The 115,343-nt window shown below is 62.1% G+C and carries 91 protein-coding genes, 7 tRNA genes and 1 CRISPR repeat array (2 of these 99 only partly in view); of the genes, 78 read left to right on the top strand and 20 right to left on the bottom strand.

Features of this window, described 5'->3' with window-relative positions; translation table 11 throughout:
- On the bottom strand, positions 1-307 hold the 5' portion of the coding sequence (locus CKO35_RS03900) for a CopG family transcriptional regulator (RefSeq protein ID WP_200172855.1). 113 nt of this gene lie to the left of the window's left edge; 307 of the gene's 420 nt are visible here — the first part of the coding sequence; it begins with the start codon at positions 305-307; its stop codon lies beyond the left edge, outside the window.
- Positions 308-516: 209 nt separating this feature from the next.
- Here CKO35_RS03900 and CKO35_RS03895 point away from each other — a divergent pair, with 209 nt between their 5' ends.
- From CKO35_RS03895 to CKO35_RS03875, 5 genes are all read left to right on the top strand, one after another.
- The gene (locus tag CKO35_RS03895; protein ID WP_200172853.1) at positions 517-936 is read left to right on the top strand and encodes a PRC-barrel domain-containing protein; all 420 of its coding nucleotides are present in this window, start codon (positions 517-519) and stop codon (positions 934-936) included.
- A 226-nt stretch (positions 937-1,162) separates the two neighbouring features.
- On the top strand, positions 1,163-1,486 hold the full coding sequence (locus tag CKO35_RS18425; protein WP_412851733.1) for a CsbD family protein: 324 nt from the start codon (positions 1,163-1,165) through the stop codon (positions 1,484-1,486).
- Between the two features lie 169 nt (positions 1,487-1,655).
- Positions 1,656-1,970 carry a BON domain-containing protein gene (locus CKO35_RS03885; RefSeq protein WP_200172851.1) on the top strand — a complete coding sequence of 105 codons (315 nt, stop codon included), beginning with the start codon at positions 1,656-1,658 and terminating at the stop codon, positions 1,968-1,970.
- A 59-nt stretch (positions 1,971-2,029) separates the two neighbouring features.
- Positions 2,030-10,537 (top strand): GH36-type glycosyl hydrolase domain-containing protein, encoded by an 8,508-nt coding sequence (locus tag CKO35_RS03880; protein WP_200172872.1) that lies wholly within the window; start codon positions 2,030-2,032, stop codon positions 10,535-10,537.
- A gap of 36 nt (positions 10,538-10,573) precedes the next feature.
- Positions 10,574-11,383, top strand: a complete 810-nt coding sequence (locus CKO35_RS03875; protein WP_200172849.1) for a transglutaminase domain-containing protein — start codon at positions 10,574-10,576, stop codon at positions 11,381-11,383.
- Here CKO35_RS03875 and CKO35_RS03870 read toward each other — a convergent pair.
- The 4 genes from CKO35_RS03870 to CKO35_RS03855 form a co-directional block, all read right to left on the bottom strand.
- On the bottom strand, positions 11,352-12,389 hold the full coding sequence (locus tag CKO35_RS03870) for a M14 family metallopeptidase (RefSeq protein WP_200172848.1): 1,038 nt from the start codon (positions 12,387-12,389) through the stop codon (positions 11,352-11,354). The two genes, CKO35_RS03875 and CKO35_RS03870, sit on opposite strands and share 32 nt — an antisense overlap.
- Positions 12,383-13,855 (bottom strand): glutamate-cysteine ligase family protein, encoded by a 1,473-nt coding sequence (locus tag CKO35_RS03865; RefSeq protein ID WP_200172846.1) that lies wholly within the window; start codon positions 13,853-13,855, stop codon positions 12,383-12,385. Before CKO35_RS03865 ends, CKO35_RS03870 begins: the two co-directional genes overlap by 7 nt.
- 69 nt (positions 13,856-13,924) lie before the next feature.
- The gene (gene fabA, locus CKO35_RS03860) at positions 13,925-14,437 is read right to left on the bottom strand and encodes a 3-hydroxyacyl-[acyl-carrier-protein] dehydratase FabA (RefSeq protein ID WP_200172844.1); all 513 of its coding nucleotides are present in this window, start codon (positions 14,435-14,437) and stop codon (positions 13,925-13,927) included.
- 74 nt (positions 14,438-14,511) lie between these two features.
- Positions 14,512-14,835 carry a hypothetical protein gene (locus CKO35_RS03855; protein WP_200172842.1) on the bottom strand — a complete coding sequence of 108 codons (324 nt, stop codon included), beginning with the start codon at positions 14,833-14,835 and terminating at the stop codon, positions 14,512-14,514.
- Positions 14,836-15,081: 246 nt separating this feature from the next.
- Here CKO35_RS03855 and CKO35_RS03850 point away from each other — a divergent pair, with 246 nt between their 5' ends.
- Positions 15,082-16,500 carry a hypothetical protein gene (locus tag CKO35_RS03850; RefSeq protein WP_200172840.1) on the top strand — a complete coding sequence of 473 codons (1,419 nt, stop codon included), beginning with the start codon at positions 15,082-15,084 and terminating at the stop codon, positions 16,498-16,500.
- A gap of 30 nt (positions 16,501-16,530) precedes the next feature.
- On the opposite strand, the gene CKO35_RS03845 is transcribed toward CKO35_RS03850, so the two are convergent.
- The gene (locus CKO35_RS03845) at positions 16,531-16,962 is read right to left on the bottom strand and encodes a rhodanese-like domain-containing protein (RefSeq protein ID WP_200172838.1); all 432 of its coding nucleotides are present in this window, start codon (positions 16,960-16,962) and stop codon (positions 16,531-16,533) included.
- 244 nt (positions 16,963-17,206) lie between these two features.
- Here CKO35_RS03845 and CKO35_RS03840 point away from each other — a divergent pair, with 244 nt between their 5' ends.
- From CKO35_RS03840 to mazG, 10 genes are all read left to right on the top strand, one after another.
- On the top strand, positions 17,207-17,899 hold the full coding sequence (locus tag CKO35_RS03840) for a TIGR04211 family SH3 domain-containing protein (RefSeq protein WP_200172836.1): 693 nt from the start codon (positions 17,207-17,209) through the stop codon (positions 17,897-17,899).
- Between the two features lie 284 nt (positions 17,900-18,183).
- Positions 18,184-20,493, top strand: coding sequence for a putative monovalent cation/H+ antiporter subunit A (locus CKO35_RS03835; protein ID WP_200172834.1), 2,310 nt, complete (start codon positions 18,184-18,186; stop codon positions 20,491-20,493).
- Positions 20,490-20,927, top strand: a complete 438-nt coding sequence (locus CKO35_RS03830; protein ID WP_200172832.1) for a Na+/H+ antiporter subunit B — start codon at positions 20,490-20,492, stop codon at positions 20,925-20,927. The genes CKO35_RS03835 and CKO35_RS03830 overlap by 4 nt, the downstream gene beginning before the upstream one ends.
- 176 nt (positions 20,928-21,103) lie before the next feature.
- Entirely contained in the window at positions 21,104-21,451 is a 348-nt protein-coding gene (locus CKO35_RS03825) for a Na+/H+ antiporter subunit C (RefSeq protein WP_200172830.1), read from the top strand.
- Positions 21,448-22,944 carry a Na+/H+ antiporter subunit D gene (locus tag CKO35_RS03820; RefSeq protein WP_200172828.1) on the top strand — a complete coding sequence of 499 codons (1,497 nt, stop codon included), beginning with the start codon at positions 21,448-21,450 and terminating at the stop codon, positions 22,942-22,944. The genes CKO35_RS03825 and CKO35_RS03820 overlap by 4 nt, the downstream gene beginning before the upstream one ends.
- Entirely contained in the window at positions 22,944-23,420 is a 477-nt protein-coding gene (locus tag CKO35_RS03815; RefSeq protein WP_200172826.1) for a Na+/H+ antiporter subunit E, read from the top strand. The genes CKO35_RS03820 and CKO35_RS03815 overlap by 1 nt, the downstream gene beginning before the upstream one ends.
- Positions 23,421-23,468: 48 nt before the next feature.
- Positions 23,469-23,744, top strand: coding sequence for a cation:proton antiporter (locus CKO35_RS03810; protein ID WP_200172825.1), 276 nt, complete (start codon positions 23,469-23,471; stop codon positions 23,742-23,744).
- Between the two features lie 4 nt (positions 23,745-23,748).
- Complete coding sequence (gene mnhG / locus CKO35_RS03805; RefSeq protein ID WP_420870737.1) at positions 23,749-24,144, top strand: monovalent cation/H(+) antiporter subunit G; 396 nt, start codon at positions 23,749-23,751, stop codon at positions 24,142-24,144.
- 76 nt (positions 24,145-24,220) lie between these two features.
- Positions 24,221-24,787, top strand: a complete 567-nt coding sequence (locus tag CKO35_RS03800) for a YfaZ family outer membrane protein (protein ID WP_200172821.1) — start codon at positions 24,221-24,223, stop codon at positions 24,785-24,787.
- 2 nt (positions 24,788-24,789) lie between these two features.
- A complete protein-coding gene (gene mazG / locus CKO35_RS03795; protein WP_242466999.1) occupies positions 24,790-25,617 on the top strand; it encodes a nucleoside triphosphate pyrophosphohydrolase in 828 nt (275 codons plus the stop codon).
- A 13-nt stretch (positions 25,618-25,630) separates the two neighbouring features.
- Here the strand turns inward: mazG and nadC are convergent, their stop codons facing one another.
- Entirely contained in the window at positions 25,631-26,470 is an 840-nt protein-coding gene (nadC, locus tag CKO35_RS03790; protein WP_200172819.1) for a carboxylating nicotinate-nucleotide diphosphorylase, read from the bottom strand.
- 396 nt (positions 26,471-26,866) lie between these two features.
- Between nadC and CKO35_RS03785 the strand changes: the two genes are divergently transcribed.
- The 3 genes from CKO35_RS03785 to CKO35_RS03775 are packed head-to-tail and all read left to right on the top strand — an operon-like array spanning position 26,867 to position 29,141.
- On the top strand, positions 26,867-28,384 hold the full coding sequence (locus CKO35_RS03785; protein WP_200172817.1) for a DUF1538 domain-containing protein: 1,518 nt from the start codon (positions 26,867-26,869) through the stop codon (positions 28,382-28,384).
- Positions 28,381-28,728, top strand: a complete 348-nt coding sequence (locus CKO35_RS03780; protein ID WP_200172815.1) for a P-II family nitrogen regulator — start codon at positions 28,381-28,383, stop codon at positions 28,726-28,728. The genes CKO35_RS03785 and CKO35_RS03780 overlap by 4 nt, the downstream gene beginning before the upstream one ends.
- Before the next feature lie 14 nt (positions 28,729-28,742).
- Entirely contained in the window at positions 28,743-29,141 is a 399-nt protein-coding gene (locus CKO35_RS03775; protein ID WP_200172813.1) for a CBS domain-containing protein, read from the top strand.
- A gap of 79 nt (positions 29,142-29,220) precedes the next feature.
- Here the strand turns inward: CKO35_RS03775 and CKO35_RS03770 are convergent, their stop codons facing one another.
- On the bottom strand, positions 29,221-30,837 hold the full coding sequence (locus CKO35_RS03770) for a methyl-accepting chemotaxis protein (protein ID WP_200172806.1): 1,617 nt from the start codon (positions 30,835-30,837) through the stop codon (positions 29,221-29,223).
- 359 nt (positions 30,838-31,196) lie between these two features.
- On the opposite strand from CKO35_RS03770, the gene CKO35_RS03765 reads away from it, so the two are divergent.
- Positions 31,197-32,834 carry a fatty acid--CoA ligase gene (locus CKO35_RS03765; RefSeq protein ID WP_200172804.1) on the top strand — a complete coding sequence of 546 codons (1,638 nt, stop codon included), beginning with the start codon at positions 31,197-31,199 and terminating at the stop codon, positions 32,832-32,834.
- Between the two features lies 1 nt (position 32,835).
- On the opposite strand, the gene CKO35_RS03760 is transcribed toward CKO35_RS03765, so the two are convergent.
- The 6 genes from CKO35_RS03760 to CKO35_RS03735 all read right to left on the bottom strand — a co-directional run bounded on the left by CKO35_RS03760 (position 32,836) and on the right by CKO35_RS03735 (position 38,670).
- Complete coding sequence (locus CKO35_RS03760) at positions 32,836-34,140, bottom strand: DUF3422 family protein (protein ID WP_200172802.1); 1,305 nt, start codon at positions 34,138-34,140, stop codon at positions 32,836-32,838.
- A gap of 17 nt (positions 34,141-34,157) precedes the next feature.
- Positions 34,158-34,595 (bottom strand): ACT domain-containing protein, encoded by a 438-nt coding sequence (locus tag CKO35_RS03755; protein ID WP_200172800.1) that lies wholly within the window; start codon positions 34,593-34,595, stop codon positions 34,158-34,160.
- Between the two features lie 27 nt (positions 34,596-34,622).
- The gene (locus tag CKO35_RS03750) at positions 34,623-35,957 is read right to left on the bottom strand and encodes a phenylacetate--CoA ligase family protein (protein WP_200172798.1); all 1,335 of its coding nucleotides are present in this window, start codon (positions 35,955-35,957) and stop codon (positions 34,623-34,625) included.
- Positions 35,958-36,464, bottom strand: coding sequence for an indolepyruvate oxidoreductase subunit beta (locus CKO35_RS03745; protein ID WP_200172796.1), 507 nt, complete (start codon positions 36,462-36,464; stop codon positions 35,958-35,960).
- Positions 36,465-36,494: 30 nt separating this feature from the next.
- Positions 36,495-38,126 (bottom strand): thiamine pyrophosphate-dependent enzyme, encoded by a 1,632-nt coding sequence (locus tag CKO35_RS03740; RefSeq protein ID WP_200172794.1) that lies wholly within the window; start codon positions 38,124-38,126, stop codon positions 36,495-36,497.
- 214 nt (positions 38,127-38,340) lie between these two features.
- Entirely contained in the window at positions 38,341-38,670 is a 330-nt protein-coding gene (locus CKO35_RS03735; protein WP_200172792.1) for a high-potential iron-sulfur protein, read from the bottom strand.
- A gap of 218 nt (positions 38,671-38,888) precedes the next feature.
- Between CKO35_RS03735 and CKO35_RS03730 the strand changes: the two genes are divergently transcribed.
- The 4 genes from CKO35_RS03730 to CKO35_RS03715 are packed head-to-tail and all read left to right on the top strand — an operon-like array spanning position 38,889 to position 42,026.
- The gene (locus CKO35_RS03730) at positions 38,889-39,581 is read left to right on the top strand and encodes a putative metalloprotease CJM1_0395 family protein (RefSeq protein WP_200172790.1); all 693 of its coding nucleotides are present in this window, start codon (positions 38,889-38,891) and stop codon (positions 39,579-39,581) included.
- A 5-nt stretch (positions 39,582-39,586) separates the two neighbouring features.
- A complete protein-coding gene (locus CKO35_RS03725) occupies positions 39,587-39,976 on the top strand; it encodes a nuclear transport factor 2 family protein (RefSeq protein WP_200172788.1) in 390 nt (129 codons plus the stop codon).
- Positions 39,976-40,545 (top strand): lipocalin family protein, encoded by a 570-nt coding sequence (locus tag CKO35_RS03720; RefSeq protein WP_200172786.1) that lies wholly within the window; start codon positions 39,976-39,978, stop codon positions 40,543-40,545. The genes CKO35_RS03725 and CKO35_RS03720 overlap by 1 nt, the downstream gene beginning before the upstream one ends.
- A complete protein-coding gene (locus CKO35_RS03715) occupies positions 40,542-42,026 on the top strand; it encodes a helicase HerA-like domain-containing protein (RefSeq protein ID WP_200172784.1) in 1,485 nt (494 codons plus the stop codon). Before CKO35_RS03720 ends, CKO35_RS03715 begins: the two co-directional genes overlap by 4 nt.
- Here the strand turns inward: CKO35_RS03715 and CKO35_RS03710 are convergent.
- Positions 42,023-42,967: a class I SAM-dependent methyltransferase gene (locus CKO35_RS03710; RefSeq protein ID WP_200172782.1), complete on the bottom strand. Its 945-nt coding sequence runs from the start codon at positions 42,965-42,967 to the stop codon at positions 42,023-42,025. The two genes, CKO35_RS03715 and CKO35_RS03710, sit on opposite strands and share 4 nt — an antisense overlap.
- Before the next feature lie 65 nt (positions 42,968-43,032).
- Between CKO35_RS03710 and CKO35_RS03705 the strand changes: the two genes are divergently transcribed.
- The 19 genes from CKO35_RS03705 (at position 43,033) to CKO35_RS03615 (ending at position 82,820) form a co-directional block, all read left to right on the top strand.
- On the top strand, positions 43,033-45,375 hold the full coding sequence (locus tag CKO35_RS03705; RefSeq protein ID WP_200172780.1) for a putative bifunctional diguanylate cyclase/phosphodiesterase: 2,343 nt from the start codon (positions 43,033-43,035) through the stop codon (positions 45,373-45,375).
- Positions 45,376-45,393: 18 nt separating this feature from the next.
- Positions 45,394-47,394, top strand: coding sequence for a biofilm regulation protein phosphatase SiaA (siaA, locus tag CKO35_RS03700; protein WP_200172778.1), 2,001 nt, complete (start codon positions 45,394-45,396; stop codon positions 47,392-47,394).
- Positions 47,395-47,439: 45 nt separating this feature from the next.
- Positions 47,440-47,988, top strand: coding sequence for a biofilm regulation protein kinase SiaB (siaB, locus tag CKO35_RS03695; protein WP_200172776.1), 549 nt, complete (start codon positions 47,440-47,442; stop codon positions 47,986-47,988).
- Positions 47,989-48,017: 29 nt separating this feature from the next.
- Positions 48,018-48,413, top strand: coding sequence for a biofilm regulation phosphoprotein SiaC (gene siaC / locus CKO35_RS03690; protein WP_200172774.1), 396 nt, complete (start codon positions 48,018-48,020; stop codon positions 48,411-48,413).
- Entirely contained in the window at positions 48,406-49,209 is an 804-nt protein-coding gene (gene siaD, locus CKO35_RS03685) for a biofilm regulation diguanylate cyclase SiaD (protein WP_207143456.1), read from the top strand. The genes siaC and siaD overlap by 8 nt, the downstream gene beginning before the upstream one ends.
- A 72-nt stretch (positions 49,210-49,281) precedes the next feature.
- A complete protein-coding gene (locus CKO35_RS03680; protein ID WP_200172772.1) occupies positions 49,282-52,665 on the top strand; it encodes a bifunctional diguanylate cyclase/phosphodiesterase in 3,384 nt (1,127 codons plus the stop codon).
- Between the two features lie 159 nt (positions 52,666-52,824).
- On the top strand, positions 52,825-55,401 hold the full coding sequence (gene cas3 / locus CKO35_RS03675) for a CRISPR-associated helicase/endonuclease Cas3 (protein ID WP_200172770.1): 2,577 nt from the start codon (positions 52,825-52,827) through the stop codon (positions 55,399-55,401).
- 212 nt (positions 55,402-55,613) lie between these two features.
- A complete protein-coding gene (casA, locus tag CKO35_RS03670; RefSeq protein WP_200172768.1) occupies positions 55,614-57,110 on the top strand; it encodes a type I-E CRISPR-associated protein Cse1/CasA in 1,497 nt (498 codons plus the stop codon).
- Entirely contained in the window at positions 57,107-57,607 is a 501-nt protein-coding gene (casB, locus tag CKO35_RS03665; RefSeq protein ID WP_200172766.1) for a type I-E CRISPR-associated protein Cse2/CasB, read from the top strand. The genes casA and casB overlap by 4 nt, the downstream gene beginning before the upstream one ends.
- A 4-nt stretch (positions 57,608-57,611) precedes the next feature.
- On the top strand, positions 57,612-58,721 hold the full coding sequence (gene cas7e / locus CKO35_RS03660) for a type I-E CRISPR-associated protein Cas7/Cse4/CasC (protein ID WP_242466998.1): 1,110 nt from the start codon (positions 57,612-57,614) through the stop codon (positions 58,719-58,721).
- Positions 58,722-58,723: 2 nt separating this feature from the next.
- Entirely contained in the window at positions 58,724-59,383 is a 660-nt protein-coding gene (gene cas5e, locus CKO35_RS03655) for a type I-E CRISPR-associated protein Cas5/CasD (protein ID WP_200172762.1), read from the top strand.
- Positions 59,364-59,963 (top strand): type I-E CRISPR-associated protein Cas6/Cse3/CasE, encoded by a 600-nt coding sequence (gene cas6e / locus CKO35_RS03650; RefSeq protein WP_200172760.1) that lies wholly within the window; start codon positions 59,364-59,366, stop codon positions 59,961-59,963. Before cas5e ends, cas6e begins: the two co-directional genes overlap by 20 nt.
- Before the next feature lie 3 nt (positions 59,964-59,966).
- Entirely contained in the window at positions 59,967-60,878 is a 912-nt protein-coding gene (gene cas1e, locus CKO35_RS03645) for a type I-E CRISPR-associated endonuclease Cas1e (protein WP_338031744.1), read from the top strand.
- On the top strand, positions 60,859-61,161 hold the full coding sequence (gene cas2e, locus CKO35_RS03640; protein ID WP_200172756.1) for a type I-E CRISPR-associated endoribonuclease Cas2e: 303 nt from the start codon (positions 60,859-60,861) through the stop codon (positions 61,159-61,161). The genes cas1e and cas2e overlap by 20 nt, the downstream gene beginning before the upstream one ends.
- A 162-nt stretch (positions 61,162-61,323) precedes the next feature.
- Positions 61,324-71,790: direct repeats of the CRISPR family, unit length 29 nt; unit sequence GCGTTCCCCGCAGGTGCGGGGATGAACCG.
- A 97-nt stretch (positions 71,791-71,887) separates the two neighbouring features.
- Positions 71,888-72,148, top strand: a complete 261-nt coding sequence (locus tag CKO35_RS03635) for a hypothetical protein (protein ID WP_200172754.1) — start codon at positions 71,888-71,890, stop codon at positions 72,146-72,148.
- Between the two features lie 265 nt (positions 72,149-72,413).
- Positions 72,414-73,967, top strand: coding sequence for a sensor domain-containing diguanylate cyclase (locus tag CKO35_RS03630; protein ID WP_200172751.1), 1,554 nt, complete (start codon positions 72,414-72,416; stop codon positions 73,965-73,967).
- Between the two features lie 145 nt (positions 73,968-74,112).
- Positions 74,113-77,448: an ABC transporter substrate-binding protein gene (locus CKO35_RS03625; protein ID WP_200172749.1), complete on the top strand. Its 3,336-nt coding sequence runs from the start codon at positions 74,113-74,115 to the stop codon at positions 77,446-77,448.
- A gap of 313 nt (positions 77,449-77,761) precedes the next feature.
- Entirely contained in the window at positions 77,762-79,417 is a 1,656-nt protein-coding gene (locus CKO35_RS03620) for a methyl-accepting chemotaxis protein (protein WP_200172747.1), read from the top strand.
- Between the two features lie 208 nt (positions 79,418-79,625).
- Complete coding sequence (locus CKO35_RS03615) at positions 79,626-82,820, top strand: bifunctional diguanylate cyclase/phosphodiesterase (protein WP_200172745.1); 3,195 nt, start codon at positions 79,626-79,628, stop codon at positions 82,818-82,820.
- On the opposite strand, the gene soxB is transcribed toward CKO35_RS03615, so the two are convergent.
- The 5 genes from soxB to CKO35_RS03590 all read right to left on the bottom strand — a co-directional run bounded on the left by soxB (position 82,817) and on the right by CKO35_RS03590 (position 87,641).
- Positions 82,817-84,610, bottom strand: a complete 1,794-nt coding sequence (gene soxB / locus CKO35_RS03610; RefSeq protein ID WP_200172743.1) for a thiosulfohydrolase SoxB — start codon at positions 84,608-84,610, stop codon at positions 82,817-82,819. The genes CKO35_RS03615 and soxB overlap by 4 nt on opposite strands.
- 241 nt (positions 84,611-84,851) lie before the next feature.
- A complete protein-coding gene (soxZ, locus tag CKO35_RS03605; protein ID WP_200172741.1) occupies positions 84,852-85,160 on the bottom strand; it encodes a thiosulfate oxidation carrier complex protein SoxZ in 309 nt (102 codons plus the stop codon).
- Positions 85,161-85,215: 55 nt separating this feature from the next.
- Positions 85,216-85,683 (bottom strand): thiosulfate oxidation carrier protein SoxY, encoded by a 468-nt coding sequence (gene soxY, locus CKO35_RS03600; RefSeq protein ID WP_200172740.1) that lies wholly within the window; start codon positions 85,681-85,683, stop codon positions 85,216-85,218.
- Positions 85,684-85,848: 165 nt separating this feature from the next.
- The gene (locus CKO35_RS03595; protein WP_242466995.1) at positions 85,849-87,315 is read right to left on the bottom strand and encodes a M48 family metalloprotease; all 1,467 of its coding nucleotides are present in this window, start codon (positions 87,313-87,315) and stop codon (positions 85,849-85,851) included.
- A 14-nt stretch (positions 87,316-87,329) separates the two neighbouring features.
- Positions 87,330-87,641, bottom strand: coding sequence for a hypothetical protein (locus CKO35_RS03590; RefSeq protein WP_200172738.1), 312 nt, complete (start codon positions 87,639-87,641; stop codon positions 87,330-87,332).
- Positions 87,642-88,026: 385 nt separating this feature from the next.
- On the opposite strand from CKO35_RS03590, the gene CKO35_RS03585 reads away from it, so the two are divergent.
- From CKO35_RS03585 to CKO35_RS03415, 35 genes are all read left to right on the top strand, one after another.
- A complete protein-coding gene (locus CKO35_RS03585) occupies positions 88,027-88,257 on the top strand; it encodes a sulfurtransferase TusA family protein (protein ID WP_008932742.1) in 231 nt (76 codons plus the stop codon).
- A 91-nt stretch (positions 88,258-88,348) separates the two neighbouring features.
- Positions 88,349-88,816 (top strand): sulfur carrier protein DsrE2, encoded by a 468-nt coding sequence (gene dsrE2 / locus CKO35_RS03580; protein ID WP_200172736.1) that lies wholly within the window; start codon positions 88,349-88,351, stop codon positions 88,814-88,816.
- A gap of 235 nt (positions 88,817-89,051) precedes the next feature.
- Complete coding sequence (locus CKO35_RS03575; protein ID WP_040405805.1) at positions 89,052-89,717, top strand: 4Fe-4S dicluster domain-containing protein; 666 nt, start codon at positions 89,052-89,054, stop codon at positions 89,715-89,717.
- A gap of 52 nt (positions 89,718-89,769) precedes the next feature.
- Positions 89,770-91,188, top strand: coding sequence for a heterodisulfide reductase-related iron-sulfur binding cluster (locus CKO35_RS03570; protein ID WP_200172734.1), 1,419 nt, complete (start codon positions 89,770-89,772; stop codon positions 91,186-91,188).
- Positions 91,188-92,237, top strand: a complete 1,050-nt coding sequence (locus CKO35_RS03565; RefSeq protein ID WP_200172732.1) for a CoB--CoM heterodisulfide reductase iron-sulfur subunit A family protein — start codon at positions 91,188-91,190, stop codon at positions 92,235-92,237. The genes CKO35_RS03570 and CKO35_RS03565 overlap by 1 nt, the downstream gene beginning before the upstream one ends.
- A 7-nt stretch (positions 92,238-92,244) precedes the next feature.
- On the top strand, positions 92,245-93,060 hold the full coding sequence (locus CKO35_RS03560) for a hypothetical protein (RefSeq protein WP_207143454.1): 816 nt from the start codon (positions 92,245-92,247) through the stop codon (positions 93,058-93,060).
- A 31-nt stretch (positions 93,061-93,091) separates the two neighbouring features.
- Positions 93,092-93,808, top strand: coding sequence for a 4Fe-4S dicluster domain-containing protein (locus CKO35_RS03555; protein WP_200172728.1), 717 nt, complete (start codon positions 93,092-93,094; stop codon positions 93,806-93,808).
- A complete protein-coding gene (locus tag CKO35_RS03550) occupies positions 93,801-94,712 on the top strand; it encodes a CoB--CoM heterodisulfide reductase iron-sulfur subunit B family protein (RefSeq protein ID WP_200172725.1) in 912 nt (303 codons plus the stop codon). The genes CKO35_RS03555 and CKO35_RS03550 overlap by 8 nt, the downstream gene beginning before the upstream one ends.
- Before the next feature lie 5 nt (positions 94,713-94,717).
- On the top strand, positions 94,718-95,158 hold the full coding sequence (locus CKO35_RS03545) for a biotin/lipoyl attachment domain-containing protein (protein ID WP_200172723.1): 441 nt from the start codon (positions 94,718-94,720) through the stop codon (positions 95,156-95,158).
- Positions 95,159-95,162: 4 nt separating this feature from the next.
- Complete coding sequence (locus CKO35_RS03540) at positions 95,163-95,573, top strand: DsrE family protein (RefSeq protein ID WP_200172721.1); 411 nt, start codon at positions 95,163-95,165, stop codon at positions 95,571-95,573.
- Positions 95,574-95,676: 103 nt separating this feature from the next.
- The gene (gene gcvH / locus CKO35_RS03535; RefSeq protein ID WP_200172719.1) at positions 95,677-96,117 is read left to right on the top strand and encodes a glycine cleavage system protein GcvH; all 441 of its coding nucleotides are present in this window, start codon (positions 95,677-95,679) and stop codon (positions 96,115-96,117) included.
- A 78-nt stretch (positions 96,118-96,195) separates the two neighbouring features.
- Positions 96,196-97,347 (top strand): radical SAM protein, encoded by a 1,152-nt coding sequence (locus CKO35_RS03530; RefSeq protein WP_200172717.1) that lies wholly within the window; start codon positions 96,196-96,198, stop codon positions 97,345-97,347.
- Positions 97,348-97,408: 61 nt separating this feature from the next.
- On the top strand, positions 97,409-98,515 hold the full coding sequence (locus tag CKO35_RS03525; protein WP_200172715.1) for a lipoate--protein ligase family protein: 1,107 nt from the start codon (positions 97,409-97,411) through the stop codon (positions 98,513-98,515).
- Entirely contained in the window at positions 98,502-99,614 is a 1,113-nt protein-coding gene (locus CKO35_RS03520) for a geranylgeranyl reductase family protein (RefSeq protein WP_200172713.1), read from the top strand. The genes CKO35_RS03525 and CKO35_RS03520 overlap by 14 nt, the downstream gene beginning before the upstream one ends.
- The gene (locus CKO35_RS03515; RefSeq protein WP_200172711.1) at positions 99,611-100,762 is read left to right on the top strand and encodes a radical SAM protein; all 1,152 of its coding nucleotides are present in this window, start codon (positions 99,611-99,613) and stop codon (positions 100,760-100,762) included. The genes CKO35_RS03520 and CKO35_RS03515 overlap by 4 nt, the downstream gene beginning before the upstream one ends.
- Positions 100,763-100,819: 57 nt before the next feature.
- Positions 100,820-101,188 (top strand): hypothetical protein, encoded by a 369-nt coding sequence (locus tag CKO35_RS03510; protein WP_200172704.1) that lies wholly within the window; start codon positions 100,820-100,822, stop codon positions 101,186-101,188.
- Between the two features lie 10 nt (positions 101,189-101,198).
- Positions 101,199-101,588: a hypothetical protein gene (locus tag CKO35_RS03505; protein ID WP_200172865.1), complete on the top strand. Its 390-nt coding sequence runs from the start codon at positions 101,199-101,201 to the stop codon at positions 101,586-101,588.
- 357 nt (positions 101,589-101,945) lie between these two features.
- Positions 101,946-103,661: an acetolactate synthase 3 large subunit gene (locus tag CKO35_RS03500; protein WP_200172702.1), complete on the top strand. Its 1,716-nt coding sequence runs from the start codon at positions 101,946-101,948 to the stop codon at positions 103,659-103,661.
- Between the two features lie 7 nt (positions 103,662-103,668).
- Positions 103,669-104,163: an acetolactate synthase small subunit gene (gene ilvN, locus CKO35_RS03495; RefSeq protein ID WP_200172700.1), complete on the top strand. Its 495-nt coding sequence runs from the start codon at positions 103,669-103,671 to the stop codon at positions 104,161-104,163.
- A gap of 57 nt (positions 104,164-104,220) precedes the next feature.
- Entirely contained in the window at positions 104,221-105,237 is a 1,017-nt protein-coding gene (ilvC, locus tag CKO35_RS03490; RefSeq protein ID WP_200172692.1) for a ketol-acid reductoisomerase, read from the top strand.
- Between the two features lie 111 nt (positions 105,238-105,348).
- Positions 105,349-105,984: a phosphatidylserine decarboxylase gene (locus tag CKO35_RS03485; protein WP_200172690.1), complete on the top strand. Its 636-nt coding sequence runs from the start codon at positions 105,349-105,351 to the stop codon at positions 105,982-105,984.
- On the top strand, positions 105,984-106,748 hold the full coding sequence (gene pssA, locus CKO35_RS03480; RefSeq protein WP_200172688.1) for a CDP-diacylglycerol--serine O-phosphatidyltransferase: 765 nt from the start codon (positions 105,984-105,986) through the stop codon (positions 106,746-106,748). Before CKO35_RS03485 ends, pssA begins: the two co-directional genes overlap by 1 nt.
- A 132-nt stretch (positions 106,749-106,880) precedes the next feature.
- Positions 106,881-106,957 (top strand) — tRNA-Pro (locus tag CKO35_RS03475).
- 27 nt (positions 106,958-106,984) lie between these two features.
- Positions 106,985-107,061 (top strand) — tRNA-Arg (locus tag CKO35_RS03470).
- A gap of 37 nt (positions 107,062-107,098) precedes the next feature.
- Positions 107,099-107,174, top strand: a tRNA-His gene (locus CKO35_RS03465).
- 74 nt (positions 107,175-107,248) lie between these two features.
- Positions 107,249-107,324 (top strand) — tRNA-Lys (locus CKO35_RS03460).
- Between the two features lie 121 nt (positions 107,325-107,445).
- Positions 107,446-107,530: transfer RNA gene (locus CKO35_RS03455), tRNA-Leu, on the top strand.
- Positions 107,531-107,693: 163 nt separating this feature from the next.
- Entirely contained in the window at positions 107,694-109,004 is a 1,311-nt protein-coding gene (gene tig / locus CKO35_RS03450; protein ID WP_200172686.1) for a trigger factor, read from the top strand.
- On the top strand, positions 109,005-109,655 hold the full coding sequence (gene clpP / locus CKO35_RS03445) for an ATP-dependent Clp endopeptidase proteolytic subunit ClpP (protein ID WP_200172684.1): 651 nt from the start codon (positions 109,005-109,007) through the stop codon (positions 109,653-109,655). It abuts the gene before it with no gap.
- A 105-nt stretch (positions 109,656-109,760) separates the two neighbouring features.
- A complete protein-coding gene (gene clpX / locus CKO35_RS03440; RefSeq protein ID WP_200172682.1) occupies positions 109,761-111,035 on the top strand; it encodes an ATP-dependent Clp protease ATP-binding subunit ClpX in 1,275 nt (424 codons plus the stop codon).
- 260 nt (positions 111,036-111,295) lie between these two features.
- Complete coding sequence (gene lon, locus CKO35_RS03435; RefSeq protein ID WP_200172680.1) at positions 111,296-113,737, top strand: endopeptidase La; 2,442 nt, start codon at positions 111,296-111,298, stop codon at positions 113,735-113,737.
- A gap of 350 nt (positions 113,738-114,087) precedes the next feature.
- Positions 114,088-114,360, top strand: a complete 273-nt coding sequence (locus CKO35_RS03430) for an HU family DNA-binding protein (protein ID WP_200172678.1) — start codon at positions 114,088-114,090, stop codon at positions 114,358-114,360.
- A gap of 12 nt (positions 114,361-114,372) precedes the next feature.
- A tRNA-Val gene (locus tag CKO35_RS03425) sits at positions 114,373-114,448 on the top strand.
- A 20-nt stretch (positions 114,449-114,468) separates the two neighbouring features.
- Positions 114,469-114,545 (top strand) — tRNA-Asp (locus tag CKO35_RS03420).
- A 117-nt stretch (positions 114,546-114,662) separates the two neighbouring features.
- Positions 114,663-115,343, top strand: partial view of a SurA N-terminal domain-containing protein gene (locus tag CKO35_RS03415; protein WP_200172676.1) — the 5' end (the start) only. Its footprint extends 1,206 nt past the window's final position; only the first 681 of its 1,887 coding nucleotides appear in the window; its start codon is at positions 114,663-114,665; its stop codon lies off the right edge, out of view.

Here is a 115,343-nt window from a genome sequence, read left to right as displayed (position 1 = left end):
CAATGATCGCAAGCCCGAGCACCTGGATGTGCAGCACCTGATGGGCTGCGACTGCCGCCTCGAGTTCGGCCCGGTGATAGCGGCGCAACCCGAGTTCGAGCCGGTGCCTGACGATGGATTGCCGTACCGCCTCGTCGTGACGGTCGAGCTGATTGCAGATCGCGGTACGGATGAAATCGGTTCGGTTGGAGTAGAACCCTTCCTGTACCAGCAGGTCGACCTGGCCCAGATCCACATATCCCAGGTTGATTGTGATCTTTTCGCTGTCGGCCCCCTTGCGGCGGGTATCCAGTGTCTTCCCAGGCATTTTGCCATCCCTATGCCATCCATGTGGATGGCGTGATCGGCCATGGGGCCGGTGAGAGCGTTGACGACGCCATCGAAAGAAAGGATGTGGGCGCCCATGAAGGTGACCGCGATCCATGTGCGGTATCCAACAGACATCGACCATCTAAGGGCCTAGGGTGAGAGTCCTGATCGGTAATCTCGCCGGTCGTAATTCACAGGAGAGACCTGATGAATAAACTGCATGCACTCATAGCCTCAGCATTGGTGGTCCCTGCGCTTACACTCGGCATCGGTTCCGCATTGGCTGAAGAGCGGCCCATGGCCCATGGAACCTATCTTTCGAGTCCGCCCGCGAATTCGTTCCGTGCGGATGAGTTGATCGGCAGCGACCTGAAGTCGCGAGTGGATGATGCGAAAATTGGTACTGTCGGTGATCTGCTGATCAATGAGGACGGTCAGATCTTGGCCGTGGTTGTCGAGGTGGGTGGCATATTGGGTATGGGCACAAAAGAAGTCGCGATTTCCTGGGATTCGGTCGAACACAGTAAGAGCAAGCGGGGCGACGGGTACGAATTCAGCGTCAATTCAACCGAGGATACGTTGAAGGATGCCCCGGAATTCAGGAAGGAGGCCAGTAGTCGGTACTGATCGAAACAGCGGTAATTTGAGTTGCCCCGCATTTCTCTGGGGTGGCTCTCAGGCGGTAGGGGCGATGACTGTCCCTGCCGTTTTTTTTGAGGCTCGCCATGGATTCAGGTCTGTTCGCCAGCGAACAGAGTTTGGGTGGTTATGTGTTTACTCTGGACCATGGCGACTGAATGATCCTGATGGATGATCCGGCGCCTCACACGGTCACCGTTAAGGAGTCCAGAGCATGAACATCAGAACGCATGGTGGCGCACGCAGCGTCACATACGTTCAGGTCGCCGAGCCTCTGCTGAGTAGTAGCCACACTGGTGACCGGAAAGGAAAAAGTGAATCCAATGTATGTCTGCGGGAGAGTGTCATGAACAAAGATCAGGTTAAGGGACGTGCGAAAGAGGTAACAGGCAAGGTCAAGGAGGTCACCGGTCGGATAGTCGGTAATGAGAAGCTGGAAGGCAAAGGGAAAATTCAGCAGGCCGCCGGTAAGGTTCAGGCCGACTACGGAGATCTGAAGGAGGATCTGAAGGAGGATATGGATGGGGACTCACGCTAGTTCATCTTGGTCGGCGGATGTTTGAGATCGGTAGGTCGGAAGCGGTATCTCCGGCCTGCCGACTGATTAGGGTTCGCCCTGTTTTAGGTCCGCCCTGTGTGCGGTAGCGCATAGGATGAATAAATTGCAGGTGCAGACCTGCTTTCATACATCTTCTGGAGTTGTCATCATGAATCCATGGTTAAGGTATTGCGCCGCATTTTTCATGGCCTTCGCGCTGGTGGCGGTGGTGAGCTGCGCGGCCCCCTCCAAGCAGCAGTCGGCAGGGGAGTACATCGACGATGCCGTGATCACCACCAAGGTCAAGGCGGCGATACTCAATAACCCCGATCTGCGGGTGAACGAAATCAGTGTCGAGACCTATGACGGCGTGGTCCAGCTCAGCGGCTTTGTGAGTTCAAGGGCCGAGATCAACCGGGCGATGGAGGTGGCCCGAGGCGTCGGCGGCGTGAAGGATGTGAAGAACGACATGCGCGTCAAGTGAGCGGTTTCCCATGGTCGAAGGGGCGGCGGTATCCATCCATCGATGCCGGTGATGGCGAGCTGCTGCGCGCGGAGCTGTTCAGTCTTGAGCAGCTCAAGCGCCACGGGGCCTTGCTGGCACAGCGACATCACCTCTCTTCCCGTCCCGGCCCCGACCGGTTGTTGCCCAGGCTGGCGGACAATGCTCGGCGCCTGCTGACGGCCTACGATGTGGTCACGGCGGCCGCTTCGCCGGGTCAGCGGGTCACACCGGCAGAGGCCTGGCTGCTGGATAATTTCTATCTGATCGAGCAGCAGATCAGCCAGGTACGCCGACACCTGCCGCGCGGATACAGCCGGCAGTTGCCGCGACTGGCCGATGGCCCATCGGCTGGTTTTCCCCGCGTCCATGATCTGGCACTGGCGCTGATTTCCCATATGGATGGCCGTGTGGACGGCGACAATGCCACCCAGTTCATCGCCGCCTATCAGTCCGTTGCACCCCTCAAGATCGGCGAATTGTGGGCCTTTCCGATCATGCTGCAGCTAGCCTTGCTGGAAAACCTGCGCCGGGTCGGGGTCAGTATTGCACGGCGTCGCCAGGAGCGTGACGCGGCCCTCGCCTGGGCGGATCGCATGCTGGTGACGGCCGAGCAGGAACCCAAACAGCTGATTCAGTTGCTGGCCGAGTTCGCCCGGGCGGACGTGCCGCTGACGGCCCCGTTCGTGGAAGCATTTTACGCCGTCCTCCAGACCCAGGGTCCGGCCCTGGCCTTTATCCGGACCTGGGTGGAGCACAAGCTGCTGGAACAGGGCGTGACGGCCGAGCAGTTGTCGGAAGTGGCCGGACGCACGGCCGCGGCCAACCAGATCTCCATGGCTAACAGCATCGGCAGCCTGCGTTTTATCGGCAGCATGGACTGGAAGGATTATGTCGAGTCTCTGAGCGTGGTCGAGCGGATCCTGCGGGATGACCCCGTGGGCATGCATGCCGGCCAGGACTTTGCCACGCGAGATCGCTACCGGCACGTGGTGGAGGGCGTGGCCCGGGAGGCTGTTTGCCCGGAGCCGGATGTGGCCCGGGCGGCGATCGAGCTTGCCCGTGCCGCTGCGGCCCAGCGCGGAGAAGAGGATCGCAGTGCCCATGTAGGGTACTACCTGATCGACCGGGGACGACCGGCGCTGGAGCGGGCGGTGGGCTGCCGGATGCCCTGGACATCCCGGCTCGGACGCCGTTGTCGACCGGCCTGCCTACCCTTGTATCTGGGGACGGTGACTTTGCTCACGCTGCTTGCGGCAGGGGGCGTGCTGCTGCTTCTGGACGGATTCAATCCGGATACCGCCTGGACCTGGTATCTGGCACTGCCGTTACTGATTGCCGTCTCGGCGCCGGCCGTCTCACTGGTCAATCTGTTGGTCACGTTGCTCTTGTCGCCCAAGGCCCTGCCACGGATGGATTTTTCCAGCGGGATTCCGGAGGATCGGCGCACCATGGTGGTCGTGCCTACGCTGCTGACCGGCCCCGAGGATATCGATCACCTGCTGGAGGCGCTGGAGATCCGCTATCTGGGTAATCGGGACCCCAATCTGTTCTTTGCCTTGTTGACGGATTTTCCGGATGCCCCCCAGGAAGCGCTGCCTCGGGACACGGCCCTGCTTGAGCAGGCACGCACGGCGGTGGAACGACTCAATCTCAAGTATCGGGAAGATCGACCCGGCATCTTTTATCTGTTTCATCGGCCTCGGGTGTGGAATCCGTTCGAACGGGTGTGGATGGGCTACGAGCGCAAGCGAGGCAAGCTGGAGCAGTTCAACGCCCGCCTCAGAGGGGAGGGGACCACCGCCTTCTCGGAGATCGTCGGGGATACCCGTCTGCTGACCACCATCCGTTTCGTCATTACCCTGGACACCGATACCCAGCTGCCGCGGGATGCGGCGCGTCAATTGGCGGGTAACCTGGCGCATCCACTCAACCGTCCGGTTTTTGATCCGGACCGGGGGCGCATCGTCGAAGGTCACGGCATCCTGCAACCCCGTACTTCCATCAGCCTGAGCAGTGCCCACCAGTCGCGCTTTTCCGGATTATTCGCGGGTGAGCCGGGCATGGACCCCTACACACGGGAGGTCTCCGATGTGTACCAGGATCTGTTTGGCGAGGGATCCTTCGTCGGCAAGGGTATCTATGACGTGGATGCCTTTCGCCGGGCCATTGATGGTCGCTTGCCGGAAAACCTGATCCTGAGTCACGATCTGCTGGAAGGGGGTTACGCCCGGTCGGCGCTGGTGACGGATGTGGATCTGCTGGAATCGCATCCGGCCACGTATACTGCGGAGGCCAGTCGTCGCCACCGCTGGATACGGGGTGATTGGCAACTGGTGGGCTGGCTGCTGCCGCGCGTGCCGGCCTCCCGGGGGCGTACGCCGTTGCAGGTGCCGAATCCCTTGTCGGCCCTTTCCCGCTGGAAGTTGTTCGACAACCTGCGCCGCAGCCTGGTGCCCCCGGCCTTGCTGATCCTGTTGCTGGGGGGCTGGCTGCTGGGTGCCGGTCCGATCTGGTTCTGGAGCCTGCTGATGCTGGCGCTGGTGGTCGTGCCCGCCCTGTTGCCCTCCATGATCGATCTGTGGCGTCGGCCACGGGACCGGGATCGCCGGGTACACCTGACGCTGACCGGCAGGGCCGCGGTACGGCCATTGCTCCAGGCCCTGCTGAGCCTGGTGTTCCTGCCCTACGACGCCCGGATCTGCCTGGGGGCCATTGCCTGCTCCTGGGGGCGGATGCTGTTTACCCGGAGGGGGTTGCTGCTCTGGCACCTGCCCAGCTATGCCCGCCGCAATGCCTGTCGGACACCCACCGACTTTTTGCGGGAGATGTGGATTGCGCCGGTCCTGGCGCTGTCGACGGGAGTCGCACTGGCCTGGACATCCGGAGATGCCTGGGCTACGCAGGGGATGTTTGCCGCCCCATTTCTGCTGCCGTGGCTGGTATCGCCCGGCATCGCCTGGTGGATCAGCCGCCCGCCGGGTGACCGCATACCGCGCCTGAGTGCGGCACAGGAGGTCTTTTTGCGTCGTGCGGCCCGCAGGACCTGGCGTTACTTTGCCGACTTCGTGGGTCCGGAGGATCACTGGTTGCCGCCGGATAATTTTCAGGAAATCCCCGCACCGATGGTGGCTTCTCGCACCTCGCCCACCAATATCGGTATGGCCCTTCTGTCGGATCTGGCCGCCCATGACTTCGGTTATGTGACCACCGGCGAATGCCTGGTACGTATCGACCGCACCGTGTCGACCATGGAGCGTCTGGAGCGCTACCGGGGACACTTCTACAACTGGTACGACACCCGTACCCTTGAGCCCCTGCAGCCGAGATACGTCTCTTCGGTGGACAGCGGTAATCTGGCGGGTGCCCTGCTGACCCTCCAGGCCGGGCTGGCCGAGCTGAAACATCAGCCGGTGCCGTCATCCCGGGCGTTGCAGGGGCTGCTGGACACCCTGGGGGTGCTGGCTGAACAGCGACCCTTATCACCACCGCCACCCCTGACCGCACTGGAACGCCGGGTCCAGGGCATGCGGGACGCCGACCTGTCCATCCCCGACCTCATCAAGGCCCTGGAGGACATTCAGCAGGCCGGGGGCGCGGCGGCCGCATGGTCGGCGGCGGGTATGCCCTCGGACGACGCGGCATCCGCCTATTGGGTACAGGCCTTTGACCGGCAGGTGGCTGCCCTGAGGGATGAACTGGTTCACGCGTCACCGGCAGGCGGGTCCGTGGCGACGGATTGTCCATCCCGGGCGCAACACGACATCATCGATGATCTGATCCGGCGTTGCCGCGATCTGGCGAGCATGGATTTTGAATTTCTCCACGATGCGCCTTCCGGGTTGCTGGCCATCGGCTACGATGTGGGCGAACGGCGTCGCGATCAGGCCTGCTATGACCTGCTGGCGTCGGAAGCGCGCCTGGCCAGCTTCCTGCTGATTGCCCAGGGACAGTTGCCCCAGAAACACTGGTTTGCCCTGGGGCGTCTGCTGACCAGCCATGGGGGCGATGTCAGCCTGATTTCCTGGAGCGGCTCGATGTTCGAGTACCTGATGCCGCAGCTGATCATGCCCAGCTTCGGCAACACCCTGTTGGCGCAGACCTGCAAGGCGGCCGTGTCGCGCCAGATCGAGTATGGCCGGCAGCGGGCGGTACCCTGGGGGATTTCTGAATCCTGCTACAACGTCACCGACATGAGTCAGGTCTATCAGTACCGGGCCTTCGGCGTGCCCGGGTTGGGGTTCAAGCGGGGGTTGGGGGAGGATCTGGTGATTGCCCCCTATGCCACGGCGCTGGCATTGACGGTACTGCCCGAGGCGGCCTGCCGCAACCTGGAACGGATGGCCGCGACGGGTTTTATCGGTGGCTACGGTTTTTATGAGGCAGTGGATTACACTCCGTCCCGCGTGCCGCGGGGCAAACCCTGGTTCGTCGTGCGCAGCTTCATGGCCCATCACCAGGGCATGAGCCTGCTGGCCTTTGCCCATGTGTTGCTGGGGCAGCCCATGCAGCGTCGATTCATGGCCGACCCGGAGGTGCGGGCGACGGAGTTGCTGCTGCAGGAGCGTGTTCCACGGCAGGGGGCCACCTTGCATCCCCATGCCGCCGAGGTGACTGCCTCCGCTCAGCCGCCGGATGCGGAGTTCGGCAGCATCATGCGGGTATTCAGGGAAACCACCACGCAGATACCCGAGGTGCATCTGCTGTCCAATGGTCGCTACCACGTGATGGCCACCCACGCAGGCGGCGGTTACAGTCGCCGGCACGGGCTGGCCGTGACCCGCTGGCGCGAGGATGCCACCACCGATGCCTGGGGCACGTTCATCTACCTGCGCGACCGTGACAGCGGGAAGTACTGGTCCAGTGCCCATCAGCCGACGCTGCGCCGTGCGGATCACTATGAAGCCATCTTCGTGCAGGCCCGCGCGGAATACCGGCGACGGGATCAGGCCATCGATGCCCACACCGAGATCTGTGTCTCCCCCGAGGATGACGTGGAGATCCGGCGCGTGATCCTCACCAACCAATCCTCCCGACCGCGCCATATCGAACTGACCAGTTATGCGGAGGTGGTGCTGGCGCCGTTGGCAGCCGACCTGGCCCATCGCGCCTTCAGTAATCTGTTCGTGCAGACCGAGATTCTGCCCGACCATCAGGCCATTCTCTGTACGCGGCGACGGCGCACGCCGGACGAGCAGGTGCCCTGGATGTTTCACCTGATGGCCGCGCCGGGGGCCGTGGTCGATGCGCCATCCTTCGAAACCGACCGCGCCCGCTTCATCGGTCGCGGACGCACGCCGGTGAACCCGGTGGCGCTGGATGGGCACCCGCCGCCATGGCGTCTGTCCAACACGGCGGGCGCAGTGCTGGATCCCATCGTGGCCATCCGGCGCACCGTGACCCTGGCGCCCGATGAGTCGGGGAGCGTCCAGATTATTACCGGCGTGGCCGATACCCGGGAAGCGGCACTGGCGCTGCTGGAGAAATATTGTGATCGGCATTTCGTCGAGCGCGCCTTCGAGATGGCCTGGTTCCAGAGCCAGGAGGTGTTGCGTGTGCTCAACGCCACCGAGGTGGATGCTCAAGTCTACGGCCGTCTGGCCAACTCGGTGGTCTTCGGTAACGCACTGCGTCGTGCCGCGCCGGGGGTCATCGCCCGTAATCAGCTGGGGCAGTCGGGTCTGTGGCGCTTCGCCATCTCCGGGGATCTGCCCATCGTCCTCCTGCATATTGGTGATATCCATCGCATCGATCGGGTCAAGCAGGTGCTGCAGGCCCATGCCTACTGGCGCATGAAGGGGCTGATCGCCGATCTGGTGATTCTGAATGAGGACTTTTCGGGTTACCGGGCGGTCCTGCACGACCGCATTATGGGACTGATCCATTCAGGCCCCGAGGCGCAGATGCTGGACAAGCCGGGTGGGGTCTTTCTGCGACGTGCCGAGGAACTGTCGGAGGATGAGCGGGTGCTGTTGCAGACAGTGGCGCGCATCGTCTTCAGCGATACGGCGGACACCCTGATCAAGCCGGTGGAGCGCCGGATCTCAGGGGGCCGCCGGTCGGATCGGCTGGAGCCGGTGCGCCCGGTGATGACCGAGCCGCCGTCGACCCCGGTGCCGCGGAAACTCATTTTCAACAATGGTCTGGGTGGTTTCACGCCGGACGGACGGGAATACGTGATCACCCTGGCGCCGGGACAACAGACACCGGCTCCCTGGGTGAACGTGATTGCCGGTCCGCACATCGGTACGGTGGTGAGTGAGGCGGGCAGTGCCTATACCTGGGTGGACAACGCCCACGAGTTCCGGCTGACCCACTGGCACAATGATCCGCTGTCCGACGCCAGCGGCGAGGCCTTTTACATCCGGGACGAGGAAACGGGGGCCTTCTGGTCGCCGACACCGCTGCCGGCCCGGGGGCGCAACGGCTATGTCTGTCGGCATGGCTTCGGCTACAGCGTGTTCGAGTACCAGGAGTCGGGTATCGTCTCGGAATTGACCACCTATGTCGCCCTGGATGCGCCGGTCAAGTGTGTGGTGATCAAGTTGCATAATCATTCCCGGCGCACACGCGGACTGTCTCTGACCGGCTATTGGGAGCTGGTGCTCGGCGAGTGGCGGCATGCCAATCTGATGCATATCGTCACTGAGACGGAGCCCCACACCGGGGCCTTGCTGGCTCGCAATGCCTACGGGCGCGAGTGTGCTCATCGGCTGGTGTTCGCCCATGTGAGCGAACGGGATCGCTCGATCAGTGGTGGGCGGACCGAGTTCATCGGCCGCAACGGTTCCATGGCCAAGCCGGCGGCCATGCGCCGCAAGCGCCTGTCGGGCAGGACCGGCGCGGGCCTGGATCCCTGCGCGGCGGTGCAGGGCCGGGTGGAACTGGAGGCGGGACAGTCCGCCGAAGTCGTGTTCCTGTTCGGCGCGGCGACGAGCGTGGACGAGGTCGGCGAGTTCATCCACCGGTTCGGTGGCCGGGCGGGGGCGCACCAGGCCCTGGAAGGGGTGTGGGAGTACTGGAATCACACCCTGGGCGCGGTCCAGGTGGATACGCCCGATCCGGCGTTGAATGTGCTGGCCAACGGCTGGCTGGTCTATCAGACCCTGTCCAGCCGCCTGTGGGCGCGCAGCGGCTACTATCAGTCCGGCGGCGCCTACGGCTTCCGTGACCAGTTGCAGGATGTCATGGCCCTGATCCATACCACCCCCGAGCTGGCCCGGGTGCAGTTGATCCGCTGCGCCGGGCGCCAGTTCCTCAAGGGTGACGTGCAGCACTGGTGGCATCCCCCCGGCGGCCAGGGTGTACGCACCCATTTTTCCGATGACTATCTCTGGTTGCCCTATGTGACCTGCCATTACGTGGCCGCCACCGGCGATACCGGTGTCCTGGACGAGCCGGTCCATTTCCTGGAGGGCCGCGAGCTCAATTCCGATGAAGAGGCTTGCTACAATCAACCGCAACGCTCCCCGGAAGTCGCCGGTCTCTATGAGCACTGTGTCCGCGCCCTCCGGCACGGCCTGCGTTTCGGTACCCATCAGTTGCCGCTGATGGGCTGCGGGGACTGGAACGACGGTATGAACCGGGTGGGCCATGAGGGCCGGGGCGAAAGTGTCTGGCTGGCCTGGTTCCTGTTCGACGTCCTGCAGCAGTTTGCCGATCTTGCCCGGGGTCGGAATGACGGCGAGTTTGCCGAGTTCTGCCATGACCAGGCCGAGCAGCTGCGGGGTCATATCGAAGCGAGCGCCTGGGACGGCGCCTGGTATCGGCGGGCCTGGTTCGACGACGGTACACCTTTGGGGTCCGCCGTCAATGACGAATGCCGCATTGACGCCATCAGCCAGAGCTGGGCGATCCTCTCCGGCGCCGGGGATCCCCGGCGCGCCCGCGAGGCGATGGATGCGGTGGACCGACACCTGGTGAGTCGGGATGACGGCCTGATCCGTCTGCTCGACCCGCCCTTTGACCGGTCGGCCCTGGAGCCCGGGTACATCAAGGGCTATGTGCCGGGGGTGCGTGAGAACGGCGGTCAGTATACCCATGCCGCGATCTGGACCACGATGGCCTTCGCCCGGATGGGCGACAGGCGGCGGGCCTGGGAATGCTACGCCCTGCTCAATCCCGTCAATCACGGCGACACGCCCGCGGCGGTGGCGCGTTACAAGGTTGAGCCGTATGTCATGAGCGCGGACGTCTATGGCGCGCCGCCCCACACGGGCCGCGGCGGCTGGACCTGGTATACCGGGGCGGCAGGCTGGATGTACCGGCTGACCCTGGAAACCCTGCTGGGTCTGCAACTGCGGGGAGATCATCTGCGCATCGCGCCGTGCATCCCCGATGACTGGAATGCGTATACCATCCACTACCGGTATCGTGAAACCCTATACCATATCAAGGTGAGCGGTACGACCGGGGCGTCCCGGCGGGTCATCCGCGTGTCCCTTGACGGGACCGAGATCCCGGATGCCGCCGCGTTCGAGGCCGGATGGGGCAGGATTCCCCTCGTCGATGACCGTCGGACACACCAAGTCGAGGTGGACCTGGGCTGAGGCGCATGGGTCAATCAAATCTAGTGAGGACGGCCCATGTGGTTGCGAGTCGGTTGTACCCTGGAAATGCGTTTTCAGGTGGAAAGTCCCATGCTGCTCCTGCTCAGACCGCGCAGTGATGCCCATCAATGGGTGGCGCAGGATCGTTATGCCGTTTTTCCCGGCATGCCGATCATCGAATACACCGATATGTACGGTAACCTGTGGCAGCGCCTGACGGCGCCGCCCGGTTACTTCAAGGTGGAGGTGCGTTCCGATGTGCAGGTGCCGGCCACCCTGGAGCAGGCACCCGGGGCGCCCTTCGTCCTGATTCAGGACCTGCCAGATCAGGCCCTGATGTATCTGACACCCAGTCGTTACTGCGACTCGGACCGGTTGGGCCGGCTGGCTGGTGAGATTGTGGCAGGCTGCATTCCCGGCTATGACCAGGTGGAGGCGATCACCCGCTGGACCCATGAGCACCTGGGCTACCTCACCGATTCCGATCCGGCGCCGATTTCCGCGCTGGAGGCCATCGAACGGCGTAATGGTGTCTGTCGGGATTTCAGCCACGTCGGCATCGCCCTGTGTCGGAGTCTGAGCATCCCGGCCCGTTATGTGGTGGGTTACCTGAATCAACTGGAACCCATGGATCTGCATGCCTGGTTCGAGGCCTTCGTGGGAGGGCAGTGGTATTCCTTTGATCCTACCCGGGCAAGGCCGGATGCAGGCCGGGTTCGCCTGGGCTATGGGCGGGATGCGGCAGATGTTCCCGTGTTCAATCAGTTCGGTCCGCTGGTGCTGCCGTCCCGGATGGAGGTGTCCGTGGAGCAGATCACGGTGCCGATCGGTGAAACCCCGTCCTGATTTCGGCATCCATCCGCTCCATCAGGTAGCACAGGCAGTCCTGACGGATTACCCGTTCATCCAGAGTGAGCATGGAGGGCATCATGGGGCGTGTGAGCACCAGGCGGCCGTGCTCCACTGCGAAGTAATGGGGCGAGACCTCCACCCCCTGTTCGTCATGGGCCGTGATCGGTAGCGTGTGGCCCCCGTTGACCATTCCCAGCACGGTGCCGGCGGGCAGTTCCCGAAAGTTCATGTGGTCCAGGTCCGGGGCAAACAGCAGGTCGGTCTCCCTGGCCCCGAAACTGATCCGGACTTCGGGCGGGATCTTTACCTGGGCCACGGTATGGAACAGGTCCAGGTCATGGGCGGGGACCGGGGTATCCGGCAGTTCCGCCAGGTTCAGGCAGGCGCGGACATAATCCGCCGCATGGGCCACCCCGTGCCGGTCGGTGGGTTTGCCGCATTCCAGGGTCACCGCCGGACACAACTCGGCAAAGGCCATGGACTGCACGCCCCGGGGGCGTATGAAGTACACCACCGTGCGGCTGAACAGGGTGGCCAGGCGCAGGTAGCGGTGGTCCAGCCGGTTGATGCAGGCGTAGTGGGGGTTCAGGCCGGTGTTGTTGTGGATATCCACGCTGGCAAAGACGCCCCGTGACGCCATGGTGTCCACCACCTCGGCGGCCAGCCGGGATTCCGGGCTGGCCGGTGCCTCCGTGCCCGGCCAGATGCGATTGAAGTCCGCCTGACCCTCCAGGCGTCTGACGCCTTCCCGGGCCGCTGCCACATTCCCCACGAACAGGCTCAATCCCCTGGGCAGTTCCCCCATAGGCAGTTCCGCGAGTACCTGCTGGATGGCATGCAGGCCGACCGGCTCGTTGCCGTGCAGCAGGATGGAGACGAACAGGGGGGGCATCCGGCGGCCCGGCAGATGAAACAGGGTTGGTTCGGGGACGATGCGATGCAGTTCCCCGGCCGGGGTGTCCAGAAAGCCCGCGGGCAGTCCTTCCTGCTGTCTCAGCATGATTCAGAGTCCTCCGGGGCTGCGGGTTGCAGATCCCATTGATGAACGGGTTCGTCGGTGGCCTGATGTTGGCGCAGGGCTCGGGTCAAGGCGGGCATGTCCCGTCCGTGCCGGGCAACGAAGTCCCGTTGCCATCGGGCGCCGTTGCGGCCCGTCCGGATCCGCTCGGCTAGTATCTCCAGATAATGATGGCTGTCGGCCTGGGCCAGTCCCAGGCGCTGCAGACCGTGACGGGCCCGGGGCAGCAGCTCGTCCAGGATCAGGTTCTGTATCCCGACGCGCTCTCCTTGGCGCCACTGCAGGACGGCGGCCAGTCCCAGGCGGGCAGACTGATAGAAGTTGTCCTTGGCGGCGGCAAAGGGAATCAGGGATTGGGGGCCGCCGGGTTCGGTGAGCAGGTCCTCCACCAGACCATAGAAGAAGGCGGTGTTGGCCATGCTGTCGGACAGGGTAGGGCCGGCGGGGAGAACCCGGTGTTCGATCCGGATATGGGGGCGGCCTTCATTGTCAAAGCCGATCAAAGGCCGGTTCCAGCGCCAGATGGTGCCGTTGTGCAGGCGCAGATGGGGGAACCGCTCCGGCGGCGTGTCGCTGCTCATGGGCAGCAGGACCGGGAAATGCGCCAGGTTTTCCTCGAAGCATTCCAGGATGGACTCCCGGGCATAGCCGGAACCGAAGCTGACCCGGCGCAGGGGGCCTCGGGCCACGTCCTCGTAGCCACCCACCTCCACCGCCTGCTCGAAAACGGGAATCCGGGTCTCGTCCCACAGATCCTTGCCGAACAGGAAGGGGGCATTGGCACCGGCGGCCACCATGGGGGCCGAGGCGATGATGGCGGCGTTGTATACCTGGTGAGCCGTATCCGCGGGTGTCTGCAGATGTATCTGGAATGAGGTGGTGGCCGCCTCCAGCATGACGTCCCGGTGCAGGTGCAGAAGATGCTCCCGACCGGCGATGTCCAGCCGCACCGGGCGCCCCTGTCGGGAGCGGAAGACCTCGCGGTTGAGGGCGCGGTAGCGTTTCATGGACGACATGTTGCCCAGGCGCAGGTGTTCCGGACGCAGGGTGGGCAGGATGCCGGTCATCAGCGCGCGGGTGCCGACGGCGTCGGCGGCCAGGAGGGTTCGCTGCCAAGTGGCCGATATCTCCCGATGAATCAGACTGAGGGCGCGACCCTTGAGCGGGTGGGGGCGGGTGTTGACCTCGATGTTGAAGGCGGCCAGCTCCGGTGTGGCCATGGGGTCGTTGAATTGTTGCAGGAAGGCTTCATTGAGGGGGGCCGGACCTTCGTGTCGATCCAGCAGCCAGGCCTCAATCTCGAATCCCGCCATCGGATCGCCGTGGGTGAAACGCCCCTGGTTGAGCCATTCCCGGGCCAGCCGGGTTTCGGCTTCCAGGTGGGCCTGGAAGCGGGTGAAATCGCCGGCCTTGAAGTGCGTGTGATCGATCTCCTGGCCCACGGTCATCCCCCGGATGTGCGTGAGCCCTGATCGTCGTCGATCAGGGCTCACAGGTCAAACGGGAGGAAAGTGGCGTCAGAAACCGTCGGTGGAGGTGAACAGGCCGACCCGCAGGTCCTTGGCGGTGTAGATCAGGCGATCATCCACCAGCACCTGACCGTCGGCGATACCCAGCACCAGCTTGCGGGTGATGACGCGCTTGATGTCCACCTGGTAGGTAACCTTTTTGGCGCTGGGCAGGACCTGACCGGTGAACTTCACTTCACCCACGCCCAGGGCACGACCACGACCGGGATTGCCGATCCAGGCCAGATAGAAGCCCACCAGCTGCCACATGGCATCCAGGCCCAGGCATCCGGGCATGACCGGGTCACCCGGGAAATGACAATCGAAGAACCAGAGATCGGGATTGATGTCCAGTTCGGCACGCATCTCACCCTTGCCAAAGGCGCCGCCTTCGTCGCTGATATGGTTGACTCGATCCATCATCAGCATGTTGGGGACCGGCAGCTGGGCGTTGCCGGGGCCGAACATCTCTCCGTGGCCGCATTGCAGAAGTTCTTCGCGCTCGTAACTGTTCTTTCGCATGGGTCGGGTGTCTGGCGATAAGGGGCCGCCTATTGGACCGGATTACATCCCCGGGCACAAGGGGTAATCCCGGTTCAGGCGTCCCAGCGCAGCTGGGCCAGTTCCGAGCGCGTGAAGAAACGCCCCTGTCGCATGAAGCCGGCTACAATCCCGTCCTTGAGTGCCGTGATGCGTCCTTGTTCATCCCGTTCGATCACCCAGTGATCAGGTAACCCATCCAGCAGATGGATCACGGCCAGTGATCCATCCTGGTTTATGGACAGGTGCGTTTCATGGGTTTGAATATCCATGAAAGCAGGAAGGAATCCCAGCACGGCGGCCCCGGCCGTCATTTCCGGCATTTCCCGGTAGGGGCTGAACTGGGCGCCCATTTTCAGTTCCAATTGGCTTCGGTCCATGGGTCAGTCTCTGATTAAATGCATGATCCGATTCTGCACTCCGGCATGATTTGTGCGGTGGCACGGCCCTCTGGCGCTGTTCAAGCCCTGATCAGACCCATTCAATTCAAGCAAAATGCACCTGCCTGTCCTGAGGTGGCACAGCAGGGTAGCCTGGAACAAGATGGCCTCTTTCAGGATTATCGGCCGCTCACCGGGGAACTTGAGTCGCCGATGGTATACATGGGATGAACTAGGGGATTGAGAATGAACAGCGAAGGTTTGTGGGGCATCTGGGCGGCAAGCCTGGGTGTTTCAATACTTATCTGGATGGTTATCGGCGTTCTGGTCCTGTACTTGAGCCGCCCCTGGCTGCGTCGGGCACTGAGACAAGCCTGCCGCCTGCTGGAATGGCAATTTCGTTCTGCCGCCCATGGCCTGAGATTCGGGGCCCGTAACCTGGGGCGCCGTCACCAGGAATACCTTCGCGGAGTAGCGCTGAGGCGGCTTCAACTCAGGGTGGAACGGGATTGCCGGGGAATTCACAATCGCCTGAACAAGGATCTTGGCGGGTATGCCATGCTCCAGCGCCGTATCGCTGAGCAGATCGAGAGGCTGGAAGAGGATTACCGGATGGCCCGTGATCAGGCGCCCACCGAGCCCGGCTGGATGAGAACCGTGCAGGCCATGACCGATGCACCACCGGGGGCGGACCCCCGCGTTGGCACCATGCTTCAGGAGATCCACGACACCCTGGCGCGGGCCAGTCGCGAGACCCTGGACGAGTATCGCCATGGCAACCGTGAGCGCCTGAAGATACTGCGGGGCCTGTTGCCGGAGTGGAGAGCGCTGGAAGACCGGTTGTCGGATCTGGAAAAGGGGATCGTGTCTGTCAAGGATCAGGCGCGTCATCTGGATGTGGCCTTGTATCAATATCAGCGTCTCAAGGACAGGGCCGTTCCTCCCCGCGTCATGACGTTGGCATCCATGGGACAACTGGTGCTGGCGGTCGCCCTGCTGGGCGTTGTCTTCCTGACGGGCGTGATGGGATTCCAGCTGCTGTTCAGCCCGATGGCAGCCATTCTGGGGGGGGCTCCGGAGGCGGGGGGAGGTATCGGCCTCTCCGGAATGGGCACGGCGCTGTTGCTGATCGTCTCCGTGCTGTCCGGCGGCATGATCCTGGAGTCCAGGGGTATCACCTCTCTTCTGCCGGTGGTGGCCAGTTGGGATGCGGCAGCCCGAAGGCGCCTGATGTGGGGTGGGCTACTGTTGCTTGGGGCCCTGATTGTGCTGTCCGGATTATTGGCGGTTTCCCGTGACCTGTACATCGCCCATGAGGATGCCCTCAACCGTCTTCTGGAAGGCGAACCGGAGTTGATGCTGCCGCCCCTGGAATGGGTGTCAATGTTGACCCGAGGGTTTCTGGGAGGGCTTATGCCATTGTTGCTGGCGCTGACATGCCTGCCCTTGCAGATGTTCATGCAGGCCATGGGGGTGCTGGGTGGCTCACTGGCTGTTCTGGTGCTGCAGGTTCTGGCTTTCCTCAGTTTTCATCTGGCCCGCATGATGCGGCTGCTGTCCAGGTTTTTACCCCTGCTCTATGACCTGATCCTTTTCCTGCCGCTGAGGCTGGAGCACCGTGTCAGAAGATGGCAGCGGACGGGGGGGCGTCAGGTGAAAACCTGATACCCCGTCAGTGGTGCTGGATCTCCGGGTTCAGCATTGCTCCCATGGCAGGCCGTGGAAACGCCAGCCGCCCAGACTGGAACGATGGTGATGATCGTCCAGTTCCCCTTCAAAGCCTTCGCCGATATGGTAGACGTTGGTGATACCTTCCTTGATCAGTAGCCGTCCCGCATCCAGGGAACGCTTGCCGCTACGGCAGATGAGGATGATCGGGGCGCCGCTTTCACGGGATGCTTCAGTGCTTGCGCTACCGAGCAGCAGCTTGCGTACCTCGGGCACGAACCGCGGGTTCAGTGTCCAGTCCGGTTCATCCATCCAGGGAATGTGAACGGCACCGACCGGATGCCCGACGAACAGGAATTCCATGCTTGAGCGAATGTCGATCAGCAATGCCCTGGGGTTGTCCTTGAGCAGTTCATGAGCTTCTTTCGGGGTCAGATGAAGAGGGTCTTTGTCTTGCATGGAGGCTTCCGGTTGGGTGTGTCGGGAGGACCTGTTTCTGGTTGTGGTGATCAGGCTAATGGACCACCGTAAGGACTGATAGAGTAGGGCAGCGGAGGGTGCCCGTCACCCTGCGCTGCTGGTGATGGGAACGCGATTCTGTGATCCTCGGCACAAGTGGGGATTCCGGTATCACCGGACCTGCCGGAGGTCCGATTAGAATAACTGCGCCTGATTCATGACTGACAAGCAAAGGATATCCTTCGTGAAACACCCCCTGGTATCACTGCCCCCCTTGATCCTGTCACTTCTGCTGCTGATGGCTGTCTGGCCAGGTGTGGTCCAGGCCCAGGGCACGGCCTATATCTCCGACGATCTCAGCGCCCACATCCGCACCGGCAAGACGCTGCAGCACCGGATCCTGCAGTTTCTCAGCAGCGGCACGGCGGTGACCGTGCTGCAGGTGGATGACGATGGCTATACCCTGATTCGGACCCCCAACGGGACCGAAGGGTGGATCGAGAGCCGTTTTCTCATGAACCGCCCCCATGCCAGGGAACGTTTGGCCCAGGCCGAGCGTCGTATAGAGCAACTGGAGGGGAATCGTGGGGAACAGGGGGACCGGATTCGTGGTCTGACGGCTGAGCGGGACAGTGAGACCCAGCGGGCCGATGCCCTGAGTGCGCGACTGGCCGAACTGGAACGGGAACTGGAAACCCTGCGAGAGGTGGCGGCCGAACCGTTGGAAACCGCCCGTCGCAACGAGGCCCTGGGGCAGGCGCTGGCCCAGGAGCAGGCCCGGATGGCGGCGCTCCAGGACCAGAACCGTGCCTTGCAGGAAAATGTGCGCCGGGACTGGTTCCTGGTGGGGGCCGGTGTGTCCATCGGCAGTTTGCTGCTGGGTATCATCCTGACCCGCATTCGGTGGCGGCGCCGGCAGAGCGGCTGGATCGACTGAATCCAATCCGGGCCTGTCTCCCTCCCCCGGCTTGACGCAATGCGGCAGACCGGGGTTTGCAAATAAAAAGCAAGTTTGGTTAGCATGAAACGTGCCTGAGAGTGGGCGCGCGGAGTTGCGCGCCGCAAGGCTGCTGCCTGCCTGCCCGATTGTGGGGGGCGTGTTTTATCCATCCACGTTCAACCTGGAGGAGAGAGGCATCCGCGGTCGGTCCTTGACGCGGGGCAGGGATGTCGGGGCTTGAGATGGCGCCGGATCCTGCTGAATCGCCCATTACACAACCCATGCTGCTCGCCGTCCTGTCCGGATTTCTGATTGCCGCTGTTGCGCCCTGGGCGCATCGGGGCCTGGGTCGCCACAGTGGCTGGGCGCTGGCCGCCTTGCCCGCGGTACTGTTCATCTACTTCGCCTCCTTCCTGCCCGCGCTACGCGAGGCCGACGGCGGGCGGATCATCATGGAATACGACTGGATTCCCAGTCTGGGCATCCAGCTCACCTTCCTTGTGGACGGTCTCAGCCTGCTCTTTGCCCTGCTGATCTCGGGGATCGGTTTCTTCGTCGTGGCCTATGCGGGCCGCTATCTGGAAGGTCATCGGGATCTGGGACGCTTTTATGTCCTGATCCTCGCCTTCATGGCCTCCATGCTGGGGCTGGTGCTGTCCAGCAACCTGATCTCCCTGTTCGTGTTCTGGGAACTCACCAGCATCACGTCCTATCTGCTCATCGGCTACAACCATGAGGACGCCAAGGCCCGCAAGTCCGCCCTGCAGGGGCTGTTCGTCACCGTGGCCGGCGGGCTGGCCCTGCTCACCGGCCTGGTCATGATGGCCCTGGTGGGAGGCAGCTACGAGCTGCACGAACTCCTCACCTCCGGCGACATCTTCCGCGATCACGACTGGTATCTGGCCATCCTGCTGCTGGTCCTGCTGGGGTGTTTCACCAAGTCGGCCCAGTATCCCTTCCATTTCTGGTTGCCCAATGCCATGGCGGCACCCACACCCGTCTCCGCCTACCTGCACTCCGCCACCATGGTCAAGGCCGGGGTCTATCTGATGGCCCGCCTGAATCCCTCCCTGGGTGGGACCGAGGCCTGGATGTTGCTGCTGGGTCTGTTCGGGGCCGTGACCATGTTCGCCGGGATCTTCCTGTCGTTGCGTTCCACCGGCGTCAAGCAGGTGCTGGCCTACTCCACCGTCATGGCCCTGGGTACCCTCACCATGCTCATCGGCGTGGGCACCGAGAACGCCATGCTGGCCGCGATGGCCTTCCTGCTGGCCCATTCCCTCTACAAGGGTGCGCTGTTCCTGGTGGCCGGCATCCTGGATCATGAGGCGGGCTGCAAGGACTTCCTGCAGACCGGCGGGCTGCGCCGCGCGCTGCCGGTGACCACCGTCTTTGCCGGTCTGGCCGCCCTGTCCCTGGCCGGGGTGTTGCCGATGTTCGGATTCGTGGCCAAGGAACTGCTGTTCGAGGCGGTGCTGGAGGCACCGGCCCTGGCTGGGTTGCTCAGTGTTTTTGCCGTGGTCTCCGCCGTCATGGTGGTGGCGGTGGCGGCCATCGTCGGCATTCGTCCCTGGTACGGTCCCCGGGCCGACACCCCCAAGATTCCAGCCCATGAGGCGCCGCCGGCCCTGCTGGCGGGCCCCGTGGTCCTGGCCTCCCTGGGGCTGCTGTTCGGACTGGGCGCGGGGCTGGTGGATCAGGGCCTGATTGCCTGGGCGGCGGCGGCGGTATACGGGGCGCCGGTATCGCCCTACCTGTCCCTCTGGCACGGCTTCAACCTGCCCCTGCTGCTGAGCGGGGTGAGTCTGGCGCTGGGTCTGTTGCTCTATCTCAACTGGGAACGGTTCCGCCGCTTCACCGGCTTCATGGAGGTGGTCAATCGCTACGGTCCCGAAGCGGCCTATGAAAAGACCATGGCCGGGATGGTGTGGCTGTCCGAATGGCAGACCCGGGTGCTGCAGAACGGTTATCTGCGCTACTACCTGCTCACCATCCTGATCTCCACCGTGGGCCTGGTCATGGTGACCCTGTTCACCCGTACCCATGTGCACATTGATCTGGACCTGTCCGGCATCCTGGTGCACGAGGCCTTCATCGTCGCGGTGCTGCTGATGGCGGCCCTGGTGTCGGTGACCACCCGCTCCCGCCTGGGGGCGGTGGCCTCCCTGGGCGCGGTGGGTTTCTGCGTGGCCCTGATCTATGTGCTGTTCAGCGCCGCGGACGTGGGCATCACCCAGGTGCTGGTGGAGACGCTGACGGTCATCATGCTGGTGCTGGTCCTGTTCCGCCTGCCGGGTTTCCTGGGTCTGACACCCATGGTGCTGAGGATTCGGGATGCGGTCATCGCCCTGGCCGTGGGGGCCATGATGGCTGTGCTCAAGCTGGCCGCCAGTACCACCCGTTATGCGGACAGCATTTCCGAGTACTTCATCCAGGAAAGTCAGCCTTCCGGTTATGGCCGCAACATTGTCAACGTCATCCTGGTGGACTTCCGTGCCCTGGATACCCTGGGTGAGATCGTGGTGTTGGCCCTGGCCGCGGTGGGGGTCTACGCCATGATCAAGTTCCGTGCCGAGGACAGAAGACGATGAGCCCACAGTTCACCCTGCAGTCACTGATCCTGCGCACGGCAGCCCATTTCCTGCTGCCGCTGCTGCTGATCTTCTCCGTGTTCCTGCTGCTGCGTGGCCATAACGAGCCCGGCGGCGGTTTCATTGCCGGACTGGTGGCGGCCTCCGCCGTCGCCCTGTACATGTTCGCCCTGGATATCCGCAGCGCCAAGCGGGTGTTGCGCTTCGAACCCCGGGACCTGCTGGGCTGGGGTTTGCTGTTCGGCGTGATCTCCGGGGTGCCCGCGGTCTTCATGGGGCAGCCCTTCTTCACCTCCCAGTGGCTGGAGCTGACCTTGCCGGTGCTGGGTGAACTGAAGGTGGGGACGCCGTTGCTGTTCGATATCGGGGTCTATCTGGTGGTGATCGGCGGGGTACTGCTGATCCTGCTGTCCCTGGCCGAGGCGGAAGAGTGACCGTCACCGTGGCGCCTGAAACCCGGAGCGCCCGGGACTCTCATACCATTCACGCATAAAAGCGGTAATCACATGTTCTTGAAACGCCGGACCCACAAGACGAGTCTGGAGCGCCGGAGCCTGCGGTCCGCACCAAGCGGTGCGGCGGCTGCCGGTGGCTTCAGGGGAGATCGCCCATGGAAACCCTGATGGCGTTCACCGTCGGCGGCCTGTTTGCCGCCGCCATCTACATGATGCTGCGACGTTCGATCGTCAAACTGGTGATCGGACTGGTGCTGCTGTCCAATGCCGCCAATCTGCTGCTGTTCACCCAGGCCGGTCTGTTGCGCGGTGCGCCGCCCCTGGTGCCCGAGGGTGCCATGCAGCCGACGGGCGTGGTGGCCGATCCCCTGGCCCAGGCCCTGATCCTGACCGCCATCGTGATCGGGTTCGGGGTGCTGGCCTTTGCGGTGGTGCTGATCCACCGTGCCTATGAAGTGGTGCAGGCTGACGATATGGACCAGATGAAAGATACCGACACATGAGGCTAGAGGTCGCGCTGCCCGTCATCATTCCCCTGTTCTTCGGCGCCCTGACGCTGATCCTCTGGCGCTGGCGCCTTGCCCAGCGTGTCACCACCGTGGTCGGGACCGGGCTCATGCTGCTGTCCGCCCTGTGGTTGCTGTCCGCCACCTGGCAGGACGGCATCCTGGTGATGCACATGGGCAACTGGCAGGCCCCCTTCGGCATCGTGCTGGTGTCGGACCTGCTCGGCGCCATCATGGTGGTGCTGGCGGGCATCAGCGGGTTTGCCACGGCGGTCTATTCCCTGACCTCCATGAGCAAGCGCCATGAGGCCTTCGGCTACTATCCGCTGCTGCACCTGCTGCTGGCGGGGGTGAACGGGGCCTTCCTCACCGGTGACATCTTCAACCTCTATGTCTGGTTCGAGGTGATGCTGGTGGCTTCCTTTGCCCTGCTGATCCTCGGTGGCGAACGGGCGCAGATGGAAGGGGCCATCAAGTATGTGACCCTGAACCTGGTGTCTTCGGCCATGTTCCTGTCCGCCATCGGTCTGCTCTACGGCCTGACGGGCACCCTGAACATGGCGGACATTGCCGACAAGCTCAGTTACGCCGAAGACCCGGGCATCATCACCGTGATCGCCATGCTGTTCCTGGTGTCCTTCGGCATCAAGGCCGGTGCCTTTCCCTTCTTCTTCTGGTTGCCGGCTTCGTACCACACGCCCCAGGTGGCGGTTTCGGCCCTGTTCGCGGCCCTGCTGACCAAGGTGGGGGTCTACGCCCTGTTCCGGGTGTTCACCCTCATCTTCACCCAGGACGTGGACTACACCCATGAGATCCTGCTGTGGGTGGCCGCCGCCACCATGCTCACCGGGGTGCTGGGCGCGGCGGCCCAGTTCGAGTTCCGCCGCATCCTGTCGTTCCACATCATCAGCCAGATCGGTTACATGATCATGGGACTGGCGCTGTTCACGCCCCTGGCCATCGTCGGCGGGGTGTTCTACATCATGCACCACATCATCGTGAAGGCGAATCTGTTCCTGGTCAGTGGTCTGGTGTACCGGCTCAAGGGCACCTATGAGCTCAAGGAACTGGGGGGCATGTACCGGTCCCATCCCATGCTGGCCATCCTGTTCCTGATCCCGGCCCTGTCCCTGGCCGGGATACCGCCCCTGTCCGGGTTCTTCGCCAAGTTCATTCTCATTCGGGCCGGCGTGGAGGCCGAGGCCTGGTGGATCGTGGCCGTGGCCCTGGTGGTGGGTCTGCTGACGCTGTACTCCATGATCAAGATCTGGGCCGAGGTGTTCTGGAAGGCCCAGCCGGAAGAATATGCCAACCGCCCGGTCCACGGCAGCGCCGGCTCCGGCGTGCTCTATCTGACCATCGGCGGGATGGCGGCCCTGACGGTCTTCATCGGTCTGGGGGCGGAGCCCATCTATCAGATCGCGGACGCGGCAGCCCATCAGCTGCTCAATCCGAGCCTGTACATTGATGCAGTTCTGGGGGAACGGTAATGATCGGTCCACTGGCATCGAATATCCTGCTGGCCCTGGTCTGGATGGGCCTGACCGGCAGTTTCACGGGTACCAACCTGTTCATCGGCCTGGTGCTGGGTTATCTGATCCTGGCCTCCGCCCTGCGGGATCAGCCGGGTTTTGCCGCCTATACCGGCAAGATTCCCAAGGCGATCCTCTTCATCGGCTTTTTCATCAAGGAGCTGATCCTTTCCAATCTCAAGGTGGCCTATGATGTGCTCACGCCGACGTATTACATGAAGCCGGGCGTGATCGCGTTTCCGCTGGAGGCCAGGACGGATGCGGAAATCACCGTGGTCGCCAATCTCATTTCCCTGACTCCGGGCACCCTGAGCCTGGATGTCTCCAGCGACCGCAAGGTGCTGTATATCCATGTGATGTACCTGGAAAATGAGGAAGAGGTCATCGAGAGCATCCGCTACATGGAGTATCGTGCCCTGGAGGTGCTGCGGTGAAGCGTGCGGTGCATGATCGGCGTTCAAGAATTTGCAGTGGGGGCAACCATGCTTGAGTTCTCCATATTCATTGCTTACCTGGTGCTGGGGATTTCCCTGGTGCTGATCTTCTTCCGCCTGATCCTGGGGCCCAGCCTGCCGGATCGGGTGGTGGCCCTGGAGATGCTGGCGACCCTGACGGTGGGCTTCATCGCGGTGTACACCTTGTCCAGCGGCGTGACGGCCTTCCTGGACGTGGCCATGGTGCTGGCGCTGACGGCGTTTCTGGCCGCAGTGGGCTTTGCCCGTCTGATTGCCAAGGGAGGCAGCCGGGATGATGATTGATCTGTTGATGGAAATCCTGATCAGCCTGTTCCTGCTCACCGGGGTCGGCTTCATGTTCGTGGCGGCCCTGGGCCTGTTGCGAATGCCGGACCTGCCCATCCGGCTCCATGCCACCACCAAGGCCGGCGCCCTGGGCGGGGGGTTGCTGATGATCGCCGTGGGGCTGGAATTTTTCGGTGATGTGGCAGTGGCGGCCAAGGCCGCCGCCATCATCGTGTTCCTGGTGCTGACCGGCCCTGTGGCGGCCCATCTGATCGGTCGTGCCGGATATTTCGTGGGTGTTCCCATGTGGTCGGGTACCATCAAGGATGAACTCAAGGGGCGTTATGACCACAAGACCCAGACCCTGATGTCCCCGCCGGGGCTGAACAAGACCCGGGACGAACAGCCCAAGGGCTGATAGCAAAAAGGGCCGATATCAGCGTGAAGCGTTACAATGGCGTCCTGACTTTTTAAACACTCACTGGAACACCTCTATGCGCGCAAAACTGCTGGCAGCGGCCTGTCTGATGGGAATGGCTCCCATGGCCTCGGCTCACACCCTTGACATCTATCTGAGCAAGGAAACGGCTCAGTTCAATTTCATCACCGATTCCAGCGCCGTCGGGTTCGGTGGTGCCGATCTGTTCTTCGGTCTGTTCTTCAATGAGGACAGTGACTACATGCTGACCACCGGCATGCACGTGCGGGGTGTCCCCGCCGGCGAGCAGCCGCTGACCTTCGGTGTGGGTGGCAAGCTCTATTTCGGCTTCATCGATGAACCGGATGACAAGTTCCAGTCCCTGGGTCTGGGGGGCGAGGTCAGGTATACGATCCCGGCCAACACGCCCATGTACTTCGCCCTGGAAGCTTACTATGCCCCTCCCATCACCACCTTCGGCGATGCCGATGATCTGTGGGACATTTCTTTGCGCTACGAACTGGAAGTGACGCCAGGGGCGGCCGGATTCATCGGTTATCGCCGGATCGAGACGGATCTGGACTACAAGAAGAACTACAAGCTGGATGACAACATCCACTTCGGCATCCGTTTCAGTTTCTAGTCATGAAACCCTCATCATCTCCCGCGCTGGATGAGGTTCTTGGCATCATGGCCCGGCTCCGGGATCCGGAGCGGGGCTGTGCCTGGGATCTGAAGCAGACCTACGACAGCATTGTGCCCCATACCCTGGAAGAGGCCTATGAAGTGGCCGATGCCATTGCCCGGCGCGATTTTGATGAACTGCGCTCGGAGTTGGGGGATCTGCTGTTGCAGGTGGTGTTCCATGCCCGGATGGCGGAAGAGGAGGGGCGTTTCGACTTCAATGATGTGGCCCGCACCCTGGCGGACAAGCTCATCCGTCGTCATCCCCATGTCTTTGCCGGCGTGCGGTTTGAATCGGAAGACGCCCAGCATGCGGCCTGGGAGACGGAAAAGGCCCGGGAACGGGCCAACCGTCAGGGCGCGGGTAGCGGCGGGGATGAACAACCTGCATCCGGTGTTCTGGACGGTATTGCCCTGACGCTCCCGGCCCTGGCTCGCGCGGCCAAGATTCAGAAGCGTGCTGCCCGGGTGGGGTTTGACTGGGCCGATGCCGCCCCCATCCTGGACAAGATCCATGAGGAGCTGGACGAGGTGCGGGCGGAGATGGGTGCCGGTGCCCCCCATGCCCGCCTGGAGGATGAGTTGGGGGATGTCCTGTTTGCCGTGGCGAACCTGGCCCGCCACCTGAAAGTGGACCCCGAGGCGGCCTTGCGGCGCACCAACGCCAAGTTCGAGCGCCGTTTCCGCTTCATGGAAGAGACGCTGGCCCGGGAGGGTAGCCGCATGGAAGACGAATCCCTGGAGGCCCTGGAAGCCCTCTGGCAACTGGCCAAGACCCGGGTGGGCTAGAAGAAGATAAGGATCAGGCCTCCAGGCGCAGGGACAGATCCACCGCCTGGATGTGCTTGGTCAGGGCGCCCACGGAGATGAAGTTCACGCCGGTCTTGGCGATTTCCCGGATCTTGGAAAGATCCACCCCACCGGAGGCCTCCAGTTTGCAGTGACCATCCACCATGGCTACGGCCGCCCGCATCCCTTCCAGATCGAAGTCGTCCAGCATGATCACGTCGGCACCCGCTTCCAGTGCCTGACGGACCTCGTCCAGGGTTTCCGTTTCCACCTCGACCTGAACCTGGCCGGAAAGGGTGCGGGCCTGGGCCACGGCTGCGGCAATGGAACCGGCGGCCATGATGTGATTCTCCTTGATCAGCACGGCATCGTAGAGCCCCAGGCGGTGGTTCATGCCGCCGCCGCAACTGACCGCGTACTTCTGCGCCAACCGAAGCCCGGGCAGGGTCTTGCGGGTGTCCAGGATATTGGCGGGGGTGCCGGCCACGGCATCCACGTAGCGGCGGGTTCGGGTGGCCGTGGCCGAAAGGGTCTGCAGGAAGTTCAGTGCGGTGCGTTCCCCGGTGAGGATGGGCCGGGCCGGTCCGCTCAGGCCGCAGAGCCGGGTGTCGGGTTCCACTGCGTCGCCTTCCTGGCAATGCCAGGTGATCTCCACGGTCGGGTCCAGTTGCCTGAAGGTCTCGTTGAACCAGGCCTGTCCGCAGACGATGGCCTGCTCCTTGCACACCACATGGGCCCGGCACCGGGTCTGGGCAGGGATCAGCCCAGCGGTGAGGTCGCCGGTGCCGACATCTTCGACGAGGGCCAGCTTGACGGATTCGCGAATGAGTTCGTGGGGCAGATGAAGGGACATGATCGCCGTTTGATCCTGGATGCTCCGGTCAGGGGGCAAGCATACCGCAAATGCCGGGCGGCATAAGGAGATAACGGGGGGATTGTGGTCGTGTTCCAATATCATCAATGATCGTCCGGATTGCAGTATGCTTAGGGGTATTCTGAATCGGTCATGACTACGCCTTGACAGTTATTGCTGTGTTCTTAGCATGTCATTTTCGCGTCTTTGGCATGCTGTTTACGTGTCCTTGGCACGTCACTCCCGCGAAAGCGGGAGTGACGAGTTTGTGGTTGACTGCCTACCGGGAATTTTGGGCTCCCGCTTTCGCGGAAGTGACGGGGTCGCGGGGACGGGTTTGGGGTCGACTGTCTGGCCGGGTGTCATCTTCTTTCATCACAACCACAATAAGCGCTCTTGAACCAGCTCAAGGAATTCTACCGACTACTTGCCCATTCCTTCCGGAATCTGCTGCCGATCATCCTGGTCGTAGGCTTCTTCCAGTTCGCCGTCATGCAGCAGGTCCCCGAGGGGCTTGTCCCCATGATCGTGGGGTTGCTGATCGTGGTGGTGGGCGTGGCCCTGTTCCTGCAAGGACTGGAAATGGGCATCTTTCCCATCGGCAAGAACCTCTCCAACGAGTTCGCCAAGAAGGGATCGCTGCTGTGGTTGATGGTGTTCGGGTTCTGTCTGGGCTTTGCCGCCGTGATCGCCGAACCGGCCCTGATCGCCGTGGCCTCCCAGGCTGAAATCATCAGTGAGGGGCGCGTTCACGCCTTCACGCTGCGGGTCCTGGTGGCCACATCGGTGGGCTTCGTGGTGGCCCTTGGGGTGGTGCGGATCGTGCTGGGCCACAGCCTGCACTGGTACATGATCATCGGCTATCTGCTGGTGGTGGCGGTGACCTTCTTCGCGCCGGAGGAGATCGTCGGCCTGGCCTACGATTCCGGCGGGGTGACCACCAATATCGTCACCGTGCCCCTGATCGCGGCCCTGGGGATCGGTCTTGCCGTGTCCCTGCGGGGCCGCAATGCCCTGACCCATGGCTTCGGTCTGGTGGCCTTGGCGGTGATGGTCCCCATGATCGTGGTCCAGATCTATGGGATCCTGGTGTTCACCCTTGCCGCCCCCGAGATGGTCAATGGGGTCGTGGTGCCCATGGCGGATACCGCAACGGTGGACGAGGCGGTGGCGCCGGTGGCCGGCAGCGTGCTGCTGGGCATGCTCAAGGACCTCCTGATCATGTTCCGTGACGTGCTGCCCATCATTGCCGTGGTACTGATTTTCCAGTACCTGGTGATTCGCAAGCACATCGCCCACATTCACAAGGTCTTCGGCGGTTTCGTGCTGGTGATCTTCGGTCTGTACGCCTTTGTGGTGGGACTCAAACTGGGGCTTTTCCCCATCGGCCAGAGCATGGCCGAACAACTCATCGCCCTGGACCGGATCTTCTTCATCTATCTGTTCGCCTTCACCATCGGCTTTGCCACCACCATGGCGGAGCCGGCCCTGATCGCCATCGGGCAGAAGGCGGAGGAGGCGGGCAAGGGGCGTCTCAACGGCAATACCATCCGCATTCTGGTGGCCATCGGCGTGGCGGTGGGGATCACCGTGGGGGTGCACCGGATCATCGCGGGAGATTCCATCCACTATTACATTATGGGTGGCTATGCTCTGGTCATCCTGCTGACCTGGCTGGCGCCAAAATACATCGTGGCGCTGGCCTATGATCTGGGAGGCGTGACCACCTCGGAAGTGACGGTGCCACTGGTGACCGCACTGGGGATCGGTCTGGCCACCCATATCGAAGGACGTAACGTCCTGATCGACGGGTTCGGCCTGATCGCGTTCGCTTCCATATTTCCGATCATCAGTGTGATGCTCTATGCTATCGCCGTTGAACTCACCACTCGGTGGAGGGAAGCAAAATCATGAAGTTTGCCGTTCTGGTGGCCATTCTGGCCGACAATCTTGAAGAGAAGGCCATTGATGTCGCCAAGCAGGCGGGGGCCGGCGGAGTCACCATCGTTGATGCCCGGGGCATCGGCGCCAAGGAGAAGAAGACCTTCTTCGGCCTGACCTACGAGGGTAGCCAGTCAGTCTTGCTGATGGTTCTGGAGAAGAAGCTGTCCCTGGCGGTGATGAAGGCGCTGCGGGATGAACTGGATTTGAAGTCCCATAGCCACGGCGTGGTATTCACCGTTCCCCTGGAACATATTGCCGGCATCGACATGCGCCAGATCGAACAGTTCGAAGATCGTCTCAAGGACGAGCTGTGAGCCCGAGGTAACCCATGCTGGTCAAAGATATCATGGTGAAGGACGTGGCGATGATTTCCCCTCTCGCCACCATTCGAGAGGCCATGCGCGAGATGCGCAGGTACAAGGTCAAGTCCCTGGTGGTGGACAAGCGCTATGAGCACGATGCCTACGGCATCATCACCTATACCACCATTTTGCGCACCATCGTGGCTGAAGAAGGGGATATCGACCTGATCAATGTCTACGATGTCTGCTCCAAGCCGGTGATCAGCGTGCCGGAGGTGCTGGAGGTCAAGCACGTAGCCAAGCTGATGGTCAATCAGGGGATTCGTCGTATCGTGGTACTCAGGGACAACACGCTGGTGGGGCTGGTGACGATGAATGACATCGTGTCCTCCATCCTGGAGATGTCCGAAGAAGAAGCCGTGTAATTCATGATGGTTCCCCACTCGGGTGGTGGGGGGCTGATTGTCACGCGGGGCGGGCTTGTTGCCCGCCCCGCGCCTGTTTTCACACCTTGAACCTGCCCACCAGATCCTGCAGTTCGTCCGCCAGCCGGGCCAGTTGCTCGGAGGCGAGGGTGGTTTCCTCGGCACCCTGGGCATTCTGCTCGGCCGCATCGGAGATGCTGGTGACATTGCGGTTCATCTCTTCGGCCACGGCACTTTGCTCCTCGGCGGCACTGGCCACCTGGGTATTCACGTCGCTGATGGTGCTGATTGCCTGGGTGATGGAGTCCAGGGAGGCATCCGCCTGCGAGGCACTGTCACGGCTGGCCTGGGCCGACTGCCGGCTCTCGTCCATGGCCGTCACCGCCCGGCGACTGGACTGCTGCAGCCGTTCGATCATGGCCTGAATCTCCTGGGTCGAACTCTGGGTGCGATTGGCCAGGGAGCGGACCTCGTCGGCCACCACGGCAAAGCCGCGACCGGCCTCACCGGCACGGGCCGCCTCAATGGCGGCGTTGAGTGCCAGCAGGTTGGTCTGCTCGGCAATGCCCCGGATCACGTCCAGCACCTTGCCGATCTCTTCACTGCCATTGTCCAGTTCACGGATGATATCGGCAGCCTTCTGTACTTCATTGGCCAGCTGCTCGATGCGCTTCATGGTGCCGGAGACAACATGCTTGCCTTCCTGGGCAGCGTCTTCCGCCTCCCGGGTGGAAACCGAACTCTGCTGGGCGTTGCGCGCCACCTCATGGGCGGTGCTGTTCATCTCGTTCATGGCGGTGGCCAGCTGGTCGATTTCGCTGCGCTGGCGGGAGACGCCGTCGTTGGTGCGCTCGGTGACCGAGGCCAGATCGCCCGCGGCCTTGGCCAGCTGGCTGGTGGATTGCAGCACCCGGCTGATCAGGTCGCGGAAATTGTCCATCATGGCGTTGAAGGCCCGGGAGGCCTGGCCAATTTCGTCCTTGCCGTGGATGGGCAGGCGGTGGGACAGGTCACCATCGCCCTGGGCAATACCCTGCAGTCCGTGAGTCATTTCTTGCAAGGGGTTGGTGACGAAACGGCGGGTGAACAGGAACAGGAACAACAGTACCGGTACGCTGATCAGGGTGGCCACGGCCAGGAAGTTGAAGCCGAACCGGCGTGAGGCGGTATTCACGTCCTCAAGACTGATCTGCAGGCTGACCCCGCCCAGTACCGCGCCTTCCGGTGCCACCGCATGACACAGGGTGCAGTTCTTGCCCAGATACTGGCGTGAATTCTTCACCGGCATGACCGCCCGCAGACTGGAACGGTCCTCGGAAAGGGCAATGTAGGCTTCTCCGGTTTCCAGCACGGTGCGCTCAATGGCATCCCGGGGTCTTTCATGTTCACCGCCGGGACCGTACTGGCGGGAGACGTTATCACCCCGCAGGACCCTGAGGTCATGGACATTCTGGAGTTCGATGATCTGGTCCAGGAACTCGGCACGCCGGTTGATGGTGCCGGTGATCATCATCGTGGTCAGACCGGCCATGGTGATCTCATGGAGGGTCTCGGAAAAAGTCTCCGCCTGACGGATGGCCGTTCGCCGCTGTTCCTGAACCGTCCAGAAGGTCATGCCGCCCCAGGCCAGCACCAGGATGAGCCACATGGCTCCCACCAGGCGGACCCAGATCGGCAAATTATTGATACGCTGCATGTCGGTTCCCCAGGATACCCATTTTGATCATTGCGGCACTGTCCTGACCAGCCCCTGCATGGGGTAGATATCGGCCGCGTTGGCAAGAAGTTGATGGCCTGATGCTAGCAGAGCCGCACGAGAAGGCATTTTCCGGATCGACAGTACTCGCCCCGTGGTCATGAACCGGGCCGATCCTTGGAAACATCCTGTTGGGAAGGCAATGTGGACTGTACGACAGCCCATTGTGCGCCGGATCGAACGTCCAGGCTTTGAGTTTTGTCATTGAGCCTCATTATCGGCAGTGAACGTCCGACAACCGGCATGGATTCATCCTGTATATTCCCAGGCAATGTTGCCCAAAAAGGAGAGTTCATGTCATGCCCATGGGTTCCTTGCCTGCCCTGCTGATCAAGCACCTGCTGTTTTCTCCCGTTCATTACGATCCGGCACAAGAGATCGTCTACAAGGGGGATCGTCGTGTCAGTTACGCCGAATTCCGGCAGCGGGTCGCAAGGCTGGCGGCAATGCTCAAGGCCCAGGGCATCGGGCCGGGGGATACCGTGGCGGTGATGGACTACGATAGCCACCGCTATCTGGAATGCTACTTTGCCGTGCCCATGATCGGGGCCGTGTTGCACACCATCAATGTGCGTCTGTCCAGTGAACAGCTGGTCTATACCATCAGTCACGCCGAAGATGACCTGATCCTGGTCCACGATGAGTTCATCCCCTTGCTGGCCCCGATTCGAGGCCGGATCGAGTCGGTGCAGAAGTTCATCCGGTTGACGGATGAAGCGTCTGATGAGGTGGTCGGCTGTATCGACCCCGCGGGGCTGAATTTCGTGGGCGAGTACGAGCAGTTGCTGCAGGCGGCAGAGCCCCTGGAAACCTTTCCGGATCTGGACGAGAACACCCGGGCCACCTGCTTCTATACCACCGGCACTACCGGTCTGCCCAAGGGCGTGTATTTCAGCCATCGCCAGCTGGTATTGCATACCCTGGCCACCTTGATGACCCTGGCCTCCAACAGTACCCAGGGTCGCTTCCACCGGGCCGATGTCTACATGCCCATCACTCCGATGTTTCATGTCCATGCCTGGGGCATTCCCTACATGGCTACGTTGCTGGGGGTGAAGCAGGTCTATCCGGGCAAGTACATCCCTCATCAGTTGGCCCGGCTCATTGAAACGGAAGGTGTCACCTTCAGCCACTGCGTGCCCACCATCCTGCACATGCTGCTCAATGATCCTAAAAACCGGGACTGTGACCTCTCCCGCTGGAAGGTACTGATCGGTGGTTCCAGCCTGCCCAAAGCCCTGTGCCGTCAGGCCCTGAGCCGCGGCGTGGATATCTATACCGGTTACGGCATGTCCGAGACCTGTCCCATCCTCACCCTGTCCCAACTGAGCGACGATGAACTGGCGCTGCCGATGGACGAACAGATCGACCGCCGCGTCCGTACCGGTCGCCCCCTGCCGCTGGTGGCCTTGCGGGTGGTGGATGCCGAGGGCGGGGAGGTGGCCAACGATGATCATGCGCCGGGCGAGGTGCAGGTCCGCGCACCCTGGCTGACCCAAGGGTATCTGAAGGACGAGAAACAGTCCGAACGGCTCTGGGCCGGGGGATGGCTGCATACCCACGACGTGGCCTGCCGGGAGCCGGGGGGAAGTATCCGCATCACGGATCGCACCAAGGATGTGATCAAGGTGGGCGGGGAATGGCTCAGCTCCCTGGAACTGGAGGATGTCCTCATGCAGCACCCGGACGTTTCCGAGGTTGCCGTCATTGGGCAACCGGCGGCTCGCTGGGGCGAGATCCCCCTGGCCCTGGTGGTGCCCCGCACAGGCAGTGAGCCGGACGAGCGTGAGCTGACCCGGCATGTGCGGGAATTCGTCGACAAGGGCATGCTGCCCAAGGAGTCCATCCTGCTGAAGGTGCGCCTCGTGGATCAGGTGGACAAGACTTCGGTGGGCAAGACCAACAAGGTGGCCCTGCGGGAGAAATACCTTACCTGATCTATTCGCCGTGCCCCTGCATCAGGCGCTTCTTCACCCGTTTGAGGAAGAACCAGGCGCTGAGTACCACGATGGGCATGGCAATACCCATGCCCAGGGTGGCGTTGATGGGCAACCCCTGGGACTCCAGGCCCTTGAGCAGATACCCCACCAGGCCCACGCCGTAATAACCGATGGCGATGACCGACAGGCCTTCCACCGTCTCTTGCAGGCGCAGTTGCAGCTTGGCGCGGCGGTCCATGGATTCGAGCAGGTTGCGGTTCTGGGCCTGCAGGCCGACTTCCACCCGGGCCCGGAGCAGGGCCGTGAGGCGGGCCGCCCGCTCCGCCAGATCTCTCTGGCGGCTACTCACGGATTCGCAGGTGGTCACCGCCGGCGCCAGGCGGACATCCAGAAACTCGGTGAAGGTCTGCAAGCCGATGATGCGGCGCTGGCGCAATTGTTCCAGACGCTGTTTGACCACCCTGTAATAGGCTCGGGTGGCCTCGAAGCGGTAGGTGGTTTGGGCGGCCACGGATTCGATCTCGGCAGCCAGGCTGGTGAGTTCGGACAGCAACCGGCTTTCCACGGGCTGCCCGTGTTCCTGCTGGGGTTGTATCGTCATGCTGAAGGCCAGTTCCGCCAGCCGTCGGTCCGCCGCGTCCAGGGTACGGCTGACCTTGCGGGCCATGGGTAGTCCCAGCAGGGTCATGGCCCGGTAGGCATTGAGTTCCAGTACCCGCTTCACCAGGCGCCCCGCCTGGGCATCGGTGAGGCCTTCGTTACGCAGCAGGATGCGGGCGTAACCATCGGCGTGAATGCGCAGATCCGACCAGGCCCGTCCCAGCCCACCTACTACCTCGGAGCCGATGACGATGTTGTGATCGAACAGCTTGGACAGTTCAGCCGGGCTGCGCTCCGGCATCTCCTTCGATTCCAGTACCAGGGAAACGGCGGTCACCAGTTCCCCCGGCGAGGCCGCCAACCATTCCGTCGGCAGGCGTTCGATCACCTGATTCTCGAAGGGGTGACGGTAGGGGCCGAGTTCGGTGAAGGTATAGGTGACGAACTCGGTGTGCCGTTCCCAGTGCAGCCGGATGCCACCCAGGTTTGCCACGTGGTACTGGCCCACGGATTCCGGCACCGGGGCATCGAAGAATTCCAGCAGCTTGACCAAATGTGCCGTGTTGCGGCCGCTGCCCCGTTCCCCGCAGATGAAGGCCAGGTGCGAGACCCTGGCCGGTGCCTTGATAGGTTCAAAGGTGCGGGCATGCAGTTCTGTGGTCAGTGCATGGCGTAGCGGGTGTTCCTTGAAGGGCAGCGGCATGGCCGTGAGTGTCCTGTTTATTCCACTGCGGCGAAGAGTTCTTCCGCCTCGATTACATGGCAACCGGCGGCGGAGAGGACGTCGATGGCCCGGTCCGGTTCCTCGAAGCGGAAGATCAGGGCGGCCCGGTTGTTGCGCCGCAGGGAGAAGGCGTACATGTATTCGATCTTGAGTTCTGCCCGTCCGGCCGCCCGCAGCACCTCGGCCAGGCCGCCCGGACGGTCCTCCACGTCCACCGCCACCACTTCGGTGAGCTTGACCACCCAGTCGTCGGCCTTGAGCACCTGCGCGGCCCGCTCCCAGTCACGCACGATCATGCGCAGGATACCGAAGTCCGAGGTGTCCGCCAGGGACAGGCTCAGGATATTGATGCCTTCCCGGGACAGCAGGGCCAGAGGCTCCGCCAGATGCCCGGGACGGTTCTCCAGAAACACGGAAAGCTGTTGCAGCTTCATGTAACGATACTCCTTGATGCGGACCGGCTAGATGGCACGCTTGTCGATCACCCGCTTGGCCTTGCCTTCACTGCGGGCGATGGTACGGGGTTCCACCAGGCGCAGGGCCACGCGGATGCCGATGATCTGCTCGATGGCCTTGGCCAGTTCGGCGCGGACATCCTCCAGGGCGCGGACCTTGTCGCTGAAGACTTCGGGCGTCACTTCCACTTCCACCGCCATCTGGTCCAGACCGTGGTCGCGGGTGAGGATGATCTGGTAGTGGGGCAGGGTGCCTTCCACCGCCAGCAGCGCCGCTTCCACCTGGGACGGGAACACGTTTACACCGCGGATGATGAACATGTCATCCGAGCGGCGTCCCACGCGACGGATGCGGCGCAGACTGCGGCCGCAGCCGCAGGTCTCGGTGATGATGCGGGTGATGTCACGGGTGCGGTAGCGGATGACGGGCATGGCCTGCTTGCTCAGGGTGGTGAGCACCAGCTCCCCTTCCTCGCCGTCGGGCAGTACCGCGCCGGTCTCCGGATCGATGATCTCCGGATAGAAGTGATCCTCGAAGATGTGCAGGCCGTCCTGATGCTCGCACTCGCTGCCCACCCCGGGGCCGATGATCTCCGACAGGCCGTAGATGTCGTAGGCCCTGATGCCGGCCCCTTCCTGGATGCGCTGACGCATTTCCTCGCTCCAGGGCTCGGCACCGAAGATGCCGGTATGCAGGGGCAGTTCCCGCAGGTCCAGACCCAGGTCCAGGGCCCGTTCGATCACATGGATGAAGTAGCTGGGGGTGGCGCAGACGGCGCTGACGTTGAAGTCCTTCATCACCATCAATTGGCGCTCGGTGTTGCCGCCGGAGACGGGGATCACCGTTGCCCCCAGGGCCTCGGCCCCGTAGTGGGCGCCCAGACCGCCGGTGAACAGGCCGTAGCCGAAGGCATTCTGCACAATGTCACCCCGGTGCAGGCCGCAGGAGGCGAAGGTGCGGGTCATCACTTCGGCCCAGACGTTCAGGTCCTCGCGGGTGTAGGCCACCACGATGGGCTTGCCGGTGGTTCCGGAGGAGGCGTGCAGGCGCACGATCTCGCTCATGGGGCTGGCGAACAGGCCGAAGGGATAGGTGTCGCGCAGGTCCACCTTGACGGTGAAGGGCAGTTGAGCGATGTCCTCCAGGGTCCTGATGTCCGCCGGGGTCAGTCCCCGTTCCTGCATGCGGGAGCGGAACAGTTCCACGTTGTCATAGGCGCGTGTCACCACGGCGCGCAGGCGCCGTAGCTGCACTTCCCGCAGACGTTCCACGGGCAGATAGTCGGGTGCACTGGCGGGGTGGAATCCACCCTCCACGTCATTCCAGCGTTCGGTCAGCATTCAAACCCCCTCAATCACTTCCGGGCGGGACAGTTCCGCCCCCAGTTTGCGCCCCAGGGCAAAGGCGTGCTCATTGACGGCATGGAGCTTGGGCGGGAAACAGTGATGGATGGCCGCCACCCATTCCTGTTCGGAGAAGTCCATCACCATGGATGCGGCACCCAGCAGGGCCACATTCAGGCTCTTGCGGTTCTTCAGTTCACCTTCCGGGATCAGGTCCGGGGTGATCAGGACGCCGCCGGGACGCAGCCAGCCCAGGTTGATGTCCACCTGACTGGATTCGAACACCATCAGGAAATCCGCCTCGCCCATGGGCACCATGGGGCTGAGAACCTGTTTGCCGAAGCGCACGTCTGTGGTGACGGAGCCGCCACGCTGGCTCATACCGTGGACTTCACTCTTCTTGACCTGCAACCCGCTGGAGAAAGCGGTGGTGGAGAGCAGGTCGGATGCCTTGACCACGCCCTGTCCGCCCAGGCCGGCCAGCACTACGTTGGTAACTGCCATTGATGATCCCCTAAAGATTCGTTGGATGGGTCATTCCACCGGCGCGGCCGCGCAGCTTCCGGCGCAACGCTTCTCTTCCTCGGCCTTTTCCAGCTTGCGGATCAGCGGCGCCGCCAGGATGCAGGGCCGCTCGGCGATCAGCACGGACAACTCGTCCCGGGCCATCATGTCCTTGAGGACCTCCTCGAACTTCGCTTCATCCTTCTGCGGGTCCACCACCTCGACGTTTTTCACGCCCATGGCCTTGCACACGGCCACGAAGTCCATCCTGTTGGTCGGCTCATGGTTCAGGCTGCGGCCGGTCCCCGGATGTTCCTGGCGACCGGTCATGGCGGTGGTGCTGTTGTCCACGATCAGGACCACATGGCCGGTGGGCGGCGGGTTGTACACCATCTCGGCGATGCCGGTCAGACCGGAGTGCACGAAGGTGGAATCCCCGATGACGCTGACCACCCGCCGGGCCTCGGCCTCGGGCAGTACATGCCGCAGGCCCAGGCCCACACCGATGGCGGCGCCCATGCACACGCAGGTGTCCATGGCCTCGAACGGGGGCAGCACGCCCAGGGTGTAGCAGCCGATGTCGCCTGAGACGATGCAGTCCAGGCGGCTCAGTGCCTCGAACACCTCTCGGTGGGAACAGCCCTGGCACAGTTCCGGGGGCTTGCCGCGGGGACGGGGGGCCTCGGGGCTCACATCGCCGGCAATGATGCGGCGCACCCGGGACACGTTCAGTTCACTGAAGCGGTACATCTCCGGCTTGCCTTCCACCCTCAGTCCGGCCACAGTGAGGGCTTCGTACAGCAGGTGATCCCCTTCCTCGATGACGATGCAGCGGTCCACGCTGTTGACGAAGTCGGTGATCATCTGCATGGGCAGCGGCCAGGTCAGCCCCAGGGCCAGCACGGTGGCGTCGGGGGCAGCCTCGCGGGCATGCATCACCGAGATGCCCGAGGCAATGATGCCCAGGGACTTGTCGCCGGGATAGATGCGGTTCAGACCGCTCTCTTCGTTCCAGCGGGCGATTTCTTCCATCTTGGCGCGGACCTTGTGGTGCGCCGGACGGGCATAGGCGGGGATCATCACGCGGCCGGGGATGTCACGCTCGAAATGGGGTTCCATGTCGGACGGCCGGGGTTCACCCGGAATCACTTCGGTCTTGGCGTGACAGATGCGGGTGGTCATGCGCAGGATCACCGGGACGCGCCAGCGCTCGGAGAGCTCGAAGGCGGCCAGGGTGAAGTCGTAGGCCTCCTGGGAATCGGAGGGCTCCAGCATGGGCACGATGGCGGCGCGGGCATAGTGGCGGTTGTCCTGCTCGTTCTGGCTGGACGCCATGCCCGGATCATCGGCGGAGATCAGCACCAGGCCGCCGGTCAGGTCGATGTAGGCGGCGGTGAACAGGGGGTCGGCGGCCACGTTCACGCCCACGTGCTTCATCGTGACCAGGGTGCGGCCGCCGGCAAAGGAGACGCCCAGGGCCACTTCCAGGGCCACCTTCTCGTTGGGGGACCATTGGGCGGGTCCGCCGATCAGGGAGAAGGCTTCCAGGATCTCGGTGGAGGGGGTGCCCGGGTATCCGGTTCCGAGGCGTACACCGGCGTGCAGGGAGGCCAGCGCGACAGCCTCGTTGCCGCTCAACAAAAGACGTTCGGTCGATGCCATGGTTAGCTGCTCTATGTAGACATTGGGGCCACACCCACTGTCCGGCAGGCCGGATAGGCGGGCAGACAGCCCGGAAGTCTACATGATTCAGCGTGTGGAACCACCCTTGGGATTGGTCAATTTTGGTTTCCCCTGAAACCCGTTGCGGCTCGCTTCCTCACCCCGACCCCTCTTCCACGGGGGGAGACGGGTCGGGGGTGAGGGGAGAGCGGCCTTACGACCGCGCCACCCAGGCCGTGCACCAGCCCTTGGCGGCCACCTGCTGTCCGGGGAACACGGCACAGGGACCCCAGTCACCACCGGTATCGGTGTAAAGCAGACAGTTGGCGCACTTGTTGCCCTCCACATAGGCGGGATGGTCCACGGTGGAGGCATCATGGCGATAGCCCAGGGCCTGAGCGGTGTCCGAGCTTTCATCCACCTTGTCGGCGGCCTGCGCGGCGGTGGCCCAGCCCAGGGCACCTATCACGGGAACGGCCACCAGGCCATAGGCCCCGAATTGCAGGAAACGGCGACGGCTCACATTGTTGTTCAGGGTTTTCATGGTCATTCTCCTTCTCGCTGAAGTTTCATAACACTGGCCGGGGAGATTGATGATCTTTCCTCCAGCCTCGGGTACAGTTTCCTCCAGCATGGCTGAACACAACATGAACGAGACATGGGCCACATATCTGGTTTAATGCCCTTGCCGGACTCTGTTCCTTGACAGCCCGGTGCCCCCGAACTAGCGTCCCTATATAGATCGGCGCCCGGACCTTTCACATGTACATCAACAACGCCCTCAGCGCTGCCACGGTCCCCCTCGGGGCCAGTGCCCGACCGGATGATGTCCAGCGTCCCCCGGAGGCGTTCGATTCAGTGGAGGAACGGGCAGGCCCCGATGGTCCGGTAGAAGAAACCCGGGACACCGCGGAAGCCGAGACCGGGCGCGAGCGCCCCCGAGGCGTGACGGAACTCACCCCGGAAGAGGAACGGATGCTGCGGGAGCTGCAGCAGCGGGATCGCGACGTCCGCGCCCATGAACAGGCCCATGTGGCTGTCGGCGGTCGCTACGTCACCAGTGGTGCCAGCTATGACTACCAGACCGGCCCGGACGGGCGTCGCTACGCGGTGGGCGGCGAGGTCTCCATTGATACATCCCGCCCCGCCGACCCGGAAGAGGCGATCCAGAAGGCACGGGTGATCCAGGCCGCCGCCATGGCTCCGGCCGACCCGTCACCGCAGGATTATCGGGTGGCGGCCCAGGCCAGGATGATGGAATCCCAGGCCCGCGGCGACGCCCGGACCCAGCGTCAGGAAGAGGCGCGTGCCGCCGCCGAGGAGGGTGCGGAGCAGCGTCGGGCGGCGGGCGATGATGCCGATGAGGATCCCATGGCGTCTCGGGATCGCCTGGCACGGCGCATGGCCGAAGTGGATCAGCCGTCCCGCACCCCGGTACTGCAAGAGGTCGCCTGAGTCCGATGACGGCATCCCCTGACAATCCGGCCCCGGAAACGGTGGTCAACCACTACCTGCGGGCCATTGAACGGCATGACTATGACCGCGCGCATGCCTTGCTGGACGAGCACTCATTTAGTTACATCAGCCCCATCCATCGGTTCGACGATGCCGGGCGCTTCATCGAACACCTGTCCCTGACCGGCGGCATCCTGCAGCGCATCGAGATCCGCAGGCAGTTTGTCGATGGCCCCGATGTGTGCCATTACATGGTGTTCCATGTCCAGATCTCCGAAAAGATGAAGGTCGACGTGGTGCAGTGGGCGCAGGTCAGGGAAGGGCGCATTGCAAGGATCGAAGCCCTGTTCGACGCCCATCCCTACCGCATCCTGTTCGAAAGCGAGGCAAACTGATGAACCCTTGGCTTTTCCGCAACACCCTGTCCGTGGGGGCGCGTCTGTGCCTGTTCGTGACGGCCCTGTTCCTGCTGGCCGGGTGCACCGGCCTCCCCAAGGGGGTGGAGCCGGTCCGGGGGCTGGAGGCCGAGCGTTACCTGGGTACCTGGTACTCCATCGCCCGGCTGGATCATTCCTTCGAACGGCGCCTGACCGATGTCACGGCCCATTACGAACTGCGTGAAGACGGCGCCATCAGCGTGCTCAACCGGGGCTATCACCCGGACCGGGAGGTTTGGCGGGAGGCGAGAGGGGTGGCCCGGTTCATCGAGTCTCCCACCGTGGGCCGCCTCAAGGTATCCTTCTTCGGACCGTTTCATGGCGCCTACAACATCATTGCCCTGGACAAGGACGACTATCAATACGCCATGGTGACCGGTCCCACCCGTTCCTATCTCTGGATCCTGGCGCGCAGCCCCGAGCTGGACCCCGACGTGGTCCGGCGGCTGGTCGCGCAGGCCCGGGAACTGGATTACGACGTGGACGGACTGATCTACGTGACCCATGAACAAGGAGACCGCTCTTGAACGCACATCCCCTGCTGATCGGTGCCGCGGACGGCCACCCGGTGGCCATCACCCCGCGCATGGCCAATCGCCACGGCCTCATCGCCGGCGCCACCGGTACCGGCAAGACCATCACCCTGCAGACACTGGCCCAGTCCTTTTCGGACCTGGGTGTGCCGGTGTTCGTGCCGGACATCAAGGGTGACTTTTCCGGCATCGCCGCCCCCGGCCAGATGAATGACCGGGTACGGGAACGGGCAGGGCAGGTGGGCCTGGACGATCTGGAAATGCACGGCGCCCCCACTGTGTTCTGGGATGTATTCGGCGAACAGGGTCATCCCCTGCGCCTGACCATTGCCGACCTGGGACCCACCCTGCTCAGCCGGCTGATGAACCTCAACGAGACCCAGAGCGGGCTGATGCAGCTTGTCTTCCGGGTGGCCGACGACAACGGCTGGCTGCTGCTGGACCTGAAAGACCTGCGCGCCATGGTCAACTGGGTGGGAGAACAGCGTCAGACCCTGAGCCGTACCTACGGCAACATCGCCCCCGCCAGCTTGGGGGCCATTCAGCGCAGCCTGCTCACCCTGGAGTCCCAGGGCGCGGAGCAGTTCTTCGGTGAGCCGGCGGTGACCCTGGAGGATTTCCTGCAGACCGACGAGCAGGGGCGGGGCGTGGTCAACATCCTGTATGCGGAGCGTCTGTACCGGGCCAGTCCCCTGGTGTACTCCACCCTGCTGCTGTGGCTGTTGTCGGAGCTGTTCGAGCAGTTGCCGGAGGTGGGCGACGCGGACAAGCCCCGTTTCGTCCTGTTCTTCGACGAGGCCCACCTGCTATTCAAGGATGCTCCCAAGTCCCTGACCGACCGCATCGAGCAGGTGGTGCGGCTGATCCGTTCCAAGGGGGTGGGGGTGTATTTCGTCACCCAGAATCCCCTGGATCTGCCCGAGCCGGTGCTGGGGCAGCTGGGCAACCGTATCCAGCATGCCCTGCGGGCCTTTACCCCCCGGGATCAGAAGGCGGTGAAGGCGGCGGCCCAGACCTTCCGGGCCAAGCCGGGCCTGAATACGGAGGCGGTGATCATGGAGCTGAGCACCGGTTCGGCTTTGGTATCGGTGCTGGACGAGCGGGGCCAGCCCACGCCGGTGGAGCTTACCCTGATTCGTCCTCCCGCCAGCCGCATGGGGCCGCTGAGCGACGCGGAGCGTCGTGAGCGGATCCAGGCCTCGCCCCTGGCGGGTGTCTACGACACCCCGGTGGATCGGGAATCGGCCTATGAAATCCTGCAGCGACAGGCGGAAGCGGCCCTGAGCGAACCCACCACAACGGTCACCACCCAGCAGGCGGCGCGCAGTCGTCGCGGCAGTGGTGGCGGCGCATCCCGGCGGGGCGACAGCGTGCTCGCGGCCACTGCCAAGAGCACCGCCCGGGCGGTGGGCACCCAGATCGGGCGCCAGATCGTGCGGGGCCTGCTGGGTTCGCTGACGGGGAAGCGGCGCTAATCCTCCAACCGCCGGATGATCCAGCATCGGTGCGGTCGGCCGCGACCGAAATCCTCGGGCACTGTGTGACGGGTGATCTCCTCCACTTGGCAGGGGGACAACTCGTCCTCATAGAGCTTGAAACCCCGCCGGTTGTTGGAAAAGAACAGCTCCCCCCGGGCCGAAAGCAGACCCAGGCAGCGGTTGATCATCCAGGCATGATCCCGCTGCACATCCAGGGTCGCCGTCATCTTCTTGGAATTGGAAAAAGAGGGCGGGTCCATCACGATCAGGTCATAACGCCGGCCCAGGCGCGGCGCATCCTCCAGCCACTGCATCACGTCCACCCGCTCCAGCCGGTGACGCTGAAGATCCAGCCCGTTGAGCTGGAAATTCCGCAACGACCACTCCTGATAGGTCCGCGACAGATCCAGGGTCAGGCTCTCCAGGGCGCCACCCGCCGCCGCATGTACTGAAAAGCTCCCGGTATAGGCAAACAGATTCAAAAACCGCTTGCCCTCGCTGCGTTCCCGCACCATCGCCCGGGTTTGGCGATGATCCAGGAACAGCCCCGTATCCAGATAGGCATGCAGGTTCACTGAGAACCTCAGTCCATCCTCCGACACGATCAGCTCATCACCTTCCTGCCCGGTCTTCTCGTACTGCTCGGTCCCTTTCTGGCGCCGTCTGACCTTCATCGCCAGCGCCTGCGGCGACAGCCCGAAAACGGCACCCACCGTCTCGCGGACCCCGTCCACCCAGGTGCCATAGGCTGCATCATCCGCTTCCCAGCGGGTTTCGTAGACCTGCACATGAGGCATTCCCGCGTACACGTCCACCGCCACGGGAAACTCCGGGATATCCCGGTCATAGACCCGGAAGCATTCGATGCCCCGCCGTCGGGCCCATTTTGACCAGTGGCGAAGGTTCTTTGATAAACGGTTGTGAAAAGATGAATTCATGATTCCGGTATGCTGCGATTATGTATCCTATGAATCAAGCGGTTTCATCACCACTTGGGGGAGGCATGGACAGGCTTTGGCTACGCATCGCCGCCACCGTGGCAATACCCATGACGGCATTCCTGATCATGGCGGCCATTGCCCTTGGGGAGCATCATCAGCGCCACGAGGAGCGCACCCGGATGATCCAGGTGGCCCAACTGGCCCTGGACGGCAAGGCGCTGATCCATGCACTGCAGGCGGAACGGGGCAGCACGGCGGGCTATCTCAGTGCCCTGGACAATGACTTTCGCGTGATCCTGGACGCCCACCGGGATGCCACGGATCAAGCCTGGCAGCGTTACCAGCAGGATGAGTCCATTTATCGTTTGGTGACCGGCACCGATCTGGCGGATTTCCGACGGCAACTGGAAGAGGGCGCCGCCCGTCTGCAGGCCCACCGCGAACGGGTGGACCGCCATGTGCTCCAGCCCCTGGAAAGCGCCGAGCCCTATGGCCATCTGATCGACCCCCTGATCCTGATTGCTTCTTCCACGCCCGAGGCAGGGGCAACCCCGGGTATGTTGAGTCTTCTGGCCGCCTATCGTTCCTTGCTGATGCTCAAGGAGCAGGCCGCCCGGGAACGCTCCCTGGGCAGTGCCTGGCTGGTCTCTACTACCCCGGATCCGGTCATCTTTCGCAATTATCTCCAGCGGGTTGCCATCCAGGAACTGCAGCGCAGCCAGTTTCTCAAGCTTGCGCCTGACATCCATCGGGACAGGCTCATGATGCTGGAGCAGCAGCCGGCTCACCGGGAGGTGCTGGATATCCGGGCCGCCATCACCCTCAAGGGGGAGACGCAAAAGCCCGTCGGCCTGAGCGGGTTGCATTGGTTCCAGGTTACTTCAGACCGGATTGACGGGTTGCATCAACTGGAGCGCACACTGGTGCGGGATATCCTCGATACCGGTACCGACATCAAGGCCGCCAGCCAGCGCCAGTGGCTGAGCCTGCTCGGGATCAGCATGGCGCTGCTTGTTGTCACCCTGTTGCTGTCCCTGACCGTCGCCAGGACACTGTTGCAACGCCATCGCCGGCATGCGGGTGCCATGGAGCGTATCCAGTTCCTGGCCTCTCACGATGCCCTCACGGGCCTGCCCAACCGGGATCATTTCAAGGAACGGCTGGATCAGTTGATGTTCCAGGCTAGATCGGAACGCCAGTCCCTGGGGGTTTTTCTCCTGGATCTGGAAGGATTTACCGACATCAACCGTATCTGGGGCGAGTCGGTGGCGGATGAATTGCTGCGCCGGATATCAGAGCGGTTATGCAGGCTGGTGGGGCAGGAGATTCTCATGGCCCGCATCTACGGTGATCAGTTCGGCATGGTGCTTCACAACTCCCCACGCCTGGACAATCCTGAACGCCTGGCGGCGGAATTTCTGTCGGTCCTCACCCCTCCGGTGGAGATCGGGCCCCGGCGCATCGAGGTCAAGGGCAACATCGGCATCGTCCTTTGCCCGCCTTACCCTCATGACGCTTCTGAGCTGCTGGCCTACCTGGCGTTTTCCGTGCAGAACGCCAAGGACGACCGGGTGCATCGCTACAGTATTTTCGAACCCACGATCATGTCGCGCCACAGCGAGATGCTGCAGATGGATCGCGACCTGGCGTGGGCGCTGGAGCATGACGAATTCGAGCTCCACTACCAGCCCAAGGTGGACTTGGCCACCGGGGCCATTGTCAGTGTCGAGGCCCTGCTGCGCTGGCGCCACCCCGATGACGGGATGATCCCCCCGGATGTCTTCATCCCGCGAGCTGAAGCCAACGGCAGTATCATCCCCCTGGGTGAACAGGTGTTGCGCAAGGCCTGCCTGCAATGTCAGGCATGGCGGGAGCAGGGGTTTGAAGATCTCACCATGGCGGTGAACCTCTCCGCAGTGCAGCTCTACCAGGCCAATTTCATCGAGCAGGTGGAACGGGCGCTGGCCGATTCCGGACTGCCCGCCGGCGCCCTGGAACTGGAGCTGACGGAAAGCTGCCTGATGGAGGACATGGAAGTGGCGGAGCGGATACTCACTGCCCTGTGCGGCCTGGGGGTGAGTCTTTCGGTGGATGATTTCGGTACTGGTTACTCCTCACTGGCCTACCTGCGCCGTTTCCCGGTCAGCAGCCTCAAGCTGGACCAGCGTTTCGTCAAGGAACTGGAAATGGGCGGGGAAGCCGAGCTGATCGCCGGCGCCGTGCTGGCCCTGGCCCAAAGCCTGTCCTTGACCACGGTGGCGGAAGGGGTGGAGAACCGCTATCAGGCCCGGTGGTTGCGTGAACGGGGGTGTCACCAGGCCCAGGGGTATTTCTATGCCCGCCCCGTACCGGCTTCCGAGTGCCTGTCCCTGCTGCGGGAAGGGGGATCGTTCGATGTATCCTGAAGCGTCCGGAGAGACTGCATGCTGAAACAGCCATTGGGCCTCAGGGCCAAGTCCATCCTGGCCCTGGCCCTGGCCTGTCTGGTGGCCCTGTTCCCCGCCGGTATTCTTGGCTGGCAACTGCTGGAAGGGGTCCGACAGTATTTCGGCGAGGCCTTCGCCGAGAACTACACGCGCCTGAACCGGGAACGGATTCTGGCGCCCGTCTCCCGGGATCTGGCCCTGTCCATGCGCCTGGCGGACTCGGAACTGTCCCGTCGCTGGTTGCTGGATGAAGATGACGCCGACAAGCAGGCACTGTTTTTCCTTGAGGCGGAAGGTTATCGCCGCGACTTCCGTGATGCTTCCTATTTCCTCGCCAGTGCCCTGAGCGGTCATTACTATTTCAATGGTACCGACCAGCCTTTCAGTGACCGGCCCCGCTACACCCTGGACCCGGACAGACCCAGCGATGCCTGGTTCTTCAATACCCTGGAACAGGCGGCCGCCTACAACATCAACGTCAACCCGGATCTGGAACTGGGCACCACCCGGGTCTGGCTCAATGTCCTGGTGATGGATGGCGATCGTCGCATCGGCCTGGCCGGAACGGGGCTTGACCTGAGCGGCTTCCTGCAGGACTTCATCCAGACCCGTCCGGTGGGTGTGACGCCGATGATCCTGGATCGCGGTGGTGCCATCCAGGCCCATCCGGACCCGACGCTGATCAGCTTTGCCTCCACCACCACGGACGCCGTGAATGGATACACCCTGGCCCAGCGCCTGCCGGATGGGCTTCAGCGTGCCGAGCTGGCCCAGGCCATGCAGCAGGCCCGGGAACAGACCGATACCGTGCCCCTGCTGTCCGTGACCCTGGAGGGGCGTGAACAGTTGCTGGCCCTTGCCTATATCCCGGAGCTGCAGTGGTATGTGGTCACCGCCGTGGATCTGGCCGCCGCCGCGGTGATTCAGGAAACCTGGCTGCGGGCCGGTCTGCTGGTGGTGGCCCTGGTGCTGCTGATTTTGCTGCTCGGTTTCGGTCTGGCCGTGGATCGGATCGTGCTGCGTCCCCTGCGCGAGTTGCAGCAGTCCGCCACCGCCGTGTCCCAGGGACGCTACGATCTCCAGCTGCCCCGTGCCGGCAAGGACGAGCTCGGAGACCTGAGCCGGGCCTTCGCCTGCATGGCCGAGCAGGTGAAAAGTCATACCGACGAACTGGAAGATCGGGTGGAAGAACGTACCGCGAAACTGCGCCAGGCCAACCAGGAAATGGCCACCGCCCAACGCCAGATACAGGCCTCCATCGACTATGCCAGTCTCATCCAGCGGGCCATCCTGCCGGATAACCGCATGGCCGATCTGCTGGGCCCCCATCACTTCGTACTCTGGCGTCCGCGGGATGTGGTGGGCGGCGACTTCTATCTGTTCCACAATGACGGCGAACGCTACCTGATCGGCGTGGTGGACTGCGCCGGACACGGTGTTCCCGGGGCCCTGATGACCATGCTGGCCCGGGCCGCCCTGGATCAGGCCATCAACACCCTGGGCATGGAAGCCCCGGCGGCCGTCCTGCGCCATGCAGACGGCATCGTGAGGGAGATGCTCAAGGATGCCGAAACCACCCAGGCCCTCGCCACCCACATGGACGTGGGCCTGGTGTTTGTGGACCGGCAACGGGGTATCCTTCGCTATGCGGGGGCCCGCATCAGCCTTTACCATAGTGATGGCAGTGACGTGAAGACCATCAACGGCGGGCGTCGTGCCCTGGGGGACCGTCGCGTGGGAGAGTACGAAGACACCGAACTCCGGCTTGATCCGGCCACCACCTATTATCTGGTGACCGATGGATATCTGGATCAATCCGGCGGGGATCTTGGTTTTGGCCTGGGGCAGAGCCGCTTCAAGGCGCTGATCACGGAACACGCCCGCCGTCCCATGCCGGAGCAGGCCGCCGCCCTGGATCAGGCCCTGGATGATTACCGGGGAGAGCACGATCAGCGGGATGACATCACGATACTGGCCTTTCGCGTCGATCAGTCCTGATGCCGGGAGCCCCGCCAGTCAACACGCAATGAGGCAAGATACCTTATGACCGAGATCGACCTGTTCAGCCTGCGACGCCAGTTCAACGAGAACCAGATCCTCCTCTGCTTCAACGGCCCCATTTCCCGCAGTCTGATCGAGGAGATCGGCAACGCCCTGAGAAACTATCTGGAGGCGGACAACGCGCTCCCCGGCGCGGCGATGGATGTCTTCGGCATCTATATTGAACTCACCCAGAACATCCGCCACTACGTCACCCGCATGGGTTATGACGAGCGTGACGGTTCCGCCACCGTCATCGTTGCCCGCAACGAGGCGGGACGTTACGTCATCATGGCCGGGAATCTGGTGGAACGGGAGGATGGCGAGCTTTTGCGGAATCGGGTCGAGGAACTGGCGGCCATGGACAAGGTGGAACTCAAGGCGGCCTACAAGGCGCAGTTGCGCAAGCCCCGTGAAGCGGGTGTGCTCAGTGGCGCGGGCCTGGGCCTGGTGGATGTGGCGCGCAAATCCCTGGAGCCCCTTTGCGCCAGGGTATCGCCGGTCAACGATGGAGACGACCGGGTGTTTTTCAGTCTGCGCGCCGTCATCTGAACTATCATCATCACAAAAGATTCGTACTCATGTCGTCAGTGACCAATGAACTGGAAATCCCCGGTACCCAGTCCACCCCTGCCATCAGCACCGATCGGGCACGGGGACGGCTGCACATGACGGGAAATTCCTATCCCGAGAACTCCTTTGAATTCTTTACCCAGGTCTTCGCCTGGATCCAGCAGTATCTGGATGAGACCGAGGCCCCTCTGCACCTGGAGCTGGAACTCATCTACATGAACACCAGCAGTGTGAAGGCCATGATGGATGTCTTCGACATGCTTGAAGAGGTCCATGCCCAGTCCCGGGAAGTCCGGGTGAACTGGTACTACGATCCCCGCAATGAACGGGTCATGGAAATGGCGGAAGAATTCCGCGAGGACTATTCCTTCCCGTTCCATATCCTCCCCACCAAAGATGACTAGGCAATCCGGGACGATCAAGGACGGCCAGAGCCTGGTGGAACGTATCCAGGCCCTGCTGGACGACCCTGCCCATGGGAACAACCCCCTCAGATCCCTGCTGGAGGAAGTGAACGATCACATCCTTGGCCAGAATCAACGCATGGAGCGACTGCTGAGGATATCGGACGGTTACCAGCTGCTTGAGCACAACCAGACCCTGACCCTGGCCGAGCGATGCGAAAAGCAGCTCAGGCGCATGGAAAAGCTTGCCCGCATCTCGGACCAGTACCAGCGCAACCTGTGGGAAGTGACCGAGACCCTGCGTCAGGCGGCCAACCAGGACTCCCTGACCGGGCTGGCCAATCGCCGGTTTCTGATGGAGCGCATCAAGGAAGAGACCCAGCGGGCCACCCGCAAGGACAGTCTGCTGGCCATTGCCCTGATGGATGTGGATCATTTCAAGCAGATCAATGACCGATTCGGCCACGAAGTGGGGGATGTGGCACTGTGCGAGATTGCCGGTGCGGTTCGTCAGGGCGTGCGACGTTACGATGTGTATGGCCGCTGGGGCGGGGAAGAGTTTCTGCTCATGCTGCCTGATACAGGGCGGGATGAAGCGGTCATGGTGCTTGAGCGTATCCGGCAGACCATTGCTGACCTTGCCGTGGGCGATGAATCCCCCATACGGCTTTCAGCCAGTATCGGTGTCACCCTGCTGCGCCATGGCGAGGACATTGATGATGCCCTCAAGCGAGCGGACGATGCCCTTTTCCAGGCCAAAAGGGAGGGACGAAATCGTTTGGTCGTGGCAGCCTGACGCCCAGTTGCATGCGAGCCGACCTGGATCAAGCTAAGCTTGTTTAATCTCAATCTTGACCGGGCAGTCAGTATGGATATAAAGCATCTACGCGAGCGGGCCCAGGCCATACTGCGAGACAATGCGGTGACCGGCATCGAGATGGAGATTGAGCAGGGCGCGTTGAACCTGGATAGCCTGCTGGAAGAATTACACATCCACCACGCGGAACTCGCCATGCAGAACGAGGCACTGGTGGAAGGAGAAAAGGTCACCCAGGGTGCCCTGGCCCGCTTTAATCGCCTTTATGAAGGCCTGCCCTACCCAACCTTCGTGGTCAATCACCAAGGCTACGTGCGTGATGCCAATGGCGCCGCCCACGCGCTGCTCGCCCTGCAACAGAAACTGTTCCGGCACCTGGCGATCACCGCCCACCAGCCGGCTCTGCGGGAGGCCATGGATACAGCCATCCGAAAGGGGGCGGCTGAATGCCGCGGCATCATCATGCAAGGTATCGGCGGACGGCAGGTGATCGCCGACCTCAAGCTCATCCGCATTTCCGATCCGGATGACCCGGCACCTGAATATATATGCAGCCTGGTAGATCAGACTGCCGTCGTGGAGCAGCACCAACTCCTGATGGATCTCAACCTTCGGCTGAGCGAAGCACAGGAGCGCTACCGGATTCTGGCCCAGTTCTCAACGGACTGGGATTACTGGTCGGGAGAGGATGGCCGGTTCCGTTATGTGTCGCCCGCCTGCGAACAGATCACCGGTTATCCCGCCCAGGCATTTCTGGATGATCCGGGTCTCATGCAGCGCATCATCCATCCCGATGATCGGCTCCGCTACGAACGGCATCTTCATGAGGACACTGATCCCACCCGTTCACTCCTGTTTTTTCGCGTCATCACCCGGTCCGGCGGCATGCGCTGGATTGAGCATGACTGCCGTGCTGTCCGGGACGAAGCCGGTCGATATCGAGGACACCGGGGAACCAACCGGGATATCACGGCGCGCCGAGAGGCAGAGGAGGCATTGAGACGCAACGAGTCGGCCCTGACACAGCTGCTGGACAACATACCGGACGTCGCCATCCAGGGGTACCGACTGGACGGCACGGCGTTTTACTGGAACGAGGCCAGTGAGCGTCTCTATGGTTACCCTGCCCGCGAGGCATTGGGTGCCAGGCTGGAGGATCTCATCATTCCCGAACAGGACCGTGAGGTCTTTTTTCAGCGAATGCAGCAGGTAAGGAATGGGGGAGCGCTGCCACCCTCGGAGATTCTCAATTTACGCCACCGGCAGGGTCATCCGGTCACCGTTCATTCCTCCCATGTCATGGTGCAACATGCGGAAGGCGACCTTCGCCTGTATTGCATGGATGTGGACATCACGGCGCGCAGCCGGGACCGGGAACGACTGTGGGAAGTGGTGCAGGGGGGCAACGTGGGTTTGTTCGAGTGGCGCCCCGGTGGAGAAGTCTACCTTTCTCCCGAACTCAAGGCCCAACTCGGTTACCAGGATCATGAACTGAAAAATGATCTGGAAATCTGGCGATCCATGATCCATCCCGATGAAATGGAAGCCGGCATTCAGGCGTTTGAGCAGTATACGCGTCAGCCACGGGGACGGTTTCGCATGGAGGTGCGCATGCGCCACAAGACGGGGGAATGGCGCTGGATCCTGTATCAGGCCTCGCCCGTATATGGGGGGGAGGGGCACCTCAGCAAGATCCTGGGCTCCAGTCTGGACATCAGCGACCGCAAGCAGGCAGAGGAAAAGAGCGAACGACTGGCCTACGCAGTGGAACAAAGTGCCAGCGTGGTGGTGATCACCGACACCGATGGGGTGATCGAGTATGTGAACCAGTATTTCTGCGACATCACTGGATATTCCCGGGATGAAGTGCTGGGGCAGCGACCTAGCATGTTGCGTTATGACGAAAAAAATATCGCTGCATATGACCATCTCTGGAACACGATACGCGACGGCAAGACCTGGGAAGGTGAGTTCAAGAACCGCAAGCGTTCGGGAGCGCCTTACTGGGAGCTGGCGAGGATCTCGCCCATCCGCAACACCCGGGGGGAAGTGACGCACTTCATCAAGCTGGCCGAGGACATCTCCGACAAGCGGGCCCTGACCGAGCGTCTGGAATATCTGGCCTATCATGACCCCTTGACCGGATTGCCCAATCGCACCCTCATGCTGGACCGCATCGGTCAGGCCCTTGCCCAGGCGCGCAGGGATCGTCATGCCCTGGCCGTGGTATTCATCGACCTGGATGACTTCAAGGTGGTCAACGACTCCCTCGGACATGCCCAGGGCGACCAGTTGCTGATACAGGTGGGCGCTCGGCTGCGTGCCCTGCTGCGCGAGGGAGACACGGTGGCCCGATTCGGGGGCGATGAGTTCATCCTGCTGCTGTCCAAGCTGACCCATGTGGAGGGGGCGATCCCGGTCATCGAAAAGCTCCAGGAGGCATTGAGCCGGCCGGTGACTCTGGGCTCCCAGCAGGTATGCGTCACCGTCAGCATCGGCATTGCCCTTTATCCCGCCGACAGTGATCGCCCCGAGGAACTGGTGCGCCATGCCGATGCGGCCATGTATCGCGCCAAGGCCGAGGGGCGCCGCTGTTATCAGTTCTATACCCGGGAGATGGATGAAGCCCTGCAGGAGCGCATGGAACTGGACCAGGCCATGCGGCAGGCGCTGGAAAGGGGCGAATTCCACCTTGTCTACCAACCCCGCGTGGATCTGGTCAGTGGTCGTATGCTCAGCCTTGAGGCGCTGGTGCGCTGGCGGCATCCCCAGTGGGGCATGGTATCGCCGGGCCGTTTCATTCCTTTGGCGGAGCAGACCGGATTCATTCTTGAACTGGGGCCAGAGATCCTGCGGCAGGCCTGCGAACAGGTACGCGCCTGGAAGGCCCGTGACATCCCCACCGTACCCGTGGCGGTGAACCTGTCGGCACGGGAGTTCCGGCAACCGGATATTTTCGAGCGCATCATGGGTGCACTGGCCGCGGCCGGACTTGAAACCGGCGACCTGGAGATCGAGATCACCGAGAGCGCGGCCATGAGTTCCGTCGATCAGACCGTCCGCACGCTCACCCAGCTCAATGATCAGGGTGTGCGTGTCTCCATTGATGATTTTGGCACTGCCTATTCCTCCCTGAACTATCTCAAGCGCCTGCCGGTGCAGGCCATCAAGATCGATCAATCCTTCGTTTCCGAGATGCACGAGGACCCTTCGGCCCATCCGGAAGATGCCGCCATCATCCGGGCCATCATCGGGCTGGGCCAGACACTGGGCATGACGGTGATCGCGGAAGGCATAGAAAATCACGTGCAGCGGGATTTTCTGATCGGGCATGGTTGTCCGCAGGGGCAGGGGTATCTGTTCAGCCGCCCCGTACCGGCCCAGGAGATGGAGCGGTTGTTGAGGTTGGGGGTTGTCGGTGGGGTAGGGGTGTGAGGGATGGCGTTTTCACGTCGATAGCCGAATGTTGCAGGTGCTGTTTTTTGGCACATGCTTCGCGGGGCAACGGGTTCCGGTCAGAGGGATGGGTGTGTCTTGCATGGTAATGCGGGTGTATTGTCGTGAGCTTGGATTTTCAGGGAACGCAAAAGAGCGATGGAAGCCATTTACAAATATTGGGGCAAGGCCCGTCCGGAAGCAGACGCACAGGATTTCTGCCATCTTCTTCCCTATCATTGCCTGGACGTTACCGCAGTTGCTGATGCATGGTGGCAGTCAAGTCCTGTCATTCAGCGGCTCATGCTGGTGCATGGCGATGCAGATCCGGTAGAGATTCACGCTTGGGTGCTGTTTTTTGTTGCCCTGCACGATCTGGGCAAGTTCGATATCCGGTTCCAGCTCAAATCCATTCCCGCATTGCTGCATCTGCGCCCGGAATTTGATCTCGACAGCGTGGAGCCGGAGCCTTACGCCCATGGTCCCTCAGGTTGTGGCTGGCTTGAGCATGCCGTGCCCCTGCACAGTGATGATCGTTACGATTGCTGGCAGCCCTGGATGCAGGCCGTGGCCGGGCATCACGGCGATCTTTCCAGTCCGAAGATACCTGCTGACCCGGATGCCGACGAAGAGGTTTGCCGCTTTGACAAGGAGGCCAGGAGAGCCTGGCTGCAATCTCTGGCCCGGCTGTTTCTGGAACCTGCCGGGCTTTCCCTCTTGGATGACCCGCCAGTCTGTCCCCAGATTTTGGCCGGATTTTGTTCAGTTGCTGACTGGGTCGGTTCCAATGCCGACTGGTTTGAGTATCGGGATACAGTTCACCCTCTCCAGGTATATTGGGAAACCGAGGCAAAAAAACGAGCTCTGTTCGCACTTGAAAGCACGGGCATTCTGGGAAAAGGGCCATCCCAAGGGGGGATGTCAAAAATTTTTCCAGATTACCCACCCCGCCAGATCCAGTGTTTGGTCGATGATCTGCCCCGGGAGGCGGGGCTGTTGCTGGTGGAGGGACCGACAGGCTGCGGCAAGACGGAGTTTGGCCTAGCCTATGCCGCCCATCTTCTGGCTACCGGGGTGGCGGAGGCGATCATCTTCGCCTTGCCGACTCAGGCCACGGCCAATGCCATGCTAAACCGGATGGAAAAGGTGGCGCCAAACCTCTTTCCCGGCCAGAAAAACGTGGTACTGGCTCATGGGCGTGCTTCACGCCATGAAGGATATATGGCTCTCAAGGAAGCCGGTCGGCGCCCGACTGCTCAGGGCGAGGAAGATGCTGCCGTACAGTGTGCCGATTGGCTTGCCCAGAGCCGCAAGCGGGTCTTTCTCGGGCAGATTGGCGTTTGCACCATCGACCAGGTATTGATTTCCGTGCTGGCGGTCCGTCATCACTTCGTCCGTGCCTTCGGTGTGCGTCGTGCCGTACTGATTGTGGATGAGGTGCATGCCTATGATGCCTATATGTATGGCTTGCTGACCCGTGTCCTTCATGCTCAGGCCACTGCCGGGGGTAGCGCCATACTCATGTCTGCCACTTTGCCGGCCTACCAGCGGGATCTGCTGTTGGACGCATGGGGGGGCGATGTACCGGAACAACAATCCAGTGCCTATCCATTGATTTCCTGGGCAGGGCGCGGCACGCCCGTCAGGTACTGGGATCTGAAAGGGGAACCTGCACATTTGCCGGAATCCAGGACCGTTTTCCTGGAATGTCGGGAACGGGTTGACCTTCGCCTTTCGGATCAGGATATCGATCAGGTCATTCAGGCTGCCAATGAAGGAGCATGCGTGGCGGTGATCTGCAATCTGGTGAGTGAAGCGCAGGGTCTTTGGCGACGTTTGCGTGAAAGGTCACTCAATGTGCCGGTGGATCTTTTCCATGCCCGGTATCTGTTTGCAGATCGGCAGGTCATCGAGCAGCGGGTAATGGAATATTATGGTCGTGACAGGATGGCCGCCGGCCGCATTCTGGTTGCAACCCAAGTGGTGGAGCAGAGCCTGGACCTGGACTTTGACTGGTTGATCACTCAGCTCTGCCCCGTGGATTTGCTGTTCCAGCGTATGGGGCGGTTGCATCGTCACCCACGCACTGATCGGCCGGCCGGATTTGAAGACCCCCGCTGCACGGTGCTGTTGCCGCCGGATGAGCAATATGGTCTGCACGAAGTCATCTACCGGTATCGTCGGGTGTTGTGGCGAACTCACCGCCGGTTACAGGAAACGGACAGGATTACGTTCCCTGATGTTTACCGCCCTTGGATCGAGTCCGTGTACTCGGAAGAAGCTTGGCTGGATGAGCCGGAAGCTGTTGTCCAGAACTGGGAGACTTTCCAGAATTCAGCATTGGGCAAATTTTTCGGTGCTCGCCAGCTTGCCGAAGCCGACATGATGCCCTTGCAAGATACCGATGCCAACGCGGCGGCCATGACGCGTGATGGGGACAATGGCCTTAAGGTGCTGCTGCTGCAAAGCATGCCTCAGGGGGTTGCCTACCTGGATGGTCGTCAGGAATCTGCCCTTGATGATTTTGATCGCCGCGAAGCCGAGGATCTCAACGCTGTCAATGCGCCCAAAGGCTGGAAGGCGGCGTTGGATGATCAGGATGAGCAGGGGCGTTACCGATTAATCTTGAAACCACAGGCTGATGGCAGTTGGTCTGTCGGTGCGATGAGGTATTCCAGGGAGATCGGGCTGGAATGGCGGGAGGGCGATTCCTCCCTCCCGTCACAGCCCCAGTGATCTGGGGAACAGGGAAAATACTCCAAACCGGATACAAGAGAATACCGGTGCATCCCCAAGAAGGGGCGGGCCTGAATCAGGCCGTCACCATTGTCTCAAAGGTGGGGATTTTTTCTTCAAGATAATACCTTGTGTTTTTATTTTTAAGTGCTAGAGTCAAGGTGTGCCCTTCCTGCGAAGGGCTTCACCATCGACTTCAAAGGAGGTTTGCCATGGAGTGCCTGCTGGAGTCCGACTGGATTCCTGTCCGTAGTCGGGATGGGGTGACCGTCCAGCGTATTGGGTTACGCCAGTTGTTGACCGAGGATCACCCATGGTCGGTGAGCCTGTCTCGGGATGACATGGAAGTGGCAGCCATACAGTTGCTGATCTGCCTGGTGCAGACCATTCTTCTCCCCGAGAATCGAAAAGTCTTACGTGAGCGCGTCGCCTCACCCATCACCTCGGAGTGTTTTGATTCAGCCGCCGCTTCTTACCTGGATTGGTTCCGCCTGGACCATCCTGCGACCCCCTTTATGCAGAGCCGCGGGGTGTCAGCCAAGGATCCGACTCCTATCCAGAAACTGTTTGTGGGATTGCCCGAGGGCAACAATCACGCCTTTTTTAATGATGCCGGGGAGATTCATGCCGTCTGTCCTGGTTGTGCTGCGATTGCCTTGTTCAATCAAGCTTCCAACTGCCCGAGTTTTGGTGGGGGATTCAAGGGTGGATTGCGGGGCGGGGCACCGGTTACCACGCTGGTGGCTGGCGCTGATCTGCGGGAAACCGTCTGGCTGAACGTCCTCTCCGCCGAGGAGCGTGATCGAATTTACCGGGATGCAACGCAGTTCATACCCAACTGGGTGGAGCCGCTGGTGGCCGGTAAAATGATACCTGCCGCCGACATCGGTCTGGAAAGGGGGCTGCTGTGGCAACCCGCCCGTCTGGAACTTGCGGAATCAGAAGAGGGACAGTCTTGTGATGCCTGTGGCCTGCCGACCAGCCGGGTTTACACCGCCTTTAATAAAGAAAAATTCAATTACACCGTGGAGGGGCTTTGGCATCACCCGCATAGTCCCAGGCTATGGGATCTGAAAAAGGGTGAACGCGCCCGTGACCGCTATCTGTCGTTCACCACCATGGCGCCGGCCTGGACCTGGATGAATCATTATCTGCTTCAACGAGAGCAGCATGCAGGCGGGGGGCGTCAGCCTGCGCAGGTGGTTACCCAGTTCCTCGACGTGTTTGAACGTGCTCTGAGCGCACGTGAAAGGCGTTTTGCCATGATTGTTGCCGGTTACCGGGTCAATCAGGCGGCGGTGCTTGAGCGTCGACACGAACTCTACAGCCTCCCCATGGACTGGCGTATCAGCGAAAGGCAGGTTCAACGCGCCATTGATGAAGCCCTGCGGGTGAAGGATGAGCTTCGCCGTAAAACCTATGGATTTGCCAAGGAATGCGGCGCTGCTGTCTACCCGCTGGCTGAACAACACTTTTATCAGGCGACGGGACACAGACTTCATGAACTGTTGCGCCAGATGGATCGACGTGAAGCCAGAGTGGCTGTGGATGAATTCATTCACGCTCTACACCAGATCGCTCGGCGGCTGTTCGATGAATTGACAGCGCCCTATCGGCACTCGGTCGAGGGCATGACCGCCTATGCAAAGTTCAGGCGCGCACTGGATGTGGCACTACGAGAGTCTGAATCGAAGGAGAAAGTGGCATGACAGCACAGAACAATCAAGCGGAGAAAACGGATTTTTTCATACCACTAGTTGATGCCTACCAGCGGCTCGGCACTGGTGGCCAGGCTGACCTGCGCCGGGTGAAAAACCTGGATGCCGTGGCCGACCTACCCGCCTATTACCGCTGGCTGGGCAATCGAAAACCCAGCCTCGCACTCCAACGCTTTGCCTTTTTGCTCCCATATTTGGGACGCCATATCCCGGGCCTTGCCCCTGGGCGGGCATTGCGTAAGGGGCGCGTCAACGAAGTACGCATGTTTCAGGTTTTGCGCAGCCATTCTCCCCGCGATTTGGAGCAATTGCGCAGACTCTTCCAGCAAGCCGACTCACCGGGGATGGATGCCAATAAACTGGGCCGTAGCCTTCATTTCTGGGGACGGTCCGCCAAGCAGGATCTTCTGCGGGACTTTCTGGTAACCGAAATCGACCTGTCCTCCAATACTTCCCAAACCGCTGATCTGTCCGATGACCAAGGATGATGCCATGACTGAAAAAAACTTCCTCAATATCCATGTCCTGATTTCTCACAGCCCGTCCTGTCTCAACCGGGATGACATGAATATGCAGAAGTCCGCGGTGTTTGGGGGGGTACGCCGGGTGCGTATCTCCAGCCAGAGCCTCAAGCGGGCCATGCGGACCAGTGAGTATTACCGTGAACATTTGGGGCAACCTTCCACGCGTACTCGCCACTTGGACCGTCTTCGCAAGCGCATGCATGCTGCCTTGGAAGAGCGTTATCCACCGGACCTGATCGACACAGCCATTGAATGGTTGGGTTTTGATGAAGGCAAGGTGGCGGCCGATGATGATTTCAAGCACCGGGCAGTCGCACCGTGGGTGGCGGAAGAAATTGCCAGTTATTGCGAACAGATCAAGGCAGCACGAGACGCCGACGAAGATGAGCAAAAACTGCGAAAAGAAATGAAAAAACAGGGCAAACGCTTTGATGAGGCTCTACGCCACGGCCTGGATGTGGCCTTATCCGGGCGCATGGCAACTTCCGGTGTCATGACCTCCGTGGACGGCGCCATGTCGGTGGCCCATGCACTGACCACCCATGCCGTGGACGCCGACATTGACTGGTTTACCGCAGTAGATGATCTGGTGGATGCAGATGAGGAAACCGGAGCGGGCCACCTGAATACCCAGGAATTCAGTGCCGGAGTATTTTATCGCTATGCCAGTCTGAATCTGGGACAGTTGCAACGGAATCTGGGTGGCGCGGATCGCCAGGAAGTACTTGAAATTGCCTCGCACCTGATTCATTTAATGGCAACCGTGGTGCCGTCTGCAAAGCAGCAGGCATTTGCAGCTCATAACTTGGCCGATGTGGTCATGGTCAGTTTCAGCGACTTGCCCATTTCCCTCGCCAATGCGTTTGAAACGCCGGTTCGCTCCAATGGCAGCAAGGGTTTCCTTGAGCCTTCCACAGAAAAGTTGATGGAATATTCTCAGCGTCTCCGGGAAGGCTACGGCCTGGAAGACGAGACCGGCGTCTTTAGCACCACGATGAAGCTGTCCGATAAATCGGTATGTCACCAACATCCGACCTTGAAAGCACTCAAGGATTGGGTGGCACATGTCGGAGTCTGAACATGGACTATCTGATTCTCAAGCTGGAAGGTCCCATGCAGGCATGGGGCACCCATACCTTTGAAGACTATCGCCCAACACAGCCGTTTCCCACCTTGAGTGCGATTATCGGTCTATTGGGTGCATGTCTGGGCATACATCGCCATGAGCGGAACAGGTTGATTGATCTTGGTGACAGTCTGGAAGTGACTATCCGGGCAGATCAAAGACTTCGCAGAGATCCGGTGACCATTACCGACTTTCACACCGTGCTGGACGCCAGAAAGGTAGGTGGTGGTGTTAATCCTCATCCCGTGGTGTCACGCCGGGAGTATCTTTGTGATGCTGGGTTCACCTTGGTATTGGCGCAACGGGATGCGGCGGTCTTCGGTCTGGAAACCATAGCGGAGGCAGTAAAAAAACCGTTTTACACCCCTTTTCTCGGTCGGCGCTCCTGCCCGTTGGCCCGCCCATTATTTGAGCGATGGTGTCAGGCGGACTGTGTGCTGTCCGCCTTGGCGGAGATATCACCAGGTTACGGCCTTGTGTATAGCTGCAATACAGACCTAGGGGATAGTCGACGCATGGTTAGGGATGTCCCCTTGCCGGGGCATCGGCAGTTTGGTGCCAGGCAACTTGCGGTTATCGTCAGCAAGGAGCGACATGATGATGTATCTAAGTAAAGTCCTTCTTCAGGATACAACGCAGCCCTATCAATGGCATCGCAGCTTGTGGGGACTTTTTCCTGATCAGCCGGATGCCTCTCGCCCATTTCTTTTCCGTCTTGAACGCCAAGTGCGTGGTGAAGCCGAAGTGTTGATGCAGTCCTCACTGGAACCTGTTGCCTCGGGAGGACGTTCCACCGTCATTGCAACTCGACCGTTTCAGCCGCAGGCGGCCGAAGGACAGCCCCTGCGGTTTCGTCTGGTGGCCAATCCGGTCAAGACGATTCAGGATGAGGCCGGCCGCATGAATGGAAAAGGGCGGGTTAAAAGCTGCCGTGTCCCTCTGATTGACGAGCAGCAACAATCCCTCTGGTTGCAAAAGAAGCTGGAAGGTGTGGCTTCGCTTCAGGAAGCGATGGTCGTGGGTCGCAAGGTGCTTCACTTCCGTAAAGGGGGCAAGGCCGGGAAGATTGTGCAGACTACCTTTGAGGGTGTATTGCGAGTTGAATCACCCGAACTGTTCTGGAACCTGCAGTCACATGGTATTGGCCCGGCCAAGGCATTCGGCTGTGGGTTATTGACCCTGGCGAGGTTGTAGACCGTGCTACCACCGCTGAGGCCGATCCCGATGAAGGACCGTATTTCCATGTTGTTCATTGAAAAGGGCCGGATTGATGTGCTCGACGGCGCTTTTGTTGTGGTGGACAAGACTGGTACCCGTATGCATATCCCTGTGGGAAGCGTTGCGTGCATCATGTTGGAGCCGGGTACCCGGGTCTCTCATGCTGCGGCGGCGCTGGCTGCACGTGTGGGAACTTTACTGGTATGGGTAGGGGAGGCGGGTGTTCGCCTTTATGCCTCCGGGCAACCCGGGGGCGCCCGGTCGGATCGTCTGCTGTATCAGGCCAAGCTTGCACTGGATCCCGATGCCCGTTTGAAAGTCGTGCGCAAGATGTACGAGCTTCGATTCGGGGAGAAGGCGCCTGCTAAACGTAGCGTGGAGCAGCTTCGTGGTATCGAAGGTGCGCGCGTCCGGGAAATTTACAAAATGCTTGCGCGCAAGCATGGCGTCAAATGGGAGCGTCGCCATTATGATCCGGGAGAATGGGATGCCGCAGATCCTATCAATAGAGCTGTCAGTGCGGCAACAGCCTGTTTATATGGCGTGACCGAAGCCGCTGTGCTTGCTGCTGGTTATGCTCCAGCCGTGGGCTTCATTCATACCGGAAAACCACTGTCGTTCGTCTACGATATCGCTGACCTGTTCAAGTTTGATACTGTGGTTCCGATCGCTTTCAAAATCGCTTCGAAGCCTCAGCGTCAGATTGAAAGGCAGGTCAGGCAGGGCTGCCGGGATATGTTTCGTGAGAAGCGCGTGCTTGCGCGCATCATCCCTACCATCGAACAGGTGCTTGCCGCCGGCGAGCTTGCAGTGCCGGAACCGGCGCCTGAATCTGTGGCGCCAGCCATTCCTCTTGCGGAGCCTTTGGGTGATGCTGGTCATCGTGGTTGAAAATGTGCCGCCGCGCTTGCGTGGGCGTCTGGCTATCTGGCTATTGGAAACGCGAGCCGGGGTTTACGTTGGGAAGGTCAGTCGTCGGGTTCGTGAGATGATCTGGGAACAGGTGGTAACCGGTATAGAGGATGGCAATGCCGTGATGGCTTGGTCCACCAATACAGAGGCTGGCTTTGATTTTCAGACCTGCGGTAAAAACAGACGCCTTCCATTGGACCATGACGGGATGAAACTCGTGTCTTTTTTTCCCGATCCAGTGGGGGATGAAGGAGGAAACTGATGCGCATGTGTTGGTACAAATCCTGACTGCCTCTGTTTGTTATGTATAACTACTTGATTTTTAATGCTCTTTAAAAACTTGGAAAGTGTAATGAAAGGAATAACTGTTGGTAGAGTTTTTTGTGATTTAAAAATTTAATTTTTTCATGGGGTTAGAGGAAGTGCGTTCCCCGCAGGTGCGGGGATGAACCGCTCCTGACCCCTACAAAAATTTCTTGATTCCCGCGTTCCCCGCAGGTGCGGGGATGAACCGCCGGCGCACGTCGCCAGGCTGCACGGTCTGCCGCGTTCCCCGCAGGTGCGGGGATGAACCGTCCCCGGACCTGTTCCGGGAGTTCCAGCAGCCGCGTTCCCCGCAGGTGCGGGGATGAACCGACGAACGCCTGGAGGACGTGGTGGCGGAGCTGGCGTTCCCCGCAGGTGCGGGGATGAACCGCTGGTGGTCGGCAGTTCAATGGCGGACGTTCCGCGTTCCCCGCAGGTGCGGGGATGAACCGTCCGTGATTTACGGCCGGCTGCGCCTGGAGACGCGTTCCCCGCAGGTGCGGGGATGAACCGCCCTGACCGAGAGCCTGGCCCAGGACCTGGTCGCGTTCCCCGCAGGTGCGGGGATGAACCGTCATCCCAGGCGCGGCGGATCAGCACCAGGGAGCGTTCCCCGCAGGTGCGGGGATGAACCGGAAACGACCATGAGCTACGAAAAGGTAACCGAGCGTTCCCCGCAGGTGCGGGGATGAACCGCCCCATGGCCGAAAAAAACGGCGGCCAGTAAGGCGTTCCCCGCAGGTGCGGGGATGAACCGCTGGCCGGCGCGCATGGGCTGGAACATGTGGAGCGTTCCCCGCAGGTGCGGGGATGAACCGGCCGAACCCGAACTCGGCACGGACCAGTAGCTGCGTTCCCCGCAGGTGCGGGGATGAACCGGCGGCGGTGAAGAACAGCCGAGGGGAGCCCAGGCGTTCCCCGCAGGTGCGGGGATGAACCGCGTCCGTGCTGTAGTTATAAATAGCCCACAGAGCGTTCCCCGCAGGTGCGGGGATGAACCGGCGTCCTGTGCGTTGCGCGCGGCCTGCCTGGCGCGTTCCCCGCAGGTGCGGGGATGAACCGACAGCAACATGCAAAGCGAAGCACTGAACGAAGCGTTCCCCGCAGGTGCGGGGATGAACCGCTCCTGGATTCGGCGGGGAACGTAGGGTACGTGCGTTCCCCGCAGGTGCGGGGATGAACCGGCCAACGACTGACCGCTGAGGGGCGGCACGCCGCGTTCCCCGCAGGTGCGGGGATGAACCGTCCGCGGAGTCTGGGCGGACGGTCCACAACAGGCGTTCCCCGCAGGTGCGGGGATGAACCGGCGCCATCCGGGAGAAGCTGGAGGAAATGGGGGCGTTCCCCGCAGGTGCGGGGATGAACCGCCAGACCACGCCGCGCCGGCAATGACCCGAAGGCGTTCCCCGCAGGTGCGGGGATGAACCGCAGCCTCAGCAGCATCCCGGGCTTCAGCCGTTGCGTTCCCCGCAGGTGCGGGGATGAACCGCCTGGCTTTGACCTCCCGCCGACACTCACAGCGCGTTCCCCGCAGGTGCGGGGATGAACCGTGGACCTATGATCTCGTCCAGGGGTCGAAAAAGCGTTCCCCGCAGGTGCGGGGATGAACCGATCACGATCTACAACGCCTCCCACGCCACCACGCGTTCCCCGCAGGTGCGGGGATGAACCGCGCACCGTGGACGGCAGGATCATGACGGGATCGCGTTCCCCGCAGGTGCGGGGATGAACCGGGCAACAGCACTGCCTACGCCAGCAGCCAGAGGCGTTCCCCGCAGGTGCGGGGATGAACCGACCAGATCCGCGCGCTGCTGACGGAGCACATAGCGTTCCCCGCAGGTGCGGGGATGAACCGGGCACGCTGCGTTCCGGCAAGCTGGACGAAAAGCGTTCCCCGCAGGTGCGGGGATGAACCGATTTCGCGGGCGGCCAGCTGTTCATCGAACATGCGTTCCCCGCAGGTGCGGGGATGAACCGACGTTTACCGGGTGACCGACTGGGAGCCCCTCGCGTTCCCCGCAGGTGCGGGGATGAACCAGACGCGACTGACCCCGCAAATGCTTGAGGACCGGCGTTCCCCGCAGGTGCGGGGATGAACCGCTAACTTCCGGCACCCATTTAACAAGTGCGTCGCGTTCCCCGCAGGTGCGGGGATGAACCGCGCGTACAGGTGCGAGCGGCAAAGCGTGTTAATGCGTTCCCCGCAGGTGCGGGGATGAACCGCCTGGAACACCGGCCACCCTGGCGGGGTGGCCGCGTTCCCCGCAGGTGCGGGGATGAACCGGCAAACTGTGCTGTTCTGCTGGCTACTCAAAGGCGTTCCCCGCAGGTGCGGGGATGAACCGGTGATTGAGAAGTCACGCCGGATCGGGCTGAGGCGTTCCCCGCAGGTGCGGGGATGAACCGGCTTAATATTCCCGCTTGAGACACAATAAGAGGCGTTCCCCGCAGGTGCGGGGATGAACCGCCCGGGGGACTGCCTGGCGGTGATCATGCAGGGCGTTCCCCGCAGGTGCGGGGATGAACCGTCAGTGAAACGATCCTCGCGGGTGTGCCAGGCGCGTTCCCCGCAGGTGCGGGGATGAACCGGCCACGGGCCAGGAGGGAACCGCCCCATGGAAGCGTTCCCCGCAGGTGCGGGGATGAACCGCCTGTCGCGCCTGGTACAGTCGAACCGGGGAAGCGTTCCCCGCAGGTGCGGGGATGAACCGTAACGGTGTAACGCCGGGGAGATACACCCCCAGCGTTCCCCGCAGGTGCGGGGATGAACCGTGGGTCAAGGGCATGATTTTCTCCTGATCCCCGCGTTCCCCGCAGGTGCGGGGATGAACCGGTCTACGTCCTGCGCTACCGGACCCAGGCGGGGCGTTCCCCGCAGGTGCGGGGATGAACCGTCGGCCAACGATTACACGGCGGAGCATCGTCAGCGTTCCCCGCAGGTGCGGGGATGAACCGCTCGTCAATCAGCGGCTCTGCATTATCCGGAAGCGTTCCCCGCAGGTGCGGGGATGAACCGAGCCAAGAGATAGCGTCCGCCAACTTGTCGCACGCGTTCCCCGCAGGTGCGGGGATGAACCGCTTCTGCGGAAGTATGAGAAGGTGTCGTTTGCGCGTTCCCCGCAGGTGCGGGGATGAACCGCACTTTCTTGCCGACTATTGGTTTGTGGGCCGGCGTTCCCCGCAGGTGCGGGGATGAACCGTAAGGGTCTGCCTCATGCACACACCATGCGATGCGTTCCCCGCAGGTGCGGGGATGAACCGCAGGGTTTTTCAGTCAGGAGCCGGACAAGAGCGCGTTCCCCGCAGGTGCGGGGATGAACCGCAGCGGTTCATGCTTGACCGGGCTCAGAATATGCGTTCCCCGCAGGTGCGGGGATGAACCGATCGTGGAATGCTTTGAGTCTGGGCAGCGCCTGCGTTCCCCGCAGGTGCGGGGATGAACCGATCGCGCATCGTTTCTTCATTCATACCAGCTTGCGTTCCCCGCAGGTGCGGGGATGAACCGAATTAGCTGAGGAGATTTGTTACCGCATTGCCGCGTTCCCCGCAGGTGCGGGGATGAACCGCTGCAACACGCAATGACAACAGCGACGATACGGCGTTCCCCGCAGGTGCGGGGATGAACCGCGGCGCCTTGTGGGTCGGTACTCCGGCGTCATGCGTTCCCCGCAGGTGCGGGGATGAACCGCCAGCCAGGGCGGCGGCCTTGGCGAACGTCGCGCGTTCCCCGCAGGTGCGGGGATGAACCGGCAGGAACCCAAGCACCACGGGCGCAATCCGGGCGTTCCCCGCAGGTGCGGGGATGAACCGTTGAAACCTTCACCGTTGACCGGGTGATATACGCGTTCCCCGCAGGTGCGGGGATGAACCGATGCAGGGGGTTGGGGTATGACCCAATACACCGCGTTCCCCGCAGGTGCGGGGATGAACCGTGGTACCACTGCCGGGAGGTCAGCATCAGCAGGCGTTCCCCGCAGGTGCGGGGATGAACCGGCTTTTCGGGCAAAGGCACGAAAATAGCGGTCGCGTTCCCCGCAGGTGCGGGGATGAACCGCCCTCAACCAACTGCCGGAGTGAAATCATGAAGCGTTCCCCGCAGGTGCGGGGATGAACCGAGATTGCTCAAACTGCCATTCCCGCGCAACCAGCGTTCCCCGCAGGTGCGGGGATGAACCGTAGCGCCAGGTGTTGGGCATGTCCCCGTCCACGCGTTCCCCGCAGGTGCGGGGATGAACCGGAGGCGTTCTTGCCTTCGGCCCCCGGCCTAGAGCGTTCCCCGCAGGTGCGGGGATGAACCGTTCGTGGCATGGACTGAGGACCCGGTGATGCAGCGTTCCCCGCAGGTGCGGGGATGAACCGGCTTCCGTGGACATGGAGTCCGCAGCACCCGCGCGTTCCCCGCAGGTGCGGGGATGAACCGTAGGCGAAAAACGTCGAGACGTTGTCCTGACCGCGTTCCCCGCAGGTGCGGGGATGAACCGCTGTTCAACCCTGAGTCCGGCGAATCCAAGGCGCGTTCCCCGCAGGTGCGGGGATGAACCCGCGTTGAAGGCCGCCTGGCGCTGCACGTCTTCGCGTTCCCCGCAGGTGCGGGGATGAACCGGTTGCCGTCGTGCTTGCCGCCGATGATGGGGTGCGTTCCCCGCAGGTGCGGGGATGAACCGCCTCCTGCAGGATCGAGACGGCCTTGTCGATCGCGTTCCCCGCAGGTGCGGGGATGAACCGTCTCCGCTCTCGATCACCACTGTGTACCGCACGCGTTCCCCGCAGGTGCGGGGATGAACCGCCTACCGTCCAGGCAGGGCGGCCACCTGGTAGGCGTTCCCCGCAGGTGCGGGGATGAACCGGCATTTCTTCCGAAAACAGCGGCAGAGGATCAGCGTTCCCCGCAGGTGCGGGGATGAACCGTAGCAGGAACAGGGATCACGGGAGACATAAACGCGTTCCCCGCAGGTGCGGGGATGAACCGCGGTGTGCTGGCCAGGGTCGTGGCCTATGCCCGCGTTCCCCGCAGGTGCGGGGATGAACCGCTATAGGAAGCCGCCGCAGCACGGCGGGGCAGGCGTTCCCCGCAGGTGCGGGGATGAACCGTACGGGCATCAGGATGGCGGCCGCCTGCACCCAGCGTTCCCCGCAGGTGCGGGGATGAACCGTTGGACGAAATGGCAGCGAAAACCGCACAGGTGCGTTCCCCGCAGGTGCGGGGATGAACCGACCTGCTTCCCTTTGTGGACAAACTTGGGCGCGCGTTCCCCGCAGGTGCGGGGATGAACCGTTTTCCGCCTCGGTATTCAGAAGACGCCCGAAGCGTTCCCCGCAGGTGCGGGGATGAACCGGCGCAGACAGTTGAACTGGCATTGACCCTTCCGCGTTCCCCGCAGGTGCGGGGATGAACCGTAAGGAGAACAGGACATGGCTTTTTATTTTGAGCGTTCCCCGCAGGTGCGGGGATGAACCGGAGGTATACGCTGAAATGAGCCGGCGTATCGGGCGTTCCCCGCAGGTGCGGGGATGAACCCATACGGACTCAGCTTAGGGGGTCGGGTCGATCGCGTTCCCCGCAGGTGCGGGGATGAACCGTCAGCTTCATGCTCGGGAGAACGACAAATCCAGCGTTCCCCGCAGGTGCGGGGATGAACCGCGATATATGTCTGCTGGCCCGACTCAGTTGTCGCGTTCCCCGCAGGTGCGGGGATGAACCGGCCGTGCTCCATCAACCGATCAACCAGCCTGCGCGTTCCCCGCAGGTGCGGGGATGAACCGGCGGTGCGTCATGGCTGAGGCATGGTGGATCAGCGTTCCCCGCAGGTGCGGGGATGAACCGCGCGCCATACAGCCACTCCCCAATGCGATCCCGCGTTCCCCGCAGGTGCGGGGATGAACCGGCGGTGTCGATCCTGCAGGAGGCCTATCAGTTGCGTTCCCCGCAGGTGCGGGGATGAACCGCCATTGGAGGATCTGGTACGGGAGCTGGACCAGCGTTCCCCGCAGGTGCGGGGATGAACCGACCTGATCCATGCCGCCGACCGCATCCATCGCGCGTTCCCCGCAGGTGCGGGGATGAACCGGCATCCCGCTCGGCCTGCAGCTCCTTGGTGTGGCGTTCCCCGCAGGTGCGGGGATGAACCGATGTTTGAGGAGAAGGCCTGATGGAAGCTCAAGCGTTCCCCGCAGGTGCGGGGATGAACCGGTTTAGGCGGCCCGGCCTTCGGGCGCGGAGAAGCGTTCCCCGCAGGTGCGGGGATGAACCGATCGTAGGGGTGACCGCCCCGTCGGTTGAGGCGCGTTCCCCGCAGGTGCGGGGATGAACCGCCCAAGCCCGCCTGAAACTTGAGCATGACAGAGCGTTCCCCGCAGGTGCGGGGATGAACCGCCCAGAAAATCAGGGTAGGCGCAAGGCGCTACGCGTTCCCCGCAGGTGCGGGGATGAACCGGGCCTGCCGACAGGGATGGTCACTATGAATACGCGTTCCCCGCAGGTGCGGGGATGAACCGACCCGTACCGGGATCATGTGATCACGGATATGGCGTTCCCCGCAGGTGCGGGGATGAACCGTCTTGACGGCCAGCGGGTGGCCGACCGGGATAGCGTTCCCCGCAGGTGCGGGGATGAACCGATGACCGAGGTTGTCATGATGGCGATTTTCCCGCGTTCCCCGCAGGTGCGGGGATGAACCGGGAGTCCAGCGCGGCCCTTCCAGGGGGTCGAGGCGTTCCCCGCAGGTGCGGGGATGAACCTATTGCGATCACGCCACCGTGTGTCACAGCAATGCGTTCCCCGCAGGTGCGGGGATGAACCGGCCTTTGTGGAATGCACAACGGACCCCTTCCCGCGTTCCCCGCAGGTGCGGGGATGAACCGTCACTTACTTTTGTGGGTTGCGGCTGTTTCATGCGTTCCCCGCAGGTGCGGGGATGAACCGACGCCGAGCGAAAATATCAGCAAGTCGTGACAGCGTTCCCCGCAGGTGCGGGGATGAACCGGCGTGACGTTGCTTTCCATGTAAAGCTGCGTTGCGTTCCCCGCAGGTGCGGGGATGAACCAGCAGCGGTTGTGTCAGTGGTTGGAAGACAACTGCGTTCCCCGCAGGTGCGGGGATGAACCGGCACGTCAAACGCTGGAGCCCTCTGCTATCGTGCGTTCCCCGCAGGTGCGGGGATGAACCGCCCCCTCCGCAACTGAGGCAACCAAGTGAACAGCGTTCCCCGCAGGTGCGGGGATGAACCGCATTGATGAGATATGGTCAAGTGCGTCGGGCACGCGTTCCCCGCAGGTGCGGGGATGAACCGGTCTACCCCCTGCTCGTTCAACAGGGCCTATAGCGTTCCCCGCAGGTGCGGGGATGAACCGGCCGCCGATCTTGTTCAACTCCTGGCGGAGCCGCGTTCCCCGCAGGTGCGGGGATGAACCCCCACCAGGCTGCCACCGGGTAGCACGTCCAGCGCGTTCCCCGCAGGTGCGGGGATGAACCGCTCTCTTGCGCTGGGGTCAGACTCACGTCAACGCGTTCCCCGCAGGTGCGGGGATGAACCGTTTTTTCGGCCCCTCGCCTACCGCCAGCCACCGCGTTCCCCGCAGGTGCGGGGATGAACCGCCGTGGCAGACGGGCACATTGACCGCAACGTGGCGTTCCCCGCAGGTGCGGGGATGAACCGCGCAGAGATGCGCTGCGTGTGCTCGTCCACTCGCGTTCCCCGCAGGTGCGGGGATGAACCGGCTGGCTGATGCCCCATTCCGTAAACCAGTCCGCGTTCCCCGCAGGTGCGGGGATGAACCGGTCGCGCAGGCCTTCATCGAGGTGGCGAAGTAGCGTTCCCCGCAGGTGCGGGGATGAACCGCATGGCGTTCGCGAGGAGTTCAGGCGGGCCGCGCGTTCCCCGCAGGTGCGGGGATGAACCGCCGGAGGCGTCCGGGTGCATGCTGCGGTAGGCGCGTTCCCCGCAGGTGCGGGGATGAACCGGCGAACATGGCAACGCTCACCGCGGCCACCGTGCGTTCCCCGCAGGTGCGGGGATGAACCGGCCGCTCGCCCTATCGGGTCAGTTGCGATGGCGCGTTCCCCGCAGGTGCGGGGATGAACCGACGGCCGTCAGAAACGGCTCGTCGATCACTACGCGTTCCCCGCAGGTGCGGGGATGAACCGGCCCGCGCCGCGTCTCTCAGTTTTTTGCCGGAGCGTTCCCCGCAGGTGCGGGGATGAACCGTTCGGGCGGCCGGCGGCGTACTCCGGCCCTGCGCGTTCCCCGCAGGTGCGGGGATGAACCGGCATCCTGAAGGGAAGCGGCTGCTGGACGCCAGCGTTCCCCGCAGGTGCGGGGATGAACCGAAATGACAAACCTGATGCGCGGCGGTGGTGACGCGTTCCCCGCAGGTGCGGGGATGAACCGGATTTTGTCGGGTTGGACGTTGATGAACGTGTGCGTTCCCCGCAGGTGCGGGGATGAACCGAATTGTTGGATTACCAGAGACGCGGTGGTAATGCGTTCCCCGCAGGTGCGGGGATGAACCGGCTTTGTTGACAACACAGGAGCCCCCAGGAGAGCGTTCCCCGCAGGTGCGGGGATGAACCGTTGTCCCAGGGCTGGTACCGGGAGCACATGCCGCGTTCCCCGCAGGTGCGGGGATGAACCGTCCGGCTCGCCACCGGCCGCGCCATCGAGCCCCGCGTTCCCCGCAGGTGCGGGGATGAACCGCTCCAGGTCAAGGACAGCATCCCCGTGTGCCAGCGTTCCCCGCAGGTGCGGGGATGAACCGTCCAGAAGCTCAACCCCCTGCTACTGGAAACCGCGTTCCCCGCAGGTGCGGGGATGAACCGGGGGTGCAGGGTTGCCCCCGGGTTGCATCGCCGCGTTCCCCGCAGGTGCGGGGATGAACCGCCAATGCCTTTGTGGCTTGGCTGCAGGGTCAGGCGTTCCCCGCAGGTGCGGGGATGAACCGACCCCTGGCGCGCTCTCAAAGGCGTAGATCTGGCGTTCCCCGCAGGTGCGGGGATGAACCGCCGTAGAGCGGGCTTTTGCTTGATTCATCCCCGCGTTCCCCGCAGGTGCGGGGATGAACCGCCCGTGCCGCCGGTGGTGGCCTGTCCGGCGCCGCGTTCCCCGCAGGTGCGGGGATGAACCGATTGGCGGGGAAAAGCACGTAGAAATGGAGTTGCGTTCCCCGCAGGTGCGGGGATGAACCGCGATAGGGGTTGCAGCAACACATCCCGCCTCCGCGTTCCCCGCAGGTGCGGGGATGAACCGCCTCGTATGAAACCACAAACCACGTCGGCCCAGCGTTCCCCGCAGGTGCGGGGATGAACCACCTTCAACGTATGCCGCCATCATGCAGAACATGCGTTCCCCGCAGGTGCGGGGATGAACCGGCTGCACACAGCTAGATCGTTCCCATGCTCCAGCGTTCCCCGCAGGTGCGGGGATGAACCGAAGGAGTTGTGCTGACTCTCCTGATAGTTCAAGCGTTCCCCGCAGGTGCGGGGATGAACCGTTCGAGACAGTCATCATCGTTCCCAGTGATGAGCGTTCCCCGCAGGTGCGGGGATGAACCAGCCCCTGATCCGATTCACCTACCGGAGGGGCGGCGTTCCCCGCAGGTGCGGGGATGAACCGCATAGTGAGACGGTGTTCTTCTTACCATGTATCGCGTTCCCCGCAGGTGCGGGGATGAACCGTTTACGCCGGTCGGCAGGGTCAAAAACTTCGGGCGTTCCCCGCAGGTGCGGGGATGAACCAGCGTGAGGGCGTGTTGAACTATCAGGAGAGTCGCGTTCCCCGCAGGTGCGGGGATGAACCGGCCTGAGCGACCTTCGGGCTGAGGTTTCCGCGGCGTTCCCCGCAGGTGCGGGGATGAACCGATCGTCGAGGGATCGACGAGTGCTCGCCGAATGCGTTCCCCGCAGGTGCGGGGATGAACCGGCAAATGGACGGATTTTCAGAGGCCGTACGTGGCGTTCCCCGCAGGTGCGGGGATGAACCGCTGGAGAAGGAATACTGGCCCAAGGGGATGGAGCGTTCCCCGCAGGTGCGGGGATGAACCGCCTTCCCTGTCTCCCCTGATGCCGTAGCAGTTGCGTTCCCCGCAGGTGCGGGGATGAACCGGTCAAATTCATTGCTTCGGCTCCATTACGGTAGCGTTCCCCGCAGGTGCGGGGATGAACCGGCAGGTTGTGTAGGTCCTCCCTGTGCGGGTAAGCGTTCCCCGCAGGTGCGGGGATGAACCGGTCTGATCCGACATTATTGCCCAAACCTCCGGGCGTTCCCCGCAGGTGCGGGGATGAACCGCGCGCATGGGCAGGTGTATCGGTGCGAGGGTCGCGTTCCCCGCAGGTGCGGGGATGAACCGGGCACTGGCCGAGCTGTCCGTGGCCGAGCTGCGCGTTCCCCGCAGGTGCGGGGATGAACCGGCCCTGTCGGAACAGTTCGACGCCGCCGCCAAGCGTTCCCCGCAGGTGCGGGGATGAACCGACACACCAGAACGTCCTGGTATTTGTTAAGGGGCGTTCCCCGCAGGTGCGGGGATGAACCGCCGTCGAGTCCCAGCCCAGCGCCTTGCTTTTCGCGTTCCCCGCAGGTGCGGGGATGAACCGAAATGACTTGGCGGCGCCTCTGCCGCAACGTCCGCAGCGTTTCGTGGTATGAGCACGACAGTCCGATGCGCTCGCCAAGTCTTACAGGAGCATGGCTGTGATCGAAGTACAGATCGACGCCAGCGAGGTGATTGCCGCGCTGGAGCGCCTGGGTAAGGCGACCGGCAATCCACAGCCCGTGACGAGAAGATATTCAAGATCTCTCGGGAGATGGTCCATGAAGTTGGTCTTTCAAGGTTTTCTGCTCATGCTGGCCGCCATAGGGTTGGCTGCAGCCTCGGTGGATCTGGCGGTGATGGTTTTGTTCGCCGCCCTGGGCGTGATCGTTACGGGCTTGGTCCGGGCGTTTTTGGCATGACTGGGTGTCGGTGGTGCACGGGTTCGAACCGGACATCTCGCGCAGGGCGCTTTGCCTCCCCCAGGGAGGATCACCACCGCACCCGTTATCGAGCATAGCTTGCGGCCATTACATGCCTCAACCCTAATATTCCACGCCCACCCGGCCACTTCACAGGCAGGCAGCGCACGGGGATCATCTGTCTACAGGATCGGCCCCGACGCCTTTCCCGGAACGACCCGCCGAGCACTCGATCTGCTTACGGATAACGACCTATACTTGCAGAATGTGGCTGCAAGAGATCCAACAATTTGCCGCCGGGGCCGCCACGGCACCAGGCGTGGCGGCGACCATCCAACCCCTGCTGGATATTCTCCAGCGGGTCACCGGTCTTGAGTCGGTGTTCCTCACCCGGGTTTACAAGGGCACTCAGACGGTCCTGTTCACCCATAACACCGATCAGCTGCAGATCCTCCCCGGTATGTCGGCTCCCTGGGAGGACACCCTCTGCAGCCGTGTCCTGGCTGGTGAGCGCCTGTTGATCAATGATGTGGATGAACGCTGGCCGGATTCACTGGCCAGCACCGTCCTGGGCGTGAAGACTTACCTCACTTTCCCCATCCGTGGTGCCGACGGCACGGTTCAGGGCACCCTCTGTGGCGCCAGTTGTCAGCCGGTGGAGGTGACTCCCGAGGCCATGGCCATCGTCGGCATGTTTGCCGAAGTCATCTCCGCCCAACTGTTGCGAGAGATCAATCTTGATACCGCCAACTATCGGGCGGAGCGGGCCGAAGCGCTGGTGCAAAAGATGTCCATTGCCTCGGAGATCGGCAATCTGTGTGTTGAGGCCCGCAATCTTCATCAGACCCTGAAGCAGGTGGCCAGGCGCCTGGAGGCTCTCCCTGTCTGGCGGCATGTTGTTTGTTTTCGCATGCAGGCCGGTCGCCCCGTGGTGGAGGAGGGGCAGGAGCCGGGCGGTTATGAGCAACTCATCAGGGAGGTGCTGGCGCAATTGGGTGACTCAGTGAATTGCATGCACTCCAGGGACAATCCATCCTTGCTGAAGGGTTGGCCAATGGAGGCCATTGCCGGGTTGCGAACCCGGTTGGGTCTTGGGAATGGAGGGGCGGTGGGTTTGCTCACCGCGGCCACGCACAAGGATCTGGAAGGCGGCATCCTGGTCCTGGCTGATGAGCCGGTGGACCCGACCGGCGGTGATGGTCTGTTGCTGATCGCCTTGTCCAACTACCTTTCCCTGCTGGCGATCCGGCTCCGGGACTACGAGCAGCTCCAGGCCGCCAACCGTGAGTTGAGCCGTTTTGCGCTGAATGATCCCCTGACGGGGTTGCCTAATCGCCGCTATCTGTTCGAGACGGCCCAGCGCATGGTGTCGCAGGCCATCCGGCTGGGGGAGTCGGTGGTGATGGTGTTGTTCATTGATCTGGACGGTTTCAAGCAGATCAACGATCGTTTCGGGCATCGTAGCGGCGATTATTTTCTGGTGCAGTTTGGCCGGCGTCTGAGCGCGGCCCTTCGGGAGGGGGATTTTGCCGCCCGCTATGGAGGCGATGAGTTCGTCGTTCTGGCGGTGGCCCCTGGCTCATGTGATGAAACGGAATCTCAGCTTCAGGCGAGGCAATTTGCGGACCGTATCGGTCTTGCTCTCATGGGAACATTTGATCTGGATGGGGTGGTCATCGACTACAGGGGGCCAAGCATCGGCGCGGTGATCTGGGACTCCGACGAGGATATCGAGGCCTTGCTGCACCGCGCGGACAAGGCCATGTATGCAGAGAAGATCCAGCGCCGCGGACCGCCGCCATTCACTGAAATCTCATGAGGGGGAGGGTGTCAAGGCGTGTCGATCAAGCCCGGGCCTGAAGACTGTTGATCGCCCTCAAGGGGCAGCAACACCATCATCATGACCTGATCGGTTATCATCAATCTATTACTGCCGTAATGGCGCATCACGTGGTATATCCGCCATGTCCCTGCCGTTGTCAGTTTCCGTTCGATTGGGTCTGATGGCCCCCCTGACCGGGATAGCCGGTCTTTACGGCGAGGAAATCTGCCGGGCTGCCCGAATGGCCGTGGATGAGATCAATGAGGCCGGGGGTATTCTGGGGCGTCCTCTGGAGCTGGTGATCGAGGATGACGGCAGTCTTCCGGAAACGGCCTTGCCTGCGGCCATGCGTCTGGTGGATGAGCATGGCTGCGTGGCCATGGTCGGTAATCTGTTGTCCAATTCCCGGATTACAGTGGCCACCCAGGTGGCGGCGCCCCGGCGCGTGCCCCTGCTGAATTTTTCCTTCCATGAGGGCAGCATCCGCGAGCCCTTTTTTTTCAGTTTTGCCGCGCTGCCCAATCAGCAGATCGAGCCCATGATCCCGTTCATGGCCGAGCGCCATGGGCTCAAGATGTTCTTTGCCGGCAATAACTACGAATGGCCCCGTGGTTCCATTGATGCCGCCAAGCAGGCCCTGCTTGCATTGGGCGGGGATGTGGTGGGGGATGAGTACCTGCCTTTCGATGTCGGCGAACAGGGCCTGGCGGTTCTGCTGGAGCAGGTGAGCCGTTCCGGGGCCGATGTGTTCGTGCCCTTTTTTTCCGGCCAGGATCAGGTCAGGCTGTTTCGTCGCTGCGCCGCCATCGGGTTGAACCGGCGCATGGCCCTGGTGACCGGCCATTTCGATGAGGTCATGGCGGGACAGCTTTCCCGGGAGGCGCGCCAGGGGATCCATGTCGTCAACAGTTATTTCATGTCGGTGGATACCCCGGCCAACCGTGATCTTCTCCGGCGTCTGTCCGGGCTGCCGGATGTAACCGGTGTCTGGCCCAAGGGGAATGGTGTTCTGACCCATTTCGGCGAAGGGGCTTACGTCTGTGTGCATGCGTTCGCTCAGGCTGTCCTGCAGGCTGGTTCCACGGCGCCTGATGAGTTGTGTTCGGCCTTGAAGCAGGTGCGGGTCATGGCGCCCCAGGGCGAGGTGGACATGGTGCCGGAGCTTGGTCATGCCCGGATCAACACTTACCTGGCGCGCTGCAATGCCAATGGCGGTTTCAGCATCATTGAAAGCTTCGGTCGTATTCCGCCGCTGATTCCTGAACGCTATCGGTCGTCTTCCACGACGCTGGGTTTGCCGATGCGCGCGCCCCTTGGAGAGTTCGTGTCCACCACGCATGCCGAGGGTCGGGAAAGATCCAGACTGGCTCAGAATATCCTGGCCTGCGCGGATATCGCCATCCTCACGGCAGATGCGCAGGGGATGCTGATCCATGTCAACCGGCGGGCCTATGAGCTGTTCGGTTATGAGGATGGTGAACTGGCCGGCCAGTCCGTGCATCTGTTGGTGCCGCCGCACATGCGGGAACGGCATGCGCAGTTTTATCGTCAGTTCCTCGAAGGCCCGGAAGATGAGCGGCGCATGTCGGAGCGGGCCGAAATCACCGGGTATCACAAGGACGGCAGTTTCCTGTCCCTGGAGGCCTCCATCGCCAAGTTTCAGGAGCATGGTGTGTGGAATCTGGTGGTGACCGTGCTGGATATTTCCGCGCGCAAGCAGGCGGAGAAGGAACTGCTCTGGCGTGCCACCCATGATGCGCTCACCGGTTTACCCAACCGATCCCTGATGCACGAGCGTCTGAGCAACGCACTGGCACGCTCCCGTCGGCATGGACTGAATGTTGCCCTGCTGCATCTGGGATTGGATGGGTTCAGATTGATCAATGACAGCCATGATCGCCAGACTGGAGATGCGTTGCTGCTGGAGGTGACTGGGCGCCTGCTGGAGCAGGTCCGGCCGGGCGATACGGTGGCCCGTCTGGCCGGGGATGAGTTTGCGGTACTGGCGGAGCAGGTGGGGCAGCCGGCGGCCATTGCCGGTCTCGCCGAGCGTCTCAACGAGGCCATGCGCCAGCCTTTCGAGATCAACGGGGTGCCGGTGATTGTGACCGCCAGCATCGGGGTGGCCACGGGGCAGGGCGGTACCCACAGTGCCGATGACATGTTGCGTTGCGCGGAGACGGCCTTGCATGCCCTCAAGCAGAAGGGGCGCGATGGCTGGCAGTTTTTCAATGATTACCAGCATCATCAGGCCTTGCAGCGGCTTAATGTGACCCAGGGGCTGCGGGTGGCCATCGAGAACCAGGAACTGCAGGTACGGTTTCAGCCCATCCTGTCCTCGGATCGTGGGCGAATTGTCGGTGCCGAATTGCTGCTGCGCTGGTTTCCCCATCAAAGAGAGGTGTCTCCTGCCGTCTTCATTCCCATTGCGGAGATGAGCGGCGTCATCCTGCCCATCGGTCTGTGGGTGTTCCGTGCCGGGTGTCTGGCAGAGGTGGACTGGCGCCGTCGCTGGGGAACGCAGGCTCCGTATGTTTCCATCAATCTGTCTGCCCGTCAGCTGACCGATGAGTCGTTGGTGGATGATATGCGCACGGTGCTCCAGGAAACGGCCGCCGATCCTTCCCGCATCGTGCTGGAGGTGACCGAGACGGCGTTGATGGCGGATATTGATGCCAATCTTCGGGTGCTTCGCCGTTTGTCGGACCTGGGAATGCAGCTGGCTGTGGATGATTTCGGTACGGGTTATTCTTCTCTGGCTCAGCTTACCCGTTTGCCGGTGAGCATCCTGAAGATCGATCGGGCTTTCGTGGATGGCATTGAGACCCGTCATGAGAGTCGCACGGTGGTCAGGGCCGTCATTGGTCTTGGGCGGGCATTGGGGCTGACCCTGGTGGCTGAAGGGGTGGAGACGCAGGGGCAGCACCTGGAGTTGCTGAACGGGGGATGTGAGTTGTTTCAGGGCTATCTGTTTTACCCTCCCGTGACCCGGGAAGTGTTCATGGGGCTGATCGATGCCCAGGCACAGTCCGAGCGGTTGACGGAACACCGTTCGGATTACTTCATCCTGTATGTCAGCCGTGCCGTTAAACCGATGGATGGTGAGTCACTGCGGCAGATCCTCGGTCCTTCGCGTATTGCCAATGCCCGGCTGGGCGTGACCGGTTTTTTGATCTACAAGGATGGTCAGTTCATGCAGATGCTGGAGGGGCCCTTCGAGCATGTGCAGGCCACCATGTCACGTATTCGCCTTGATCCCCGCCATGAGGATATCCGCGTCGTGGCGGAGGGGGATATCACCCAGCGGATCTTTTCGGACTGGACCATGGGCTTCAAGGACATGTCACGATCCTCCGAGGCATTGGAGTTTGGGCAGTGGCAACGGCGTACTCTCAGCCTGCTGGAGCTGGCGGAGGATGCCCAGACCTGCCATGCCTATATTTCAGCTTTCTCGGGCAAGGCCGATACGGGTTTGTAAGTGAGGTTTTCGATGGATGCAGAAAAAACATGGCCAGACGGTGTCGCTGGCCCAGGGGATTGGATGCAAAAACTTTAGACTAAGTATAAAGTATCGCCGCGATTGGTCGTTGCGCGCGCATGCTGTCGTCAGTGGGCAATGCCCGCTTGGGATGTTCTGAGTGAGCCATTCCCGTGCAATCGGGAATCCAGTCAGGCTGCATGCTCCGGATTCCCCCACTCATTAAGAGTGACGGCGGGAGTGTTGCTCGGTTTTTCCCTTGTGGGGAGTGTAGCGCGCAGATCCCTGACACTTGCTGAGAAGAGCCGATACCATGTGGAATAACCTGACCATCCGGACGCGTCTGATTGGCGTCACTGTGATTCTTCTGGTTCTGATCGGTATTGCCGCCTTGCTTATTTCCAGCCAGGGTGCCGGTCGCATGGGGCATGTCCTGGTGGATCATACCCTGAGGATGAAGATCGAGGGGGATATCTGGTCAGCCAGGAACTATGTGGCCGCCGAGTGGGGTGCATTGCGTCTGGTGGACGGGAAACTGGTGGATGCCCAGGGCCAGCCGCTCAATGACCGGTTCGAGGCGGTGGACAGACTGGGACAGGAACTGGGTGTGCTGGCAACGGTGTTTGCCCGGGATGGCAGTGACTTTACCCGGGTGACCACCAGTGTCCGTCTGCCCGATGGGCGTCGTGCCGTGGGTACGCAGCTCGGACAGTCCAGTTCAGCCTTTGTGCCGGTTTCGTCGGGGCAGCGCTACATCGGGGAGGCGCAGATCCTGAGCGTATCCCACCTTACAGTCTATGAGCCGATCAAGGATGGCTCCAATCAGGTCATCGGCATCCTGTTTCTGGGCATACCGCGGCAGCAGATCGACGCCATCGTCAGCCAGGGTGTGAACCAGATGGTGATGCACATGCTGCTGGGCATGCTGATGTTAGTGGCGGTCGGGGTGGCCGTCGCCGTCTTCCTGGCCCGGATCATCGTGGGTCCCATCATCCGGTTATCCGATGCCCTGCACGAAATTTCACGGGGGGATGGTGATCTGACCCGTCAACTGGATGCCCAGGGTCGGGATGAACTGTCCGAGCTGGCCAGGGCCTTCAACGAGTTTGTCGGCAAGATTCGTGAACTGGTCCGGCAGGCAAGCGCGGCTTCCAGCCAGTTGGCGGCAGCGGCCGAGGAGTTGTCCAGTACCACGGAGGAGACCCGTGAGCAGGTGCGGCGGCAGCATTCTGAAACCGATCAGGTAGCCACGGCCATGAACCAGATGACGGCCACGGTGCAGGAGGTGTCACGTAATGCTTCCGAGGCGGCCCAAGCCGCCGCCACCACCCGTGAGGAGGCCGCTTCGGGGGATAAGGTCGTCAGGGAGACCATTCGCGCCATTGAGCTGCTGGCGGATGAGGTGGAGAACGCCTCCCGGGTGATTACCCGCCTGTCCGAGGACAGTGACGATATCGGCAAGGTGCTGGAGGTGATCCGGGGTATCGCTGAACAGACCAACCTGCTGGCCTTGAATGCCGCCATCGAGGCGGCCCGGGCCGGTGAGCAGGGGCGAGGTTTTGCGGTGGTGGCCGATGAAGTAAGGACGCTGGCCAGCCGCACTCAATCCTCCACCACGGAGATCCAGGCCATGATCGAACGGCTGCAGTCGGGAGCGGTGGGTGCCGTGAAGGTGATGGAGGAGGGCCGGGGCAAGGCGCGCCAGAGCGTGACCCAGGCCGCCCGGGCCGGCGAGTCCCTTAAGGCCATCAGCGGTGCCGTCAACAACATCAACGACATGAATGCCCAGATCGCCAGTGCCGCCGAGGAGCAGTCGGCGGTGACCGAGGAGATCAACCGCAATATCACCAATATTGCCCAGGCTGTGGAACAGACGTCGAGCGGTTCCGATCAGATTGCCCTGGCCAGCGACGAGCTGGCCAGGCTGGCGGCGGAGTTGCAGAATCTGGTGGGGCGTTTCAAGGTTTGATGGCGGAGATGCCGTCCCGCTGAGGGCGGCAACGCCATCGGTCGGAAGAATGGCATGGTTACATCCTGATCCTGCATGCGCGCCCATGGCAGCTTGAGGTAGAGTTGAAGGGACACAATCTGCCAGGGTCGGCCGTGACTTCGTCAGGATGATCCGCCCTCGTCATGTTTCGGGATAGATCCGTGATGCCTGTGTCAGGACAACCTTGTTGAACCATGCCCCACTGCCAGGGGGAGCCCCCTACCTGAGTGTCGCCTTCAAGGCCTGGATGCTCTATCTGGGTTTGTGCCTGACGCTGGCACTGGTGATGGCTTGGGATCTGCTCACTTCCAGGGAGCAGGATATGGAGGCAGCCCGCCAGCGTACCCATGCCACCAGCGTGCTGGTGAGTGAGTGGCTGTATGCCGCCTTTGAAACCAGCGGCGCCCTGCTCAGCAGCATGGCTGGCGAGATCCACCTCTTGAATTTCCCTCCACCCGAAGGTGATCCGGAAGCCCACGCCCGAATCAATCAGTGGCTGGAGCGGCATCGGAGTTTCCTGCCCCATGCCCGGACCATTGCCTTGTTTGATCGCGAAGGCGTGATGATCCATACCTCCGGGGATCCCCAGGAAATCGGTTACGACATCAGCACGCAGCGCCATTTTCTGAGCCTGCATGCCGCCCCCAGCCTGGAGCGGCAGGTTTCCCGTACCTTGTGGTCCCATGAGTGCGAACGGTTTCTCGTCACCCATGCCCAGGCTCTTCGTGATGCAGAGGGGCGATTTGCCGGGTTGCTGGGTGTGCGGCTGGATCTGGGCTTCTTCGACCACTGGCTGGAACGTATCGAACTAACGCCCGGGAGCACTCTGACCATCCTGGATAAGGAAGGCCGTTTGCTGGCGAGGCGCCCCCGGGATGACATCCCGGATTTTGAGGCCCGGTTGGGCCAGCCGGTGGGGGATGGCGAGGTGGATCCTCTCATCCAGGATGTGTCGGATACCACGCATTTTGCCATTGTCTCGCCGCTGGACGGGATACACCGTTTCTACACGGCCCAGGCTGTACGGGATTTGCCCTTCCTGGTAGTGGCCGGCGAGGCGAACTACATGATCATGGCCTCCTGGTGGCGGAAATTCTTGATATTTAGCCTCTCCTGGCTGGTCATCGCTGGTCTGGGCCTGCTGGTACTGCGTGGCTATCTGCGCACCCTGCAGTACGATCAGGCGTTGCAGCGCAGCCACCGTTCCCTGGAGGATGCCAACCGGATTCTGAGTCGGGAGGTGAATGAGCGCCAGGAGGCGGAGCGGGCCATCAAGTGCAGCGAAGCCCGTTTTCGGGCCTTGTTCGACAATTCCCTCAGCGGTGTGGCCGTACACGACATCATCCTGGATGGGCGGGGTGAGCCATGCGATTACGTGTTCACCATGGCCAACCCGGCGTTTGAGCACCACACCGGGCTGAAGGTGGCCGATGTGCTGGGCCGACGGGCCACCGAGGTCTACCCGGTGCCGGAACTGCCCGGGTTGATCCGTCGCTTCGGGCAGGTGGCGCTCACGGGACAGGCCACTTTATTTGAGCAGCACCTGGAGTCCGTGGGCGAAGTATTCAGTGTTGGCGCCTTCCAGACCGGCCCGGGCGGTTTTGCCGTCGTGATTGACAACATCACGGCGCGCAAGCGCACGGAGATGGATCTGCGGCGCTCCGAGGAGAAATACCGTTTTTTGGTGGAAAATGGCCACGACATCATCCATCTGATTTCATCCGAGGGATACTTCGAGTTTATTTCCCCAAGCTCGAAGGCCCTCATGGGGCATGACCCGGAAAGCATCCTGGGTCATCATTTCTCTGAGTTCGTTCACCCGGAGGATCTGCACATCTGTGAGCAGGTGTTTGCCAGCGTCATGCAACACGGTCACCATGTGCAGGATATCGAATACCGGGTGCGGCACCAGGATGGTCATTGGCGCTGGCATAATTCCAGTGCGCTCCCTTCGCGGGATGAGAGCGGCAAGATTACCGGATACCATGGGATTGCCCGGGATATCACCGCCCGTAAACAGGCCGAGGAAGAGATCAGGGCGCTGGCCTTCTTCGATCCTCTGACCCAGTTGCCCAATCGGCGTCTGCTGACGGAACGGCTGGAGGCGACCGTCAGTCTCTGTCACCACGAGCATCGCCATGGGGCCCTGTTGTTCATCGACCTGGATAACTTCAAGATCCTCAACGACACCCTGGGCCACCATCTGGGTGATCAATTGCTCATGCAGGCGGCCGGTCGCATCCGCGGGTGTGTGCATGAGTCTGATACCGTGGCCCGCTTGGGCGGGGATGAATTCGTGGTCATGCTGTGCCTGCTCAGCCACCATCTCCAGGAGGCCACGCAGCAGGTGGAGATTGTCGCCGATAAGATCCTGACCGCTCTGAACCACCCGTATCTCCTCAACGGCCAGGAACATCACACTACCGCCAGCATAGGCATCACCTTGTTTGATAGTGAACCGGTCAGCGTGGACGAACTCATGAAGCGGGCTGATCTGGCCATGTACCAGGCCAAGGCCGCGGGACGCAATACCATGCGCCTGTTCGACCCCGGCATGCAGGCTTGGGTGGCTGCCCGGGCCGCCCTGGAAGGTGATCTGCGCCGGGCGCTCGTGGATGAGCAGTTCCTGCTGTATTACCAGGTCATGGTGGACGATGATGGTCAATTGGCGGGTGCCGAGGCCCTGTTGCGCTGGCAGAGTCCGGATCGTGGGCTGGTGCCCCCCGGTGAGTTCATCGCCCTGGCCGAGGATACGGGGTTGATTCTTCCCATCGGGCAGTGGGTGTTGGAGTCCGTCTGTGCCCAACTGGCCCAATGGGCGCGGGATCCTTCCCTGATGCACCTGCAGATTTCGGCCAATGTGAGTGCCCGCCAGTTCCGGCACCCGGATTTCGTGCCCGGGGTGCTGCGGGCCCTGAATGCCACCGGTGCCGATCCTTGCCGTCTCAAGCTGGAGATCACCGAGAGCCTGCTCTTGGAAGACGTGGAAGAGGTGATCCACAAGATGCAGCAGTTAAGGGCCCTGGGTATCACGTTTGCCCTGGATGATTTCGGCACGGGGTATTCTTCCCTGAGCTATCTCAAGCGCCTTCCTCTGGACGATGTGAAAATCGATCAGTCGTTCGTCCGGGATGTGCTCATTGATCCCAACGATGCGGCCATCGCCCGGACCATCGTGGCCCTGGCGGGTACGCTGGGTATCAGGGTGATTGCCGAGGGCGTGGAAACCCGGGAGCACTGGGAGTGGCTGAGCCGGATCGGTTGCCATAGCCACCAGGGCTATTTTTTCGGTCGTCCGGGACCGGTGACGGTCATTCAGGAGATCATTCCGAACTGGACACCCTCCAATTATCGGACAAATTCCTTTGGCTCCGGCAGTTAACCGGCCGGAGCCAGGCCGGGATTGCCGTCCACGCCCTTGAGCACCGGTTCGTTGAGGTCGGTGATGCGTACGGTTTGGTGATCCCGCAGATAATCGGCCACCACGTCCCAGATCTTGCGGCCGGTGTCTCCCATGGGTTGTTCCTGCACGCTGGCCCAGCCTGCCACTACATAGGTGCCGTTCGGGTCGATGGGCTTGCCGTCCAGTTCCATGGCCGTGATGCGTTCGCCGATGTCCCGGGTGGGGTCGATGGCATAGCGCAGCCCGCCCACGCGCACCATGTCGCCGCCCTGCTGGTAGAAGGGGTCCTTGTTGAACAGGTTGTCGGCCACGTCTTCAAGGATGGTCTTGATCATCTCGCCGCTCATTTCATTGCGGGTCACCGCCGGGTAGGTGAGGCCGGTCTGGTCCATCACGTGCTCGAAGGTGATGGGCATGCCCGGCAGGACGGTGGTGCCCCAGCGGAAGCCGGGAGAAAACGAGATCTGGGCATCCACCTGTTCCATCAGGGCATCGCAGATGAGCTGGTCGAAGGTGCCGTTGAAGTTGCCGCGGCGGTAGAGCAGGTCGTCGCTGACCGCCAGTGCCTCGCCCAGCTTGTCCGCCATGCGGAAGGTCTCGCCGTCGAAGGTGACGGTGCGATGGCGCAGGTCTTCGATATATCGGCTCATCTCCGGGTCGGGGTCGATCAGGTTGGCGAACACCGGCAGCAGATGGTAACGGTATCCCTCGATCCGGCCTTTGGCGAAGTTCAGGTCCAGGACGGCGAGGAATTTGCCGTTGGAGCCGCCGTTGGTGACCAGACAGGTGCCGCCGTCGGGGGTTCTGACTTCCAGGGGGGCCGGGACCGCATCATGGGTGTGACCGCCCATGATGGCATCGATGCCGTTGACCAGTCCGGCCATCTTGATGTCCACGTCCATGCCGTTGTGGGACAGCACCACCACCACCTCGGCGCCTTCGGCACGGGCCTGATCGACGCTCTCCTGCATCTCCCGGTGCCGGATGCCGAAGGACCACTCCGGCATCAGGTGCCTGGGATTGGCGATGGGGGTGTAGGGGAAGGCCTGGCCGATCACCGCCACGTTGACGCCGTTGATCTCGCGGATCACGTAGGGTTTGAAGACCCGCTCTTCCCAGTCCACATCCACCACGTTCTGGGCCACGAAGTCGATGTGGCCGGCAAAGTCGTTCTGCAGGATCTCCTGTACCCGTTTGGCGCCGAAGGTGTATTCCCAGTGACCGGTCATGATGTCCACGCCCAGCAGTAGCTGGGCGTCCACCATGTCCTGGGCATGGGTCCAGACGCCGGTGCCCGAACCGCCGCCCCAGGTATCGCCGCCGTCCAGCAGCAGGGCGCCGGGGCGCTGGGCCCGGACATGCCTGACCAGGGTGGCCAGGTGGGCAAACCCGCCCACGCGACCGTACTGCTCCGCCAGATGGGCAAAATCCAGGTGGGTATAGGCATGGGACCAGAGGTTGGGGTGTTCCAGGCCGTAGTGGTTCAGCAGATGCCGGCCCACCAGGTGAGGGGGGCGGCCCTGCATTTCACCGATGCCCAGGTTGACGTGGGGTTCGCGAAAGTACACGGGCAGCAATTGGCCGTGGCAGTCGGTGTAGTGCAGCAGGGAGACATTGCCGTAGGGGCGCAGCTCATAGGGACTGCCGGTGGCATCCGGGCGGGTCAGGGTGCCGCCGTTGCCGTTGCCGCGACCGCAGGCGGACAGGGCGAATCCGGCCATGCCGGCGGCACTCAGTACCTGGAGAAATTCTCTGCGGGTCAGGTTCATGCCTTCTCCTCACACGATGATTGAACGCGGGCCGGCGGGTCCCGGCCAAAAGAAAGCCCGGCTTAACCGGGCTTGCTGAATCTGGCAGGTGTCGTTTTAAGTGTTCCTGCCTGGACCTGTGCCGGTCACCCGGGTCTGGTCTCTGTATTCCTCTTTGGTGGTGGTCACGGTCTAACCGGGACCCTTGGCGCGACAAACCTCCTGCGTACTTCCGTTCTACTTGTGACTGATCTTCTTTGGATCAGCTGATGCGAACTTCGGTGGTATCCGATTCGCCGTTGTTGTCCACCCAGGAAAGCTTCAGGGTGTCGCCGGCGGCGGCCCCTTCAAACTGGAAGGATAGATAAGGATTGCGGGAAATGGCCGGGCCCCAGTTGGCGGTCAGTACATGCCTGCCGTTGCACTCGGCCTTGACCTCGGTGATGAAATGGGCGGGGATGGTGTTACCGCCCTGGTCCCGGCGCTGGCCGGTTTCCATGGGGTGACTGATCAGGGCGCGCACATTGGTGACGCCGCCTTCGATCTGGGCTCGGACTCGGATGCTGGACATGGTACTTTCTCCTGCGAATTCGCCTTGATGCCGCGGGTTGCCGGGCGTTGCCTGGTTAGCCGCCGCAGCCGCCGATGGTGACCTTGACCTCCTTGGTGCCGCTGTAGAGCTGGCCGTTGGCCTTGAGTACGGCGACGATATCGGAGGTTTCACCCATCTTGATCCGGGTGGCGACGAAGGCCTTGGTGCCTTCTCCCAGCTTGTAGCTGGAGGTCAGGGGGGCGTTGTTGGCAACCGCCAGGATGGCGATGTCGGTAACGCCGGACAGCGTGGATTCCACGGTGATCGGGACCACGGCGCCGTTTTCGGCAATATCCGGAGCACGAATGGTGATGTCGCCGCTGCTGTGGCTGTCGGAACCCAGGGCGGACTTGAGGGCATCACTCAGGGAATTCGCCTGGAAAGCGGCCTTGGGCCAGTCGGCGAGGACGGTACTTGGGGTCAGCAGGCCGGCACCTACGGCGACACCCACGGTACCCGTCGCGAGGGTGCCCTTGAGAAACACTCGACGCTTGCTGTTCATGCGGTCTCCTCCACTTCTTTAACATCTCATGGTTGGAGATGCCCCGTTTCGGCATGAGGTTTTGCCGTGGGCTCTCTAGGGGTTACAGCCTACCTAACTAAATCTTTTTTACAAGTAATTTTTAGTTATATGGCTGGTTGATATGGGTCAAAACCTGGATCCGGCTCAGCGATCCTCCAGAAAACGCAATGCAATGGTGCGTTTGCTCCTGATCCGTTCTTCCACATGGGGGGTCAGATCCTGGGCGGTCAGCGCCATGTCCAGTTGCCTGACGGTCTCACGATACTGGCCGTGATGGAAATAATATTCCGCCATGTTTTCATGACTGATCGCCTGCCTGCCCAGGCGCGAGGCGGCATCGGCCTTGAGGCGCAGCAGTTCAGGTGCCTTGACCTCGACCGACAGCAGGGTGTCGGCCACTTGTATCGCCCGGCCATAGTCTCCGGCTCCGATCAGGGCCTGCACGTAGGTTTGGGTGACCGGAAGGTGTCTGGGGTAGATGTCATCCAGTCTTCGGAGGATCTCAAGGGCTGCCTGATGATCCGTGGGTCTGGCCGCCATGTGGGCCTCCGCCCGGGCAAGCTCCAGGTAGAGGTCTGCGCCGTCCTGTCCCGATATGCCCTGTAGTGCCTTGAGTGCCTGTTCGGTCTGGCCCCGTTGAATGAGCGCGATGGCGTAGCCGTAGCGTCTGGCGACATCTTCGCTGTTGCCGGTCCGGTCGCGGGTGTGGAGGTCGATGACGCGGGCCGGATCCTGCAGGGCCTGTACCCGGGCAAGGATCATGCGAAAGGCCTGTGAATCGCTGCGAAAGTCTCCGCTGTATTGATCGGCCCGTAGGCGGCTGTCGGTAATGCGGTTGGTGGTGACGGGGTGGGTGCGCAGGTATTCGGGTACTGTTTCGCCGGCACCGCCGCTGAGCTGGAGCATGCGCTCGAAGAAGTTGGGCATGGCCTGGGGATCGTAGTCGGCCGCGGCAAGAATGCTGATTCCGATCCGGTCCGCCTCCTGCTCGTTGGCCCGGGTGAAGTTGATCCGGGCCTGGGCACCTCCGGCCATGCCGCCGATGATGGCTGCCTGCCCCACCTCCGGGGAATAGGCGCTGGCGATGATGCCGGCCAGAATGGCCAGCCCCGTGGCCAGGTCGATACGGGTGCTCCCCGCATAGGCGCGGGCGATGTGGCGTTGGGTGACATGGGCAATTTCGTGGGCGACGACCGCGGCCAGTTCTCCTTCATTGCGGGCGGCGTCGATCAGCCCCGTGTTGATGCCGATAATGCCCCCAGGCATGGCGAAGGCATTGATGCCGGGATCTTCCACCACCAGAAAGGTGAAGTTGGGATGGGCATCGGCGGCGCTGGACACCAGTCGTTGCCCCAGGGCCTCCACATATCCCAGAAGGACCGGGTCCTTGCTCAGCGGCAGGGTGCGGCGCACCTCCCGCAGCAGGGTGCGGCCCAGTTGTTGTTCCTGGGAGGGGGAAAGCAGGGCGGAGGAGGGGTCCCCGATCTCCGGCAGGTTGATGCCCGCCTGGGGCGGGGTGGCGATGATGAGGAGCAGGCAGAGCCCAAGGGCCATGAGCATGCGCCGACCGATGGTTCGCGGCTTACGGCCGGGGGCCGGTCGGTCGGGCATGGGGATGGGTCCTGCTACTTGCCCAGGCCGGGGGCCGAGGCGTAGGCGTTCATGGTGGTACGGTTTTCCCATAGTTTCGGCATTAGCATGGCCTCCGGCAGCATGAAGCGCCTGGACCGGTCCACCGGGATGGTCCGTGCGATCCGGACCACGTCCTCATAGCGGATCTTGAACAACAGCCCTGAGTGGAGGCCGTCGGTCCGGCGGGCGATCATGCTGTCATCGAAAAGCCGATGCACGTAGAGGTTGGCGGGGCGCAGACGCCGATGATCGTCATACAGGGTGACAGCATACTGGGTATCGGCGGCAAAATGCTTTTTGTCCACGATGAAGGTTCCTCCAGTTTGGGGCAGTCGGGCCGGTTCCGGGAACGGTATCACGCGTGTTCCCGGTGAGACAGCAGTCCTGATTCTTTGTTCATTGGGTGTGGGAAGCGTTCTCATATTCTTCATTTCGCATAAGCTGGACGTTCAGAAGAATATGGCTATATTGTTATTGAGAATAAGCAAAGAAGTGAAGTCTGGCGTTGGGTGTCGCTTCATAGAGATGGCTCGAACCGGTCCTTGGGCTCCCGCCAGCTATAAATACTGAGATTTCCCCTGTCCGATGACGGGAAATTTCGTGAGATGATCGGGGTGGGCGTCGGCAGGCCCTTGCGGGGTGCCGACAAAGAAGACCCCAGACCACTTGATAGACGAGGAGAAAATCGAGATGTCCGATTTTGACCAGGAACTGGATGCCTCCGGGCTGAACTGCCCCCTGCCCATCCTGCGTGCCAAGAAATCCCTGGCCTCCATGGACAGCGGCCAGGTGCTGCGGATTATCGCCACCGACCCGGGTTCCGTGAAGGACTTCGAGGCCTTTGCCAAGCAGACCGGCAATGAACTGCTGGAGCACCGGGAAGAGGGTGGCAAGTTCCTCTTCCTGATGCGCAAGTCCTGATCCGGGGAGCCGTTCTGCCGCGCGCCATGGCCGCGGCAGGACGCCCCCTTCGGGAGGCGCCATCACAGGCATATTAAGGAGGGAATGCCACGTGTCCGAAAAAAGGCTGGCCATCATCGCCACCAAGGGAACCCTGGACTGGGCCTATCCGCCCTTCATCCTGGCTTCCACCGCGGCCGCCCTGGGCTACCAGGTGCAGGTGTTCTTCACGTTTTACGGTCTGCAACTGCTCAAGAAGAAACCCGATCTGAAAGTCACCTCCCTGGGGAATCCCGGCATGCCCATGCCGATGCCCATGCCGGTCCTGCTGCAGGCCCTGCCCGGCATGCAGGGCATGATGACCCACATGATGAAGCAGAAGATGAAGTCCAAGGGTGTGGCCAGCGTGGAAGAGCTGCGCGAGATGTGCCGGGAGGCGGAGGTGAAGATGATCGCCTGTCAGATGACGGTGGATCTGTTCGACATGTCGCGGGAAGACTTCATCGACGGCGTGGAATACGGCGGTGCCGCCACCTTCTTCGAGTTTGCGGGCGAGTCGGATATCTGTCTTTTCATCTAGTGACTGCCAGTCTCTCCGTACCCCTGAGAGCGGCTCACGGCCACGAACGGGAAGGGTGATGAGCCGAATGTGTGGTGTCACTGGAGCGGATTTATCCATCGGTGCGCCGGCTTGATTCGTCGCCGAAAAAATGAACTACACTTGCTGAACGCCAATAGTTGACAAATTTGCTTGGGTGTAAGGATATCTCTCCGGGCAATGAAAGATGAGGTATGCCATGGCAACTTACGCCGAAATGCAGCAGATATTCGACGATATCCGCAGTGACTTTCGCTATGACCACGAGCTTAACGGGTGTCTGAACTGCGGGATCTGCACCGCCACCTGTCCGTCCGCCCAGTTCTATGACTACAGCCCCCGGGAGATCGTCCAGCTCCTGTGGACCGAGAACGTGGAGCAGGTGTACGACGCCATGCAGGAGAAGATCTGGGCCTGCGCCCAGTGCATGACCTGCGCGGCACGCTGTCCCTTCAAGAACTCCCCCGGTGGCCTGGTGGCCATCATGCGGGAGGTGGCCATCAAGCATGAGATGCAGTCCGCCAAGGACGTGCTGCGGCCCTTCGGCCGGGTGATGCTCAAGCTCATCACCACCGGCAACCAGCTCTCTCCGGACATGATCCAGCCGGATCACTTCCCCGACTGGGGACCGAACATCCAGAAGGTGGATGGCGACCTGCGCATCCTGCGCAAGGCCATTCCCATGAAGACCCTGCAGACCACCGATACCGCCTGGGAAATCTCCCTGAAGACCTCGGTGGAGATGTACACCATCTGGGAGATGACCGGGGTACTCAAATCCCTGGAACTGATGGACGAGAACCTGTTTGACGTGATCGAGGACTTCATCGACGAAAAGCGGGAGGAATACGAGGAATGGCTCGAAGAACAAGAAGAAGACTGAGCCGGATCCTTGCCTGAGCACCAAAGCCGAGCGTAGTAGAGGAGTGGCACACATGAGTTCCAAGAAGAAAGATCATACCCCCGGCGGGCACAATGCCACCGCCGAAGGGGCAGGCCCCGGGGCCATGAAGCCCGGATTTCACAATACCGACGGCCAGGGCGTGGCCGGCCACGGCTCCTTCTTCCAGCAGACACAGCTCTCCCGTGACGAGGCCGTCAAGGCCACCGACTGGGTGCGCAAGCATGTGGATCGTCGCACCGTTGATCTGGGCGACCGCATGGATGATGTGCGCGAACACATGTACGCGCTGGAAAAGGAAGGCCACATCATCATCCACCGGGTGGAGGACCAGCATGAACCCAGTATGGTGAAGACCCTGTTCGGCTGGGACAAGAAGATCCCCACCCGGCAGCTCTGGCATCACAAGTCCTGCGGTCAGTGCGGCAACATCCCCGGCTATCCCACCTCCCTGTTGTGGTTCATGAACGAGTTCGGTTTCGTGCCCGGCAAGGATTACCTGGACGAGACCGACCAGACCTCCTGCACCGCCTGGAACTACCACGGCTCCGGCATCGGCAACGTGGAATCCCTGGCGGCGGTGTTCCTGAGGAATTTCCACCAGTCCTATGTGTCCGGCAAGCAGCACGGTCACGAGCTGGGTCACTTCTATCCCCTGGTTCACTGCGGCACCTCCTTCGGCAATTACAAGGAGATCCGCAAGTACCTGATCGAATCCCCCCAGCTCCGGGAGAAGGTCGCGAAGATCCTGGACAAGCTGGGTCGGCTGGTGGACGGCAAGCTGGTGATCCCCGAGGAGATCATCCATTACTCGGAATGGGTGCATGTGATGCGCCATCGCATCGCCTCGGAGTTGCAGAAGATCGATGTCTCCCACATCCGCACCACCGCCCATGTGGCCTGCCATTACTACAAGATGATCCACGAGGATGCCGTCTACGATGCCGATGTCCTGGGTGGCAATCGCACCGCCATCATCACCTCCATGGCCCAGGCCCTGGGCGCCCAGGTGATCGACTATTCCACCTGGTATGACTGCTGCGGCTTCGGCTTCAGGCACATCATCTCCGAGCGGGAGTTCACCCGTTCCTTCACCATGAACCGCAAGATCCGGGTGGCCCGGGAAGAGGCCAATGCCGATGTCATGCTGGCCAACGACACCGGCTGCGTCACCACCATGGACAAGAACCAGTGGATCGGCAAGGCCCATGACCAGAACTTCCAGGTCCCCATCATGGCCGAGGTGCAGTTCGCCGCCCTGGCCTGCGGGGCGGACCCCCTGAAGATCGTGCAGCTCCAGTGGCATGCCTCGCCCTGCGAGGAGCTGGTGGAGAAGATGGGGATCTCCTGGTCCGAGGCCAAGAAGAACTTCCAGGCCTATCTGAAGGAAGTCGAGCAGGGCAACATCGAATATCTCTACAAACCCGAACTCGCTTATGGGGGGAATGCGTGATGCAGGATACCGTTCTGATCGTCGGTGCGGGACCCGCCGGCCTGTCCGCGGCGGCCCAGGTGGCCGGTGTGGGCTACAAGGCCGTGCTGGTGGAAAAGGAAGACGTGCTGGGCGGTGCCCCCATCCTTTCCGGATATGCCCGTCTGGTGCCCTCCGGCGAATGGGCCAGGGATGCCATTGGACGCATGGTCAAGCGGGTGGAGGACGACGGCAATGTCACCATCCACAAGGGCGCCAGGGTGACGCAGCTCAACGGGGAGGCGGGCAGGTTCACCGCCAAGCTGAGCAACGGCAAGAGCGTCAAGGCCGGTGCCGTGGTGCTGGCCACCGGATTCACCCACTTTGATTCCGTCAACAAGCCCGAGTGGGGTTTCGGCACCTTCCCGGACGTGGTCACCACCACCCAGGTGGAGCAGATGGTGACCGCCGGCAAGATCGCCTGTCCTTCCGACGGCCGGACGCCGGAGCGGGTGGCCATCCTGTTGTGCGTCGGCTCCCGCGATCGGCAGATCGGGCGTGAGTGGTGTTCCAAGGTGTGTTGTACCGTCTCGGCCAATCTGGCCATGGAGATCAAGGAGCTGTCGCCCAAGACCCAGGTGTTCATCTATTACATGGACATCCGCACCTTCGGTCTTTACGAGGACCGCTTCTACTGGAAGTCCCAGGAGGAGTTTCGCACCAAGTTCGTCAAGGCCCGTATCGCAGAGGTCACCGCGGCCCCCGATGGCCGCCTGCTGCTGAAGGGAGAGGACACCCTGGTGAAGCGGCCCATCGTCATTCCCTTTGACCTGGTGGTGCACGCGGTGGGCATGGATCCCAACATGGACAATCCGGAGATCGCCAAGGTGTTCGGCGTGGGGCTGGAGAAGCACGGTTTCATCGAGCGGGGCGAGCATTACACCAATACCTGCGGCACCACCCGCCCCGGCATCTATTCCTGCGGGGCCGCCTATGGGCCGGAAACCATCGATGATTCCATTTCCCAGGGCATGGCCGCCGGCGCCCGCGCCATTGCGGACCTGCATGGTCTGACGCGCAAGGCGAGTTGAGGTGCCGATGACCCGGCCCATCACCCCGGCACCCCCGGCCATTCCCCTGGATGAAAAGGTGGCCGCCTTCAAGCTGGCGGCACTGCTGGAGGACATGAACGAGCGGGGCGGCGTGGAGATCTACCTCACCGCCCTGGGCAGTAAACATGCCCTGTTTGCCAAGGCCCTGCCCGAGTCGCGTCCCGCCACCCTGTCACCGGAGGTCCCCCTGCTGTTGCTGGAATGCGTCTTTCCGGCCCGGCGTCGGCTGGGGCCGGTGCTGCGGCAGATGGATCCGGAGGCCCTGGCCGGGGCAGTGCTGGATCTGGTCTATGGCCGGGACGGTCTGCTCCGGCGCATGGAGGTCTTCTGCGATCGCCTGCCGGTGCCGGAGCGCAAGCTGCGGAGGGCGGCCTGGGACCTGGCGGCGGAACTGCTGCATTTCCGGACGCCGGAGACGATTCCCCTGATGACCCGCTGGGTCTGGGATACCCAGACCATGAGCGGCGCCGTACGGGAGTTCGTGTCGGGCAGTGACAGTCTGCAGAGCCTGCCCCTGGAACTGACGCCGGAGGCCATGGAAGGGGTGCGCCAGTGGTTTGTCGGGCACCTGTCCGCCAGTGGTTTCTACCGGGATCTGCCCTTTTTCACGGATCTGATCCTGGCCCGGGGCTATGCGGACTACGTGCGTTCCGTTTCCGGGGGGCTGGGTATCCTGCAGGGAGACTTCGGCGCCCGGCAGGACCCGATGGAACTGGTGGTCAAATTGCTGGGTATCGACGAGCGGCGCGGTGTAATGGCCGCGGCGGGTCATGAGACTTGGCATCAGGCAGGCCCGGCCTGAGCCTGATGCGCGACGAGTTGCGGAGAAAAGCATGGCGATACACGAAAAATCCCTGATCGAACCGGAGCGTCTGCTTCGCCACGACAATCTGGTGGTGGACGGCGTGGATGTCTCCGGTCACTGGAATACCATGATCACGCCCCGGACCATCACCGATTACGATGATGACTTCGAGGCCGTCATCCAGCGCTATCCCGGCGCGGAGAACGTTCACCGCTGCTGGCAGTGCGGTTCCTGCACCAACTCCTGCACCATGTATGCCCAGAACGTGCAGTTCAATCCCCGCTACTGGATCTATGCAGTGCGCACGGGGCTCAAGGACGAGATCATCAAGGACAAGGACATCATCTGGCAGTGCGTATCCTGCAACAAGTGTACGAGCATCTGCCCCAAGGACGTGCGTCCGGAAGGGGTGATGAAGGCCCTGGCCCACTGGCTGGAGGACGAGGGGCACATGCCCAAGTCGCCGTCCCGGATCTTTGACGAGGAGTTCACCGAGCAGATCTATGCCCGTGGCCGCATCGAGGACAGCCTGGTGCTGCTCAATTTCCTGAAGAAGACCGGTCAGCCCCTGGTGCCCCAGTGGCTGCGGGTGTTCGGCGTGCGTTTGATGCAGTATCTGCCGGTGGGCCTGGGGATGCGCTTTGCGCGCAATTTCTTCATCCCCCCCAGAACCCGCTCCTGGGGGCGCACCGGCGAGGTACTCAGGCAGTACGTGCGTGAACAGAAGGAGGCCACCCATGGCTAAGGTTGCATACTATCCCGGTTGCGCCCTGGAAGGCTCCGGTGGTCCCTATGACAAGTCCACCCGGGTGCTGGTGAAGGCCCTGGACATGGAGATGGTCAACCTCAAGGACTACAACTGCTGCGGCGCCATGGAGGTAAAGAACATCCATCCCATGCTGCAGACCTATCTGTCCGCCCGTAACCTGGCCATTGCCGCCGAGCAGATGGGGCTGGACACGGTAATGGCCCCCTGCAACGGCTGTTACCACAACCTGAAGAAGGCCGAATACGAAACCGCCACCTCCGAAAAGGCCATGGAGACGGTGCAGGACCTGGCCCGCAAGGCAGGAGACCCGGTGTACAAGGGGGACGTGCGCACGGTGCATCTGCTGGAGTGGCTGATGGAGGAGAAGGGGCCCGAAGGCATCAAGCAGCGGATGAAGAAGGGCCTGAACGGCATCCGCATCGCCAACTACTACGGCTGCATGTACACCCGTCCACGGCAGATCTTTCCGGAGAAGGACCAGGGGCCGGGCTCCGAGTCCACCCACAAGCCCCATTTCATGGATGACCTGCTGGAGGCCGCCGGTGCGGAGAACATGGATTTCCCATTGAAGACGGCCTGTTGCGGCGGTGCCCATACCCTGTCGGATTCCGATACTTCCACCCAGCTGGTGCTGAATTTGTTGCAGGCGGCGGAGGATTCCGGTGCCCAGGTGATCGCCACTGAATGCCCCACCTGTCACTCGGGGCTGGAGATGCATCAGGTGCGCGCGGAGACGGAGTTTGGTATCAAGACCCATGTGAAGATCGTCTACTTCACCCAGTTGCTGGGTTTGTCCCTGGGGCTGTCGCCGCGCAAGCTGGGGATTCACGAAAATGTCAGTGATTCCATCGGTTTTCTGAAGGACAAGGGGGTCATTTAAGGTTCATGGATTGCAACGGCTGCGAGTTTCATCCGGATCTTTATTACGACGATGAGTATCAGGTGTGGCTGCGTCGGGAGCCGGGGGACATCCTGACCATCGGGATGACCGACCTGTCCCAGGCCATCGCCGGCAAGATCCTGCATGTGCGCGTCCGCCGGCCGGGCACTCGCCGCCCTGCCGGCAAGCCGGTGGCCACCATCGAGAGCGGCAAGTGGGCCGGACCCGTCCCCAACTTCGTGGACTGCACCATCGTGGCGGTGAACGAAGCGGTGATGGCAACCCCGGCCCTGCTGAACCAGGACCCTTTCGGTGCCTGGATCGCCCGGCTGGAGGTGCATGAACCCCTGGATCAGGCCCTGGCGCGATTCGTGACCGGGGAGGCGGCACGGACAGGTTACCGTGCCCGTGCCGAGCGGGACGACATCCACTGCGGGCGGGGGTGAGTTCATGGTGCAGGCACCGTCGGCAACACTGGAGGATGTGGAGGCGGATCAGACCGTGGTCTTCATCATGACCAGCGGCCCGTCCACCCCCGCGCGTTGCGCCACCCCTTTCTATCTGGGGGCGGTGCTGGCCTCCATGGATGCCCGGGTGCATGTCTTCTTCACCATGGAGGGGGTCAGGCTGATGCAGGCAGGGGTGGCCGAGTCGCTGTGCGCCATGGAGGGTGGGCGCCCCATCATTGAATTCATCCGCGACGCGAAACGGGCCGGTGTGGTGCTGCACGTCTGTGAACCGGCCATGCCCGGTTACGCCATGAATCCGGATGCCGACCTGATCCCGGAGGTGGATCACGTGGCCCGTGCCAGCGACCTGGCGGACCTGATACTGGGCTGCGACAAGCTGATCACTTTCTGAACGGCGCGGGCCTTGACCTGCATCACCTCGGGGTCATCGCCGCTACCGGGATACTGGATATACTGCAGCAGGTAATATTCAAATAATCGAAAAGGAGACCATCATGGGTGCAGTCAAGGGCTGTGATCTGCCGGAAGAACTTCTCTACAGCATCGACAACAATGTTTGGGTACGCAGGGAGGATGACGGCAACATAACCGTGGGCATGACCGCCTATGCCTGTTCCCTGGCGGGTCAGGTGGTGTCCTACACCCCGAAGAAGGCCGGCAAGGACGTGAAGAAGGACAAGTCCTGCGCCACCGTGGAGTCCGGCAAGTGGGTGGGCCCCGCCAAGACCCCGATCAGCGGCGAGGTGGTGGCCACCAATGACGCCGTTTCCGCCAGTCCGGGTCTGATCAACCAGGATCCCTACGGTCAGGGCTGGCTGGTGAAGATCAAGCCCGCCGACTGGGATGCCGACGCCGTCGACCTCAAGACCGGCGCCGATGCCCTGGCGGCCTTCCAGGCGAAGATGGATGCGGACGGCTTCAAGGGCTGTGCCTGATCGTCGGCGACGGCCGACCCAAGCCCCTCTCCCCCGGGGAGAGGGGCTGGACAGATCCACCGTCAAGCAAGGATTCCCATGACCGACTGGTACCCGCTGGCCGCCCGTATCGAGGCCCTGGAAGATCTGCCCCTGAATCCCGATCTGGTGCGTCGTTTCCAGGCCCGGCATCCGTCCGATGGGTTGGTCTCGGATGCCCGGATCGATTTCTACACCCCTAGCTTCAAGTCCTACCAGACCACCGAGATCAGCCGCTGCGCCGGCGATGCCTGGCCCGCGGTGTCCATCACCGGTGCCGACTGCAAGCTGCAGTGCGATCACTGCAAGGCCAAGTTGCTGGAACCCATGATTCCCGCCCGTTCTCCCGACGCCCTGTGGGCGCTGGTGAACCGGCTGGTGGAGGAGGGGGGGCAGGGCATGCTCCTGACCGGCGGCTCCAACCACCGCAACGAGGTGGAGTACGGCCCCTATTACGACACCATTCGCCGCATCAAGGATGAATTTCCCCAATTTCGCATCGCGCTGCACACGGCCCTGGTGGACGAGGATGCCGCCCGCTGCATGGCCGATTCGGGCATCGATGCCGCCATGATGGATGTGATCGGTGCCCAGGAAACCATCACCCAGGTCTACCACCTGCGACGCAGGGTGGAGGATTTCGAGGCCACCCTGGAGCACCTGGTGAAGACCCCCATGAAGGTGGTGCCCCATATCGTCATGGGGCTGCATTACGGACGCTTTCTGGGGGAGTGGCATGCCCTGGAGATGCTCCGGCGTCATACCCCCGATGCGGTGGTGCTGGTGGTGGTGATGCCGTTTCATGCCAATCCGAAACGGCCTTTCGAGACGCCGGACCCGGATGCGGTGGGCCGATTTTTCCTGGATGCCCGTCAGGCCCTGCCGGGGACACCGCTGCTGCTGGGGTGTGCCCGTCCCTCGGGCGAGGTGAAGGCCATGATCGACAGTTATGCGGTGATGGCGGGCATCAGCGGGCTGGCCCATCCGGCCGAAGGGACCGTGGAACTGGCGGCCCGCCTGGGATACCGGGTCCGCGTCATCCCCTCCTGCTGTTCCATGGCCGTGGGCGAGGAGGTGCTGGGGGATGAACGGGCCGGTCTGGAATTGGACCTGGAGGCCATCCTTGAGGATGAGCGTCGGCGCCGGATGCCCCGCGGGCTGGCCGGTATCCCCGTCGTCGCCCAGGCACCAGCCGCCATGGCGCGCTCATGATCCCAAGCCACTCTCCCCGGGCGAGGGGGAACATCCAGGTCATGCAATGGGAGTTGGAGTGATGTCGGAAAAGATCAGTCTCAGAGTCCTGGACACCGGCCTGCGCCGGGCCGCCGAGAACATGGCCCTGAACCGGACCCTGCTGGAATGTCATCAGGCGGGAGACAGTCCCCATACCCTGCGTTTTCTGCGCTTCGAGCCCTGCGCCCTGGTGGGTTTCCACCAGAACGTGGAGCAGGAGTTGCGGGTCGATCACTGCCGGACCGAGGGCATCGACATCCAGCGCCGCATCACCGGCGGTGGTGCCATCTATTTCGATCCGGGTCAGATCGGCTGGGAACTGTATCTGGATCGCCGTTTTCTGGGCACCGCCGACATGGGGGAGATAGCCCGTCGCATCTGCGAGGCCGCGGCGGACGGCATCCGTCGTCTGGGCGTGGATGCCCGCTACCGTCCCCGCAACGACATCGAGGTGGACGGCCGCAAGATCTCCGGTACTGGCGGGGCCTTTGACGGCAACTCCATCATGTATCAGGGCACCCTGCTCATCGACTTCGACGTGGAACGCATGCTCAGGGTGTTGCGCATCCCGGCGGAAAAGCTCTCCGACAAGGCCATTGCCTCGGCCCGGGAGCGGGTGACGAACCTGCGGGAGCTGCTGGGCGAGCCGCCGCCCTTGGCGCGGGTCCAGTCCGCCTTGGCCGAAGCCTTTGCCGAGGCCTTCCAGGTGGATCTGGTGCCGGAGGATGACCTGAACCCGCGGGAGCAGACCCATTTTGCCCAGGCCCTGGTGGAGATCGACAGCGAAGACTGGGTCTATCAGCGTCATCGCCCGGCGGGGGGCATGCCCCTGCTGGAGGCGGTGCATCGCTGTCCGGGCGGCCTCATGCGGGCCGGGGTGATGCTGGACGAGGCCCGGGACATCATCCGCCAGGTCTGGATCACCGGTGACTTCTTCATGAATCCCCGCCGCATGCTGGTGGATCTGGAGGCGTCCCTCAAGGAGACGCCGGTGGCGGAGCTGGAGACGAACATTCATCGTTTCTTCGACGCCTACCGGGTGGAGATGCTGATGCTCTCCCGGGAGGATTTCCTGCAGGTCCTGCGCAAGGCCCTGGACTCCCGTGACCCGGCATCGACAAGGGCGGGGACCCATGCCGCCGGTTGACGTGCTGGTGGTGGGGCTGGGGCCCGGTGGCGGCAGCGCCGCCCGGATCGCGGCCGAGGGCGGTGCCCGGGTACTGGCGGTGGACCGTCGGGCCGTGGTGGGGGAGCCGGTGCAGTGTGCCGAGTTCATCCCCCTGCCCATGGGGCGTCATGCCCGGGATGCGTCGGTGTATTGCCAGCCCATCACCGGCATGACCACCTATCTGCCCTCGGGCATGGGTCACGACAGTGACTTTCCCGGGATCATGATTCACCGCGGGGCCTTTGACCGGGCCATCGCCCGGCGGGCCGAACAGGCCGGCGCCGGACTCTGGACCGGCGCGACCCTGGTGGGGCTGGACCCGGCGGCGCGGCTGGCCCGGATCCGGCGCGGAAAGGAAACCCATTGCATCACCTACCGGGTGCTGGTGGCGGCGGATGGCCCCCATTCTCCGGTGGCGGCCCATCTGGGGCTGCCGGCCCTGGCCACGGTACAGACCCGGCAGTACACCGTGCCGCTGCTCAAGGCCCACCAGGAGACGGACATCTGGCTGTCCGGGGACTATCCCGGGGGGTATGCATGGCTCTTTCCCAAGGGGAAGGAAGCCAATCTGGGCCTGGGGATCGACAAGCGCCTGGCACCGGATCTCAAGGCGCCCCTGGATGCCCTGCATCGGACGCTGGTGCGGGAAGGGCGGGTCGGGCCGGAGATACTGCGCCGTACCGGTGGGGCCATTCCCGTGGGTGGCATGCGGGAGGCCCTGGTCCATGGGGCGGTGCTGTTCGTGGGCGATGCGGCGGGCCTGACCCATCCGATCACTGGCGGCGGCATTGCTCCGGCGGTGATCTCCGGCGAGCGGGCCGGGGCGGCGGCGCTGGCCTGCCTGCGGGGCGAGGACAGTGCCCTGGCCGACTATGACGAGGAGATCCGCGACCTCTATCAGCCCGGCCTGGTCCGGGCCGTGATCCGGCGTCGGGAGCTGATCGCCGCCTGGCAGGCATCGGCACTGGATCAGGATGCCCCCCACCGTCGTGGCTGGATCGCCTTTCCGGAATATTTGCAGGCCGCGAATCAGGAACACACACACGCACAGACTTCCGAGGAGCGGACACTCTCATGAGCACTCTCGCCGATGCCCGGGACATCCCGGTCAACTTCTATCGTCCCGATCCGTACATCCGGACGCCCAGAATGCGTTCCCCGGAATACGTGCAGATGTCCACCGCCGCCGCCATCACCCTGGGGCTGGTCAAGGGCTGGATGCACCGTACCGGCTGTACCCATTGTCTCAATCTGCTGGTGACCTATCCGGAAGGCTGCCGGGCCAATTGCAGTTATTGCGGTCTTGCCCGGCATCGGGAGGAGTCCCGTGACTATGCCGACCGCAACTTCATCCGGGTGGACTGGCCCACGGCCCGCTACGATGATGTGATCGAGCGCATCCGCAACGGGGCCGACCAGGGGCGTTTCGAACGCATGTGCATCTCCATGATCACCCACCCGGATTCGGACGAGGACACCGCGATCCTGCTGGAGAAATGGGTGAAGGCGGTGCCCCACATCCCGGCCTCCATCCTGTCCAATCCCACCACCATGGACCGTGCCGACCTGGTGCGGTTGCGGGACATCGGTGCCCAGATCTTCACCGTGGCCCTGGACGCCGTTACGCCCGAAGTCTTCGAGCGCACCCGGGGCGCCGCGGTGGACAGTCCCCATCGCTGGGACACCTACTGGCGGGCCCTGGAGTGGGCCGCCGAGATCTACGGCCCTGAGCGTTTCGGTGCCCATCTCATCTGCGGCATGGGGGAGACGGAGCAGGAGATGCTGGAGGTCTGTCAGCGCATCCGTGACATGGGTGGGCACAATCATCTGTTCGCCTTCTTCCCGGAACAGGGTTCCCTGATGGAGGACTGGTCGCCGGTGCCCCGGGACCAGTGGCGGCGGGTACAGCTGGCCCGTTTCCTGATCGACTACCGCGGGGTGCGGGTGCAGGACATGGGTTTCAACGGGCAGGGGCAAGTGACCGATTTCGGTCTGGATCGGCAGGAACTGGAGGCCCTGATCGCTTCCGGACGCCCGTTCCAGACCTCCGGTTGCCCCGGGCATTCCGACGACGAGATCTCGGCCTGCAACCGTCCCTACGGGGATTCGAGTCCCACGGACATCATGTCCTTCCCGTTTGCCCTGTCGGATCGGGATGTGGCATTCGTGCGCCGACAGATGGCGGGGGAGGACATCGGCACTTTCGATCACGACGGGGATGTGTAGGCACGGTCTGCTCAGAGGGGGTTGACCTTTTCGGGAATAAGGCTAGAGTTAAATCTTATGAAGGAAGTCAGGATTGGCCGGGTCAGTGATATCCGTAACGAGCTCAACCGCTACCGGAAGGGCAGAAAGTTCGATATCCGCCAGTTCAACCAGGTGGCACGCCTGGCCTGGTTGGGCAGGGTGGTGATGCAACCCCTGGACCCGGACGACAAGGATTGCGAGGCCTTTCTGCTCTATGTGGAAGACCCCGACCCCCTGGCTGCCCACTGCCTAGCGCCGGATGAGGATCTGGTGGGGCGAATGCACATCGTCGATGGTCAACAGGCACTGGCCCTGATCCGGATCCTGAAACTGGGAATGGAGGAGCGGGTCAGGCTATACGAGGAGCTGGCGCACAGTGATTTCTACTTCAGGCACTTTTCGTGAACAGTCAGGCGTGAACCGGGCTTCCATTCAGTCCCGCCTGGATCGCAGATTCATCGTCATGACGTCCCGTGAACCCCTGCTGTCTGATCTGGACATGGTGGCACCCATCGGCTGGACCCGGGTGGTGGCCACGGATCTGGCGGAACTGGGGGACTGGAACGACATCCTGCTCCACCGCTTTATGCTGGTGGACCTGGACGAGGAAGGTACGTTTGATCCCCTGGACGTGATACGGACCCTGCGAATGGCGTATCAGGTCAACATCCCGGTATTCTGCTTCGGTGGGGATGAGGATCTGCGGGATCAGATGCGGCTGGCCCGGGCCGATCGCTTCTTTACCCGGGACGAGATGCTGGACATGTTGCCCAGATTCTTCGAGCAATACGGCTGGGGCGGGTAGGGCGCATTCACCCCACCCAGGGGTGCTCCCGCACATCCAGACGGATATCCTGGCTGAACTGCCCGCCATCCCCCCGGATTTCCAGGGTTCCCACCCTGGTGCCGGGCGTGACAAAACCTTTTCATGCCCCCATGAACCAGACTCCATGGAGCCCGGGACATGCCATCCGGCCCGTTACGGGCGGGCATGCCCGGCTTTGCGTGCGCGGGCAGCGGGCATGGGAGAGGGGTATTTCAGGGAGATGGTGAAATTCATGCCCCGACATATTATTATCGAGCCTTTTCCCCTTCGTTCCGCGGGTGAAGCCTTCCATGGGCCGCCTCGGGATGGAGTCAGCCCAGAGCAGGCAAGCTTCTTATGCAGCAGGAGACCAAGACCGTGGAATTGACCGGTGCCGAGATTTTCGTCCGCTGTCTGCAGGAGGAAGGTGCTGATCTGATATTCGGGTACCCCGGCGGCTCCGTACTTCACATCTACGACGCCCTGTACCGGCAGGATAAGGTCAAGCATATCCTCGTGCGACATGAACAGGGGGCGGTACATGCCGCCGAAGGTTTCGCCAAGTCCACCGGCAAGCCCGGCGTGGTCCTGGTGACTTCCGGTCCCGGCGCCACCAATGCCGTCACCGGTATTGCCGATGCCTACATGGACTCCGTGCCCATGGTGATCTTCACCGGCCAGGTGCCCACCAGCCTGATCGGCAACGATGCCTTCCAGGAAGTGGATACCGTGGGCATCACCCGTCCCTGCGTGAAGCACAATTTCCTGGTCAAGGATGTCAAGGATCTGGCCACCACCATCAAGAAGGCCTTCTATGTGGCCACCACCGGCCGTCCGGGGCCCGTGGTGGTGGACATCCCCAAGGACATCACCGCCGCCCGTTTCGAGTTCAGCTATCCCAAGACCATCAAGATGCGCTCCTACAACCCCACGGTGAAGGGGCATCCCGGGCAGATCCGCAAGGCGGTGGACCTGATCCTGTCGGCAAAACAGCCCATGCTCTATACCGGCGGCGGCGTGATCCTGGGCAATGCGGCCAAGTCCCTGACGGAGCTGACCCGGCTGTTGAACTACCCCATCACCAACACCCTCATGGGTCTGGGTGGCTATCCGGCGTCCGACCGGCAGTTCCTGGGCATGTTGGGCATGCACGGCACCTACGAGGCCAACATGGCCATGCACCATGCCGACGTGCTCATCGCCATCGGTGCCCGCTTCGATGACCGGGTCACCGGCAACATCGAGAAATTCTGCCCCCATGCCCGCATCGTCCATGTGGACGTGGACCCGGCCTCCATTTCCAAGAACGTGAAGGTGGATGTACCCATCGTGGGACAGGTGGACCCGGTGCTCAAGGCCATGATCAAGGAGATCAAGGCCGGCGAGGCCCGGCCCGATCAGGAGGCCCTGGCCAAGTGGTGGAAGCAGATCGACGAATGGCGGGCCATGGACTGTCTCAAGTACGACAAGACCAGTGAGCTGATCAAGCCCCAGCATGTGCTGGAGACCCTCTGGCGCCTGACCAAGGGTGATGCCTTCGTCTGTTCCGACGTGGGTCAGCACCAGATGTGGACGGCCCAGTTCTACGGCTTTGACAAGCCCAATCGCTGGATCAACTCCGGCGGCCTTGGCACCATGGGCTTCGGTCTGCCGGCGGCCATCGGCACCCAGATCGCCCATCCGGACGAGACCGTGGTCTGCGTCACCGGCGAGGCCAGCATCCAGATGTGCATCCAGGAACTGTCCACCGCCCTGCAGTACCATCTGCCCATCAAGGTGGTGGCGCTGAACAACCGCTACATGGGCATGGTGCGCCAGTGGCAGGAATTCTTCTATCAGGGGCGCTATGCCATGTCCTACATGGATGCGTTGCCCGATTTCGTGCAGCTGGCGGAGGCCTACGGCCACGTGGGCATGCGCATCGAACAGCCGGGTGACGTGGAAGGCGCCATCCAGGAGGCCCTGAAGATGAAGGATCGCCTGGTGTTCATGGACTTCGTCACCGACCAGAGCGAGAACGTCTATCCCATGGTTCCGGCCGGTGCGGGCCAGAACGAAATGATCCTCCTGTGATGCGACCATGAGACACATAATCTCAATCCTGATGGAAAACGAGTCCGGCGCCCTGTCCCGGGTGGCCGGACTGTTCTCGGCCCGTGGCTACAATATCGAGTCTCTCACCGTGGCCCCCACCGAGGACCCGACCCTGTCCCGCCTGACCCTGGTGACCCGGGGGTCCGATGAGGTGATCGAGCAGATCACCAAGCAGCTCAACAAGCTGGTGGACGTGGTCAAGTTGCTGGACCTGACCGAGCATCGCCACATCGAACGCGAGATGATGATGGTGAAGCTCAAGGTCCAGGACGGTGAGCAGCGGGCCGAGGTCGTGCGCATGACCGAGATCTTTCGCGGCCACATCATCGATGTAAGCGCCACCGCCTATGTGGTGGAGCTGACCGGCGACAGCCCCAAGCTGGATGCCTTCATCGACGCGGTACGCGGTTTCGAGGTGGTTGAAGTGGTACGCTCCGGCGTCATGGGCATTGCCCGCGGCGACGTGGCCCTCAGGCTTTGATCCCATTTTTCTTCATCTGAACCTTTACTCCTTATCCGTATTTCGGGGATACCTACCATGCAGGTCTATTACGACAAAGACGCCGATCTCTCCATCATCCAGGGGATGAAGGTGGCCATCATCGGCTACGGCTCCCAGGGCCACGCCCACGCCAACAACCTGAAGGACTCCGGTGTCGACGTGACCGTGGGCTTGCGCCCCGGCTCGGTCTCCGCCAAGAAGGCCGAAGATGCCGGTCTGAACGTCAAGAACATCGAAGTGGCGGTCAAGAATGCCGACCTGGTGATGATCCTGGCCCCTGACGAGCATCAGGCCGCCCTCTACCGGGATCTGGTGGAACCCAACCTGAAGGAAGGCGGTGCCCTGGCCTTCGCCCATGGTTTCAACGTCCATTTCGAGCAGATCCAGCCCCGTGAGGATCTGGATGTGATCATGATCGCGCCCAAGGGCCCCGGCCATCTGGTGCGCTCCACCTACAAGCAGGGCGGCGGCGTGCCCAGCCTGATCGCTGTCTATCAGGATGCCAGCGGTCGTGCCCGTGACATCGCCCTGTCCTATGCCTCCGCCAATGGCGGTGGCCGCGCCGGTGTGATCGAGACCACCTTCAAGGACGAGACCGAAACCGACCTGTTCGGTGAGCAGGCCGTGCTCTGCGGTGGTGCCTCCGCCTTGGTCCAGGCCGGTTTCGAAACCCTGGTGGAAGCCGGCTATCCGCCGGAAATGGCCTATTTCGAGTGTCTGCATGAACTCAAGCTGATCGTCGATCTGATGTACGAGGGCGGCATCGCCGACATGCGCTACTCCATCTCCAATACGGCGGAGTACGGCGACATCACCCGCGGCCCCCGCGTGGTCAACGAACAGACCAAGGAAGAGATGCGCAAGATCCTGCGCGAGATCCAGACCGGTGACTTCGCCCGCGAATTCATCCTGGAAAGTGCTTCCGGCAATGCCAAGCTCAAGGCCAGCCGTCGCATCGCCCGCGAGCATCCCATCGAGGTGGTGGGTTCCCGCCTGCGTGACATGATGCCCTGGATCAAGGCCAACAAGATCGTGGACAAGTCCAAGAACTGATCTTTCGTGGTGTTGTGATGACAGGGGCTGCGCCAGGCGCAGCCCCTGTCATGTCTGTCATCCAGCTCGAAGGCGATCATGCCCTTCGGGCCTTTCGTGCGGGGTACATCCATGCTTCCCATTGCTCCGGAAGGACGCCCCTATCTGGCCCAGGTCGCCGTTCTGGTGGCCCTGGCGCATTTTTTTCTGGGCCTGTGGGCATTCCCGACCTGGTTTTTGCTGATCGCCGCGCTGGTGATGTTCCGTGACATGCCGCGCAAGACCCCGCCCAATCCGCTGGCGGTGGTCAGTCCCGTGGATGCGGTGGTGGCCGAGGTGTGCGAATGTCATGACCCGTTCCTGAATCGCCGGACCACCCGTGTCACCCTGCAGCAGCGCCGTTTCGGCGAATTCAATGTCCACAGTCCGATAGAAGGCAAGTTCCAGCAGTACTGGGCGGGTGGCGAGGGTCAGGAAGTGGCGGAGGCCGAGGGTCGTTTTGCCATCTGGCTGCAGACCGACGAGAAGGAGGACGTGGTCATGGCCACGGATCGTCGGCGCTGGCCCCATCGCCTGAGCATCCTGGCGCATGCCGGCGAGCGGCTGGGGCAGGGCAGGCGCTGCGGGTTTCTGGGTTTCTGGCGCCCGGTGGAACTCTATCTGCCCGATAATGCCAGAGTGGACGTGAAGCCCGGTCAGACGGTTCTGGCGGGGGTCAACGTGATTGCCACCTTGTTGCACAAAAAAGAATCGGCGGGAGGGGCGTGATGATGGAGTCGCAACCCGAACATCCCAAGGGGCGCAAGGGGATCTACCTTCTGCCCAATCTGTTCACCACGGCGGCGCTGTTCGCCGGGTTTTTTGCCATCATGGCGGCCATCAACGGGGATTTCATCGCCGCGGCCATATCGGTCTTCGTCGCCATGGTGCTGGATGGCGTGGATGGGCGGGTGGCGCGGCTGACCCACACCCAGAGTGCCTTCGGGGCCGAGTACGATTCCCTGGCAGACATGGTGTCCTTCGGGGTGGCGCCGGCGGTGGTCATGTACCTGTGGGTGCTGAACGGGCTTGGCCAACTGGGATTGGTGGCCGCCTTCTTCTATACCGCTGCCGCGGCCCTGCGCCTGGCCCGTTTCAACACCAAGCTGGGGGTGGCGGACAAGCGGTTTTTCCAGGGTTTGCCCAGCCCGGCCTCCGCCGCCGTCATGATGGGGCTGGTCTGGGTCTGGAACGACCTGGAGTTTTCCGGTGCCGGCATGATGTTGCCCGCGCTGTTGATCACCGTCCTGTGCGGGGCGGCCATGGTGAGCAGTCTCACCTATTTCAGTTTCAAGGATATGGACTTTCGTCACCGGGTCCCCTTTTTCGTGGTCATCGCGGTGCTGCTGGCGGTGATGCTCACGGCCATTGATCCGCCGAAGGTGCTTTGGCTCGGATTTGTGGTTTATGCCCTCTCGGGGCCGGCGCTGATGCTGTTTCGCTGGCGGCGCCGGCGTCTGCAGCGCGTGTCGTCCGAGGGCGGGGAGGGCTGATATCGCCCGGTGGGGCGTCCATGATGGCCGGGGGTGTTTCGGAATGCATGATGGGATTGACGATGTCCCGGGTTCTGCGTATTATACGCGCCTTCGGCATCGCCCTTGACTGCTTGCGGTGCTCGGGAAATCCGGGGTATAGCGCAGTCTGGTAGCGCGCCTGCTTTGGGAGCAGGATGTCGGGGGTTCGAATCCCTCTACCCCGACCATTTGAACCGCCGGGCGGTACAGTTCAGGCGCCTGTAGCTCAACCGGATAGAGCATCGGCCTTCTAAGCCGAGGGTTGCAGGTTCGAGTCCTGCCGGGCGCGCCAATTGTCTGGTTTGATGTGATAGCAGTGCTGTTTTATGGTGGCCGTAGCTCAGATGGTAGAGTCCCGGATTGTGATTCCGGTTGTCGCGGGTTCGAGCCCCGTCGGCCACCCCATTTGACAGGGATGATCATGCAGGCATTCTCAGGATGCCGCACCATGGAAGCGTGAAACGAAAAGTCGTGTTCCTGGGCCGTTAGCTCAATTGGTAGAGCAGTGGACTCTTAATCCATTGGTTGTAGGTTCGATTCCTACACGGCCCACCACTTGTCCGGATATGCAGGAGGCCCGACGATTGTCGGGCCTTTTTGCATTGTGGGGCAGGGTTATGAAGCTGCGGGCGTGCCTGTATAATGCCCTGCTACGTCACGGTAGTGACGGTGTTTGGCGAAAGTGGCGGAACTGGTAGACGCGCTGGATTTAGGTTCCAGTGGGGTAACCCGTGAGAGTTCGAGTCTCTCCTTTCGCACCATGTTCAAGCCATCGGCAATGCGTGTCCGGCAGACACACCCTCAGGGATTCGGCGATTGGCCGGGTGGCATGAAGGGCGCACGCACGGTGCCCTCGGGTCCCGGGTCTTGCCAAGTCCAAGAATTCTGAAATAGACGCGAACGACGCGAAGAGGTTTTCAGTCCATGCAAGTATCAGTGGAGTCCTTGAGCAGCCTGGAACGGCGCATGACGGTTCAGGTGCCTGCCGAGCGGATTCAGGAAGAAGTGGATCGTCGTCTCAAATCCCTGGTGAAGCGGGTGAAGATTGATGGCTTCCGCCCCGGCAAGGTGCCGCTCAAGGTGGTCCAGCAGCGCTATGGCGACGGGGTCTACCAGGAAGTGCTGGGTGAACTGATGCAGTCTTCCTATCAGGATGCCCTGACTCAGGAAAACCTGATTCCCGCCGGTCCTCCCGATATCGAGCCCAAGTCCGTCGAAGCCGGTCAGGCGCTGGAATATGTGGCCGTTTTCGAAGTCTTCCCCGAGGTGGTGCCCGCCGACATGGGCGGCGTGGAGATCACCCGTCCCCAGGTGGACATCACCGATGCCGACGTGGACAAGGTCGTTGAGTCCCTGCGCAAGCAGCGCCGCCAGTGGTCCGACGTGGAACGCGAGTCGGCCAAGGGTGACCGTATCGTCATCGACTTCACCGGCACCCTGGACGGGGAGGTCTTTGAGGGCGGCAGTGCCGAGGGGGCCAACCTGGAGCTGGGCGAAGGCCGCATGATCCCCGGCTTCGAAGAGCAGCTGGAAGGGCTCAAGGCCGGTGACCAGAAGACCATTTCCGTGACCTTCCCTGAAGATTATCCGGCCGAGCATCTGGCCGGTCGTCCGGCCGAGTTCGCCGTCACGGTCAAGGCCGTGCAGGAATCCGTGCTGCCCGAGGTCAATGACGAATTTGCCAAGGACTTCGGCGTCGAGGAAGGCGGCGTTGAAAAGCTGCGCGAAGAAGTGCGCAAGAACATGGGGCGCGAGATGGAACAGGCCGTCAAGGCCAAGGTCAAAGACCAGGTGATGCAGGCACTGTTCGATCGCAATGCGGTGGATCTGCCCAAGGCCGTGGTCAAGGACGAGATCGACCGCCTGCGGGAACAGGCCATCTCCCGTTTCGGTCGCAGCGCCCAGGGTGTGCCGGATCTGGCGGATGAACTGTTCGAGGAAGAGGCCCGTCGCCGGGTGGCCCTGGGACTGGTGATTCGCGAGATCATCCGTCGCGATGAGATCCGCGTGGATCAGGCCCGCGTCACGGCAGAGCTGGAAGCCATGTCCGCCGGTTATGAAGACCCGGAACAGGTGATGAAGTACTATCGTAATAACAAGCAGGCCATGAGCGGCCTGGAAGCCATGGTTCTTGAGCAGCAGGTGGTGGACCGGGTGCTGGAACAGTGCCAGGTCAAGGACGAGTCCATCAGCTTCGATAGTCTCATGAACCCATCTCAGGAGACCGAGGCCTAAATGAGCGATCGTGGGTTTGCAGCAGCGGGCGGTGCCCTGGATACCCGGGCACTGAATCTGGTCCCCATGGTGGTCGAGCAGACCGCCCGGGGGGAGCGTGCATACGACATCTATTCCCGGCTCCTCAAGGAACGGGTGATTTTCGTCGTGGGTCCGGTGGAGGACTACATGGCGAACGTGATTGTGGCGCAGCTTCTGTTCCTGGAGTCTGAAAACCCCGACAAGGACATCAGCCTCTACATCAATTCCCCCGGCGGTGTGGTCACCGCCGGGCTGGCCATCTACGATACCATGCAGTTCATCAAACCCGACGTGAGCACCCTGTGCATCGGTCAGGCCGCCAGCATGGGCGCGGTGCTGCTGGCCGGCGGTGCCGCGGGCAAGCGCTACTGCCTGCCCCATTCCCGGGTGATGATCCACCAGCCCCTGGGTGGTTTCCAGGGTCAGGCAACGGATATCGACATCCACGCCCGGGAGATCCTCAAGGTCCGCGACCAGCTCAACGGCATCCTTTCCACGCACACCGGCCAGCCGGTGGAGCGCATTGAACAGGATACCGAGCGCGACCGCTTCCTGAGTGCCGCTGACGCCCAGGAATACGGCATCATCGACAAGGTCCTTGAGAGCCGGAGTTTGCTCCAGGGGGCCTGATCCGGAAGGTTCCGGACGACGGGAAAAACCGCGTCCGGTTGCGGCTTGCATCTTGTCCCGAAAAGGGGCAAGGTGTAACCGAATGGTATTACTTGAGGTCCGCTCATGAGCGACAAGAAAGGCAAGGATTCGGATAGCGGCAAACTGCTTTACTGTTCCTTCTGCGGCAAGAGCCAGCATGAGGTGCGCAAGCTGATCGCCGGTCCGTCGGTGTTCATCTGTGATGAATGCGTGGAACTGTGCAACGACATCATCCGCGAGGAGATGCAGGAACAGGGCGCCGTGGCGGGCAGCAAGTTGCCTCGCCCTCATGAGATCAAGCAGATCCTGGATGAATACGTCATCGGGCAGGAGCGTGCCAAGAAGATCCTCTCCGTGGCGGTGTACAATCACTACAAGCGTCTGGAAGCCCGCGGGGGCAAGGACGACGTGGAACTGGCCAAGAGCAACATTCTGCTCATCGGCCCCACCGGTTCCGGCAAGACCCTGCTGGCGGAAACGCTTGCCCGCCTGCTGAACGTGCCCTTCACCATCGCCGACGCCACCACCCTCACCGAGGCGGGTTACGTGGGCGAGGATGTGGAGAACATCATTCAGAAGCTGTTGCAGAAATGCGACTATGACGTGGAAAAGGCCCAGACCGGCATCGTCTACATCGACGAGATCGACAAGATCTCCCGCAAGTCCGACAATCCGTCCATCACCCGTGATGTTTCCGGTGAGGGCGTGCAGCAGGCCCTGCTCAAGCTGATCGAGGGTACGGTCGCTTCGGTTCCGCCCCAGGGTGGCCGCAAGCATCCCCAGCAGGAATTCCTGCAGGTGGACACGCGCAATATCCTTTTCATCGTGGGTGGTGCCTTTGCCGGGCTGGAAAAGGTCATCCGCGATCGTACCGAAAAGGGTGGCATCGGCTTCTCCGCCGAGGTCAAGAGCCGTAGCGATGCCCAATCCTCCACTCAACTGCTGTTCGGGGTGGAGCCAGAGGATCTGATCAAGTTCGGTCTGATTCCTGAGTTCGTGGGGCGTCTGCCGCTGGTTGCGACCCTGGAGGAACTGGATGAGGATGCCCTGGTGCGCATCCTCACCGAGCCCAAGAATGCCCTGACCAAGCAGTATCGCAAGCTGTTCGATATGGAAGGGGTGGAGATCGAGTTCCGGGAGGATTCCCTGCGCGCCGTGGCCCGCAAGGCAATGGAGCGCAAGACCGGTGCCCGTGGTCTGCGGACCATCCTGGAGCAGGTGTTGCTGGATACCATGTACGAGATTCCTTCGGCGGAAGGTGTCTCGAAGGTGGTGATCGATGATGCGGTGATCATGGGGGATGCCAACCCTTACCTGATTTATGAGAATTCTGACTATCAGAAGGCGGCTTCTGACTGAAGCAGTCAGTGAGCGGGATCCTGGCGTATTGCCGGGATCTCCTGTTTTGCGGCGGTTGCCGTCATGTCACGACGGCAACCGCCATGACCAATCGTGATTGTTTCTCCCTCCCTTTGTCCGATTTGTACTCTTTTTCCCTCAGGGCGCCTTGATTTCCCGGGGATCATACCCATCAAATAGTTCATGGCGGATTGCCAATCCCGGGTTGGTCCCGGCTTCGGTGAAATCTATCACCAAATCCCAAATGAGAGACGAACACCATGGATAATGATCAGAAACCCCAGGCGGCCATGGATGACCCGATTCAGACCGTCCCGGTGCTGCCCCTGCGTGATGTGGTGGTTTATCCCCACATGGTCATCCCTCTGTTCGTCGGTAGGGAGAAGTCCATCCGTGCGCTTGATGCGGCGATGACCGGCAACAAGCAGATCCTTCTGGTTGCCCAGCGCAGTGCCGAAGTGGATGAGCCTTCGGCTGACGAGATTCACCGTGTCGGCACCCTTTCATCCATCCTGCAACTGCTCAAGCTGCCTGACGGCACCATCAAAGTGCTCGTGGAGGGTTCCGAGCGGGCCCGTGTGATCGAACTGGTGGATGCCGAGGAGCATTTCACTGCCCAGGTCACCCGTGTGGCACAGTCGCCGAGCGGGGATGAGCGGGAGATGGAAGTGCTGACCCGTTCGGTGTTGAATCTGTTTGACCAGTACGTGAAGCTCAACAAGAAGATTCCGCCTGAAATCCTGACCTCGCTGGCAGGCATTGATGACGCCGCCCGGCTGGCGGATACCATCGCCGCTCACATGTCACTGAAAATCGAGGAGAAGCAGAAGATCCTCGAAATTGTTGACGTGCGTGCCCGGCTGGAACACCTCATGTCCATGATCGAGGGTGAAATCGACATCCTGCAGATCGAGAAGCGTATCCGCGGCCGCGTGAAGCAACAGATGGAGAAAAGCCAGCGGGAGTATTATCTCAATGAGCAGATGAAGGCGATCCAGAAGGAGTTGGGCGACATGGAGGATGCCCCTTCGGAACAGGAAGACCTGCAGCGGCGCATTGACAATGCCGGCATGCCCAAGGAGGCCAGGCAGAAGGCGCAGAACGAGCTCAACAAGCTCAAGATGATGTCTCCCATGTCCGCCGAGGCCACTGTGGTGCGCAACTACGTGGAGTGGCTGGCCAACATGCCCTGGAAGAAGCGCAGCAAGGTGCGCAACGACCTGGCCGAGGCCCAGCGGGTGCTGGACGAAGACCATTACGGCCTGGAAAAGGTCAAGGAACGTATCCTGGAATACCTTGCCGTGCAGCAGCGGGTACGCAAGCTCAAGGGCCCGATCCTGTGCCTGGTGGGGCCTCCCGGCGTGGGCAAAACCTCGCTGGGGCGCTCCATAGCCCGCGCCACCAACCGCAAGTTCACCCGCATGTCCCTGGGGGGGGTGCGTGACGAGGCCGAGATCCGCGGCCATCGCCGCACCTATATCGGGGCACTGCCCGGCAAGATCGTGCAGAACCTTTCCAAGGTGGGGGCCCGCAATCCCCTGTTCCTGCTGGACGAGATCGACAAGATGGCCATGGATTTCCGGGGTGACCCGGCTTCGGCCCTGCTGGAGGTGCTGGACCCGGAGCAGAACAGCACCTTCGCCGATCACTACCTGGAGGTGGACTTCGATCTGTCGGACACCATGTTCGTGGCCACGGCCAACAGTCTGAATATCCCCGGCCCCCTGCTGGATCGAATGGAGGTTATCCGGTTGCCCGGATATACCGAGGACGAGAAGACCAGCATTGCCCAGAGCTACCTGCTGCCCAAGCAGATGCAGAACAACGGTCTCAAGGATGGCGAGCTGGTGGTCACCGAAGCCAGCATTCGGGACATCATCCGCTTCTATACCCGGGAGGCGGGGGTGCGTAATCTGGAGCGGGAGATCTCCAAGATCTGCCGTAAGGTGGTCAAGGAGCACCTGCTTAAGGGCACCGAGCGCAAGACCCAGGTTACGCCGAAGAATCTGGACAAGTACCTGGGTGTGCGTCGTTTCCGCTACGGTCTGGCGGAGGAGCACGATCAGGTGGGGCAGGTGACCGGACTGGCCTGGACCGAGGTGGGTGGCGAATTGCTGACCATCGAGGCCGCCGTGGTTCCCGGCAAGGGCAAGTGTCTGCATACGGGCAAGCTCGGGGATGTGATGCAGGAGTCCATTCAGGCCGCCATGACCGTGGTGCGAAGTCGCTGCAGCACGCTGGGTATTGCCGAGGATTTCTACGAGAAGAAGGATATCCATATCCATGTGCCGGAAGGTGCGACACCCAAGGATGGTCCCAGTGCCGGCATCGGCATGTGCACGGCCATTGTCTCGGCGCTGTCGGGTAGTCCGGTGCGCTCCGATGTGGCGATGACGGGTGAGATCACCCTGCGCGGTGAGGTTCTGCCCATCGGCGGACTGAAGGAAAAGTTGCTGGCGGCCCATCGGGGGGGTATCGAGACGGTCATCATCCCCAGGGAAAACGAAAAGGACCTTGTGGACATTCCAAAGAATATCAAGAGCAAGCTGGATATTCGCTCCGTGCGCTGGATTGATGAGGTGCTGGCCATCGCACTCAATCAGTGTCCGGCCTCTGTGAAAGGCGAGAAGCCGGAAAAGCCGGAGGTGGTCTCCGCAAAAGGCGGGGATGAGGCTTCCCCAAGAAGCGTACCTCATCACTGAGCCTGCTGGATGCAGACAAGATGACACGGACGTTGGCGGGTATTGACCCGCAGGACGACCCATCGGAGAATTCACCCTTCCGATGGGTCGTCCTGGTCCCGTCATGGGGCAGTGAAGGCCTTCCGTCGGCCCTTTTGCCGTAGCATGAAGGCTTGTTGACAGGCCTGAAATCCGCTTGGTATAAAGTCCGCGTTCTTGTCGCAGCACCCATAACGATACCTAGAATCTTCATTGGCACGAGTCATGGCGCCGACCGCGAGAGTCAGGCGCACTCACATGCGTTTTTTCCGCGACTCGTGCGACCCTCACACCACCCGTTTACCCAATCTGCCCAAGCGAAGGAAAATTGAATGAATAAATCCGAACTGATTGACGCCGTAGCCAGCTCCGCCGATCTTCCGAAGGCAGCGGCTGCCCGTGCGGTGGACTCCATGATCGACGTGATTTCTGGTGCGCTCCGCCAGGGTGATCAGGTGACGATCGTCGGATTCGGGACCTTCCTGGTGCGCAAGCGCGAAGCCCGCAGCGGTCGTAATCCCCGTACCGGCGAGACCATCGAGATCGCAGCTTCCAATGTTCCCAGTTTTAAGGCTGGTAAAGCGCTGAAGGATGCTGTAAACTAGCGTGCTTTAGATGGGTGCTTAGCTCAGCTGGTAGAGCGTCGCCCTTACAAGGCGAATGTCGGGGGTTCGATCCCCTCAGCACCCACCAAGGTTTTCAAGTCAGTATCTGGAGCGGTAGTTCAGTTGGTTAGAATACCGGCCTGTCACGCCGGGGGTCGCGGGTTCGAGTCCCGTCCGCTCCGCCAATCATCGAAAGGGTGCCTCAGGGCACCCTTTTTTATTTCCCCGTCTTTGCCTGTCCGCACCGCTTATCCGGTATGATGTCGGTCATTTTCCCAATGACAGATTGATGGCTTCTTCCCATGCTCCTGAAAATTCGAGATAAAGCCAGTGGCTGGTTGGCCTACGCGATCATCATCATGATCGCCATTCCCTTTGCCCTTTGGGGTGTGCATGAGTACTTTGGCGGCGGCGCCCGCCTGGTGGCCGTGGAAGTGAATGGGGTTGAGATCACCACCCGGGCCTTCCAGCGGGAGGTCCAGCAGCAAAGACAGCAGGTGGCCCAGTTCTTCGGCGGACGTCTGCCACCGGAGTTGGTGGATGACGAGCGTTTCAGGGAAAATGCCCTGCAGACCCTGATTCGCCGGGAACTCATGCAGCAGGCGGTGAATGCCCAGGGGTTCCGGGTCAGTCAGCAGGCCGTCGCCCGTGAGCTGGCCAGCTTCGAGGCCTTTCAGCGGGATGGGGTCTTTGACCCGGTCCGGTATACCCAGCTGCTGGAGGCCCAGCGCATCAGCCGCAGTGCCTTTGAGCAGGATGTGGCCATGGGGCTGGTGATGGAACAGTTCGAGGGCGGTGTCAGGATCTCGTCCTTTGTGACCGACGCCGAGGTGCGCGAGTATCTGCGCCTGCGGGATCAGGAGCGTGAACTGAGCTATTTCGTCATCCCTGCGGCGGAATATGCCGCGGGTGTGGAGATCGGCGACGCAGACATCCAGGACTACTACACTGCCCATGGCGACCGTTTCCGGACGCCGGAGCGG

This window comes from Ectothiorhodospira shaposhnikovii, from assembly GCF_016584105.1.
Classification (GTDB): Bacteria; Pseudomonadota; Gammaproteobacteria; order Ectothiorhodospirales; family Ectothiorhodospiraceae; genus Ectothiorhodospira; species Ectothiorhodospira shaposhnikovii.
The sequence above is the reverse complement of the archived record's forward strand: the minus strand, read 5'-3'. Positions and strand labels throughout refer to the sequence as shown.

Bases quoted from the DNA above. Each gene is read 5' to 3' on its own strand.
- CKO35_RS03895 (WP_200172853.1), top strand. From the start codon at position 517: ATGAATAAACTGCATGCACTCATAGCCTCAGCATTGGTGGTCCCTGCG.
- CKO35_RS18425 (WP_412851733.1), top strand. From the start codon at position 1,163: ATGAACATCAGAACGCATGGTGGCGCACGCAGCGTCACATACGTTCAG.
- CKO35_RS03885 (WP_200172851.1), top strand. From the start codon at position 1,656: ATGAATCCATGGTTAAGGTATTGCGCCGCATTTTTCATGGCCTTCGCG.
- CKO35_RS03875 (WP_200172849.1), top strand. From the start codon at position 10,574: ATGTGGTTGCGAGTCGGTTGTACCCTGGAAATGCGTTTTCAGGTGGAA.
- CKO35_RS03870 (WP_200172848.1), bottom strand. From the start codon at position 12,389: ATGCTGAGACAGCAGGAAGGACTGCCCGCGGGCTTTCTGGACACCCCG.
- CKO35_RS03865 (WP_200172846.1), bottom strand. From the start codon at position 13,855: ATGACCGTGGGCCAGGAGATCGATCACACGCACTTCAAGGCCGGCGAT.
- fabA (WP_200172844.1), bottom strand. From the start codon at position 14,437: ATGCGAAAGAACAGTTACGAGCGCGAAGAACTTCTGCAATGCGGCCAC.
- CKO35_RS03855 (WP_200172842.1), bottom strand. From the start codon at position 14,835: ATGGACCGAAGCCAATTGGAACTGAAAATGGGCGCCCAGTTCAGCCCC.
- CKO35_RS03850 (WP_200172840.1), top strand. From the start codon at position 15,082: ATGAACAGCGAAGGTTTGTGGGGCATCTGGGCGGCAAGCCTGGGTGTT.
- CKO35_RS03845 (WP_200172838.1), bottom strand. From the start codon at position 16,962: ATGCAAGACAAAGACCCTCTTCATCTGACCCCGAAAGAAGCTCATGAA.
- CKO35_RS03835 (WP_200172834.1), top strand. From the start codon at position 18,184: ATGCTGCTCGCCGTCCTGTCCGGATTTCTGATTGCCGCTGTTGCGCCC.
- CKO35_RS03830 (WP_200172832.1), top strand. From the start codon at position 20,490: ATGAGCCCACAGTTCACCCTGCAGTCACTGATCCTGCGCACGGCAGCC.
- CKO35_RS03825 (WP_200172830.1), top strand. From the start codon at position 21,104: ATGGAAACCCTGATGGCGTTCACCGTCGGCGGCCTGTTTGCCGCCGCC.
- CKO35_RS03820 (WP_200172828.1), top strand. From the start codon at position 21,448: ATGAGGCTAGAGGTCGCGCTGCCCGTCATCATTCCCCTGTTCTTCGGC.
- CKO35_RS03815 (WP_200172826.1), top strand. From the start codon at position 22,944: ATGATCGGTCCACTGGCATCGAATATCCTGCTGGCCCTGGTCTGGATG.
- CKO35_RS03810 (WP_200172825.1), top strand. From the start codon at position 23,469: ATGCTTGAGTTCTCCATATTCATTGCTTACCTGGTGCTGGGGATTTCC.
- CKO35_RS03800 (WP_200172821.1), top strand. From the start codon at position 24,221: ATGCGCGCAAAACTGCTGGCAGCGGCCTGTCTGATGGGAATGGCTCCC.
- mazG (WP_242466999.1), top strand. From the start codon at position 24,790: ATGAAACCCTCATCATCTCCCGCGCTGGATGAGGTTCTTGGCATCATG.
- nadC (WP_200172819.1), bottom strand. From the start codon at position 26,470: ATGTCCCTTCATCTGCCCCACGAACTCATTCGCGAATCCGTCAAGCTG.
- CKO35_RS03780 (WP_200172815.1), top strand. From the start codon at position 28,381: ATGAAGTTTGCCGTTCTGGTGGCCATTCTGGCCGACAATCTTGAAGAG.
- CKO35_RS03775 (WP_200172813.1), top strand. From the start codon at position 28,743: ATGCTGGTCAAAGATATCATGGTGAAGGACGTGGCGATGATTTCCCCT.
- CKO35_RS03770 (WP_200172806.1), bottom strand. From the start codon at position 30,837: ATGCAGCGTATCAATAATTTGCCGATCTGGGTCCGCCTGGTGGGAGCC.
- CKO35_RS03765 (WP_200172804.1), top strand. From the start codon at position 31,197: ATGCCCATGGGTTCCTTGCCTGCCCTGCTGATCAAGCACCTGCTGTTT.
- CKO35_RS03760 (WP_200172802.1), bottom strand. From the start codon at position 34,140: ATGCCGCTGCCCTTCAAGGAACACCCGCTACGCCATGCACTGACCACA.
- CKO35_RS03755 (WP_200172800.1), bottom strand. From the start codon at position 34,595: ATGAAGCTGCAACAGCTTTCCGTGTTTCTGGAGAACCGTCCCGGGCAT.
- CKO35_RS03750 (WP_200172798.1), bottom strand. From the start codon at position 35,957: ATGCTGACCGAACGCTGGAATGACGTGGAGGGTGGATTCCACCCCGCC.
- CKO35_RS03745 (WP_200172796.1), bottom strand. From the start codon at position 36,464: ATGGCAGTTACCAACGTAGTGCTGGCCGGCCTGGGCGGACAGGGCGTG.
- CKO35_RS03740 (WP_200172794.1), bottom strand. From the start codon at position 38,126: ATGGCATCGACCGAACGTCTTTTGTTGAGCGGCAACGAGGCTGTCGCG.
- CKO35_RS03735 (WP_200172792.1), bottom strand. From the start codon at position 38,670: ATGAAAACCCTGAACAACAATGTGAGCCGTCGCCGTTTCCTGCAATTC.
- CKO35_RS03730 (WP_200172790.1), top strand. From the start codon at position 38,889: ATGTACATCAACAACGCCCTCAGCGCTGCCACGGTCCCCCTCGGGGCC.
- CKO35_RS03725 (WP_200172788.1), top strand. From the start codon at position 39,587: ATGACGGCATCCCCTGACAATCCGGCCCCGGAAACGGTGGTCAACCAC.
- CKO35_RS03720 (WP_200172786.1), top strand. From the start codon at position 39,976: ATGAACCCTTGGCTTTTCCGCAACACCCTGTCCGTGGGGGCGCGTCTG.
- CKO35_RS03710 (WP_200172782.1), bottom strand. From the start codon at position 42,967: ATGAATTCATCTTTTCACAACCGTTTATCAAAGAACCTTCGCCACTGG.
- CKO35_RS03705 (WP_200172780.1), top strand. From the start codon at position 43,033: ATGGACAGGCTTTGGCTACGCATCGCCGCCACCGTGGCAATACCCATG.
- siaA (WP_200172778.1), top strand. From the start codon at position 45,394: ATGCTGAAACAGCCATTGGGCCTCAGGGCCAAGTCCATCCTGGCCCTG.
- siaB (WP_200172776.1), top strand. From the start codon at position 47,440: ATGACCGAGATCGACCTGTTCAGCCTGCGACGCCAGTTCAACGAGAAC.
- siaC (WP_200172774.1), top strand. From the start codon at position 48,018: ATGTCGTCAGTGACCAATGAACTGGAAATCCCCGGTACCCAGTCCACC.
- siaD (WP_207143456.1), top strand. From the start codon at position 48,406: ATGACTAGGCAATCCGGGACGATCAAGGACGGCCAGAGCCTGGTGGAA.
- CKO35_RS03680 (WP_200172772.1), top strand. From the start codon at position 49,282: ATGGATATAAAGCATCTACGCGAGCGGGCCCAGGCCATACTGCGAGAC.
- cas3 (WP_200172770.1), top strand. From the start codon at position 52,825: ATGGAAGCCATTTACAAATATTGGGGCAAGGCCCGTCCGGAAGCAGAC.
- casA (WP_200172768.1), top strand. From the start codon at position 55,614: ATGGAGTGCCTGCTGGAGTCCGACTGGATTCCTGTCCGTAGTCGGGAT.
- casB (WP_200172766.1), top strand. From the start codon at position 57,107: ATGACAGCACAGAACAATCAAGCGGAGAAAACGGATTTTTTCATACCA.
- cas7e (WP_242466998.1), top strand. From the start codon at position 57,612: ATGACTGAAAAAAACTTCCTCAATATCCATGTCCTGATTTCTCACAGC.
- cas5e (WP_200172762.1), top strand. From the start codon at position 58,724: ATGGACTATCTGATTCTCAAGCTGGAAGGTCCCATGCAGGCATGGGGC.
- cas6e (WP_200172760.1), top strand. From the start codon at position 59,364: ATGATGATGTATCTAAGTAAAGTCCTTCTTCAGGATACAACGCAGCCC.
- cas2e (WP_200172756.1), top strand. From the start codon at position 60,859: ATGCTGGTCATCGTGGTTGAAAATGTGCCGCCGCGCTTGCGTGGGCGT.
- CKO35_RS03630 (WP_200172751.1), top strand. From the start codon at position 72,414: ATGTGGCTGCAAGAGATCCAACAATTTGCCGCCGGGGCCGCCACGGCA.
- CKO35_RS03625 (WP_200172749.1), top strand. From the start codon at position 74,113: ATGTCCCTGCCGTTGTCAGTTTCCGTTCGATTGGGTCTGATGGCCCCC.
- CKO35_RS03620 (WP_200172747.1), top strand. From the start codon at position 77,762: ATGTGGAATAACCTGACCATCCGGACGCGTCTGATTGGCGTCACTGTG.
- soxB (WP_200172743.1), bottom strand. From the start codon at position 84,610: ATGAACCTGACCCGCAGAGAATTTCTCCAGGTACTGAGTGCCGCCGGC.
- soxZ (WP_200172741.1), bottom strand. From the start codon at position 85,160: ATGTCCAGCATCCGAGTCCGAGCCCAGATCGAAGGCGGCGTCACCAAT.
- soxY (WP_200172740.1), bottom strand. From the start codon at position 85,683: ATGAACAGCAAGCGTCGAGTGTTTCTCAAGGGCACCCTCGCGACGGGT.
- CKO35_RS03595 (WP_242466995.1), bottom strand. From the start codon at position 87,315: ATGCCCGACCGACCGGCCCCCGGCCGTAAGCCGCGAACCATCGGTCGG.
- CKO35_RS03585 (WP_008932742.1), top strand. From the start codon at position 88,027: ATGTCCGATTTTGACCAGGAACTGGATGCCTCCGGGCTGAACTGCCCC.
- CKO35_RS03575 (WP_040405805.1), top strand. From the start codon at position 89,052: ATGCAGCAGATATTCGACGATATCCGCAGTGACTTTCGCTATGACCAC.
- CKO35_RS03570 (WP_200172734.1), top strand. From the start codon at position 89,770: ATGAGTTCCAAGAAGAAAGATCATACCCCCGGCGGGCACAATGCCACC.
- CKO35_RS03565 (WP_200172732.1), top strand. From the start codon at position 91,188: ATGCAGGATACCGTTCTGATCGTCGGTGCGGGACCCGCCGGCCTGTCC.
- CKO35_RS03560 (WP_207143454.1), top strand. From the start codon at position 92,245: ATGACCCGGCCCATCACCCCGGCACCCCCGGCCATTCCCCTGGATGAA.
- CKO35_RS03555 (WP_200172728.1), top strand. From the start codon at position 93,092: ATGGCGATACACGAAAAATCCCTGATCGAACCGGAGCGTCTGCTTCGC.
- CKO35_RS03550 (WP_200172725.1), top strand. From the start codon at position 93,801: ATGGCTAAGGTTGCATACTATCCCGGTTGCGCCCTGGAAGGCTCCGGT.
- CKO35_RS03545 (WP_200172723.1), top strand. From the start codon at position 94,718: ATGGATTGCAACGGCTGCGAGTTTCATCCGGATCTTTATTACGACGAT.
- CKO35_RS03540 (WP_200172721.1), top strand. From the start codon at position 95,163: ATGGTGCAGGCACCGTCGGCAACACTGGAGGATGTGGAGGCGGATCAG.
- gcvH (WP_200172719.1), top strand. From the start codon at position 95,677: ATGGGTGCAGTCAAGGGCTGTGATCTGCCGGAAGAACTTCTCTACAGC.
- CKO35_RS03530 (WP_200172717.1), top strand. From the start codon at position 96,196: ATGACCGACTGGTACCCGCTGGCCGCCCGTATCGAGGCCCTGGAAGAT.
- CKO35_RS03525 (WP_200172715.1), top strand. From the start codon at position 97,409: ATGTCGGAAAAGATCAGTCTCAGAGTCCTGGACACCGGCCTGCGCCGG.
- CKO35_RS03520 (WP_200172713.1), top strand. From the start codon at position 98,502: ATGCCGCCGGTTGACGTGCTGGTGGTGGGGCTGGGGCCCGGTGGCGGC.
- CKO35_RS03515 (WP_200172711.1), top strand. From the start codon at position 99,611: ATGAGCACTCTCGCCGATGCCCGGGACATCCCGGTCAACTTCTATCGT.
- CKO35_RS03510 (WP_200172704.1), top strand. From the start codon at position 100,820: ATGAAGGAAGTCAGGATTGGCCGGGTCAGTGATATCCGTAACGAGCTC.
- CKO35_RS03500 (WP_200172702.1), top strand. From the start codon at position 101,946: ATGCAGCAGGAGACCAAGACCGTGGAATTGACCGGTGCCGAGATTTTC.
- ilvN (WP_200172700.1), top strand. From the start codon at position 103,669: ATGAGACACATAATCTCAATCCTGATGGAAAACGAGTCCGGCGCCCTG.
- ilvC (WP_200172692.1), top strand. From the start codon at position 104,221: ATGCAGGTCTATTACGACAAAGACGCCGATCTCTCCATCATCCAGGGG.
- CKO35_RS03485 (WP_200172690.1), top strand. From the start codon at position 105,349: ATGCTTCCCATTGCTCCGGAAGGACGCCCCTATCTGGCCCAGGTCGCC.
- pssA (WP_200172688.1), top strand. From the start codon at position 105,984: ATGATGGAGTCGCAACCCGAACATCCCAAGGGGCGCAAGGGGATCTAC.
- tig (WP_200172686.1), top strand. From the start codon at position 107,694: ATGCAAGTATCAGTGGAGTCCTTGAGCAGCCTGGAACGGCGCATGACG.
- clpP (WP_200172684.1), top strand. From the start codon at position 109,005: ATGAGCGATCGTGGGTTTGCAGCAGCGGGCGGTGCCCTGGATACCCGG.
- clpX (WP_200172682.1), top strand. From the start codon at position 109,761: ATGAGCGACAAGAAAGGCAAGGATTCGGATAGCGGCAAACTGCTTTAC.
- lon (WP_200172680.1), top strand. From the start codon at position 111,296: ATGGATAATGATCAGAAACCCCAGGCGGCCATGGATGACCCGATTCAG.
- CKO35_RS03430 (WP_200172678.1), top strand. From the start codon at position 114,088: ATGAATAAATCCGAACTGATTGACGCCGTAGCCAGCTCCGCCGATCTT.